Below are 97,329 nucleotides of genomic sequence, written 5' to 3' on the forward strand. Positions count from 1 at the left end.
GAACCCAGCTCGCAATGCAGTAACAATCGCTGTCCAACATTTCTGGGTCACTTCAGAAGGCGGGGGCCCATACTGACTATGGGTTCCCGCCTGGGCGGGAACGACGGCAACTGCAGGCGTACGCTTGAACCGCCAGGACCATCCTTTCGCCAGGCGCGTAGAATCGTCCGGCGACTCCTCGGATTTGCCATGCTCAAGCGACCTGCCTCCGGACCGTTCAGTCTGTCTGAGGTCGCCGGCACCGTTCCTGTCCCGGCGACGGCTCCTTTCTGGAAGAAAGTGATCGGCTACGCCGGGCCCGGCCTTCTGATATCCGTGGGGTACATGGATCCCGGCAACTGGGCGACGGCGATCCAGGGCGGCTCGCAGTTCGGCTACCGCTTACTCTTCGTGGTCGTGCTGTCGAGCCTGGCGGCGATCGTGCTGCAATGCTTGAGTATGCGGCTGGGCATCGTCACCGGTAAGAATCTTGCGGAACATTGCCGCGACCAGTATTCGGCGCGCACGAGCAAAGCCCTGTGGCTTGGTGCGGAATTGTCGATCATCGCCTGCGACCTGGCGGAGGTATTGGGCTGCGCGCTCGCGTTCAAGCTGTTGCTCGGCGTATCGCTGCCGGCCGGCGTGGCGCTCACAGCGCTCGACACGGTCATTGTGCTTGGGTTGAAAGGGAAGGGCTTCCGCCAGTTTGAAGCGATCGTGCTCGCGTTGATCGCCACCATCGGCATCTGCCTGTTCGTGGAATTGATATTCGTTCAGCCGGACTGGGCCGCAGTTGCGGCAGGCATCTTGCCATCCCGCGACGCGCTGTCTACCCGTGAGCCCCTTTACCTTGCCGTCGGCATTCTTGGTGCAACCGTCATGCCGCATAACCTTTATCTGCATTCATGGGTCGTGCAGACGCGGATCACGCGGCAGGAAGATGGCTGCCGCCCGCACGAAGCGATCGCCTTGTCACGTATCGACACCGTCGGCTCGCTGCTGGTGGCCCTGTTCATCAACGCCGCGATCCTGGTCCTCGCGGCGGCAGCTTTCCATAAGCCGGGTGGCGGCAATGTGATGGATATCGACCAGGCCTACTACCTGCTGGCGCCGATCGCCGGAACGACGCTGGCGGCAATCCTGTTCGGGCTGGCGCTGCTGGCGGCCGGGCAAAGCTCGACCTTTACCGGAACCATTGCCGGTCAGGTCATCATGGAAGGCTTCCTCAAACTCAAGATTCCTTGCTGGCAGCGCCGTGCGATCACCCGCGCGCTCGCGCTGGCCCCGGCCATGGCGGGTGTGCTGACACTTGGCGACCACGCGATCGGCACCATGCTGGTGGCAAGCCAGGTGGTACTGAGCTTGCAGCTACCGTTTGCGCTGTATCCCTTGATCAGTTTTACCGATCGGCGCGGCATCATGGGCCATTTTGCCAACCGCTGGTGGACCTCGGTGTCGGCGTGGGGAATGTTCGCGATTATTACAGCTGCGAATGTTTGGCTGGCGGTGCAGGTGATGCTGGGGTAGACCGCGCGACCCGCCCGGCAGGCAGGCCGCGCGAATTGTTCATTCAGGACGCCGCTACTCCTGCTTGCCGCTCGAGCCGCCCGGGCTGCCGCCCTGCGAACCTGCCGGGGAGGCGGCACCTGCGCCGCCCGCTCCCGTTTTGCCCGCCATCGCCGCTTCCGGCGCAGCGGCACCGGCACCAGACGTTGCCTGCCCACTGCCCAGTTCCGCACCGGTCATTGGCTGCGCCTGTGGGTTCGATTCGGTGCGCACTGCCATTTTCCTGAGCACGTCCAGCGCCGCGGTCGGCATCGTCACCGTGGCTTCGCCGCTGCCGCCGTCCACCGCCATTTGCTTGTCGCGGTCGGCCACGTAATTCCATTCCGGCCCCTGGTTCCACGAGCCGCGTACCTCGCCCGGCCCTTGGGACATGTCGAAGTAGATGTTGGTAAAGCGCGGATCGCCTGGCTGCTTGCCCGGGGGGAAGTTCGGTTCGATCGCATACAAGGCTTTTTCGAACGACTTCTGGTGGGCGATCTCGCGCGTCATCAAAAAGCCCAGCGCTTCCTTCAAGCCCGGATCGTCGGTCAGCGCGATCAGGCGCTCGTAGACGATCTTGGCGCGCGCCTCGGCGGCGATGTTCGAGCGCAGGTCGGCGGTCGGCTCGCCGATCGTGTCGACATAGGCTGCGGTCCACGGCACGCCGGCCGAGTTGGTCAGCGGTGTGCCGCCGCCGTACAGCACTTGGGTCACATGGCTGTCATTGCCGGCGCCGTGAATCTTGCGGTACAGCTCGGCCTCGGACAGCGCGGCTTCCGCCAGCTCGCCCTTGGCGCCCTTGTTAAGCATTGCCACGATGTGGCCGATCACTTCGAGGTGACTCAGCTCCTCGGTCGCAATGTCAAACAGCATGTCCTTGCGGCCCGGATCGTCTTCCGATACCGCCTGGGTGAAATAACGCATGGCGGCGGCCAGCTCGCCCTGCGGGCCGCCGAACTGCTCCAGCATCAGGTTCGCCAGCCCCGGGTTCGGCTCGCTGACCCGGACCGTGTACTGCAATCGCTTATTGTGCGCAAACATGTGGTGCTCCTCATCGGTTGTGCCGCCTGCTTGGGCGACCGAACAACGGCGCCCGGACAACAGGCGCTCATTCGTCGATTGACCGATTGACTGTGCGACCAATGCTTGGTTCATCTCAGCCAAGGGGAGTGCCCGAAAAGCTTGTGCAGCGCGTAGGGTGCACGGGGCCGCCGAGGCCTGTGCGCACGCGGTACGGTTGAATAGAGTTTGCGTTCGCGTGCGTAGCGGTGCAAACGGTGCGTCGTGGTGGCGCAGCCGCGAGCCCGCAAGCGATGACCGCGTGCGCACAGGTGCGCACCCTACGAACGCGCTTTCGGGGCTGCTAAAACAGCACCCCTAGCTCGATCAGGCCGCGCACTTGCGAGCCCTTGTTGCCGTCCGCGCCGAAGGCCGCGCCCGGAGTGGTGTCGCTCGCGCCAACATACGAAAGCTCGCCGCGCACGAAGTAGTTCTGGTACTGGTACGTGGGCGTGACTGTGAGCGACCATGCCGCGCTGCCGGGGCCATACAGCAAATTGGGCGCGCCGCTGGCGATGCTGCCCGTCGAGTTGATGTATTCCAGCCGCCCGGCAAGTTTGAAGCCCGGCGTGCGCACCGCCGCGGGAACGTCCCCGGAACCGAAGTCATAGCTCACCAGCAGCGCCGCCCCGTACGTCGATGCGGAATCCCTGGCGCCGAACTGTTCGAGCCTGGGCACGTGGGTGTATTGCAGGTACGGCTGGAGGACCCACGGCCCCTCGGTGTGCGTGTAGATCAGGTTGTAGATCTGCTGGTTGTTCTGGAACAGCGGTGTCCGGGTTGACGACACGCCGGTGTGGGAGGTGTTGCCGCCGCCCACGAAAGCCAGGGTGTTGGATTTGTCGAACGCATAGCTGGCCGACCCCGTGATCCAGCTGAGATGACCTGAGTAGAAGCCATCGTTCACCGAAAAGGCGAGCGACAGCGGCCCTTGCGCGTAATTCACCTGCACGCCCCGGTTCACCGCGTTCTCCTGGTTCCAGAGCAGGCCGCGCTCGACGTTCATGTTCTGGTATGTGAACGTGGTCTCCGCGCCGATCACGGTTGGCAGTTTGCCGACCATCACCGAAAAATTCTCGTTGGGGGCGATTTTCAGATAGCCCTGGGGGATCGGGGTATAGAACGCCGGCGTGGCATCACCGGCGGGGAGGTAAGGCGTACCGAGCGCCGGGAGCGAATAGTAGCCAAACTGGAGGAAGAACTGGATCAGGCCGTCCGGCTTGTTGAGGAACACCTGGCCATTGTTGATGTCGAAGCGCCACCTGTGGTCAGCCGGCAGGTGGTTGCTTTGCAGCTGCGCGAAGCCGCTCAGCACGCCGGTCGCGTATATGGGGCCGACTTCGCCCACGTTGAAGCGTGCGGGCTTGGGGTTGGGGGTTAGCGTCGCAAGCGGCGGCTGCAGCGCCGGCGGCGGATCCGCGCCGGGAGCCTGGTCCTGGGCCCACGCGGTAACAGGCGTGCTGATCCATGCACTCGCCAATGCAAGCCCGAGGCAGGCGGAGATATTTCTGTAGCGTCCTTTCACGGCGTTCTCCCAGGTTGAGCTGCGACCAAACTGCTGACCGCTCAATTGTGGACGCGATCGGACGAGCACAAAGGCTGCCGCATCAGGACTTTGTGTCGTCGCGTGGCCAAGCCGTGGGCAGATGCCAGCCGTAATGGATCGCCATGAAGCGCAGGGCGAAACAAAGGCCGCCGCCGACAATCGTGGTTGCAATCGGCGAAACGTGCAGCACCCGGCCGACGACGACGACGATGGCGCCGGCAAGCGCCGCCAATGCATACAGGTCGGCGCGCAAGACGATCGGAATCTCGGCGACCAGCACGTCGCGCAGCATGCCGCCGCCGATTCCGGTCAACATGCCAAGCAGCGGCGCCATCACCGGGGTGAGCCCGTGGACCAGCGCTTTTTCGGTACCCGCCACGGCAAAAAACGCCAGGCCGACGGCATCGAACCACAGCACCTCGTTGCTGAACCGATCGGTGACCGGATACCAGAAGAAGGTGATCAGGCCGGCCAGAACGGAGACGGCAATGTATTTCCAATCGGCGATCGCCGCCGGCGGCACCGCGCCGATCAGCACGTCGCGGGTAATGCCGCCCACATTGCCTGCCGCGAAAGACAGCACCAGCACGCCGAAGATATCGAGCCGGTGCTTGACGGCGGTTATCGCGCCGCTGATCGCGAAGACGAACGTGCCTCCAAGGTCAAGGACGGCCAGCAGGATATGCAGCATAAGCCCGCTCTGAAACGAGCTCTTATGCCGACAGCCAGGCCCGCGCGGCAACCACCAGGGTCTCCACGCCAGTCTCCAGGGTGGGATGGATGACAGGCAGGAAACGCGGGTTGTGGTTGGTCGGGATTTCGTTAATCCGGTTCTCCGCCTTCGCCTTGGCGTAGATGCCAGGGTCGGTCCCGCCGACGAACCAGAAGACCGATGGCGCCTGCCATTCTGTCCCGAACGACCCGAAGTCCTCGCTCGCCGATGCCGGTCCGGTTTCCCGGATGCGGTCGGCAGGAAAGTGCCGCCGGAACGCATCGCGTACGCGCGAGGCCGCCGCCGCGTCATTGGTTACCAACGGATAGCGGTCCAGCGGTGTGATCTCCGGTGGCTTTAATGCGCCCGAGGCCGCCGCTTCGGCGTTGGCGATGCGCGTGACCGCATCGAGCACGCGCTTGCGCACGCCCTCATCAAAGGTGCGCACATTGAGCTTGATGACCGCCTCGTCCGGAATCACGTTTTCCTTGGTGCCGGCCTGCAGCGAGCCGACCGTCACCACGGCCGCCTCCGTGGGCCCGACCTCGCGGGAGACGATGGTCTGCAGCCGCAGCACCGTCGCCGCCGCCATCACGACGGGGTCGATGCTGGCCTGCGGCATCGAGCCGTGCGCGCCGCGCCCGAACAGGCGGATCTGCAGGCTGTCGGCTGCGGACGTGATGACCCCGCTGCGGCTGCCGATGGTGCCGGCCGGGCCGACCATCACATGCTGGCCGAGCACCGCGTCCGGCTTGGGAAAGCGCTTGAGCAACCCGTCATCGATCATCGCGCGGGCGCCCTCGGCCGTTTCTTCGCCGGGCTGGAACACCGCCATGAGCGTGCCGTGCCAATCGGCGCGGTTCTGCGCCAGCGCGGTGGCCGCACCGGCCAGCCAGGTCACATGCATGTCGTGGCCACACGCATGCATGACCGGGACGACGTTTCCCTCACGGTCGGTGGCCCTGACGTGGCTCGCGTACGGCACGCCGGTCGCTTCCTCGACCGGCAGTGCATCCATGTCGGCACGCAGCATTACCGTGGGGCCGTCACCATTGCGCAGCAGGCCGACCACACCCGTCTTGCCGACCCCGGTCGTTACCTCGTAGCCGGCCGCGCGCAACCGGTCAGCCGCCAGTCCCGCCGTTCGGGTTTCTTGCATGGACAGTTCCGGGTGGGAGTGTATGTCGGTGTACAGCTTTTCCAGATCTGGCAGCAGGGCGCTGAGATTGCCCGGCAACGAATCGGACGGATTCGCCTGCGTCGTGTTCATGGTCGTTCATCTCCATGTCGCTCTGTTTTTCGAGAGGGAGGCAGGGCGAAAAGTTCAGAGTGAAATGAATTCCGACAATGAAAGGCAGATCAAGAGATTTTTTTTAAAGCCTTGTTTCATATTGGAGCCGCACAGCAAGATGACGGGGATTGTTGAAAAGGCGCGTACTGGCGGTGGTGCCATCGTCATACACCTGGCCGTTGTGCCGGGGCCTGTGCAGCAGGTTTGCAAAGCCAAGGCGCCACTGGCCATCTCCCGCCTGCCAGGCCGCATAGGCTTCCAGTTCGCGCAAGACGCCGCTGGCCTCGGTCAGGGCCTGGGCGGTTCGCGCCCGATAGCCGCCGACCATGTGCAGGTTGGCGCCTGAACTCATGCCGGAGGCCATGCGCATATCGGCGCCCAGGTTGAGAGTAAGCGGGGCCTGCGCGGCCAAGCGGTTGTCCGGGCCAGAAATGCCATCCAGGCGTGACCAATTGCGCCCGAGATTGGCGCGCAGATCAAAGGTCGGCCAGCCGGGGTGTAATGCCGGTATCGGCGCCCTGGCGTCGAGCTCGATTCCTTGTACGCTGGCGCTGCCGCCGTTGGCCGGCATGCTGACCCAGACGCCGTTTTCCTGCCACACCTGTAGCAGCATCACGTCGCGGATCCGGCGCGCATACGCCGACACGCTCAGCATCGCGTCGTGCGCGAAATAGGATTCCAGTGCAGCGTCCAGGCCCCATGCCAGTTCCGGGCGCAGCAGTGGATTGCCTTGGTAGTCGGGGCTGGCCGGGCCGTTGTCATTATTGACTGTGTACCTGCGCGGCACCAGGTCGCGCGGCAGCGGTGCCTTGTAGGTACGCGCCAGTGATACACGCAGCTGATTGCGGCTGCTGTCGGGGAGTTTCCATACCGCCTGGGCCACCGGGCTCCAGACGCGCGACATCGTGGATGCGCCGCTAAAATCGCGCCCATTGGTGCGCGTATCAAGCCCTTCCCAGCGCAATCCGAGGTAGGCTTGCAGGCGTTCGCTCAGGGCCCACTCGTCCTGCGCAAACAGGGCCACCCGCCCGACTGTCGCGCTGTAGTCCTGATCCAGGGTGTGGAAGGGAAGAGCGCCAGATCCGGCCGGACCCGTGTCGCGCTGCAGGCGTGACTCGCTGCGACGCGTGGCCGCCGCATCCCAGCCAACCGCGATGTCGTGCCCATGCGCCAGCGGTGCCACGTACTTGCCGCTCGTGTTAACACGCCGCTCGAAAGCCCCGGATTGCACGGCACGGTTTAGCCACAGTGTTCCGGCCGCATCGATACCATGGAAAAGGTAATCGCCGTCGCGTCCGCTTGCCTCGAACCCGGCCTTGGCCGTCAAGCGGCTGGAATCGACACGATGGGTCCAGGTCAGGTCGGACTTCACGATCCAGGTATCGTACACGGCGCGCCAATCGGAATCAGGCGATGCGGTAGTCCGCCCCTGCAAGGTCGTTTCCTGCTGCGCGCCGCGTGAATCCGTGCGCGACAGGTCGACCAGGCCTTGCCAGGCCAGCGTATCTCCTCCGTCCAGCTTGAGGTCGATGCGCGGCGCAAGGCTCAATTTGCGCATGCGGTTATCGTCCTGTTCGTCGAAGCGGCGGATTGACGTGCCTTCGGCATCACTGAAGCGCTCGTCGATCGTCGGCTGTTCACGCCGCCGGCTTTCGTTGACGGTGGCGGTGAGGGCATAGGCAGCCGCGCCGGTTTGCCGCGTCCACCGCAAGGTGGCGGCCGGACTGAACGCGTCAGACTCCTGCTCGCCAGCCAGCTTGAGCGTCCGGCGCGCCGCACCGGAGGCCTTTCTCATGATGATGTTGATCGAACCAGCCACTGCCTGCGCGCTGGCATCCGCCTGAGCGCTGCGCTGGATTTCGATGCGTTCGATCAGGTCGGGCGAAAGCATGTCGATCGTGAACCCGATCGGCGCCGGTTCTCCGTCGATCAGGATCTGTGTGTATCCATTGCCCAGGCCACGCATGCGGATCTGGTTCCCGGAGATGCTCAGTCCCGGCTGGCGCTTGAGGGCACCGGACAAGGTGGTATCGCCGAATCGCTGCAGTTCCTCGCGTCCAACCACGATGCGCCCAAGCACGTCATCGCGGCGCTGCTGGACCGCCCCCGGCCCCCTGACCTGAACCTGCTGGATATTCCCCGCGCCGCTCTCATCCTGATTGCTTTGCTGTGCTTTGGCTTCGAGGCCGAATATGGAAAAGGGGATGCACAGCGCGAGCAACGAGCGACGATTCATGAAGGCTAGGTTGAAATGGGGTGGAAAAAGACGGTGCAAGGGCCGCTAGCATATCAAGCCAACATATTCGGAAAATGCGCGGATTGTCACTAAACGCAGTATTAACGGATTACGGCATCGTCGATGCACCGCGGGCGCGCGGCAGTGTCCCTGCTCACTTGCCGGGCGTCTCGATCGGCTGTCCGTCCGTGTCGCGCAGCTCGGTTGGACCAAGCTTGAGCGCATCGAGCTGCGGCGCGATCTTTTTGCGCTCGCCCACCGCGACCACGATCATCCGCTCCGGCACCAGGTATTGGCGCGCCACCGCCTGCACCTGCTGCGCGGTGACTTTCGAGAACTGGGCCGGCAAGCGCGCGTAGTAGTCGGGCGGCAGGTCGAACACGTAGAGCTCGGCCAGGCTGGCGCCGATGTCGCTGTTGGTCTCGAAACGGCCGGGCAGCGACAGCACCTGCGAATTGCGGGCGCCGGCCAGCTCATGCGGCGGCAGCGGCTGGTCGCGCATCCGTCGTACCTCTTTGAAAATCTCGGACACCGACGCGCCGGTCACGTCGGTGCGCACGCTGCCCGCGATGACGAACGGACCCGGTGTGCGGTCGTAGCGAAACGCGGAGAACACGCCGTAGCTGTAGCCCTTGTCCTCGCGCAGGTTGTTGTTGATGCGGCTCGAGAACAGCCCGCCGAGCGACGCGTTCATCACTTCCAGCGCCGGGTAGTCGGGCGTATTGCGCTGTGCGCCGACGGCGATCACGCGCAGCGCGGTTTGCGGGGTGTCGGGCTTGTCGACCAGGACCACGCGCGCCTTGGTGGTGTCCGGATCGCCCGGCCTGGCGGGGCCGCCGGCCGCCTGCGGCCAGCCGAGAAAGCGCGCCTCGGCCAGCGTCTTGAGCTCGTCGCGCGATATGTCGCCCGCCACCACCAGCGCCGCGTTCCCCGGCAGGTAATGGCGCTGCCAGAAGTCGTGCAGGTCGTTGCGTGTGGTGTCGCGGATCGCCTTTTCTGTGCCGAGCTGCGCGTAGCCGTACGGATGCGAGGGGCCATACAGCGCAGCCACGGCGGCCACTGCCGCCACCGCTTCGGGCGAGTCGCGCTGGCCGACCAGGTCTCCCAGCCGGCTGGCGCGCTGGCGCTCCACTTCGGCGTTCGGAAACGCCGGATGCTGGACCACGTCGGCCAGCACGTCGAGCGCTTGCGGGAAGTTCGATTTGAGCGACAGCACCGAGGCGATCGAGGCGTTCGGCGTGCTGGTGGTGTCGAGAAAGGCGCCAAGCTGCGCGATATCGTCGGCGATCTGCGGTGCGCTGCGCGTGACTGTCCCTTCCTGCAGCATCTGCGCGGTAAAGCCGGCCAGGCCCGGAGTGTCAAGCGGGTTGGCGTCCGAACCGCTGCCCACCACCAGCTGTGCCGACACCAGCGGCAGCGTGCTGTTGTAGTAGTGGATCACGGTCAGCCCGTTCGCCAGCACGAAGCGCTCGCCCTGCGGCAGCGCATACTTGGGCGGCGGACCGGCCTTGGGCGGCTTGCTGCGCCACGGCTCGTTGCGGTTCACGCCCGGCGCCTTGCCCGGCGCGCTCTCGGGCGGCGGCGGTGCGGGCACCTCGGCCACCAGGTTCGGCGTGCCCGGCATGGCGATCACCACCGCGCGCTGCTGCGCCTGCAGCCAGGTGCGCGCGGCGCGCTGCACGTCGGCGGCGGTCACCCGGCGCAGCCGCGCAATGTCCTTCGGCAGGTAGCCCGGGTCGCCGGTGTACTGGTTGTAGCGGTTGATCTGGTTGGCGAGGCCATTGTCGCCCAGCTTTTCGATCGAGGTGAGCATCGCGGTTTCGATGGTGTTCCTGGCGCGTTCCACTTCGCGCTCCGACGGACCGGACTCGCGCAGCGCGGCCAGTTCGGCGTCGACCGCCTCTTCGATCTCCTGCGGCGTGCGTCCGGCACGCGCCGTCACGTCGAGCGTGAAGGTGGAGGCCAGCGCATACGAATTTTGCTCGGCGTTGGCGTCCTGGGCGATCTGGCGTTCGTAGACCAGCGACTTGTACAGCCGGCTCGACTTGCCGCCCGCGAGAATCTGGGCCGTCACCGCCATCTCGGCGTCGCCCGGCTGGAACGCCGGCGGCGTGAGCCAGCCCATGAACACGCGCGGCAGCTCGACGCGATCCGGCACCACCACCCGGCGCTCGCGCGTGATCGGCGGCGTCGCCACGGCCGGCCGCACTACGGGCGGGCCGCGGCGCAGGCTGCCGAAGTATTTTTTGACGAGCGCACGTGTCCTGGCCTTGTCGATGTCGCCCGCGATCACGATGCTGGCGTTGTCCGGGCTGTAGTAGCGGATGAAGAAGTTGCGCACGTCTTCGAGCTTCGCGCCCTGGATGTCCGCGTGCGAGCCGATCACCGCCGCGTGGTATGGGTGGCCCTTCGGGAACAGCGTGTGCGTCAGCGTCTCCTCGGCGATGCCGTAGGGCCGGTTCTCGACGTTCTGGCGGCGTTCGTTGCGCACCACGTCCTGCTGGTTCGACAGCGCGCCCTGGTCCAGCACGTCGAGCAGGTAGCCCATGCGGTCGGCATGCACCCACAGGGCCAGCTCGAGCTGGTTGGATGGCACCGTGTCGTAGTAGTTGGTGCGGTCGAAGTCGGTGCTGCCATTGCTGTCGGTGGCGCCGGCGCCTTCCAGCAGCCGGTCGGCCAGCCCGCGCGGCAGGTGGCGGCTGCCGGCGAACATCATGTGCTCGAACAGGTGGGCAAAGCCGGTCAGCCCGGGCGCCTCGTTGGCCGGTCCCACGTGGTACCAGATGTTCACCGCCACGATCGGCAGCCGGTGGTCCTCGACCAGGATCACTTCCAGCCCGTTGGGAAGCGTGATTTTCTCGTACGCGATGCTGGGCACCGCGGATTGGGCCGCAGGCGGCACGCCGGCCGCGGGGTGATTCGAGACAAAGCCGCACAGCGCGGCGAAGACCAGACAGACGGCAAGCAGGAAACGGTGTTTCATGTCGCTCTCCGGTTCGATGTTCGGATTGTCAGTGGCAGCTGGCCTTGCCGTGGTCGGGCTGTGCCCCGGCCGGGCGCTGGCCGGCCGGCACATACTGCCATTCGTAGCCGTCGTCCAGCAGGGTCAGGCGCAGCACGCCGAAGCCGGTGGCGTCGCGCACCTCGCTGTTGGCGATGGCCCACTTGAAGGGCGTCGGGAAGGCGCCGCCGGTGCCGACCACGAACTGGCGGATTCCCTGCTCTCCGTCGAAGCTGCCCTTGGCGTCCTGCGGGGCGAAGCGTTCGTACACATGGTCGTGCCCGGACAGGACGATCTCGGCGCCAAAGCGGTACAGCAGGTCCCACGCCGCGCGCATCGTGGGAATGCTGCCGTGCCATCCTGAACTGAACAGCGGGTGGTGCCAGTACGCGAGCGTGCAGCGCGCGGGGTGAAGTTCCAGGTCCTCGCGCAGCCAGGCCAGCTGGGCCGCATGTTCAAGCGGGCCCAGGTTGCTGTTCAGTGAGACCACGTGCCAGCTGCCCAGTTCGAAGCTGTAGTAGCCCTTGCCGGCGCGCGCGCCGAAATAGGCGAAGTAGGGCGCGGCCTTGGGCGTGTAGTATTCATGATTGCCGGGCGCGGGCCAGGTGCGCTCCTTGAAGCGGCCCCAGGTCGGCTCGTAGCAGTTGGCAAATTCGCTGGCCGCACCGACCGGATAGGTTGAATCGCCCAGCGTCAGCACCACAGCGCCCGGATCGGCCGCCAGGCCGCCGGCGACGATCGCGGCGGTATCGGAGGCGCCGGCAAAGCGCGCGTCCGGATGCTGGCAGCGGGCGATGTCGCCGGCCGCATAAATAGTAACCGGCGCGGTCACCGGTTCGGCCGCGTGCGCCCACGCGCCGGCGGCGCACAGGGCGGCCGCGAGCGCGCACCGGCAACGGCAAGACATCGGGTTTGGCGTGCTTCGCTTATTCGATAAAGCGCAGCAGGCCCTGCAGTGCGTGCGCGACCGTCTGCTCGCGCACCGCCTTGCGGTCGCCCGCGAACACCAGGCGTTCGGTGTGGGTGGTATCGCCGCGCGCCCAGCCAAAGCAGACCGTGCCGACCGGCTTGCCCGGCACCGCGCCGCTCGGGCCGGCAATGCCGGTGGTCGAGATCGTGACGTCGGCCACGCTGTTGGCCAGCGCCCCTTCGGCCATGGCGGCCGCGACTTCTTCGCTGACCGAGCCGAACTGCGCGATCAACGCCGCCGACACGTCCAGCATCTCGGCTTTGGAAGCATTCGAATAGGTCACGAAGCCGCATTCGAACCAGCCGGTGGAGCCAGCAATTTCCGTGACCGCCTGCGCGACCCCGCCCCCGGTGCATGATTCGGCAGTGGCAAGGACCAGGCCTTTCGCTTCCAGCGCCCGGCCAACTTTGGCGGCAAGATCGAGTATGTCATTCGTCACGTGGGGCTCCTTTCTTGTGCTTCGATTGTGATACGGCCACTACCGGCCAGCGTTTCTACTCTGGCAGCTTATCCATGTTCGTGCAAGTGTTACTTGGCGGCGTGCCCTGCTCTAGCGCAACGTTACTGTGCGGGTCTATCCAAAAGACATGAGAACGAGTACATTGAATTGAGCCAAATCAGTAGTTGTGCGGATTTCCGTGTTCGTTTCGTGCGCCTTCACGGTCGCGCTTGCTGCTATCCTGCTGGCATCTCCAGTTTGCTTTTTTCTTTTCATTAACGAAGGACGACTCATGCCGCTCGATCGTATCCAATGGGACAGCAAGGAGCCGTCGCGGCTGTGATGGTGCCGGGCGTGCGTACGATCTTGCCCCTGCGCGCTCTCGCGCTGTGCCTGTGCCTGGTCGCAAGCGCTGCCGGCGCGCAGCCGGAGGTTGGCGAGCTGCAACTCAAGGCCGCCTACCTGTACCGCTTTGCCAGCTTCGTACAGTGGCCGGAAAGGGCGTTCGCGACCTCTGACAGCCCGTTCCTGATCGGCGTGGCCGGCGACGACGAACTGGCGGACGAGGCCAGGCAGGTGGTTGCCGGGCGCGGCATCGACGGCCATCCGTTCGAGGTGCGCCGGGTGCAGCGCGGCGACTCGCTGGACGATCTGCACATCCTGTTTCTCGGCGCCCTGGACCGGAGCGCGCTGGCCGAGCTGTTAAATAGCGCGCGCAGCCTGGCGTTGCTCACTGTGTCCGACTCGCCCCACGCAGTTGAACTGGGCAGCATGATCCGTTTCGTGGCCGCGCGCGAGCGCTTGCGCTTCGAGGTCGCGCTGGCCCAGGTGGAGCCGGCTGGCCTGCGCATCAGCGCGCGCATGCTGGCCACTGCCGCCAACGTCACGGGGACGCCATGATCCGGCTGCGCTCGATCCGCAAGAAGCTGGTCGCGGTCGTGATGTCGACCACGCTGGCCGCGCTGCTGGTCTCGGTCGGCACCGTGATCATCTACGACCTGCGCAGCTACCGGCACGTGCTGATCAACGATCTGGAGACCCAGGCCGAGCTGCTCGGCCACATGACCTCGGCCGCGTTGACCTTCAACGACGCGAACCTGGCGCGCGAGAACCTGGCGCTGCTCAAGAGCCGCCCCAACGTGCGCGCGGCGGCCATCTACAACGCGAACCGCAAGCTGTTCGCGTCCTACCTGGCGCCGGGCGCGGCTGTCGATTTTCCCGAGATCCCGGTTGAGGGCAAGGCGCGCAAGGAGGACGGCGACCTGATCGTGTTCCACCGCATCGTGGAAAAGGGCGAGGTCCTCGGCTTCGTCTACCTGCGCGCCGAGAATGCGCTGCTGGCGCGCACGTTCGACTATTTCGGCATCGCGGCCGGCGTTACGCTGCTGGCGCTCTTCATCGCCTGGCTGCTGGTGCGGCGGCTGGGCGGCGTGATCACCGTGCCGATCGTCGACATCACGCGCATCGCGCACGAGGTGGTCGCCACGCGCGACTATTCGCGCCGCGCGCATCGCAACAGCAACGACGAGGCGGCCGAACTGGTCGACTCGTTCAACGCAATGCTCACCGAGATCGAGCAGCGCACGCGCGAACTGGAAGACTCGAACCGCGAGATCGCACGCGAGGCCCAGCGCAGGAGCGAGGTCCAGCAGCAGGTGATGCGCATGAACGAGCAGCTCGAGCAGCGTGTCGAGGAGCGCACCCGCCAGCTGGCGCTGGCCAACGCCGAACTGGGCGAGGCGATCGCCGAGGCCAGGAGCGCCAACCAGGCCAAGTCGGCCTTCCTGTCGTCGATGAGCCACGAGCTGCGCACACCGCTCAACGCCATCCTCGGTTTCGCCCAGGTCCTCACTTCCGACTCGCTGCCCACTACCGCCGAGCAGAAGAAGGAGTTCGCCAATCACATCCTCAAGTCCGGCCGCCACCTGCTCACGCTGATCAACGAGATCCTCGACCTGGCCAAGGTTGAATCGGGCGCGGTGTCGCTGTCGATGGAGCCGGTGGCGCTGCACGACATGCTCGCCGAGTGCCGCAGCATGATCGAGCCGCTGGCCTTTGAGCGCGGTATCCGGGTGCTGTTCCCGGACAACGCGAATGCCGTCGTGATGGCCGACCGCACCCGCCTGAAGCAGGTGCTGCTCAACCTGCTGTCCAACGCCATCAAGTACAACCGCGAGAGCGGCGCGGTGGTGCTGGCCTGCAGCTCCGACACGCCCGAACGGTTGCGCCTGTCGGTGCAGGACACCGGCTTCGGCCTGCGGCCGGACCAGGTCAACGCGCTGTTCCAGCCGTTCAACCGGCTCGGGCAGGAGGGCGGCAGCGAGGAAGGCACCGGCATCGGGCTGGTGGTGACCAAGCGCCTGGTCGAGCTGATGGGCGGCACCATCGGCGTCACCAGCAGCCCGGGCGTGGGCAGCGTGTTCTGGATCGAGCTGCAGGCGACCACGCCGCACGCGATGCCGGCCGAGCGCACGGCGCCGGTACTCAGGCTGGCCAGCGGTGCGCCCGGCGGGCAGGCTCCGCGCCTGCTGCTTTACGTGGAGGACAATCCGGCCAACCTGAAGCTGGTCGAAGAGCTCGTGCGCCTGCGTCCCGACCTGCGCCTCTTGTGCGCCCCCGATGGCCCGCGCGGGCTGGCGCTGGCCAGGTCCCATCTGCCCGACATCATCCTGATGGACCTGAATTTGCCGGGGATGAGCGGCACCGAGGTGCTCAAGGAACTGCGGCGCGATCCGCGCACAGCAGACATTCCGGTGCTGGCGCTGACCGCCAACGCCATGCCGCGCGATATCGAGCGTGGCCTTGCGGCCGGCTTTGATCGCTACCTGACCAAGCCGATCGAGATCGACAAGTTCACCGAGGCGATCGACAGCGTGCTGGCGCAGCCGGCCGATCACCATGCAATTGAAAGGTCAGGATCATGATTTCGCCGGCCGATATCCGCCGCGCCCGCATCTTGGTGGTCGACGACCAGCAGGTCAACGTGCAACTGCTCGAATACCTGCTCAAGACCACCGGCTACGAGAACGTCTCCAGCACTACCGATCCGCGCCAGGTGGCGAGCCTGCACGAGCAGCACCGCTTCGACCTGATCATCCTCGACCTGCATATGCCGGGGATGGACGGTTTCCAGGTAATGGAGGCGATCAGGCCGATCGAGAGCGGAGCCTGGATGCCGGTGCTGGTGGTGACCGCGGAACCGGACAAGAAGCTGGCCGCGCTGGAAGCGGGCGCGCGCGACTTCATCAGCAAGCCGTTCGACACGGTCGAGGTACTCACCCGCATCCGCAACCTGCTCGAGGTGCGCCTGCTGCACCGCGAGTCGAACGAATACGGCGCGCGTATGGAACGCAAGGTGCACGAGCGCACCGCGGAGCTGCAGCGTTTTCGCGGCGCGATGGACGCGACCCTGGACGCCATCTTCCTGATCGACACGCGCACGATGACGATAGTCGACGTGAACGACGGCGCCTGCCGCATGCTCGGTTTCTCGCGCGAGGCACTGCTGCGGATCGACCCGGTGGCGCTGGGGCTGGCCACGCGCGAGCAGCTCGAGCGGCACCTGGCCACCGACGCTGCCGCTCACGAGTCGGACATCGCCGAGACCGAGCTGCTGCGCGCCGACGGGCAGGGCTCGGTGCCGGTGGAGATCGGCTGGCAGATGCAGGCGGGAGGCGGCGGGCGCATGCTGATCGCGGTGGCGCGCGACATCAGCGAGCGCCGGCAAGCCGAGATACGCATGAAGCACATGGCCAGCTACGATGCGCTCACTGGCCTGCCGAACCGCACGCTGTTCTTCCAGAACCTGCGCGACGCGATCGAGCTGGCGCGGGACAAGAACTGGGCCATCGCCGTGCTGTTGATTTCGCTCGACCGCTTCAAGATGATCAACGACACGCTGGGAACCACGCTGGGCGACGAGCTGCTGCGCCAGTTCAGCAACCGGCTGGTGCGCTGCGTGCGGCTGCGAGACACCGTTGGACGGCTGGGCGGCGACGAGTTCGCGCTGATCCTGACCATGAGCCGCGACCAGCAGGAAGCGGTGAACGTGGCCAACGAGGTGCGCGAGGCGCTGCGCGTGCCGTTCGACCTGCACGGCAGGAAGGCCGCCCTGACTGCCAGCATCGGCATCTCGATGTATCCCGACGACGCCACCGATCCCGGCACGCTGGTCAAATACGCCGACACCGCCATGGTGCGCGCCAAGGAGGCGGGACGCGACGGCTACCGCTTCTTCACCGCCGGGATGAACGTGCAGGTGCTGGCGCGGCTGGACCTGGAGCTGGCGCTGCGCAGCGCGCTGGAAGGCGGCCAGTTCGAGCTGTACTACCAGCCCAAGCTGGAGCTCAACACTGGCCGCATCAGCGGGGTCGAGGCGCTCCTGCGCTGGCACCGTCCGGGCTTCGGCCTGGTCTACCCCGCCGAATTCGTGCCGGTGATGGAAGAGACCGGACTGGTGGTGCGCGTGGGCGAATGGATCATCGACGAGGCCTGCCGCCAGATCGCGGCCTGGAACGCGGGCGGGGTAAGCGACGTGCGGGTGGCGGTGAACGTATCGAGCCGCCAGTTCGTCGAGGGCGACCTGGAAGGCACGGTCCGGCGTTCGATCGAGCGCCACGGCATCGAACCGGGCCTGTTGGAGCTGGAACTGACCGAAAGCGTGCTGATGTCGAACTTCGAGCACACCAGCGAGGTGCTGGGCAGGCTCAAAGAGCTCGGCATCAAGATCGCGATCGACGATTTCGGCACCGGCTACTCGAGCCTCGCCTACCTCAAGCGCTTCCCGATCGACAAGCTCAAGATCGACGTCGCCTTCGTGCGCGACATCACCACTAACCCGGACGACGCGGCGATCGCGCTGGCGATCATCACGATGGCGCACAGCCTGCACATGCTGGTGATCGCGGAAGGCGTCGAGTCGCGCGCCCAGATGGCCTACCTGCGGCGCCACCGCTGCGACGAAATCCAGGGCTTCCATTTTTCGCGCGCGGTACCGGCGGAAAAAGTGGCCGCGCTGGTGAAGGACAACCGCGCGCGGCCGGACAAACCCGCGATCGACGACCGCAACGTGCAGACACTGCTGGTGGTGGATGACGACGTCAACGTGCTGGCCGCGCTGCACCGCCTGTTCAGGCGCGACAACTACCGGGTGCTGACGGCGGCCACGCCGGCCGAAGGCTTCGAGCTCTTGGCGCTGCACAACGTGCAGGTGATCCTGTGCGACCAGCGCATGCCGGCCATGAGCGGCACCGAATTCCTCAGCAAGATCAAGGAGATGTACCCGGATACGATTCGTATCATCCTGTCTGGTTACACTGGCGTGGACTCGGTGCTGGAGTCAATCAATCGTGGGGCGATCTACCGCTTTTACACCAAACCATGGGATGACAACGAATTGCGCGAGAATATTCGCAACGCGTTCCGCCACTACTGGCTGCAGCACGGGCCGTACGATGACCGCAAGGTGCCGCGTGAAGGGGATGTGCTGGCGTAGATCGAACTCTGACTACGCGCGCCTAAATTTCGTTACGTGAATACCAGCGTACGAACGATAGCCTTCGTAGGGTGCGCACCTGTGCGCACGCGGTCACGGCCAACTGACTTGCGGCTGCCGCTCCACTACGCTGCTTTTGCGAACCGCGTGCGCAGCAAAGCTGCACACCCTACGCCTCCATTTATGCGTACGGGTTCTCAGCCGGAGACGAAGTGATCCCACCCGTGCAGGCCCAGATCGAGCGGCTCACCGTGCCCATCGACCATGCGCAGCCCCGGCTGCTCATCGATCCTGCCCACCCGCGTTACCGCCGTCCCGCTTTGCGCACCCGCCGCCACGATCGCCTCGCGATTGGCGCGCGGCGCCGTGAAGCACAGCTCGTAATCGTCGCCGCCAGCGACAGTAAAGCGCCGCCGCAGCTCCTTCGGCTGGCGCGCCAGCACCGGTCCCGCCGGCAGCGCATCCACGTCCAGCGTCGCGCCGACTTTCGAGGCGGTCAGGATATGCCCCAGATCGCCCACCAGTCCATCTGAAATATCCAGCGCCGCATGCGCCAGAGCGTCCTGCGCGAGCGCGCGCCCGAGCGCCACCCTCGGCGTGGGCGCGTGCATGCGCATGGCCGCCTGCCCGAGGCTTGCCGCCTCCAGATCGAGCTCGTCGCGGTAGGCTGCCAGCGCCAGTCGCGCGTCGCCCAGCGTGCCGGAAATCCAGATGTCGTCACCGGCCCGCGCCGCGTCGCGCCGCAGCGCGCGGCCCGGCTCGATCTCGCCGAAAATCGTGATGCAGATGTTGAGCGGCCCCTTGGTCGTGTCGCCGCCGACCAGTTCGCAGCCGTGCGCGTCGGCCAGCGCGAACAGGCCGGATGAAAAGCCGGCCAGCCAATCGCGGTCGGCCGCGGGCAACGCCAGCGACAGCGTGAACGCGGTCGGCGCCGCGCCCATCGCAGCCAGGTCCGACAGGTTCACGGCCAGGCTCTTGTGGCCGAGCAGGCGCGCGTCGGCGCCAGGGAAGAAGTGGCGGCCCTCGACCAGCATGTCCGTTGAAACGGCCAGCTGCATGCCGGGCGTGGGGGCGAGCAGGGCGCAGTCGTCACCGACGCCCAGCACCGCGCGCACCGGGCGCGAGCGCGTGAAGTATTGTTTGATGAGATCGAATTCGGAGAGCATCCCGCGATTCTACCGCCAGCCTAGGCCGTAACGGTGATCATCCCATCCATTTGTTCGTGGCCGCTGCCGCAGAAGTTGTCGCACAAAAATGGGAATTGGCCAGCCTTGTCGGGCGTCAGTGCTACCTGGACGGCCTTCCCCGGAACCAGGTCTGTGCGCATGTTCATGTCCGGAATATTAAAGCCGTGCGCGAAATCCAACGCGGTAATTGCCAACACCACCGGTTCGCCCCGCTTGAGCGTAATGCGGTTCGGCGTGAACGAAAATCGCTTGGCGATGATGGGGATGACGCGTGCCTGTTTGGTGCAGCCTTGCACCGCCAGCGCCGCGACGCAGGCGAGCGGAATCCGCAGGCAGAAGTCTCGTCTCGATAGTTTCATGATTCAGCTCCTCGCAAGTGGAAATTCAGTGATCGGATACTCGGCCTGGTTCGGCTTGGACTCGACTTCGCGCACCCCCAGCCCCTTGTATGGCATGGCCGGATCCCACGGCACCGGAGTGCGCTTTTCCTGGGAGCCGGGCGCGGGAAACGGAAAGATCAGCGATTTGGCAGAGTGATGGGCGATGTGGCCGGTCATGTGGTGGTTTTCCTGGTGGATGTGGCCGTAAAAGACCGTCACGTTCCGATAGGGCATCAGTAGCGCAATCGCCTTGTCCCCGTCACGCGTGGTCCAGTCCCATTTGGGCACGAGGGGAAACAGTGGGCGGTGCGCGAAGACGACAATGCGCGCATTCCGATCTTGCGCCGCCAGGTCCTGCTTCAGCCAGGCGAGCTGGGCCTCCCCAATGCTGCCGTGGGGATCGGAGACATTGTCCAGGGCGATGAAATGCACGCCCTTGTGGTCGAACGTATAGTTGCTGGGGCCGAACATCTCCTTGAAGGCGGCGCCGTTGTCGAGCGATGCGTCATGCTCGCCCGGTATGAAGTGCCGGTCCTTGACTTTCAGCTCGGATACGATCTGCTTGAATTCCGTCAGGCGTTTGCGGCGCTCCGCCGGGTCGTCCGTGGTGTGCGACAGGTCTCCGGTGAAAACGATGAAGTCAGGCCGCACCTTCAGCGAGTTGACGAGCACGACCGCCTTTTGCAAGGTGTGCTGCGCGTCGGGATTGGCGGGGCCCTGGTAGCCCCAATGCGCGTCGGACATTTGGACGAAGTAAAAATCGCGCACTGTCGCCGCGCCCGCTGTCCGGGCCAGGCCCGACAAGAACACCGCGCCGGCGCCCACCGCACCCAGTCTCAGAAAATCCCTGCGATCGATCATGATTGCCCCCACATTTCTCCTGGTTTCGAAACAGAACCGCGCATCCGCGACAGCAGCGATGCGTGCAGACTGCGAGACGCGCCGACGGTCCAACTTATTCCCGGGACGGGGGATTTTTCAGGGAATAAAACCGGATCGAACCGAGTCTTTCAGGGCGAGGCCAAGCACGATGGGAGCGTATTCGGAAGATGACAAGGCTGCGCGCTTCGCGGCGCTGGCGCTGCCGCATCTGGATGCCGCCTACAACCTCGCGCGCTGGCTCACCCGTAGCGATGTTGATGCCGAGGACCTGGTGCAGAGCGCCTTCCTGCGCGCATTCAAGGCCAGCGACGGCTACCGTGGCGGCGACGCGCGCGCGTGGTTGTTGACGATCGTGCGTCATACGTTCTACACCGATCTGCGCGATCGGCGCCGGGAGCGCGGCGACGTCGGCTTTGACGAGGAATTGCATGGCATCGATACCGACGATGTCCCAGACTCGTCCTACGCGGTGGGCAGCGACCCGGCGCGGCTGGCGGCGATCCGCGATGCGGGCGACACCGTGAACCGGGCGCTGGCCAGGATGCCGGCGGCATTCAGGGAAGTGCTGGTACTGAAGGAAATGGACGACTTGTCGTACAAACAGATTGCCCAGGTTGTCGGAGTGCCGATCGGCACTGTCATGTCGCGGCTCGCGCGGGCACGCAAGCAGTTGCTGGCCTTGCTGGCCGAGGAACGGACCGGGAAAGGGGATTAGCGTGGAGTGCGAGCAGGCCCTGGCCCTGATGCAGGCCTACGTGGACGATGAGCTCGATGCGGCGCAAGCGGCCACGATGTCGGATCATTTGCGCCGTTGCGCCAGCTGCGGCGCGGCTTTCGCCGAACTGCAGGCCTTGCGCGCGGCGATCGAATGGCACGGTACGCGCTACCGCGCGCCAGAGCGCCTGCGGGAGCGGATCCGGGCATCACTTCAGGATGAACAACCAAAGCGGCGCGTCCTGTCGTCAATGCCATGGGCATGGATCAACCTGGGGCTTGCCTCGGTCGCGAGCGCCGGGTTTGCCGTGGTCCTGGCCTTGTATCTTGCCGGACCGACGAGCGCCGACCGGCTGAACGAAGAGATCGTCTCCAGCCACTACCGCTCGCTCATGTCGGGCCACCTGGCTGACGTTGGTTCTTCCGATCAGCACACGGTAAAACCCTGGTTCGGCGGCAAGCTCGATTTTTCACCGCCGGTGTACGACCTGGCCCAAGCGGGCTTTGTGTTAGTAGGTGGGCGCGTCGATTACGTCGCGGGCCGGCCGGTCGCCGCGCTGGTCTACCGGCACCGCAAGCATGTGCTGAGCCTGTACGTATGGCCGGCTCCCGGTGTTGCCGATTCGGACCAGCACGCCACATCGCTGCAAGGTTTTCAGCTGCTCAGCTGGACGCAGCGCCAGATGCACTTCGTCGCCATTTCTGACATGAGCGCGCAGGATATTTCCAACTTTTCCGAGACGCTGCGGGCACGTTTCAAGCAGCAGTGAGCACGGCAACCCGGCCGCGCTTGCTTACCCAAACGTCCTCTGTAACCATGAGCTCATCATGGAACGGATCACTACCCTTGGCAGGTGGTTGGCGTTTGCATTGGCGGTGCTGGCCGCGCTGATCCTGGCGGTATGGGGCTGGCTGGCATGGCGTGCGGGCGGCGCCAAGCCGCCGAACGAGGGGCCGGTCCTGGTCCGGGAGGGCGCGCGCCTGATCGTGCCCGAAAATTCGCCGCTGCGCCGCACCCTGGCGGTGGAAGTGGCGGCCGAGGAAACGGTGGCAGTACCGTTTACCCTGCCGGCTGTGGTGGAAGCCAATCCGGCCAGGCTGGTCAAGGTGCTCACGCCACTGGTCGGCCGCATCGTGTGCCTGAACAAGGTGCTGGGCGATGACGTGCGCCCTGGCGACGTGCTGTTCACGGTCGATTCCAGCGACCTGGCCCAGGCGCGCAGCGATGCCGCCAAGGCGCAGGCCGCACTGACGCTGGCCCGGGAAAATCTGGAGCGCCAGCAAGCACTGGACCGGTCGCACATCGCCGCGCGGCACGACCTGGAACAGGCGCAAAGCGATTACGAAGAGGCGGCGAGCGAGGCGGCCCGTGCCCAGGCCAGGTTGGCCCAGCTCGGCGCGCACCTCGTGCCCGGTGTTATCAAAGGCCTGCTGGCGGTGCGCGCGCCGATCGCCGGCCGCGTGATCGACCTGGCCGCTGCCGCCGGGGGCTACTGGAACGATGCCAGCGCGCCGCTGATGACGGTGGCGGACCTGTCGCGCGTGTTCGTGACGGCCAGCGTCCAGGAAAAGGACCTGCCGCGGGTGCACGCCGGCCAGATGGCATCGGTCAGGCTGGACGCCTATCCGGACCTGCTGCGCGCCAGCGTGGACTTTGTCGGCTCCGTGCTCGAGCCGGACACCCGCACGGCCAAGGTGAGGATGGTGGTCGAGAACCGCGACTGGCGCCTTAAGCCCGGCATGTTCGCCGAGGCGACCCTGTTCGCGCCGCCGCGCCGGGCGCTCATGCTGCCGCTGACGGCGGTGGTGCTGACCGGCTTTTCCGAGCGCGCATTCGTCGAGGTCGCGCCGTGGCAGTTCGAGCCGCGCACGCTGCGCCTGGGCGCCCAGCTCGGCGAGCGGGTCGAGGTGCTCGCGGGCCTGCGGCCGGGCGAACGGGTGGTGGTCAGGGACGGGGTGGTGCTCAATGGTTGACGCCCTCGTCACCGCCTGCTTCAACCGGCGCGGCATCATGGCGCTGGTGTTCCTGATGGTTGCAGTGTACGGCGCCTATTGCTGGACACAGCTGCCGCTGGAAGCCTATCCGGACATTGCCGATGTCACCTCGCAGGTGATCACCCAGGTGAACGGCCTGGCGGCCGAGGAGGTCGAGCAGCAGATCACGATCCCGCTCGAGCGCGAGCTGATGGGCACGCCCGGCATGCACGTGATGCGCTCGCAAAGCACCTTCGGGCTGTCGCTGATCACGATCGTGTTCCAGGACGGGGTCGAGGATTACTGGTCGCGCCAGCGGCTGCATGAGCGCATCGACGAGGTCACGCTGCCGTACAACGCGAAGCCGGGATTGGATCCCCTGACCTCGCCAATCGGCGAAATCTACCGCTACACCCTGGCCTCGCCCACGCGCGACTTGCGGGACCTGTCCGAGCTGCAGTTCTGGAAGGTGATCCCGCGCCTCAAGCAGGTCCCGGGCGTGGTCGATGTGGACAATTTCGGCGGGCTGACCACCCAGTTCCAGCTCGAGCTCGACCCTGCCGACTTGATCAAGTACGACACCGCGCTGGACAAGGTCACCGGGGCGATCGCCGCCAACAATGCCAATGCCGGCGGCAGCGTGGTCGATCGCGGCGAGCAGGGACTGGTGCTGCGCGGCGTTGGCCTGATCCGCAATCTGCGCGACCTGGGCCAGGTGGTGGTGGCCGCGAAGGACGGGGTGCCGGTGCTGGTCAGGGACCTGGGGCTGGTCACGCTGGGCCACCGGGAGCGGCACGGCGTGCTGGGCCTGGACCACAACCCGGACACCATCGAAGGCATCACCCTGCTGCTCAAGAACGAGAACCCGTCGCGCACGCTGGCCGGGGTGCACGAGGCGGTGCGCGAGCTGAACGAGCAGATCCTGCCCAAGGACGTGTCGATCGTGCCGTTCATCGACCGCACCGACCTGATAGAGGCCACCGTGCACACGGTCAGCCACACCCTCTTGGCCGGCATGGTGCTGGTGTCGCTGGTGCTGCTGCTGTTTCTGGGCAGTCCGCGCGCAGCGGCGATCGTGGCGCTGACGATTCCGTTGTCGCTGCTGACGGCATTTATCCTGATGCACCACCTGCACATTCCGGCCAACCTGCTGTCGCTGGGCGCGATCGACTTCGGTATCATCGTCGACGGCTCGATCGTGGTGATGGAGAACATCCTGCGCCGGCGCGAGGCGGCGCCCGAGCACGAACTGCTGGAACCCGAAGTGCTGGGCGCTGCACGCCAGGTGGCGCGACCAATCTTCTTTGGCATGCTGGTCATCATCACCGCCTACCTGCCGCTGTTCGCGTTCCAGCGCATCGAGTACAAGCTGTTCTCGCCGATGGCGTTCGCGGTCGGCTTTGCCCTGATTGGCGCCCTGCTGGCGGCGCTGCTGCTGGTGCCGGGTCTCGCTTACTGGGCCTACCGCCGCCCGACGCGGGTGCACCACAACCGGGTGCTGGCCTGGCTGGTGCTGCGCTACGAACGCCTGCTGCGCCGGGTGGTCGGGCGTTCGCGCACCATGCTGGCGATCGCCGGCGCGATATTCGCCGCAGTGCTGGTGCTTGGCTCTACCATCGGACGCGACTTTTTGCCCTACCTGGACGAGGGGTCGATCTGGCTGCAGGTCAAGCTGCCGCCCGGCCTGTCGCTGAACAAGGCGAGCGAGATGGCGGGCCGTTTGCGCTCCGCGACGCTGGAATTCCCCGAGGTCGCGCACGTGCTGACCCAGGTCGGGCGCAACGACGAGGGCACCGACCCATGGACGCCGTCGCACATCGAGGCGGCGATCACGCTCCATCCCTACCATACGTGGAAATCCGGCTGGAACAAGCAGCAGCTGATCGACCACATGGCGGCGCGCTACCGCCGGCTGCCGGGCATCGACGTGGGCTTCACCCAGCCGATCATCGACGGCGTGCTCGACAAGCTGGCCGGCGCCCACAGCGACCTCGTGGTCAAGGTGTTCGGCAACGATTTCCGCGTCACGCGCGAGCTTGCCACCGACGTCGTGCGGGTGCTGCGCACGGTGCCGGGCGCGCAGGACGTGGTCATCGACCAGGAGCCGCCGCTGCCGCAACTGCGCATCGACGTCGATCGCGAGCGCGCCGCGCGCCTTGGCGTGAACGTGGCCGACGTGATGGACCTGATCCAGACCGGCCTCGGCGGCGCCCCGGTGGCCCAGGTGTACATCGAGGAGCGCAGCTACAACGTGGCGGTGCTGTTTGCCGCGCCCGCGCGCGCCAGTCCGCAGGCGATCGGCAACCTGTCCGTGACCACGCCCGATGGTGCGCACGTGGCGCTGGCCCAGCTGGCCACGATCCGGTTCGCGCAGGGCGAGACCACGGTCACGCGCGAAATGGGCCGGCGCCAGCTGACCGTGCGCCTGAACCTGCGCGGGCGCGACCTGGCTTCGTTCCTGGAGGACGCCAGGGGCCGCATCGCGCGCGAGGTCCAGTACGACCACACGCACTACCAGCTCGTCTGGGGCGGCCAGTTCGAGAACCAGCAGCGCGCCCAGGCGCGGCTGGCCCTGATCATGCCGATGACGCTGGCGCTGATGTTCGTGCTGCTGTTCGCCGAATTCAAGAACCTGCGCCAGCCGGCGCTGATCCTGCTGGCGGTGCCGCTGGCGACGCTGGGCGGCCTGCTGGCGCTGCACTTGCGCGGCATGACGCTGAACGTGTCGTCGTCGGTCGGCTTCATCGCCCTGTTCGGGGTCGCGGTCCTGAACGGCATCATCATGGTCTCGAACCTGAACCGCTGGCGGCACGAGCCGGGCATCACCCTGACGGAGGCGGTGGTGAATGGCGCGCGCGAACGTTTTCGCCCAGTGTTGATGACGGCCACGGTGGCCACGCTCGGCCTGCTGCCTGCCGCCCTGGCGCGCGGGCTGGGCAGCGACGTGCAGCGGCCGCTGGCCACGGTGGTGGTCGGCGGCCTGGTCACGGCCACCGCCCTGACCCTGGTGCTGCTGCCGGCGCTGTATTACCTGCTCGAAGAGCGCATCGCGCGCCGGCAAGGAGGCGCGCGATGAAAGCGCTGGCGGCGACGCTGGGTTCGATGGTCCTCGCGGCGATTGCCGGCTGCGCCGCCGGTCCCGATTACCAGAGACCGGCGGCCCCCAGGGGCGCGCGCTACACGGCCGAGCCCTTGGCCGCGCCGCCCGGTCAGCGCTTTGCCCCTGGCCAGGACCTGCCTGCGCGCTGGTGGACGCTGTTCGGCTCCAACGCGCTGAACCAGCTGGTCGAGGCTGCGCTGCACGCCAATCCCGACCTGCAGGCGGCAGAGGCGGCCCTGCGCGCGGCGCGCGAAACCGCGGCGGCGCAGCGCGGGGCGTATTTTCCGAGCGCGACCCTGCATCCGTCGAGCGTGCGCCAGAACGTCGCCTCCGAGCTGGCCAGCCCGCTCGCTTCCGGCTCCGACCTGTTCACCTTGCACACCGTTCAGCTGGACATTGCGTACGTGGTGGACGTGTTCGGCGGCATCCGGCGCCAGGTCGAGGCCAGCGCCGCGCAGGCGGAGGTGGCGCGGTTCCAGCGCCATGCTGCGTGGCAGACCCTGACGGCCAACGTGGTCGCGGCGGCGGTGCAGGAAGCGGCGCTGCGCGACCAGTTGCAGGTCAGCCGCGAGCTGGTCGGGCTGGCCCGGGAACTGCTGGCGGTGGTGAACACGGAGCGCCGGGTGGGGCAAGTGGGGGCGGCCGAGGTGGCAGCGCAGGAGGCAGTGTTGGCGCAGGCGCTGGCGGGCGTGCCGCCACTGGAAAAGCAGCTGGCCCAGCAGCGTTCGCTGATCACGGTGCTGGCCGGACGCCTGCCCAGCGAAGAGGTGGGGCAGCACTTCGCGCTTTCTGCGCTCAGGCTGCCGCAGGAGTTGCCGCTCAGCGTGCCGGCGCGGCTGGTCGAGCAGCGCCCGGACGTGCGCGCCGCCGAGGCGCAGCTGCATGCCGCCAGCGCCCAGGTCGGCATCGCGGCGGCGGCGCGCCTGCCAGAGATTTCGCTGACCGCCTCGCTGGGCAGCGCGGCGCTCACCGGATCGAGCCTGTTCCAGTCCGGCAGCGGATTCTGGAGCATCGGCGCCGACCTGGTGCAGCCGCTGCTGCGCGGTGGGGCGCTGCGCCATCAGCAGCGCGCTGCCGAGGCGGCGTACGAGCAGGCGGCGGCCCAGTATCGGTCCACGGTCCTGCATGCGTTCCAGGACGTGGCCGACACCTTGCACGCGATCGAGGCGGACGGCACGGCCTGGAGCGCCGCCGTGGCTGCCGAACAGGCCGCGCGCACCAGCCTGGCCATCGCGCTGCGCCAGCGCGAGGTGGGGCTGGTCGGCTATCTGGCTGTGCTGCAGGCGCAACAGGCGCTGCGCCAGGCGCTGCTGGCGCGGGTGCAGGCGCAGGCCAGCCGCCTGGCCGACTGCGTGGCGCTGTTCCAGGCCCTGGGCGGCGGCTGGTGGCGGCAGGACCAGGCGAGCGGCGTGCTGCATTAGTGTCCTGAATTGCTAGTTCGTTGAGCAAATATGGCGAGAATCAATCTGATACTGCGTCACAAATGCGCGCAAGGCCTCGGCCTTGCTGTGCTTTGTTCCTTGTCTCAGCTTGATTTCGCCATATTTACTATTCAACGAACTAGCAATTCAGGACACTCGCCCGGCCACGGTGATACAGTAAGAGGTTGGCCGTTTCGCCAACCCGGCGTGGGATGGATTGTCCGTTCACTAACAGCATGCATTTCGCGATGCCGCGCCGAGCGAAACAGCCGCTTTCACGTAAAAATACTTAGTTGGTCAAAAGTGGCCGTCTGATAAAATCAATGGTCCCCCGTCTGTGTCTGTCAAAGGAAGGCTGCGTAGCATGGAATCGTCTCTGGAAAAAAAAGAAGAATTACGTCAACAACTTCGTGCTGCAGCACTTGAATATCACCAGATTCCCCGGCCGGGCAAGATCAGTGTCACGCCGACCAAGCAGCTGCTGAACCAGCGCGACCTGGCGCTGGCCTATTCGCCGGGGGTGGCGGCGCCGTGTGAGGAAATCGTCAAGGATCCGGCGGCGTCGTACAAGTACACCGCGCGCGGCAACCTGGTGGCAGTGATCAGTAACGGCACCGCCGTGCTTGGCCTGGGCAACATCGGTCCGCTGGCATCCAAGCCTGTCATGGAAGGCAAGGGCGTGCTGTTCAAGAAGTTCGCCGCGATCGACGTCTTCGACATCGAAATCAACGAGACCGATCCGGACAAGCTGGTCGACATCATCGCTTCGCTTGAGCCGACCTTCGGCGGGGTGAACCTGGAGGACATCAAGGCGCCCGAATGCTTCTACATCGAGCGCAAGCTGCGCGAGCGGATGAAGATTCCGGTCTTCCACGACGACCAGCACGGTACCGCGATCATCGTCGGCGCCGCGATCCTGAACGGCCTGAAGGTGGTCGGCAAGGACCTCAAGCAATGCAAGCTGGTCGTGTCCGGCGCCGGCGCGGCGGCACTGGCGTGCCTGGACCTGCTGGTCGACCTGGGCTTCCCGATCGAGAACATCTGGGTCACCGACCTGGCCGGCGTGGTCTACCGCGGCCGCACCGAGCTGATGGACCCGGACAAGGAGCGCTTCGCGCAGGCGACGTCGCTGCGCACGCTGTCCGAGGTGATTCCTGGCGCCGACATCTTCCTCGGCCTGTCCGCCGGCGGCGTGCTCAAGCCCGAGATGGTGGCGAAGATGGCGGCCAACCCGCTGATCCTGGCGCTGGCCAACCCGACTCCGGAAATCCTGCCGGAAGACGCCAAGGCCGTGCGCAGCGACGCGGTGATCGCCACCGGCCGTTCGGACTACCCGAACCAGGTCAACAACGTGCTGTGCTTCCCGTACATGTTCCGCGGCGCGCTCGACTGCGGCGCGACCACCATCACCCGCGCAATGGAAATCGCGGTGGTGCATGCGATCGCCGACCTGGCGCACGCCGAGCAGAGCGACATCGTGGCCACCGCCTACGGCATTTCGAACCTGTCGTTCGGCCCGGAATACCTGATTCCGATGCCGTTCGATCCGCGCCTGCTGACCCACATCGCGCCGGCCGTGGCCAAGGCCGCGATGGAGTGCGGCGTGGCGAGCCGCCCGATCGAGGATTTGCAGGCCTATGCCCAGAGCCTGCAGCAGTTCGTGTACCGCAGCGGCAGCTTCATGAAGCCGCTGTTCGCCACCGCCAAGGCGGCGCCGGGCGAACTGAAACGCATCGCCTTTGCGGAGGGCGAGGACGAGCGCGTGCTGCGCGCGGTGCAGGTGGTGGTGGACGAGAATCTGGCGCGCCCGATCCTGGTCGGCCGTCCGGCCGTGCTCGAACAGCGCATCCAGAAGTTCGGCCTGCGCCTCAAGCAGGGCGTGCACTTCGAGGTCATCAACCCCGAATACGATGAGCGCTACCGCGATTACTGGCAGACCTATTACCAGATGACTTCGCGCAAGGGCGTGACCCAGGAGTGGGCCAAGCTCGAGATGCGCCGCCGCCACACCCTGATCGGCGCCATGATGGTGCACAAGGGCGACGCCGACGGCCTGATCTGCGGTGCGATCGGCGACACCCATCTGCACCTGAACTTCATCGACCAGATCCTGGGCAAGCGTCCCGGCGCCGACGTCTATGGGGCGATGAACTTCGTCATCACGCCGGAGCGCCAGCTGGCGCTGGTCGACACCCACGTCAACGAGAATCCATCGGCCTGCGAACTGGCCGAGATCACGGTGATGGCGGCCGAGGAGCTGGAGCGTTTCGGCATCAAGCCGCGCGTGGCGCTGCTGTCGAGCTCGAACTTCGGTTCGTCCAACAGCGAGTCGGCCCGCAAGATGCGCGCCACGCTGGCTCTGGTGCAGCAGAAGGCGCCCTCGCTCGAAATCGATGGCGAAATGCATGGCGACGCCGCGCTCGACTCCAAATTGCGCGCCAAGATCATGCCGCAGTCCACGCTCAAGGGCGACGCCAACCTGCTGGTGCTGCCGAACATCGATGCCGCCAACATCGCCTACAACCTGCTCAAATCCGCGGCCGGCAACGGCATCGCGGTGGGGCCGGTGCTGCTGGGCTGCGCGCGTCCGGTGCACATCGTGACCCCGTCATCCACCGTACGCCGGATCGTCAACATGACGGCATTGTGCGTGGTCGATGCGGTCTCGGAGCGGTGATTTAACAATCCCGGCTGGGCTGTTTTTTTAGTTCAGTCGAATGAAACAATGGTTGAGCGGTCGCAGAAGACCTTGCGCACGACTGCCCGTCGGTCCGATTACACGTAACAATCCGTAAGCCTGCGCCGCCGAACTCCCTTTTCGGGGCATAATATTTGGAAATTGTTGCAAAGATTGCACGATTTCATGCTGTAAAAAAGGGTGGAAATGCTTGCTCTGTTACAATGTCGGGTTGCCGGAAACTTATCAGGTCCGGCGACCCAGGTCGCGAAAGCGCCACCCGGACTAACTGGAACACCACGAACATGCAAACAACAAAAAGAGCCCTGATCACCGGTATCACCGGTCAGGACGGCGCCTACCTGGCGCAGCTGCTTCTGGAAAAAGGCTATCACGTCACCGGCACCTATCGCCGCTCGAGTTCGGTGAACTTTTGGCGTATCGATGAACTGGGAATCGCCTCCCACCCGAACCTGTCGCTGGTCGAGTACGACCTGACCGACTTGTCCTCGAGCGTGCGCCTGATCCAGACGGCCGAGCCGGACGAGGTCTACAACCTGGCGGCGCAAAGCTTTGTCGGCGTCTCGTTCGAGCAGCCGGTCGCGACCGCCTCGATCACGGGCCTGGGCGCCGTTAACCTGCTCGAAGCGATCCGCATCATCAATCCCCGGATCCGTTTCTACCAGGCTTCCACCTCCGAAATGTTCGGCAAGGTGCAGGCCATCCCGCAGGTCGAGGAAACGCCGTTCTATCCGCGCAGCCCGTATGGTGTGGCCAAGCTGTACGCGCACTGGATGACGGTCAACTACCGTGAGTCGTATGGCATCTTCGGCTCGTCGGGCATCCTGTTCAACCACGAATCGCCGCTGCGCGGGCGCGAGTTCGTCACGCGCAAGATCACCGATGGCGTGGCCAAGATCGTGCTGAACAAGCTGGACGTGCTGGAGCTGGGCAACCTGGACGCCAAGCGCGACTGGGGCTATGCGCGCGAATACGTCGAAGGCATGTGGCGCATCCTGCAGGCCGACAACCCGGACACCTTCGTCCTCGCGACCAACCGTACCGAAACGGTGCGCGACTTCGTGACCATGGCGTTCAAGGGCGCGGGCATCGCGATCGAATGGACCGGCAGCGGCGAGAACGAATCCGGCCATTGCAGCCGCAGCGGCAAGCAGCTGGTGCGGGTGTCGCCCAAGTATTACCGCCCGGCCGAGGTCGACCTCTTGATCGGCGACCCGTCCAAGGCCAGGCGCGAGCTCGGCTGGGAGCCGCGGACCACGCTCGAGCAGCTATGCCAGATGATGGTCGACGCTGACCTGCGGCGCAACGAACTGGGACAGTCGTTTTGAGATGATCAGGATCGCCACGCACGAGCCGCAGCCCGCCGTCACCCGGCGCGAAGGGGAGGGCAAGCGCGCCCTGATCACCGGGCTGCGCGGCTTTACCGGCTACTACCTGGAGCGCGAGCTGGCCGCCGCCGGCTACCGCGTGTTCGGCACGGCAATGCCGGGCGAGGCGACCGGGCCGGACGTGTTCCCGGTCGACCTGTGCAACCGTGATGCGCTGGCCGCGGTGGTCGAGCAGGTACAGCCGGACGTGGTGGCGCACCTGGCCGGCATCGCGTTCGTCCCGCACGTGAATGCCGAGCAGATCTACCGGGTCAACGTGGCCGGCACCCGCAACCTGCTCGAGGCCCTGGCCGGTGTGGCGCACCCGGCCAGCGCAGTGCTGCTGGCATCCTCGGCCAACATCTACGGCAACGCCAGCGTGCCCGTCATCGACGAGCGCGTGGCGCCGGCCCCGGCCAACGACTACGCTGTCAGCAAGCTGGCGATGGAGTACATGGCGCGCCTGTGGATGGACAAGCTGCCGATCGTGATCGCCCGTCCCTTCAACTACACCGGCGTCGGCCAGGGCGAAAACTTCCTGTTGCCCAAGATCGTCGCCCACTTCAAGCGGCGCGCGCCGCGCATCGAGCTGGGCAACCTGGCGATCGCGCGCGACTTTTCCGACGTGCGCATGGTGGCCGCCAGCTACCGGCGCCTGCTGGCGACCGCGCCCGCGGGCGAAGCCTTCAACGTCTGCTCCGGCCACTCGCATTCGCTGGCCAACCTGATCGACATGATGTCCGACATTGCCGGCTACCGCATCCAGGTCTGCGTCAATCCGGCTTTCGTGCGGTCCAACGAGGTGCAGTCGCTGGTGGGCAGCAACGCCAAGCTGCGCGCGCTGATCGGCGCGCCCGAGCAGCCGCCGCTGGTCGAAACGCTGCGCTGGATGTACGAGGCGTGACGCTCCTTTCCGTCGGCCTGGGGACGAATATGATCGAGCCAGGGCTGACTGCCGGCAGGTTTGACGGCATCGGTGTCTACACCCAGGCGCTGCTGCGGTTCCTGCCGGAGGCCGGCTGCAGCGTACAGCCTTACTCATGGCCGCGTCCGGGCGCCAAGCTTGACGCGATCACGGTCGGTCGGCCGTTGCCGCAGTCGTTCGAGGTGGCCTCCCTGGTCGACCTGGTCACGCCTGGCGCGCACCGCGTCCACATGCCGGTCGACATCTTCCACGTCACCGACTACCGGGTAGTGCGCATGGATTGCCCGGTGGTGGCCACGCTGCATGACGCGCTGCCGATCAAGTACCCCCAGTGGTGCAGCCCGCGCCTGCGCCGGGTGAAAAACTGGCTGCAGCGCAAGGCCGTGTGCAAGGCCGACCACGTGATCGCGCCGTCGCACTTTGCGATCGACGAGCTGGTCGAATGCTTCGGCATCGATCCCCAGCGGGTGTCGGTGGTGCCCATGGGGGTGGACGACGCCTGGCTGGAGAGCGCGCCGGGCGAGCAGGTGGCCGCCACCCTGGCCGCCCACGGATTGCGTGCCGGCTATTTCCTGTTTGTGGGCACACTGCAGCCGCGCAAGAACGTCGAGCGCCTGCTGGAGGCCTACCTGGCATTGCCCGGCCCGGTGCGCGCCGAGCGCCAGCTGGTCATTGTCGGCGGCGCCGGATGGCGCTGCGAGGAACTGCTGCGCCGCATCGACGCCGCGCGCGCCGATGGCGCGCAAGTCGTGTGGCTGAACCAGCTGACCGACGGCCAGGCGCTGCGCCACATCTACGCCGGTGCCGGCGTGTTTGCCTTTCCGTCCCTGTACGAAGGGTTCGGCATCCCGGTGCTCGAGGCGTTTGCCTCACGGGTGCCGGTGGTGGCCTCGAATGCCAGTTCGCTGCCGGAAGTATGCGCCGGCGCAGCACTGGAGGTCGATCCGCGCGATACGCGCGAGCTCAGCAATGCTATGCTTGCGCTGGTTCGCGAACCTGCACTGCGCGAAAGATGCATCGCTGCAGGCAGAGCCCGCGCCGAACAATTGACCTGGCACGTCACCGCGCGCGCGACCGCCGCCGTGTACCGGGCCGTACTTTCCTGACACCATGCGCGTCCTTCACTTCTACAAGACTTACTACCCGGACTCGGTCGGCGGCATCGAACAAGTCATCCGCCAACTGTGTGTCGGAACCGGGCGCATGGGCGTGGTCAACCAGGTGCTGTCGCTGTCGCGCCAGCAGGATCTGCGTCCGTTCCAGTTCGAAGGGCACACCGTGCACCGGGTGCCGCTCAATCTCGAGATCGCCTCGAACGCCTGTTCGCTGCCCGCGATCGGCGCGCTGGCGCGGCTGGCCGCGGAATCGGACGTGGTGCACTACCATTTCCCGTGGCCGTTCATGGACCTGACGCACTTCATTGCCCGCATCAGGAAGCCGACCGTGGTGACCTACCATTCGGACATCGTGCGCCAGAAGCACCTGCTGCGCCTGTACCAGCCGCTCAAGCACCGCTTCCTGCAAAGTGTCGACACCATCATCGCCACCTCGCCCAACTACATGGCCTCGTCGGCAGTGCTGGACCGCTACCGCGACAAGACGCGGGTGATCACCTACGGCCTGGACCAGAGCACCTATCCGCGGCCGGAGCCTGAGCGCCTGGCGCACTGGCGCGCCAAGGTCGGCCCCAAGTTCTTCCTGTTCGTCGGCGTGCTGCGCTACTACAAGGGCCTGCACATCCTGCTCGACGCGGTGGCGGGCACCGACTATCCGGTGGTGATCGTCGGCGCCGGGCCGATCGAGCAGGAACTCAAGGCGCATGCGGCGCGCCTGGGCCTGACCAACGTGCTGTTCGTCGGCGCGCTGGACGACCTGGACAAGGTGGCGCTGCTGGAGCTGTGTTATGCGGTGGCGTTCCCGTCGCACCTGCGCTCGGAGGCATTCGGCATCTCGCTGCTGGAAGGGGCGATGTTCGGCAAGCCGATGATCTCGAGCGAGATCGGCACCGGCACCACCTACATCAACGTCGACGGGGAAACGGGGCTGGTGGTGCCGCCGTCGGATCCGGACGCATTCCGCGCCGCGATGCGCACGCTGTGGGACAACCCTGGGCTGGCGCATGCGATGGGCGCGCGCGCCGCGGCGCGTTACCACGAGCTGTTCACATCGGAGCAGATGGCCGCCAATTACACCGGCCTGTACCATGAGCTGGTGGCGCGCCGTGCGCAGGTGGCGCTGGCGGCCGCCAAGGCGTAAACTCGCTCGCACAGGTGCACCCCCTGAGCGGGAGCGCACAGGTGACAGAAAGCGGCGTTATGTAATTCCCTTGGTGTAGCTGGCCGGGCCTCCGTTGAAGTGCGCGGTCAGTACCTCGAATCGAGGGGCGCCGCCAGACAGGCCGATGTGCACCCAGGTGCCCTCGTAGATGAGCTGGTCGAACTTGATGCCGCTGTCGCGAATCAGGCACGCCAATTCCTTCGGCCCGATGCCGCTGCAGTTGATGTCGGCCGCCAGACCGAGCGTATGGGCGCTACCGTCAGCGCCGCCAATCGCCTTGTTGAGTTCCACGCTGCGGTAGCCGCTCGAGATAATGATTGGCTGGCCGACCAACGTGCGCACCTGCTCGAGCGTCTCCGCCAGCAGGGTAAGGTTGTCTATGATCTCGGACGACGGATAGTTGTTGATGCCTCGACGCGTCGCGGTTTGCGAGGCGATCAGCTCCTCGAGTGTGAAGTGCTTGGTCAGACTCCTCATTTGCGGCCTCCTTGGCGTTTCAAGAATTCCTTGCGCAACGGCACCACGATCTGCAGAAGGTATAGGCAATGGTGACGGCGGTCAACCACTTTTTGATGGGCTGCCATCCCAGAGCAGGCGCAAGACGGGAAGGAGACGCCGATACAAGGTCGATATGCCCTTGCCGCCTACCATGGAGCTGGAAGAAAGCGATAATGCCGCACGTTACAAGTTAAACCTACTTTGGGACCTGGTCCTTTTTCGGAACAATCTTCGTCCCGGTAGAATCGGTGAACACAAGTTTTCCGTCGCTCCCACGGTGGACCCGAGTTATTTCAGGAGTCGCGCCGGCAATGAAATCAACCACGACCCGGAAACCGCCTGTTGGCGTCTTTTCCAGAACAACGTACCGGTTTCGATCCTTCATCGGTATTTCAACATATGCTAGCTCAAGCATAGTGTCGATGTGGGCACCCAATTGGTTCGCATAGAACATGCCATAGCCAGGAAACTGTAGCTCCGCTAGGGCGTTATCTAGCGCCTGTGCGTTCGCGAACGATGGTCCAAATCGGGTCTTCTGCATGAGCGCTTCTACTTGACCTGCCTGCTTGACGCTAAGGTTCTTGACATCGTTCTTGTATTCATCGAAATCAGCGTATGCCCGACTGAGTTGAATGCGCTGCCCTTGGTATTCGACATAGGATAGCGTAGCGGATTGGGCAAACGTCACGCAGGGCCACAATGCCCCAAGAAGCAGCACTAGAAGGGGAATTCTGGACTGACGGGATAACTGGGCTATCTTCATTTTCTTGTCGAGTGGAGTATTAGTGGCTCAGGTATTTGTCAGTGCGCCGAATTCAATTCAGTCCGCAGGTCTGCGTGCTCGCGATAGCTACTTCTCCCGCTGCCCGCACCAGCTTGTATGTTCCATTGTGTTCCCAAGGTACATGCCCTTTGGGGACGCTGGAGGAACCCTCATATCGTGGCATTTTGAGGTCAATTATTACCGAGTCGGTCGTCAGGATGACTGAGCCCTGCATATCCTTTTGCCACCAGACGGAACTACTACACCCGCGCCAATGGGTGAAAATGATTCTATCCGCTGGGATGACACCGCGTTCTGTGTCGATGTAGATGTAGTCCGCTATTTTCTCGACATGCGATGGAGCGAACGGATTGGACGGCCCATGCATGTTGCCCGAAATTTCAACAGTCTTTCTTACCTCAAGTTCGAATTCGCGAACCAATGCGTCATGAAGGACTATGGTCGGCTCCGCCGTTTCCTTGTAGTGAAAATTGAATATCGACGCGCAGCCGGCGACTACCAGGAATGGTACGGCGACAAGCAGCCAATAGCGCTTGAAGAAGCCCATAGCCTTAGCGTTCATGACGTTCTGCCTTAATGTTGCCAATTGGGCGGCGCATAACTTTGAGGCACCAGCACCGACGAACACGACGAGCTCGACGTGTTTCGCTGCGTCTTGATTATTTGGTCCGGTCTGTAGTCGCTAGTTTCGGTCATGGCTCATTTCATGTGATTGATGCCACCTCCGGCAATGCATTAAATCAAGAAGTTGCAGTTTAATCAATCCCAATAGGTGCTGTAGTCTGTTCCGCCGAGGTTGTGTGACAGACAGGTTGTACCTGGAGTTTATCCTCCAATCAGGAAACCTTGAGGGAGGGCTGATGGGTACGAACCCACGACAACAGGAATCACAATCCTAAACTCATTTAAAGAACGATTGCGATTTAGCCTGTGGCCAACACTTGGCGGGCCGATAATGAACAGAGGTTCGGCGGAACTGGCGGCCTCAGCGCTAACGCCGCTCCAACTGCACCACCCTGCAGGCTGGTGCTTGACATGCTCCGCACCTCCGGTTGATGTCCGCCAAGTTGTCGTAAACCCAACTCAGCCATGATTGCCTCACACAACGGAGGCAATATGCACCACAAGCCAACCCACCATGAAACGACCAGCAAGAAGCAAATAAGGGTCAACTTAACCCAGCAGGTAGTCGAGACATACGACGGCAGCGAGCGAGTCCATCGTTTCGAATGCATCAGCGGCGACACGGACCACCGGACCGATAAGGGCCTGTTCAAGATATGGGACAAGCGTCACCCCTACACCAGCCATGCCTACCATGTGCCGATGAATTACGCGCTGTTTTTCACGCAAGACGGTAAAGCGCTCCACCAATATCACGGGCCTGCCTTTAACGCCGTGCGGATGTTCAAAAAGTCCATCAGCGATTGGTTTGGCTCGCATGGCTGCGTGCGGCTAAAGGAAGAGGACGCGAAAACGCTTTTCGGGTGGGCGCAGAAAGGGACCACCGTTTATGTCTTCTAGCGCACGCATTCGCATCGGACTAATTGCGGCCGCATGCGCAGTTGCCGGCGCAGCCGTGATTGCCTACACCTCTGGATCACGGCGCGCCACGATCGAGCCAGGCACCACGGTTTTTGCAGCGGAAGATGACGGCATTCGCGGGCTGACATACCGGGCCGGTACGATGACGCTGATCGTCAAGCGCGATGGCCAGGGCGGGCGGTTCGACGTCGAAGTCCGGTATGGTGATGGCAGGCCGGGGCAGCACTGCGACGCGCCCCCGGACCTGTCCGGCATGCTGCCCCGGCTGACGGAGATCACGGCCAAGCGGGAGCTCACGCTCGAGCAGGCTGCGGCGCAGTTCCCGGTACAGGCCGGCATCCTCCAGCTGGAGGACCAGGTCACCGCGGAGCCGATCCCGCCATTTGCGGTGCGTGCGACGGCGGACCGATCGGCAATCGCTCTGGTGTACGGCGATACCGCGATCGAGGCGGCGATCGATCCCAAGACGTTCGCGAGATTGGAAGAGGGGTGCGCGGCTTTAGGAGGGAAGTAACGGCGTCGCGCCGTAATGCGAGCCGCCGAACAGGCTGACTCCGAGCCACATCTGTCCTGTCCGCCACGCGGCCACGCCGCACGCGCCCGAGGCTTCTGTGAACACATCGTCAGCCAGCTCGCGCGCCCGCATAAATATATTGTGCCGGGAGCCGGAATCGAACCGGCACGCCTTGCGGCGCGGGATTTTTGAGTTCGATGGCAATTCTACAAGGTAGCAGGCATGAACGAATTTGTTCAAACCAACGGGGGCGCGCTGCATTGCGTGCCTTTCTGCACCTTCTTGAGCCGCACGCCTGGCAAGGTACCCGCATAGCGACCATTTTCGATCACCGGCACGCCGTTGACCAGCAGGGTTTGCACGCCACCCGACAGGGCGGTGGGATTGACGTAGTTGGCCACCGCCTTGAAGCGCTCGGGGTTGAAGATCACGATATCGGCAGCATAGCCGGCACGCAGAAAGCCGCGGCCTTCGAGGCCGATCACGCGCGCGGTATCACCCGTGCTACGGGCAATAAAGCGGCCTATGCTCATCGTTCCCTCGCGCACCAGATCGCTCCACGCCTTGGGGAATGAGGCGTACATGCGTGGATGGCCGGTGCTGCCGTCGGACCCAGTGACCACCCAGTCCTTGTAGGCAAAGGCCTTGATGTTCTCGGCGCTCATGTTGAACGAGGCCAAGTTGGCATCGCCTTTGCGCAGTGCCTCGATGGCCACCTTGGCCGGCGTCGTTCCCGACTCGCTCGCCAGCTGGGCCAAGGTCTTGCCAGCCGTGACGCCCGCATTGCCGACCACCCCGGTTACCAGCAGACGATCCGGGCCACCGCGGCCGGTAATATTCTCTTCAATGGCGCGTTCGATGTCTGCCGCTTGGGCCGGGTCGGCCAGGCGGCGGCGCAAGGCCTCCATGCCGCCATCGACTGCACTGCGCGGCAAGAGCGCGCTCGAAATCCGCGTGCCTGAGGCATCCCACGGGTACTGGTCTGCCGTGACCTGGCGCCCACGTGCACGCGCCTTTTCAATCCTGTCGATCATGGCCTCGGCCTTGCCCCACGCGGCAGGACCGAGCGCCTTGATGTGCGACACGTGCAACGGCATGCCCGCCTTCTCGGTGATCTCGAGGGCTTCGTCCAGGGCGCCGACCACACCGATGCCGCTATTGCCTTCCACGCGCAGGTGGGTGTCGTAATAGCCGCCCATCTTGGCGGCGACGCTGGCCAGGGCGATGACTTCGTCCGTCGCGGCAAAGCTTTGCGGGGCGTAATACAAGCCGGTCGAAAAGCCAAAGGCACCGTCACACATATCGCGTGCCACAGCCTGCTGCATTTGCGTGAGCTCTGCGCTAGTTGCCGCACGGTCCACATCCCCAATCACGGCGCGCCGGATGCGGCCAAAGCCGCTCAGCACCGCATAGTTGGTGCCGGCGGCCGCGCCGGGGCGCTTGGCCTCGCTCAGGCCGTCACCATCATTACCGACGACAACAGTGGAGACACCCTGGAAGGCCCAGGCCAAATTGGCGCGCTTGTCCGCGTCCGGGGAGGTGAGCGCGGCGTTGGCATGCGTGTGCGGGTCGATAAAACCCGGCGCCACAATCATCCCGCGAGCGTCGATGGTGCGGCGCGCGCTTGCCCTTTGGGCCAGCCACGGCTCCACGGCGACGATGCGGTCGCCCTGAATGGCGATGGCCACGCCGTCCAGCGTGCGGCCATCACCGTCGACCACCTGGCCATTGACGATCAGCAGGTCGTAAAGCGGCGGTGAGGCCGCCGGGGCAACATTGGCAACGAGCGCCAGGGCGCTCAACAGGCTGGCTTTAATCAGCATCGCCCAAGAGGGTGCTCATCATCGCTTCAGCCGCGGCGCGGGCATCGCGCCGGATCACCTCGACATTGGTCTCGTCACCAATTTCGTAAGTGGCGGTCGGCACTTTGTAGTACTCGTAGACCCAGGACTTGGCGGTCGGCAGGCCAGGGTTATGGCCCGGCTCGATACGCAGTTTCTTGTCGGGCACCAGGGCCTGATAGGCCGTCAACCACTTGCGGGTGAAGCCCGCCGGGCTGGTCACCGCATCGTCGGTCAGGGTGTAGACCGTGTCGTAATGGGTCGAGTGGAAATCGAGGAATAAACGCAGGCGCTGCTCCGGCGCCTTGTTCAGGGTTTCCAGCAGGCCGCGCATCAATTGTGTTTCGGGCTGGGCAAAGGGACCCCAGTCGCGATTGAGGTCGGTCTGGCCCAGATTGTGGCGCCAATGGCCACGCGCCACGCCGTCGGGATTGAGCAGGGGAATGGCCTCGGTCGTGTAGCGCGAGCGGTAGCTACGTGCCAAGGTGTCGTTTTCCAGCAGACGATCCACAAAGGCCTGCATGGCGATCGCGCCCGTGGTCTCGGGCGGATGCTGGCGACCAGTCAACACCACATTGCGCGAAGTGGTCGCGCCCGGTTCACGGATGGTGATCTTCTCGATCGGCCGCCCTTCGCGCGATTTGCCGAGCAGGCCACGATTGACCGTTGGCAATTGGGCGACGCGATCCAGCCACGCCGTGTAATCTTTGGATACCAGCAAGGGCTGGGCCGCAATCTGCGTTTTGCCAGCAGGGATGGTTAGCTGGATTGTCGCGCTCGGGATCGGCTTCCCGTTCCCGGACGTTTTCCCCTTCGCGTTATTGACGCTAACATCCGCGAGCGGAATGGCTTGCCAATCCGATCCTTCTGCGCGGAATTTCGGACGATAGCGGTGGCCACAAATGCTGTAGTCCAATTCGATCGTCACCTGCTGGCTTTGACTGCTGCTGAGCTGAAAAGCGTACCAGGGGCTGCAGTTTGTGACCTGGGCGTCTTCCGGCGTGATCGTCAGCTTGAAGTGGCCGCGCTTGACCACTTCGCAACGGGCAAATGCGCCACCTTCAAAGTCGCCCGAAATGGTCGTCGCTTCGTCACTGCAGGTGCTACTGGTTCCCTGGGACGGCGCGGCGGCGGCGGGCAGCGCCGTGAGCACGCTGCCCGCCAATGCCCCAATCACGTACACGTACTTATGGTTCTCAAAAAGCATGTCTGGTTCGCTCCTCTAGCTGGCGTGCACGATTACAGCGTGCGCGCGATCTCGATGTACACGTAACGGCCAACGGCATCGTGCAAGGCGCCGTTAAAGCCGAAGTTCGACGAGGTGATCGGCGGGGCCTTATCGAACAGATTACGCGCGCCGAGGCGCAATTCGGCACCGCTCAGCAAGCCACCGTCCTTGGCCATCCGCAGCTGGGTGTAGGCAGCCGCCGTGGTGAAGCTCGGCACTTTGTAGTACGAGCCATTCACCAGGGCCGTGCCGGTGTCGTAGTAAGAACCAACGCTGGTGACATTCAGGCCGACCGTGACCGGGCCTTTGTTCCAAGTGAAATTGCTGCCCCAACGCCAGCGCGGGTTCGCACCTTGGCCGATCAGGTCGCCGGCTCGGGTGATGGTGATCCCGGTGCCGAGTTTGCCCGCATCGTTCGCGTCCATCAGCATTTGCTGGATCTCCGACGGCGCCTGGTAGAACGTGACCAGCTTGGCGACGCTGGCTGCCATGCGGAAGCGGCCATTCTTGGTAGTGCCGCTATCGAGGTTGACGGCGAAGTCCCAGCCCTTCATCGTGCGCGGGCCCAGGTTGAAGTAGTTGTCGTTGATGTAGTCCACCGTGCCGATCACCTGCGTACCCACCGGTGCGAGGCGTACCACGTTCGGGTTCGAGCTGCCGTTCTGGCGCAGGTAGTAGTCATAAAGGAGCTGGTTCTGGCCACCCAGAATCCCGATCACACCGGTCGACTTGAGTTGCCAGAAGTCGAAGGTGGTGCCCAGCCATTTGAACGGTTGCAGCGCCAGGCCGGCCGAAGACGTTTCCGAATTTTCGGGCTTGAGTTGGTTGTTACCGGCACGCACTTCGAGCGACGAGGCGCCCCCACAGGTCCCGCCATTCAGGCGGCAAGCGGCCCAGTCCGTCCGCGTATTCGACACCGAGCTGCCTTCGCTATAGAACTGCGGCAGATTCGGCGCACGGAAGCTCTTCGACCACGAGCCACGCAAACGGACTCCAGGCATGACTTCCAACAGGGCCGCAACTTTCGGCTTGGCCACATTGCCAAAGTCCGAGTAGCGTTCGGCACGGCCGGCAATTTGCAGGTCGAGCGAGCGGATGGCCGGGATGCCCATCTCGGGGTTGACTACCGGCACAGCCAGTTCGGCGTAGGCGCCGATCACATTGCGGCTAGCCTTCACGTCCGGCGAGGCGCTGGCGCCCATGATGTCGGTGTCATACGCGCGGCCGGTGACGGAGTCGGTGTACTTGATGGTGCCGTCCAGACGTGCATCGCGGTCGTCGCTGTAGGTTTCACGACGCCATTCCGCACCCGTGGCCAGGCCCACATCGCCGCTCTTCAGGCTGAACAACTTGGGCGTGGTAAAGCGCGCATCCCAGGTGGTCAGCGAGGTCGTGCTGATGCGGTGCACTTCGACCAGGAAGGGGTCGATCGAGGAACGTGGGTTGGACGTGCCGTCACCGAGCGAGTACGTACCCTGGGTACCGCCATTGAAGGGGTTGTAGGCCTCGGCCGTTTTCAGGCCCAACTGCTTTTGGAACAGCGTGTTGCTGATCGCATTGTGGGTGTTGTCGTCGGTGCGGGCACGCGCATAGGAGAAGGCGCTCTCCCACTTGAACTCACCAAGGTCGCCACGCAGTCCGAGCAGGCCGCGGCCCATATCGTCCGAAACCGTATAGGTGCGCGGGCCGGTATCGACCGGGCGGTAGTTGGTAATGCGGATCGGCAGGCCCTCGGCCGGCACGCCCGTCAGGTTGGGCAGGCGGTTCGGGCTGCTGCTCGGGCCGAACGGGTTCCAATAGTTCGATGCCGGGATGGTGATCACGGCGCTCGAGATCGGCGCCGACTGTTCGCGCATCCCTCTGAGTTTGGCCTGATAGTAATTGGCTTCACCAAACAGCTCGTTCTCCCCCAGGGGCTGGCGGAAGCTGCTAAAGGCATTAAAGCGGTCGAGCCCACCGCGGATCGAACGATCCGGGTTCTCGTCGTAGCGCAGGGGACGGTCGGCGGCGCCGGTGATGCCGCCACTCTTCAGGCACAGGTTGCTGTTGTAGACGGTGCTCGAGCAGCCAGCGTCCGTGTTGCTGGTCGGCTCCACGTGGAAGACGCCGCTCGACGTCAGGGTGGCCGTGCCCTGCTTCACGGTGGCCGTCGCACCCGTGGCCGTGACGGCCGTGAACGAGCCCCACGGCGAACTGGTGGTGCGGTTGTCGAAACCGGTGTCGGCCGACCAATCCGTACCGGCCATGTCCGGCAGATGGTTTTCACTGGCCGAGAACGAACGCTCACTGGCCATCAGCGGCGTACGCTTGGTGTAACTGGCGAACATTTGGACATTGCCGCCGCCAGTCGTATCCATCCCGGCCTTGATGGCGCCGCTCGTTTCGTCCATGCCCTTGGCCGAGCCATAGCGGCCTTGCAGGCGCACGCCCTTGAATTTTTGGTCAGTGAGGACGTTGACCACGCCGGCCACGGCATCCGAGCCGTAGAGGGCAGCGGCCCCGTCGCGCAGCACCTCGATCCGGCTGACGGCACCGACGGGCAGGGAATTGGTATTGGCGGTTTGGACCGGAACAAAGTTCTCGGTCTGGGTGCCCGGGGTCAGGATCAGGCGCCGGTCGTTCACCAGCACCAGGGTGTTGCCCGTGCCAACGCCGCGCAGATTGATCGAGGCATTGTCGCCACGGGCATCGTTCAGGTTACCGGTGGTGCGCGCCTCCTGGAAGTTCACATCGCCCGCCTGCGGCAGCGAGCGGAACAGATCATCGCCCGAGACACTGCCGACGGCGTCGATCTGGGCGGCATCGATGATGGAGACGGGAAGTGCTTCTTGCGTTCGTGTGTTGGCAATCCGCGAGCCGGTGATGGTCACACTTTGGACTGGCGCCGCAGCCTCGCCGCTGGGCGGCGGGGCAGTCTGAGCCTGTGCTGGGCTGTCGACCGCAGCCAGTACAGTTGATGCAAGGATGGTGAATGTCGCAGAACGTATCTTCTTCATGGCAGCCCCTGAGTTATCGAACTAGCCATTTTGCGGCAGCAGCCAACATTCAGTCAAGCAACATTCAGTCAAGCCAAGCAACATTCAGTCAAGCAACATTCAGTCAATATTTATCAGGTCATAGGAGAGCAGTCTCTTCAGACTCGGTTACTGACGTGCGAGAATTTCAACATCGCGCGTGCGCTTGCCATTGCGCAAAATCCAGATATGGTGGTGGCGATCCGCGAGTTCCAATTCCGAGACTTACGCGCTAAGGCGGGTACCGACAAGGAAGAACAGCAGGGGATGCACGCAGCCAAAGATCAGCTCGGTCATGCCTCAGAGACAATGACACGGCGCTACATACGCTATCGGAAGGGAAACTATGTTGAAGCCGGCCAGGTAGATTTTGCGGGAAAGAGGCCGTTTTTTGCGGAAAAGCCTTCAAAGTAGCCTCATCCGCTGGAACCCGCATGGATACTAATGGTGCCGGGAGCCGGAATCGAACCGGCACGCCTTGCGGCGCGGGATTTTGAGTCCCGTGCGTCTACCTATTCCGCCATCCCGGCGACGCCCCCGCATTATCCTCGATTTGGATTGCTCGGGCAACAGTTTCCCGGCAGAGGGAACACGGCAGTGTCCGCCAGCCGCGTTAAAGCGTATCATCCCGGATTCCCCAGAAACAGAGCCGTCCCCGGACGGCGGACACAATGAAGAACAAGAAGATTCGCGAACTAATCCTCGGCAAGGCGCTCGACCCCCTGAAAAGCGAGACCCGCCACTCGATGGCGCTGGTGGCCTTTTTGGCCTGGGTCGGTCTGGGAGCCGACGGCCTGTCGTCGTCGTCCTATGGCCCCGAAGAGACCTTCCGCGCCCTCGGCACCCACACCCACCTTGGCCTGTACATGGCGATCGCCACCGCCCTCACGGTGTTTGTCATCGCGCTTGCATACAACCAGGTGATCGAGCTGTTCCCCACCGGCGGTGGCGGCTACCGCGTCGCGACCAAGCTGGTCGGACCTTACCTGGGCCTGATTTCCGGCTGCGCCCTGATCCTCGACTATGTGCTGACGATCGCGATCTCGATTGCGTCCGGGGTCGACGCGCTCGCATCCTTCCTGCCGCTCGGGTTCCAGCCATACAAGCTATGGGCCGAGGCCTTCTTCATCGCCACGCTGATCGTGATGAACCTGCGCGGGCTGAAGGAGGCGATCCAGATCCTGCTGCCGATCTTCGCCGGGTTCGTGGCCACCCACCTGGTGCTGATCGTGTACGGCATCGTCTCCCATGCCTCCCACCTGCCGCAGCTCGTGCCCAGCACAATCGCCGAAACGCGCGAGCTGGCCGGCAGCATCGGCTGGGCCGGCGTGGCCGGGATGCTGATGCTGGCCTATTCGCAGGGCGGCGGTACCTACACCGGACTGGAGGCGGTATCGAACAACGTCAACCTGCTGGCCGAGCCGCGCGTGCGCACCGGGAAGATGACCATGCTGTACATGGCGCTGTCGCTGGCCATCACCGCCGGCGGCATCATCCTGCTGTATTTGCTGTGGGATGCGCGCGCGGTGCCGGGGGAGACGCTTAACGCCTCGACCTTCAAGGCGATCATCGCGAGCATGGGCTTCGGCAGTCCCGTGCTCGACCAGGCGCTGCTGGTCGTGGTGCTCGCGTTCGAGGCGGGCCTGTTGTTTGTGGCCGCCAACACCGGCTTTCTCGGCGGTCCGGCGGTGCTGGCGAACATGGCTGGCGACTCCTGGATGCCGCACCAGTTCCGCTACCTGTCCTCGCGCCTGGTGACCCAAAACGGCATCGTCGTGATGGGCATCGCCGCGCTGTCGATCCTGTTCTGGACCGGCGGCCAGGTCACGCTGCTGGTGGTGCTGTATTCGATCTCGGTGTTCCTGACCTTCGCAATCTCGCTGTTCGGCCTGTGCCTGTACTGGTGGCAGAACCGCAAGCGCCAGGACAACCTGCCCTGGGTGCGTCGTTTCCTGCTGTCGCTGCTGGGCTTTTTGATCTGCGCCAGCATCCTGCTGGTGCTGCTGGTGGAGCGTTTTGCGCAGGGTGGCTGGGCCACCGCCGTGATCATCGCCGCGATTGCGGGCCTGTGCATCCTGGTGCGTAACCACTATCGCAAGACCAAGCGTGCGATCCGCTCGGTGGACCGGGTGTTCGCCAACCAGCCGTTCGGCCCTTTGGCCGGCACGGTCGAACCCGATCCTCAGGCGCAGACCGCGGTGTTCATCGTCGGCACTTCACGCGGCGGCGGTCTGCACGCGCTGCTGTGGGTGCTGCGCATGTTCCCGGACCATTTCAAGAATTTCGTGTTCGTCAATGCCCGCACCGTCGACGCCCATGTCTATGGCGGTGATGGGGCGGTGGAAAAGATGCGCGAGGACGCCGCCAAAACGCTCGAGTATTTTGTCGATTTCTGCCACAGCCACGGGATGGCGTCGTCCTCGTACATCGGTTTTGGCACAGATGCGGTGGACGAGGTGACCCGGATGTGCGAGCAGATCAGCCAGGAATTCCCGAATGCGATCTTCTTCACCAGCAAGCTGATCTTCGCGAAGGACAATTGGCTGATCCGGCTGCTGCACAACCAGGCGGCACTGGCGGTGCAGCGGCGGCTGCACCTGGAAGGCCTGCAGATGGTGATCCTGCCGATGAAGGTTTAAGAGTGTTCTAGCACGCGATGTGCTTTTGCAGCGCGACCAGCGTGGTGAACGGGCCGACGATTTCCAGGCTGTTGTCGCGCACCGTCACCGCGATTTCCTCGCGGCTGCCGGCGCGGTAGCGCACCGCGCCCGGGCCGCCGCCGGCTTGCGCATAGCCCAGCGCGCCGAGCGTCTGGTCCAGGGTGCCGACCATGTGGCGCGCGTCAAAGCGGGTGTTCACCACGAGCCGCCCGGGCGCGCCCACCAGAACCGGCAACAGGCCGCCGGCCAGCACCGGGACGACGATGTAGACCAGCGGGGCGGCCGGATCGAGCAGGTGGAACGCGACGATGATCGCTGGCAGGCCCAGCGCCAGGGTCAGGCCGAACAGCACCACCCGGCGCACGGCCGCCGCCGAATACAGAAGACGTGAAGCATCGCGCGCCACTGCGGAAATGGTAACGTTCTTCATCGTGGCTCTCCTTGTCGCTGGACGAACCGGTCCGGTCCTTTATCATTCTGTACGCTGAGGCCGGCGATGGTTTGATATTTCTCAAATGCCATGCTTTTTCGAAATGCACAGAATGTAACGGATGACACCTCCGGGGGGGCGCTCGGCGGCCTGCAGAAAGCAAAAGAGCCGCGCCAGTTGCCTGGCGCGGCTCGTCAAGCCGGAGCGTGTGCCGCTCAGCGGGTGCGCTGATACAGGCGGTAGCGCTCGACGCGATCGGACGGACGCCGTCCTTCCCACAGCAGGGTCCAGCCCTGCATGCGGTGGGCGGCCACGCCGTGGTCGCCCCCCTTCGATTTGACGCTGTCCTGTAGCAGCAGGTAGTCGCACTGGCCGCCGGTCACCCCGGCAAACGGCAGGTGCCCGAAATAGGCGAACGAGGCGCGTTGCGCCGGGCCGACGTCGGTGTCGATGCAGTTGGCGTCCGGTGGCAGCTTGGCCGCGATCTGCTGGGCCACGCTGGCGTAGCTCTTGCTGTAGTTCAGGTCGGGCAGGAACAGCGTCATCAGGAGCACCCACAGCAGGATCAGCCCGCTTGAGGACAGCACCACCGCGCGCCACAGCACCGACGGCTGGCGCGACAGGCGCCAGTGCACCAGCACGATCCAGCCGATGCTGGTTGCCGCCGCAACCACGAACGCCACCGGCCCGAATTCAGGCGTAAAGCCCGGCACCAATTTGAGTGCGTTGTGCGCCAATTGCGCCGGCCAGCCGGTCAGCTTGGCGATCCAGAACAGCCACACCAGGGCGCCCAGGGTGGTCAGCACCATCACCGAGAACCAGTCGATGGCGTTGATCGCGCCGCGCTTCATCGTCGGCAGGCCGAACGCGGCCATCAGCGCGAGCGGCGGCAGCAGCTTGAGCAGGTCGCCGTTTTCCGGTTGCGGGCCGGACACGATCAGCAGCGTGAGCGCGGCCACGAACGAGAGCGGCAGCACGATGTGCAGCAACTTCTGCTGGCGCCGCCAGGCCCAGATCGCCCAGCCGGCGAACGGCCAGGCCGGCCAGAAGAACCAGGTGCCGACGCGCAAGAAGCCGGTGATCGAGTGCCAGCTCGGCAGCCCGAGCTGGGTGGCGTTGTAGGCCAGCCAGGCGCGCACCGGCGACTGGCCGTACGGATGCAGCAGCATTGCCGGTACGATCCACAGCAGCGCGATCGCGAACCCGATACCGGACGCCAACGCCAGGTGGCGCGCGGTCGGCCCGGCGGGAATGTTCAGGAAACGGGTGCACAGGAACAGCGCCAGCACCAGCACGATCGGGGTCAGCGGACTGCGGGTGAGCACCAGCGCGCCCAGCGACAGCCCGACCAGCACCGCGTTGCGCATGCTTTGGGTTTCGACGTAGCGCACCGCGCGGTACAGGAAATAGGCCAGCAGGCTGCCCTGCAGCGTGACGGCCAGCGTCTCGTGGCTGTGCAGCAGCAGGCCGAGGCAGCCGAGGTAGATCAGGACCGCGGTGTCGGCCAGGGTGCGGCCGTAATCGTCCGGCTCAGGCTGCCCGCCGAACGCCAGCCGCAGCGGCTGGGCATCGGGGCGCCGCCCGAGGTGGAACGCGGTGTACCACAGCGACAGCGTGCCGACGACAAAGATGCCGATGGTCGACACGCGCGCGGCCAGCACGTCGCCCAGCAGCCAGCCGAACAGCTTGATGCACAGCGCCCCCAGCCAGAACGCGAGCGGCCCCTCGTTGACCGCTGGCAGGCCGGCGATGTTCGGCAGCAGCCAGTCGTGCAGGTTTCCATGCGCCATCGTCCACATGATGCCGAAGCTGCCGGCGTCGGTGTCGTCCTTCCACGGGTCGCGCCCGATCAGGCCTGGCAGGATGTACAGCAGGCCAAGTGCGAACAGCGCCCAGCGAGGCAGCGCGAGGGTGGCGGCGGCAGGGAGGCGGACTGGTTTCATCTAATAGGCGCAAGCAAGAAATGGTGGGGCGTAGTATAGCTGCGGAAAAAAAGAAAGGAAGCCAGCGGCCTCCTTTTCGGAGCTCGGTGGCTTCCTTGCAGGGAAAGCCGCGGGGGCTTTCCAGGCGATTTCGGCAGGAATTAGCCGTTGGCGACGGTGGTCTTGGAACCGACTTTGCCGAATTTCTGGCGGAATTTCTCGACGCGGCCAGCGGTGTCGACGATCTTGTGCTTGCCGGTGTAGAACGGGTGCGACTCAGCCGACACCTCGATCTTGACCAGCGGGTATTGCTTGCCTTCGAATTCGGTGGTTTCGCGGGTGGCGATGGTCGAACGGGTGATGAATTTGAAGTCGCACGACAGGTCGTGGAACACAACTTCACGGTAATCTGGATGGATATCGGTCTTCATGGTTTTGCCTTCGGTTGAGTTGGTAGCCAAACAGCACTTCGTCGGTCGCCTTGCTTCTTGACCCGATTGCCGATCACTTGCCAGGGGTTAGATACTGAACCGGCGATTATACAGCCGGAACTGGGGGCGAGGCAACCAAGACAGGGTCAGCGTGGCAACAGCGTCAACAGGGTGACGAACATGCCGCCGAAACCGAGCACCATGGTAATGGCCATGGTGGCCATCCAGCGCGACAGACGCGCGCTTTCGGCACGGATCTCTGCCTTGAGTTCGGCCTTGGTTTCCGCAAGTTTGGTCATGAACTCGCCCCTGAGTTCCGCCAGGTCGGTCTTGGTGGCCAGCAGGGGCAGGATGGTGTCGAAGCGGGTTTCGAGGATTGTGACCCGGCGATCGAGCATGCGCTCATCCTCGCTGCGCAGGGGGCCAGGGGCCGCGGTTTGGGGTTCGCTAGGCATGATCACAAAGGCGCCAGCTTAAGCAGCGCAGCCAATATGCCGCCGAAACCGAGCGCCATGGTAATGACCATCGTTGCCATCCAGCGCGACTGACGTGCGCTTTCGGCGCGAATCTGTTCCTTGAGTTCAGCTTTAATCTGCGCGAGTTTGGCCTCGAGTTCGGCGAACCTGGCCCTGAATTCGCCCCTCAGTTCCGCCAGGTCGGCTTTCGTGGCGAGCATGGGCAGGATGGTGTCGAAGCGGGTTTCGAGGATCGTGACACGGCGATCGAGCATGCGCTCGTCCTCGCTGCGCGGAGGGCCGGGGGCCGCGGTTTCGCGTTCGGTAGTCATGATCAGAAAGGCGCCACTTTAAGCAGCGCAGCGATCATTCCGGCGAAGCCAATTACCATCGTGATGAACATGGTCGCCACCCAGCGCGATAGACCGTTAATTTCCGATTTAAACTCGGCTTTCAGTTCCGCCCTCAGCTCTGCCAGATCGGCCTTGGTGGCCAAGGTCGGCAGGATCGTGTCGAAGCGCGTCTCCAGGATCGTCAGCCGGCGATCCAGTTGGTACGGATCGGGTTCATGTGCGGCGTAACGCTCGTTTGTGGCCATGTCGTCCCCATGCGAAAGCGCTCATTGTTTCAAAGCGAGGGCCGGGCGCATGGATGCACATGGTAGCGAACAAAAGAAAAGGGCGGCACACGCCGCCCTTGTTGCCGATGCTGCCGGTCGGCGTTAGCCGCCGCGGCGCATCAGGTCGAAGAACTCGGTATTGTTCTTCGTCGCACGCATCTTGTCGAGGATGAACTCCATCGCCTCGATCTCGTCCATCGAGTACAGCAGCTTGCGCAGAATCCAGATCTTCTGCAGCTGGTCCGGCTTGATCAGGAGTTCCTCGCGGCGGGTGCCAGACTTGTTCAGGTTGATCGCCGGGTACACGCGCTTCTCGGCCAGACGGCGCTCCAGGTGCACTTCCATGTTGCCGGTGCCCTTGAATTCCTCGTAGATCACGTCGTCCATGCGCGAACCGGTTTCGATCAGCGCGGTGGCGACGATGGTCAGCGAGCCGCCTTCCTCGACGTTACGTGCCGCGCCGAAGAAGCGCTTCGGACGCTGCAGCGCGTTGGCGTCGACACCGCCGGTGAGCACCTTGCCCGAAGCCGGAATCACCGTGTTGTAGGCGCGCGCCAGACGGGTGATCGAGTCCAGCAGGATCACCACGTCCTTCTTCATCTCGACCAGGCGCTTGGCTTTTTCCAGCACCATCTCGGCGACCTGCACGTGGCGCGTGGCCGGTTCGTCGAAGGTCGAGGCGACCACTTCGCCGCGCACCGAACGCTGCATCTCGGTCACTTCCTCGGGACGCTCGTCGATCAGCAGCACGATCAGGGTCACGTCCGGGTGGTTGGCGGTGATCGCGTGCGCGATGTGCTGCAGCATCACCGATTTGCCCGACTTGGGCGAGGCGACCAGCAGGCCGCGCTGGCCCTTGCCGATCGGCGAGATCAGGTCGACGATACGGCCGGTGATGTTCTCGGCGCCGTTCATGTCGCGCTCCAGGCGCAGCGGCTCCTGCGGGTGCAGCGGGGTCAGGTTTTCGAACAGGATGCGGTGCTTGGACGCTTCCGGCGATTCCCCGTTGACCTTGTCCACCTTGACCAGCGCGAAATAGCGTTCGCCATCCTTCGGGGTACGCACTTCACCCTCGATCGAGTCGCCGGTATGCAGGTTGAAGCGGCGAATCTGAGACGGCGAGATGTAGATGTCGTCGGTCGAGGCCATGTAGCTCGCATCGGGCGAACGCAGGAAGCCAAAACCGTCCGGCAGCACTTCCAGCGCGCCGTCGCCGAAAATCTGTTCGCCCTGTTTCGCGCGTTTCTTCAGGATGGCGAACATCAGTTCTTGTTTGCGCAGGCGAGCTGCGTTGTCGATATCGAGGCCGATCGCCATCTCCAGCAGCGCGGAGACGTGCATTGCCTTCAGTTCAGAGAGGTGCATGTGTTGGGTCCCGTGACGGGAAAATAAGGTAGGGGAGGGAGCTGCGTGGGTTAATCAAACTGGGAAGGCACCAGGGTTGGCGTCCTCCCCGTCCGGATATGGCGGCAGTGCCTTGCGCGCTGCCGCCGCTATGGTATCAGATATTGCTGTCGATGAAGGAGGTCAACTGGCCCTTTGCCATCGCGCCCACCTTCTGCGCCGCCGCGACACCGTTCTTGAACAGGATCAGGGTCGGGATGCCGCGGATGCCGAACTTGGCCGGCACCGCCTGGTTGGCGTCGACGTCCATCTTGGCGATGGTGATCTTGCCGTCGTATTCCTTGGCCACTTCCTCGAGGATCGGGGCGATCATTTTGCAGGGACCGCACCACTCGGCCCAGAAATCGACCAGAACCGGGCGCTCGGACTTGAGCACGTCGGCTTCGAAAGATGCATCGCTGATGTGTTTGATGTTTTCGCTCATGTTTTCCTCAATGAGAGGTAAGGATCAAATAACGCCTGCAGCGCCGTGAACTGGGGCGCTCGGCCGTGCTTCCGCTAACTATAGACCGGATGCAACACAATGGTGGAGGCAAAGTGTGCAACAACAAAGTTGGAAGGGCGGCAAGAGGACGACAGGCGGGGAATTAGCGGGAATAATAACCTATTTTGCTGAAAAGTGTTCGGCCGTTTGTACAAAATCTTAACACATCACGATTGCGCGCAACTGCTCGATGTCGATCGGCTTGCGGAACACGCCCGTCACGCGCAGGCCGAACACCCGCGCCAGCTCGTGTGCCGCCTCGCGCACGCCCGCCTCCATGCCCGACAGCAGCACCACGCGCCCGGAAAAGCCCTGGCTTGCCGCCGCCTGCAGGAACTCGATGCCATCCATCTCGGGGATGGCCAGGTCGCAGATCAAGAGGTCCGGCGCGCGGGACGCCAGCGCCGCCAGCGCGGACCTGGCCTCGGTTTCGGCGATCACCTCGAACGGGCCCAGCGCAGCGAGCATGTCGGCCAGCAGTGCAAGCACGAAAGGATCGTCATCGAGCAGCAGCACGCGCGGGGCGCGCCCGGCCGGTTCGGCGGATGTTGTCATACGAATGGTATCGCTGGGATAGGGACCAGCTGGTCATTATCGCGGAGTTTCCCGGCGTAGGATAGTGTCCGCGCCAACTTTATTGATGAGAATGTCAGACGCTGCCGGTGAACTGGCACAACTGCCCCGGATGCCACATCGTGACCACCGACGCCACCCGGCCGGCCGAGGTGGTCTTGCGCTTGAGGACCAGGCAGCAGGCGTGCGGCTCGATCGCCAGCATTTCGGCGATTTCGCGCGGCGCCGGCAGCGCCTCGATGCTGTAGGTCGCCCCCTGCAGCGGCGCGGCCGCCATCAGGTGCTCGTTGGGCGTGACGACCGAGAAATCCTGTTCCAGGTAGGCCGGCGCGCAGTCCGGGTTGACCCAGCGGTCCTCGACCTGGATCGGCACATCGTTCTCGAAATGGATGATCACCGAATGGAACAGGCGTGCGTCCGCGGTCAGCCAGAACTGGCTTGCCAGCGCCTCGCCGGCGTTTGCCGCTTCCAGGAGCCGCAGGCGGCTGCGGTGGGCTCGTCCGCGGGCGCGGATCTCGTCGGCGATGTTGCGGATCTCGACCAGCGTCGTCTGGTACTTGCGCGCCGCGACAAAAGTGCCCGAACCCTGGCGCCGCACCAGCACCTGTTCGGCGGTGAGCTCGCGCACCGCGCGGTTGACTGTCATGCGCGAGACGCCGAACTGGCGCACCAGCGCCTGCTCGGAAGGCACCAGGTCGCCCTCCTTCCAGCGTCCGGAAGCGATTTCGCCTACCAGGTAATCCTTGATGCGCCGGAAAATGGGAGCGCTGTCTTGCGCAATCTGATCGTCCAAACTACTCTCCGAGTGCAGGCCGGGTAAGCGCGGCCGAAGACCGGATTCTAGCACTGCCGATTCGAAAGCAAGACCCGGGGTGCCGGATCGGCGCGCCGCCGCTAGGATCAGGTCATTGCAAACGAAAGAGGAAGTGCCATGCAACCAGCAACCTCCACAGGCTTTGCCAGCGACGACGAGCGCTGGGCGGCCGTGTGCCGCCGCGACGCTCAAGCGGACGGCGTTTTTTATTATTCTGTGCGCAGCACCGGCGTGTACTGCCGTCCGTCGTGCCCGTCGCGGCCGGCGCGGCGCGAGAACGTCGCCTTTCACGCCAGCGCTGCGCTGGCCGAGGCGGCCGGCTTTCGACCCTGCCTGCGCTGCCGCCCGACGCTGCCGCCGCTTAAGCAGCGCCAGGCCGAGGCGGTGGCGCGCGCCTGCCGCCTGATCGACGAAGCCGAGGACGAACTGGATCTGGCGGCCCTGGCACAAGCCTGCGGGATCAGCCGTTTCCACCTGCACCGGCTGTTCAAGGCGCACACGGGAATCACGCCCAAGGCCTATGCGGCGGCGCGCCGCGCCGAGCGCGTGCGCCAGCAGCTGGCGCAAGGGGCGAGCGTGACCGAAGCCGTGTACGAGGCGGGATTTAATTCGAGCGGACGCTTTTATGCGGAGGCGAACGGCATGCTGGGCATGACGCCGACGCGCTTTCGGGCCGGCGGGCAGGGCGAGGCGATCCGCTTCGCGGTGGCTGGCTGCTCACTGGGCGCGATTTTGGTCGCCGCCACCGGCAAGGGAATCTGCGCGATCCTGATCGGCGACGAGCCGGAGCCACTGGTGCGCGACTTGCAGGACCGCTTTCCGAACGCCGAACTGCGCGGCGCCGAAAGCGACTTCGAGCGCACGGTGGCGCAGGTGGTCGGTTTCGTCGAGGCGCCCGGAATTGGCCTGTCCCTGCCGCTGGACGTACGCGGCACCGCGTTCCAGCAGCGCGTGTGGCAGGCGCTGCGCGAGATCCCGGCCGGGCAGACGGTCAGCTACGCCGAACTGGCACAGCGTGTCGGCCTGCCATCGGGCGCGCGAGCGGTGGCCGGCGCCTGCGCCGCCAACCCGGTCGCGGTGGCGATTCCCTGCCACCGGGTGGTGCGCAACGACGGCTCGATCTCCGGCTACCGCTGGGGCGTCGAGCGCAAAAAGGTGCTGCTCGAGCGGGAGCGGGCCAAGTGAGCGCGATCGACTGGGAGCGCGTCGGCGCCGAGCTGGACGACTTCGGCTGCGCCGTCATCCCCGGGCTGCTGACGCCCGGCGAGTGCGCGGCCTACCTGGCGAGCTATGCGAACGCCAGCCTGTTCCGCAGCCGGATCGTCATGGAACGCCATGGCTTCGGGCGCGGCGAGTACCAGTACTTTGCCTACCCGTTGCCCGCGCCACTGGCACGGCTGCGCACCGCGCTCTACCCGCCGCTGGCGCAGATCGGCAACCGCTGGCAGCGCGCGTTGGGGCAGGACGAGCGCTTTCCCGCGACTCATGCCGACTACCTCGCGCGCTGCCACGCCGCCGGGCAGCTGCGGCCCACGCCGCTGCTGCTCAAGTACGGGGCGCTCGACTACAACTGCCTGCACCAGGACCTGTACGGCGAGCTGGTGTTCCCGCTGCAGGTCGCGGTCCTGCTGTCGCGGCCCGGCGCCGACTTCACCGGCGGTGAGTTCGTGCTGACCGAGCAGCGCCCGCGCATGCAATCGCGCGCCGAGGTGGTTCCGCTGGAGCAGGGCGACGCGGTGGTCTTCCCCGTGCACCACCGCCCCGTGAACGGCACGCGCGGCGTCTACCGGGTCAACATGCGCCACGGAGTGAGCAGGATCAGGAGCGGCAACCGGTACACCCTGGGCGTGATCTTCCACGACGCGGCGTAGACCGGTAAGTGTGGGTTTCGTAGGGTGCGCACCTGTGCGCACGCGGAGCAAACTCTGCGCAACCGTACAGCGTGCGCTACAGCACACCCTACGAACTTCCCCCGGCTTTCAGCCGAGCCGATGCGCGGCGAGTTGACCATTGCGCAAACTTCTATACACTCTGCTCTTTGTTTGTGCGTCCCCGACCAAGGGCCCGCCACCTCACGAGTACGGAGAAGAATAGAGAATGCGCCTGCGTCAGATCCCCCTGCAATGTTCCATGTTCCTGGCCGCCTTCGGGGCCGCCGCGGCAGCCTGCGCGACCACGGTCATCGATAACGCCAACGGCTATACCCTCAACAATAAAGGCGACCTGGTGCAGTTCGCGTCGTTCGCGTTCGACGACAATGGGCGCCTCATCGCGGTGGGGAGCGGCGCCGAGGTCGCCGCCAAGGCGCCGGGCGCGCGCCACGTCGACATGAAAGGACGCACCGTGCTGCCGGGCCTGATCGACGCGCACGGCCACGTGTTCGGCCTGGGCGGCGTGCTGACCCAGCTCGATTTGTCCGCTACCACCTCGCTTGCCAAAGCGCTCAAGGCCATCGGCGACTACGCGCGCGCCAACCCGAAGCACGCCTGGCTGCTCGGACGCGGCTGGAACCAGGAAAACTGGAAGCTGGGCCGCTTTCCCACTGCCGCTGAGCTGGATGGCGTGGTAGGCGAGCGCCCGGTATGGCTGCAGCGCGTTGACGGTCATGCCGGCTGGGCCAACAGCCGCGCGCTGGCGGCGGCGGGCATCACCAGGGACACGCTAGACCCGGTCGGCGGCAAGATCATGCGCGATGCGAACGGCAACCCGACCGGAGTGCTGGTCGACGCCGCCAAGGAACTGGTCAACAAGGTGGTGCCGCAGCAGACCGAGGCCGAGGCGCGCAATGTCCTCGACCAGGCGCTGGCGCAGCTTGCGCGCGTGGGCCTGACCAGCGTGCACGACGCCGGCATTGGCGTGGCCGAGGACAAGCTGTACCGCGACTACGCCGACCACGGCAAGCTGACCGTGCGCGTCTACGGCATGATCGGCGGCACCGGCGCCGACTTCGACCAGTTGTCGAAGGACGGCCCGCTCAAGAGCTACGCGAACGACATCTACGCGCTGCGCGCGGTCAAGCTGTATTCCGACGGCGCGCTCGGCAGCCGCGGCGCAGCCCTGATCGCGCCCTACAGCGACGAGCCGTCCTCGCACGGCCTGCTGTTCCAGAGCGACGCCCAGATCGACGCCATGATGACCAAGGCGATGAAGAAGGGCTACCAGGTCAACGTGCATGCGATCGGCGATGCCGGCAACCGCCAGGTCCTGAACGTCTATCAGAAGGAGCTCGGCCCGACCGGAAGCAGCGCCCAGCGCCACCGCATCGAGCACGCCCAGGTGGTGGCCCTGGAGGACATCCCGCGCTTCAAATCACTCGGCATCATCCCCTCGATGCAGCCGACCCATGCGACGTCGGACAAGAACATGGCCGAGCAGCGCGTCGGCTCCGAGCGCATCAAGGGCGCCTATGCCTGGCGCACCTTCCTGCACCAGGGCTCGCGCATCGCCTGCGGTTCCGATTTCCCGGTCGAGTCGCCCAACCCGTTCTTTGGCATCCACGCCGCGGTCACCCGCCAGGACGCGCATGGGCAGCCGATCGCTGGCTGGTATCCCGAGCAGGAGATGTCGCTCAAGGAGGCGCTGCGCTGCTTTACCCTTGACGCAGCTTACGCCGGCCACCAGGAAAACGCATTAGGCTCGCTGGAGCCGGGCAAGTGGGCCGATTTCATCGTGATCGATCGCGACCTGTTCAAGATGCCGGCCTACGACATCCACCAGACCGGCGTGCTCGAAACCTGGGTTGCCGGCCGGCAGGTGTACAAGAAGAAATGAGCCCGGGGGCGTAAAATGAGTTGACGCGGTTGTATAGACAACCTAGACTCGGCATTCACGATCATGCGAGAGGCCTCGCATGCCCACCTGTTATTCGTAAGGAGCCGTGATGACCCAGGATTCGCCCCGACTTGATACCGACCCGCGCTTCGACCCGACGCGCGTGATCAAGGCCCCGCGCGGCAGCGCGCTGTCTTGCAAGAGCTGGCTGACCGAAGCCGCCTACCGCATGTTGCAAAACAACCTGGACGCGGAGGTGGCGGAGGATCCCCAGCGGCTGGTCGTCTACGGCGGCATCGGCCGCGCGGCGCGCGACTGGGCCTGCTTCGACCAGATCCTGGCCTCGCTGCGCGAGCTTGAGGATGACCAGACCCTGCTCATCCAGTCCGGCAAGCCGGTCGGCGTGTTCCGTACCCACCCGGACGCGCCGCGCGTGCTGCTCGCCAATTCCAACCTGGTGCCGAAGTGGGCCAACTGGGAGCATTTCAACGAGCTCGATCGCAAGGGCCTGTTCATGTACGGCCAGATGACGGCCGGCAGCTGGATCTACATCGGCACCCAGGGCATCGTGCAGGGCACCTACGAAACCTTTGCCGAGGCCGGGCGCCAGCACTTCGGCGGCGACATGGCCGGGCGCTGGATCCTCACCGCGGGCCTGGGCGGCATGGGCGGCGCGCAGCCGTTAGCAAGCACCTTTGCCGGTGCGGTGTCGCTGGTGGTCGAGTGCGACCAGACCCGCATCGACTTCCGCCTGCGTACCCGTTACATTGACAAGCAAGCCAGGGACATTGACGAGGCGCTGGCGCTGGTCGCGCAGCACAAGGCGCGGCGCGAGGCCGTGTCGATCGGCCTGCTCGGCAACGCGGCCGAGGTGCTGCCGGAACTGGTGCGGCGCGCGCGCGAGGGCGGCATGGTGCCCGATCTGGTCACCGACCAGACCTCGGCGCACGACCTGGTCCACGGCTACCTGCCCAGTGGCTGGAGCATCGAAGAATGGAAGGCGGCGCAGCAGGACCCGGCGCAGCATGCGCGCCTGAAGGCGGCCGCCGCGGCCTCCTGCGCGCAGCACGTGCGCGCGATCCTCGATTTCAAGGCGATGGGCGCGCAGGCCGTCGACTACGGCAACAACATCCGCCAGGTCGCGCTCGACGAGGGCGTGCAGGACGCTTTCGATTTCCCCGGCTTCGTGCCGGCCTACATCCGTCCCCAGTTCTGCGAGGGGCGCGGGCCGTTCCGCTGGGTGGCGCTGTCGGGCGACCCGGAGGACATCTACAAGACCGACGCCAAGATCAAGGAGCTGTTCCCGCAGCATACGCAGGTGCACCGCTGGCTCGACATGGCGCGCGAGCGCATCGCCTTCCAGGGCCTGCCGGCGCGCATCTGCTGGCTCGGGCTGGGCGAGCGCCACCTGGCAGGACTGGCATTTAACGAGATGGTGCGAACGGGCGAGCTGAAGGCGCCGATCGTGATCGGGCGCGACCACCTCGACACCGGCTCGGTCGCGAGCCCGAACCGCGAAACCGAAGCGATGCGCGACGGGACCGACGCGGTGTCGGACTGGCCGCTGCTCAACGCCCTGCTCAACACCGCCGGCGGCGCGACCTGGGTCTCGCTGCACCACGGCGGCGGCGTCGGCATGGGCTACTCCCAGCATTCCGGCGTGGTGATCGTGGCCGACGGCAGCGAGGCGGCGGCACAACGCCTGTCGCGCGTGCTGGTCAACGACAGCGCCTCCGGCGTGATGCGCCATGCCGACGCCGGCTACGAGTCGGCCATCGCGTGCGCCAAGCGCAATGGCCTGAATCTCCCGATGATCAAGTAAGGAAGTTATGAAGAGCACTATCGATACCAGTCTGACCCTGCGGCCGGGCGAACTTTCGCTTTCCGACCTGCGCGCGGTGTGGGCCACGCGCACGCCCCTGACCCTCGCGCAGCAAGCCTGGCGCAACATCGAAGCATCTGCCGCAGCGGTCGAGGCGATCGTCGAGCGCGGCGATCCGGCCTACGGCATCAACACCGGTTTCGGCATCCTCGCCAAGCGCCACATTCCGTTTGATCAGCTCGCGCAGTTGCAGCGCAACCTGATCCTGTCGCACGCGGTGGGCACCGGCGATCTGCTGCCGGACCCGATCGTGCGCCTGATCGTGTTGACCAAGATCGGCAGCCTGGCGCGCGGCTTTTCCGGCGTGCGTCCGCTGATCGTCGAGACCCTCCTCAAGCTGTACAACGCCGGGATTATGCCCGCCATTCCGTCACAGGGCTCGGTGGGCGCCTCGGGCGACCTGGCGCCGCTGGCGCACATGACGCTGGCCATGCTTGGGGTTGGCCAGGTGCGGGTCGACGGCCGGCTGCTTGATGCGACCGAGGCGCTGGCCGCGGCCGGCATCGAGCCGGTCACGCTGGCCGCCAAGGAAGGGCTGGCGCTGATCAACGGCACCCAGGTCTCGACCGCGCTGGCGCTGCACGGCCTGTTCATGGCCGAGCGCCTGCTGGAAGCGGGGATGGTCACCGGCGCGCTGTCGGTCGACGCCGCGCGCGGCAGCGACGCGCCGTTCGATCCGCGTGTGCACGCGGTGCGCGGCCAGCCCGGCCAGATCGCGGCAGCCGGCATTTACCGAGAACTGATGGCCGGCAGCGCCATTCGCGCTTCGCACTTGGTGGGGGACGAGCGCGTGCAGGACCCGTACAGCCTGCGCTGCCAGCCGCAGGTGATGGGCGCGGTGATGGATTTGATCGCCAACGCCTCGCGCACCTTGCTCATCGAGGCCAACGCGGTCACCGACAACCCGCTGGTGTTCGCCGATTCGCACGAAGTGGTCTCGGGCGGGAACTTCCACGCCGAGCCGGTCGCGTTCGCGGCCGACACGCTGGCGCTGGCGATCGCCGAGATCGGCGCGCTGGCCGAGCGCCGCATCGCGCTGCTGATCGACGCCAACCTGTCGGGCCTGCCGGCGTTCCTGGTGCGCGAGCCCGGGGTCAACTCCGGCTTCATGATCGCGCACGTCACCGCGGCCGCGCTGGCGTCGGAAAACAAGTCGCTGGCCCATCCGGCCAGCGTCGACAGCCTGCCGACGTCGGCCAACCAGGAAGATCACGTCAGCATGGCTACGTTCGCTGCGCGCCGCCTGGACCAAATGGCGCACAATACGGCTGTTATCGTCGGCATCGAGCTGCTGGCGGCGGCCCAGGGCATCGAATTCCACCGCCCGCTGGCCAGTTCCGCGCATCTGGAACACGTTCACGCGCTGCTGCGCGAGCGGGTGCCGGCGTTCGACGAGGACCGCTTCTTCGCGCCCGACATCGAACAGGCGCGCCGGATGGTGGCGGACGGCGAGTTGTCCGCCGCATGCAAGGAGCTGTTCGCGGCGCTTCACCAGTAACACCAACAGAGGAGTCGACATGGAGTTCAGGTTCAAGGCGGGCAAGGCCCCGATCCTGGTATCGATGCCGCACGTGGGCACCGACATCCCCGACGACATCGCCGCGCGCCTGGCGCCGTGCGCGCTGGCCAGGAGCGACACCGACTGGCACCTGGCCGAGCTGTACGGCTTCCTCGACGAGCTGGGAGCGTCGACCATCAGCGCGCGCTGGTCGCGCTACGTGATCGACCTGAACCGCCCGCCGGAAGACACGAACCTGTATCCGGGCCTGGACACGACTGGGCTGTGCCCGGTCGACACCTTCGGCCGCGACGCGCTCTACCAGCCGGGCATGGCGCCGGACCAGGACGAGGTGCGCCGGCGGTTGGAGCGCTACTGGCAGCCTTACCACGGCCAACTGCGCGCGGAGCTCGAACGCCTGCTGGCACTGCACGGCCGGGTGGTGCTGTGGGACGCGCATTCGATCGCGTCCAAGGTGCCGCGCTTTTTTGAAGGACGGCTGCCGGACCTGAACTTCGGCACCGCGGACGGCAAGTCGTGCGCGCCGGCGATGCAGGCGGCGGTGGTGGAGGTCGCGCGCGCGCAGGAGCGGTATTCGATCGCCGTCAACGGCCGCTTCAAGGGCGGCTACATCACCCGCCATTACGGGCGGCCCCAGGACAATGTGCACGCGCTGCAGCTGGAGATGTGCCAGTGCCTGTACATGAACGAGGCGCCGCCGTTCGACTACCGGCCTGACACCGCGTGCCAGGTGCAGCCGCTGCTGCGCCGGATGATCGAGGCGGCTGTCGACTGGGTGGGCGCATGAACGCGCTGTTCGCCCGGCATGCGCTGCTGCCCGATGGCTGGCGCCGCGACGTGCTGCTCGAGTGGGACGGCAAGGGCGACCTGATCCTGGTCGCCGAGCGTTCCGCGCCGCCGATCGGGGTGGCGCGCGCCGAGTACGTGGTGCCGGGCATGGTCAACCTGCATTCGCACTCGTTCCAGCGCGCGCTGGCGGGCCTGGCCGAGAAGGCCGGCCCCGGCCCGGACAGTTTCTGGACCTGGCGCGAACTGATGTACGGCATGGCCAACCGGATCACGCCCGAGCAGATCCAGGCGATCGCCGCGCAGCTGTATGCCGAATGCCTGCGCCACGGCTACACCTCGGTATGCGAATTCCATTACCTGCAGCGCGACCAGCACGGCGCCATGTACGCGCGGCCGGCGCAGACCGCCGAGTCGGTGGCGGCTGCGGCCCAGGAAAGCGGCATGGGCCTGACCATGCTGCCGGTCCTGTACAGCTACGCCGGATTCGGCGAGCAGCCGCTGCGGCCCGAACAAAAGCGTTTTCGCACCGACTGCGGCCAGGTCCTGCACATCGCCGAGGCGCTCGAACCGCTGCGCAGCGGCCAGTTCGAGGTGGGCGCGGCCGCGCATTCGCTGCGCGCAGCATCAAGCGGGCAGGTGCGCGAACTGGCCGCCGGGCTCGGGCAGGACAGGCCGCTGCACATTCATATCGCCGAGCAGCAGCTGGAGGTCGAGCAGTGCCTCGCGTACAGCGGCCTGCGTCCGGTGGCGTACCTGATGGAGCAGGTGCCGGTCGATGCGCGCTGGTGCCTGGTGCACGCCACCCACCTGGATGAAACCGAGCTGCAGGCGCTGGCCAGGAGCGGCGCGGTGGCCGGCCTGTGCCCGACTACCGAGGCCAATTTGGGCGACGGCCTGTTTCCGCTGGCGCCGTTCATCGCCGCGGGCGGGCGCATTGGTGTGGGCAGCGACAGCCATGTCTCGCAAAGCCCGATCGAGGAGCTGCGCTGGCTCGAATACGGCCAGCGGCTCGCGCACCAGCGCCGCAACATCGCCACCATTGGTCCGCAGCGCGACGTCGGCGCCTTCCTGTGGCAGGCGGCGCTGCAGGGCGGGGCGCAGGCCGCCGGGCGCCGCGTCGGGCGGCTCGAAGCCGGGTGCCGTGCCGACCTCTTGGTGCTCGATTGCGCTTCACCGAACCTCGAAGGCGTCGATGCCGCAGACGTCCTCGGTCGACTGGTTTTCTGCGGCAACGACAACCTGGTGCGCGACGTGCTGGCCGGCGGGCGCTGGGTGGTGCAGGGCGGACGCCACATGGCGCAGGACGCGATCGCGCAGCGCTACCGGCAGACCGTCCAGCAACTGCGGGAGGGGAACTGATGACCGTACTGATTCCGTTTGCAGGACTTTGTGCCGTACCGTGGAAGAACGGCGGCGGCAGCACGACCCAGATCGCGATCGGGCCGCCCGACGCCGGTTTCGACAATTTCGACTGGCGCGTCAGCCTGGCGACGATTGCCGAGGACGGGCCATTTTCGCTGTTCCCCGGCGTGGACCGCACCCTGGCGCTGGTCGAGGGGCACGGCCTTTCGCTGACGATCGACGGCAACGAGCGCGTCCTGCAATGCGACGACGAGCCGGTGGTCGATTTTGCGGGCGAGTCGCGCGTCTACGCCAAGCTCAATCGCGGCCCGTCACTGGATTTCAACGTGATGACCCGGCGCGAGCACTGCCGCCACAAGTTCGGGTGCCGGCGCCTGACCGGCAGTTCCGAGTTTGTCCCCGGCGGCGACATCACGGTGCTGTTCCTGGCCGACGGCGACAGCCTGGCCGTGAGCAGCGATTCTGAGCGCATCGGCATGGTGCGCTTTGACGCGATCGCGTTCGACAGCGTCACCGCCTGGACCCTGGAAGCGGCGCAGGCCACCTTGTTCATTGTCGACATCTTCTATGATTGATGCCCTGTTCACGAACCTGCGGCTGGCCACGATGGTGGACGGCTACGGCGAGCTGGTTGATGCCGCGATCGCGGTGGCCGATGGGCGCATCGCCTGGCTCGGCGCACGCGCCGACGCACCAACTGGCGCGCGCACAGTGCACGACTGCGGCGGCGCCTGGCTCACGCCCGGACTGATCGACTGCCACACCCACATCGTCCACGCCGGCAACCGCAGCGACGAATTCGAGGCGCGCCTGCAGGGCACCACCTACGAGGACATCGCGCGGCGCGGCGGCGGCATCATGTCGACCGTGCGCGCCACCCGCGCCGCCAGCGAAGGCGAACTGCTGCGCCAAAGCCTGCCGCGCGTGCGCCGCCTGCTGGCGGAGGGGGTGACCACGCTCGAGATCAAGTCCGGCTACGGGCTTGAAGCCGCGACCGAAGCCAAGATGCTGCGCGTGGCACGCCGCATCGGCGAAGAACTGCCGGTGCGGGTGAAGACCACCTTCCTGGGCGCGCATGCGCTGCCGCCGGAGTTCGCCGGCCGCGCCGACGACTACATCGACGAGATTTGCGAGCGAATGCTGCCCCAGCTGGCGCGCGAAGGGCTGGCCGACGCGGTCGACGCGTTCTGCGAGCGGATCGGCTTTACCAATGCCCAGACCGAGCGCGTGTTCGCCGCCGCACGCAGCCTGGGCCTGCCGGTCAAGCTGCACGCCGAGCAGCTGTCGGACCAGGGCGGCGCCGAGCTGGTCGCGCGGTTTGGCGGCCTGTCCGCCGACCACCTGGAGCATGTCACGCCGCAAGGCATCGCCGCGATGGCGGCCAGCGGCACGGCCGCCGTGCTGCTGCCCGGCGCTTACTACTTCCTGCGCGAATCCGTGGCGCCGCCGGTCGCCGCCTTGCGCGAGGCCGGCGTGCCGATGGCGCTGGCCACCGACTGCAACCCCGGCACCTCGCCGCTGACTTCGATCCTGATGACGATGAACATGGCTTGCACGCTGTGGCGCATGACGCCGCAGGAGGCGCTGGCCGGCTGCACCGTCAACGCCGCACGGGCGCTCGGCCTGCAGGCGGAGCTCGGCACGCTCGAGGTGGGCAAGCGCGCCGACTTTGCGCTGTGGGACATCGAGCGCCCGGCCGACCTGGCCTACGCGATCGGGTTCAATCCCTGCCGCGCGGTGGTCAACGCCGGCATCCTGCGCGCTCCCGCAGCACTATCCTGAGATGGCGCGCACGGTGCTGCGCAGGCTGTGGATCATCGCGCTGCTGGCGATAACCGTGGCCAGCGCCGCAGAGGCCGACACCCTGCGCGTCGGCTCCAAGCGCTTTACCGAATCCTATATCCTGGGCGAGATCGTCACCCAGACCGCCGCGCCGTACGCAAAAACCGAGCACCGCCAGGGCCTGGGCAACACCGCGATCGTGCTCGCCGCGCTGCGCTCGGGCGAGATCGACATCTACCCCGAATACCTGGGCACGATCGACCTCGAAATCCTGAAGAACCACCAGCCGTCCACGCTGGCGCAGATCCGTGACGCGCTCGCGCCGCTCGGCCTGGGAGTCGGCGTGCCGCTCGGCTTTAACAACTCCTACGCGCTGGCGATGCGCTCCGATGCGCGGTTGTCAAAAGTCTCGCAACTTGCGCATCATCCCGAGCTGCGCCTGGGCCTGTCGCACGAATTCCTGGGCCGAGCCGACGGCTGGCCGGGCCTGGCGCGCCGCTACGCCCTGCCGCAGCGCCCGCGCGGCCTGGACCACGGCATCGCCTACGAAGCCTTGAACCAGCACCAGGTCGACGTCATCGACGTCTATTCGACCGACGCCAGGATCGGCCAGTATGACTTGCGCGTGCTGGACGACGACCTTCACTACTTTCCGCGTTATGACGCGGTGCTGCTGTACCGGCTCGATTTGCCGCGCCGCTTCCCCGCTGCGTGGGCCGCGATTTCCAGGCTGGAGGGAACCATTTCGGCCAGCGATATGATCGCGATGAACGCGGCGGTGGAGATCGAGGGCAGGGGATTTGCGCGCGTTGCGCATGATTGGCTGGCGCGGCACGGACAGGCCCAGGCGGTCGTGCGCGACGGCCTGCTGGATAAGCTGTTCGGCCCCGACCTGTGGCGGCTGACGCGCCAGCACGTGGAATTGGTGCTGCTGTCGGTGGCATTGGCCTGCCTATTCGGGATTCCGCTCGGGGTGCTGGCGGCGTTCGCGCCGCGCCTGCGCGAGCCGGTGCTGGCGCTGGCCGGCATGCTGCAGACGGTGCCGTCGCTGGCGCTGCTGGCGATCCTGATCCCGCTGGTCGGCCGCATCGGCGCGGTGCCGGCGATGGTGGCGCTGTTCGTGTACGCCCTGCTGCCCATCGTGCGCAACACCTGCACCGGCATTCTGCAGGTTCCGGCGGGCCTGCGCACCGCGGCGCTTGCGCTCGGGCTGCGCGCGCGCCAGCGGCTGCTGTACGTCGACTTGCCGCTCGCGCGACCGGTCATCCTGGCGGGCGTGAAGACCGCCGCGGTCGCCAGCGTCGGCACGGCCACGATCGCGGCCTTCATCGGCGCCGGCGGCTATGGCGAGCGGATCACGATCGGCCTGGCGTTGAACGACAACGACATGTTGCTCGCCGGCGCCATTCCCGCAGCGCTGCTGGCGCTGCTGGTGCAGGGAGTGTTCGAGGTGGCGGAATGGGCGCTGGCCCGTGGCCGGCATTCATAGCGATTGCAGCTTGGCCCGGGTGGTCGAGACTGCCCGGTGCAACATGCGTTCTGCATGGAAGTCGTTTTCGCGCTGGGCCGCGATGACCTGGAGGTGGCGCTGGTAGCTGTCCAGACGCACCCGCAGCCACGCCTTGTACAGCCTGGAGGTGATCGGTTTGAAGCTCAGTTTCATGATGCTGGTCCCTGTTTCAAAAGTGACCATTGTCTTTCACGCGACACTCTTGTGCTTGTGATAACTCAATTGCGCCACATGGTGAGCGCGCTCTTGAGCAACCTCAAACCAAGTTTTTCCAATTAGGTAATTATTACCGTACGGTGTGTTGAAACAGGTGACCAATTCAGGAGAGCCGGTTTTCATCTCACCGCAGTAGTGCGGACTGTTGACTCCAGTCTCCCCTCCCCATTTACATAAATGGGTTCGCCCACGGCACTTCCGAGCACCGTGGGCTTTTCTTTTGTGAGAGCCTGTTTACGACCATTTTCGCGACCCCGAAAATGGTCGTAAACAGGCTCTTAGCAGTATCAGCGCTCGGCCAGGGCGATCAGCGCCTCGCCGGTCACGCGGCAGACGCGCCAGTCGGGCAGGATGGCTGCGCCCATCGCTTGATAGAACTTGATCGCCGGCTCGTTCCAGTCCAGCACCGACCATTCGAAGCGGCCGCAGTTGCGCTCGACGGCGATCTGCGCCAGCCGTTTCAGCATCCGGCTGCCGTAGCCTTTCCCGCGGTGCGCCTGGCGCACGTACAGGTCTTCCAGGTACAGGCCCTTCTTGGTCAGGAAGGTCGAGAAGTTATGGAAGAACAGGGCGAACGAGACCACCTCGCCGTTCACTTCGCCGATGATGGCCTCGCACGCCGGCTTGCTGCCGAACAGGCCCTCGTGCAGCATGGCTTCGGTCGCCACCACCATGTGATCGAGCTTTTCGAACACGGCGAGCTCGACGATCATGGCGTGGATGTGGGCGACGTCCGACCCTTGGGCCGGGCGGATGGAAAGCTTGTTGTCAAAAGTCATGGAGTTTCCAGTGCTTCGTTCAAGTTTGCGGAAGGAGCCGGTTTGGCCGAGGGCGTGCGCAGCGCCCAGGCCACGCTGGCAAGGCACACGATCATGCCCAGCCATTCGGCGGGGCCGGGACGGTAGTGTTCGAGGCGGATCGACAGCAGCACCGAGAGGGCGGGCGTGATCACGCTGATGTAGACCGCCTTTTGCGAGCCGATCCGGGCAATCAAGGTGAAATAGCAGATGAACGCGATCACCGAGCCGAAGATCGCCAGGTACAACAGGCCCATCCAGTAGCTTGGCCGCGTCGGCAGCGCGAAGTGCTGGCCGGTCAGCAACGCCCAGGCCGCGACCAGCAGCGTGCCCCACAGCATCGACCAGCCGGTCGTCAGCATCAGGTTCGACGACTGCGCGCGCACCTTGCCGACTACCACTGCTCCGGCCGAGCTGGAGATGGACGCGGCCACCGCCAGCAGCACGCCCAGCAGGAACGTTCCGCTGCCGCCGCTTTTCAAGTCATGGATGGCCGCGCCGATCGAGTGATAGAACAGCAGGATCACCCCGATGATCCCGCCCACGCCGGCGCCCAGAGTGCGCAGGGCAACCGGCGTGCCGAAGGCCAGACGCGCGCACAGCGGCGTCCAGAACACCATCAGTGCAAACAGCACCGCGACCAGCGCCGACACCAGGTATTGCTCGGCGTTGTAGGTGCAGACATAGGAAACGCCAAAGGTGAGAAAGCCCTGCAATATCAGCCAGCGCTGGGTGCGCCATGGCAGCAGCAGGCGGTCGCCACGCACCAGGCACCACAGGAACAGGGTCGCCGCGGCCAGGCCGAAGCGGTAGACCACCGAGACCGCGGGCGCAATGTCGCCCAGTTGCAGCGTAATGGCGAAGAAAGTGGAGCCCCAGATCAGGGAGGCGATAGTAAAAAGGACGGAAGATGGCATCGTGAAAGTATACGTGCTTTCACGATTTCTTGTTGGCCATGTCCATTAACACATGGCCATTGCGCAAAGCCCCGCAGGGCGCGCTCAGTGCGTCACGCGCGTGACGTAACCATTGCTGACCAGGCGCACGCGGTCACCCGGCCGAAACATCTCATCGGCCGCCTGGGTGACGGCGCGCAGCTCGCCGCTATCGAGCCTGACCGTGATTTCAAGCCCCGGCCTGTTGTTGACCCCCGATTCGATGTGCTGGCCGAGCAGGCCGCCGGCGAGCAAGCCGGCGATAATCGCCGCCGTCTGGCCGGAGCCGCCCCCGATGGCCGAGCCGGCCGCGCCGCCCAGCGCCGCGCCGCCCACCGCGCCGACGCCAGTTGGGGGAGTTTCGATGGTAACGTTGCGCACCGATTCGACAGTGCCCGTGCGGATCGATTGTTCGTTAAGTGTTTGGTAGTAGGGGTAGACGCTGGCCGACTGCTGCGGAAGTGCGCAGCCGGCCAGGAGGCCCGCGAGGACGAAGCTGGCAACGGCTTTCATGGCATGCTCCATTGGCAAAGTGCTGTGCGCGTGGCGCACGCCAATAAGCTTACGCCCAAGCCGCGGGGGCGATATCGAACAAGGTAAGCGTCTGTTACCCCGTCAGTAGGCCAGGCGCAGGCGCCGGTACAGGAAGCCCAGCACGAACAGTGGACCGATCAGCAGGAAGCGCAGGTCTTCCATGAACGACGGCTTTTTGCCTTCGATCTGGTGGCCGATGAACTGGCCGATCCAGGCCACGACGAAGATCGCCAGCGACACCGGCAGCACGGTCAAAGGCGGCATCAGCGCGAGCAGGGCCAGCATCACGGCGCTCATCGCCAGCATGCCGAACGCGAACGGGCGCGACAGCCTCCAGTAGTAGGCCAGGGCGAGCCCGCTTGCGGCCAGCGCCGCCAGCGGGTGGAGCGACCACAAAATGCCGAGCAGGGTGAACACGATGACCGGCACGCACACGATGTGAATCCATTCATTGGTTGGATGGCGGTGGCTCTCGGCGTACCTGGTCAGCAGTACGTGGATGCTGCGCGGTTCGGAATTGGGTGCCATGGCATCTCTCGCGTCGATGATGGGAAGCGCGACGATTCTACACCGACGGATCAAACTGCCAACGCCAGGCGGGACCTTGGTCCAATTGACCTGGCCCGGTAGCGTCTCGAAGATGGCTTGTCATTCTTCGTGGGAGGCATCATGAAACTCGACGGGAAGAGCGCAATCGTCACCGGTGCCGCCAGCGGCATCGGACGCGAAATCGCGCTGACGTTCGGACGCAAAGGAGCGAAAGTGGCGATCGCCGACCTGAACCTCGCGGCGGCCGAAGAAGCGGCGGCGGCGATCAGCGCCCTGGGCACCGACGCCATGGGCGTGGCGATGGACGTCGCCAATGAAGAACAGGTGAACGCGGGCGTGGACGCGGTGGCGGCCAAGTGGGGCGGAGTCGACATCCTGGTCAGCAATGCCGGCATCCAGATCGTGAACCCGATCGTGGACTATACGCTGGCCGACTGGAAGAAGATGCTGGCGATCCACCTGGACGGCGCTTTCCTGACTACGCGTGCCTGCATGCGCCACATGTACAGCAGCGGACGCGGCGGCACGATCATCTACATCGGCTCGGTCCACTCGAAGGAAGCCTCGGCGCTCAAGTGCGCCTATGTCACCGCCAAGCACGGGCTGGAGGGACTGGCCAAGGTCGTCGCCAAGGAGGGCGCGAAGCACAACGTGCGCTCCAACCTGATCGCGCCTGGCTACGTGCGCACGCCGCTGGTGGACAAGCAGATTCCTGAGCAGGCGCGCGAACTGGGCATCAGCGAAGAGGACGTGATCAAAAACGTTATGCTCAAGGACACTGTCGACGGCCAGTTCACCACAGTGGAGGACGTGGCGCAGGCGGTGCTGTTCTGTGCCACGTTCCCGTCCAATGCGCTGACCGGGCAGTCGCTGGTCGTGTCGCACGGCTGGTTCATGCAATAGCGGGGCGCGATGATGCCCTGGAACCGGCGCTACAGCCTGGCCAGCTACCTGCGCTCGGCGCTGTGGGTCGCCCCGGTGCTCGCGGTGGTGGTGTCGATGGCGGTCAAGCGGCTGTCGGAAGTGCTGGCCGCGTGGCTGGTGGCGGGCGGGGTGTATGACCGGCGCACCGGCTTCTGGGGGATCGACGAGACCGAGGCGCATTCGCTGCTCGAGCGGATTTTTACGCTGAACCTGTCGTGCCTGGTGTTCGCGTTCGGCTCGATGCTGGTGGCGATCCAGGTCGCCAGCGGCCAGTACACGCCGCGCGTCATCGCCACCACGCTGCTGCGCGACCGGGTGATCCGGCTGATCGTTGGGCTGTTCGCGTTCGGCATGTTGTGGGCCAACCGGACGCTCATCGAACTGGGCCAGATGCGCGAGGTGCCACAGTTACAGGTCTTCCTCGCCTCGATCTTTGGGCTGGCGTCGCTGGTTGCTTTCATCGTGCTGATCGACTATGGCGCGCGTTCATTGCGCCCGGTGAGCCTGGTGCAGCGCGTCGGGCAGCAGGGCATGGCAGTGATCAAACAGGTTTATCCGGCGCTGCTTGGCCAGGCGCGCACGCACAGGCCGCAACCGACCGCCGACGCCGATGGATTGCCGGATGTGCCAACGCGCGTCATCTACCACAAGGGCAAGTCGGCGATCGTGCTGGCGCTGCATCTGGACGGACTGGCAGGCGCAGCGCAACGGGCCGGCTGCGTGTTCGAGTTCGCGCCCCAGGTCGGCGATTTCGTCGGCATGGACGAGCCCTTGTTCTACGTGTACGGGAACGCCGGCGCCATCATTGATGACCGCGTGCGCGGCATGGTGGCGTTCGGCGCCGAGCGCACGATGGAGCAGGACCCGATGTTCGCGTTCCGGATCGAGGTCGACATTGCGCTCAAGGCGCTGTCGGCGGCGATCAATGACCCGACTACCGCGGTGCTGGTGATCGACCAGCTGCAGCGCATGCTGGGCATGGTCGGCAAGCGGGCGCTGCACGATAACAAGATCCGGGACGGCAGCGGCCAGCCGCGCCTCATCCTGCGTACCCCGAACTGGGAAGACTACGTCCACATGTGTTTTCGCGAGATCCGTCAATGCGGCGCCGGCAGCCTGCAGATCGAGCGGCGCTTGCGGGCGATGGTTCAGCAGCTGCTCGCCACGCTGCCGGCGCAGCGCCATCCCGCGTTGCATGTCGAGCGCGAACTGCTGGACCTGGAGGTACAGCGAGAGCACATGTTCAAGCAGGACAGCGCGCTGGCGCGGATTCCCGATTCGCAGGGGCTGGGCGGCGCGGCGGGCGCGCCCGGGATGCGCGGCCATGCGCCGGCTGCCCAGACGCGGCACTAGCGGTTGCAGGTAGAATCCGATGCATGACCAGACTCGTCGAAGACCAACACATACGAAAGCGATGCTTCGCTCCTGTTGTCGATGACCGGACCCGCCTCCTCGTGCTCGGAAGCCTGCCGGGCGACCGTTCGCTCGCGCGGCAGGAATACTACGGCAACGCACAAAATTGCTTCTGGAAGTTGATATTCGATGTAATCGGCCTGGATCAGGTGCCGATCGACTACGCATCACGCTTGCAAGCGCTGCTGGCAACAGGTGTCGGCCTGTGGGATGTAGTGGCGGAGGCTGACCGCGAAGGCAGTCTTGATCATCGAATCCGCCGTCAAGCGGGGAATGATTTGATCGGGCTGATCGGTCGCTTGCCTTGCTTAGCAGCCATTGCTTTCAATGGTGGGATAGCTGCGCGGCTGGGTTTGAGGGCCCTGGGTGAGCATGCCGCGCGATATCAAATCGTCAGGCTTCCATCCAGCAGTCCGGCTTACACACTTGCCTATGCTGAAAAATTGACCGCATGGCGGACCTTGCGCGAATATTTGCTGTGATAAGGAAGCAGTAGCATGCCTTGGACGAACGAACCTACACTGATGGACAACAGAACGACGTTACTGGACTTGATCTCCCCCACGGCCTTGCGCGCTTTAGCCGGCACCAAATCGTTTCAACTTGGCAAAGAATATTTTAACGAGGGTGCAGTCAGCAACCTCACAGTATCGGCCGGCGCCGTTCGCGCGCAGGTGGCAGGGACGGAGTCATATCGCGTTGTATTGCGAATAGACACAGGAGAGCTGTCTCACCACTGCAGTTGTCCACACGCTGGCGCCGGTTATTTTTGCAAACACTGTGTGGCGGTCGGCTTCGCTTGGGTCGCGAGCATGGAAGAATTGCCAGCGCAGGCCGAGTCACGCGCGAAGAAAAAACGGCGCGACCCCTGGTGCGAGATTCAAAGCTACTTGTGCAGGCAAGAGGCCGAGGTGTTGATTGCCCTTGTACTCAATGCAGCGCGGCGCGACGACAGCCTCTACCGATCTCTTCTGCTGAAGGCGGAGCGCGACATGGGCGGCGCCGACCTTTCCAAGATTTATCACAAGGCGATCGATGACGCCACCCGCACTGGTGGTCTTGTTGCATGGAATGAAGTTGGACCGCTGCTGACAACGTTGGACGACGTCGTCGATTCCCTGGCAGAACTGTTGCAGCCGGCAACAAGCGGCATGCTAGTTGAGTTGCTGGAATATGCGATCGAGCGCATAGAGACGATGCTGGCAGAAGTCGATGATTCTGGTGGCGGTTTTGGGGAAATCGTCACTCGCCTGGGCGAGCTGCATCTGGAGGCTTGCCGCGTGTCGATGCCTGACCCTGAGGTGCTGGCCGGGCGCCTGTTGCGTCTGGAGATGACGTTGCCATTCGGGATATGGAACTTCGATCCGTTCGACTATCAGGAGATTCTCGGTGAGAAAGGATTGCAGCGCTATCGCGAGCTGGCGTTGGCCAAATGGCGCACAATCGAACCGCGTACAGGGCGTGGAGACTACGACGCCGCTCGCACAGCGATTACCCGCATCATGGAACGCTTGGCGGAAGAAAGCGGCGACGTCCATCAACTGGTCGAAATTAAATCACGTGATCTGTCGTCCGCTTTTCATTATCTCGAAATAGCCGAACTTTTGGGCACAGCCGGGGAGGTAAAGCAAGCGCTGGAATGGGCCGAGCGTGGCCTGGCGGCGTTTCCGGAGCGCACCGACAACCGCTTGCGCGATTTCCTCGTCTCGATTTATTTGCAATGCGGTCGGGAGGATGAGGCATTGCAGCTGACCTGGATACAATTTGAAGAGCACCAATCACTGGAAAACTACAAGAAACTCTCCCGGGCGGCCAAGGAGACCGAGCGGTGGCATGCGCAGCGTGAGCGGGCCTTGTCCGTGGTCGATGCCGCCATCGCAGCAAGAGCTGCCGAAGGTTACTGGGGACGCCGGCCGGCGGCGCCGGATTTCTCCTTGCGGGTGGCAATCGCGTTATGGGAAAGCGATCTCGATGCGGCCTGGAGGTACGCGAACCTTGGCGTTTGCGACCGGGGGCTGCTGGTCGCACTGGCCGGCAAGCTTGAAATGAAACGACTTGACGATGCCATTGAACTGTATCGCAGGATCGTACCTGTTTTGCTTGAGCAGACTAACAATGCGGCTTATGAGGAAGTGATCGGGCTGGTGAAGAAAATGGCTGGAGCCCTAAGCACTCATCAGCGTGGCGACGAGCTGGCTCCTTATTTGGAGTATTTGCGCGTGGAGTTTAAGCGCAAACGCAATTTCATCAAGTTGCTCGATCGACTCGCTGGCGCTTGAGCAGGCCCATGTTATGGTCCGGACCAAGGCAACCCGACTGGCCATGCTCATGTCGACAGCATTTAATATGCCATTGGCTGTGTCAGTAGTTGGGCACGGATGCCAAATTCCTTTCCGGCCGCCGCCATGCCGCCATCAAAAGTATATACAGTCGCATCATGAGCGGCAGCGATAGCAAGGTGCAACGCGTCGGCAGCGCGCAAAGCAGTGGCCCAGCCGTCCAGCAATAGTGCGGCTTGGCTATGGTTGACGTCCTCGATAGCGATGCGGCGCAGGTGCGGGGCGACCAACCGGCTGTAGGTGTCGAATACCTCGTGTGCCATTGCGAGTTCAATCTGTTTCGTTCGTATCTTTAGCCCTATTGCCGATAGCAGTTCAACCTCTGTCCAACCGCTAATTGCCAACGGAGAACCTGCGCTGCGCATAAACGCATCGGCTGCTTCGCTTCCGGCCTCTGGCGTCAAGTAGGCCACCAACACGCTGGTGTCGACATAACGCATCAGCTACGATTACTTTCACGCAAGCTACGGATAAACGCGCCTGCATCGCCAGGTTGCCGCGGCATTTTCGCACGCAGTTCGGCCAAACTAGGAAGTTGTTGCTGCGGCGGCTGCGTTGCAATGAGCCGCACAACCGGCTTCCCGCGTTTGGTGATGGTGACTTCCTCACCCGCCTCGACCAGCTCGATTAATTGACTAAGATGCGCCTTGGCGTCAGCTAAATTGACGGTTCGCATAGAACACTCATGACTATCTAATTGGTCATCTCAATGTACCATAAACGCATCTTCCTGCAACGACGCATATCGGCGCGGGTACTCAGCGCGCCTCAACTCTCTCTCTCTCAGAGGGTGTCAAATTGACCAGAAAATTAACAAATTCTGGAAGGGGCTGGATGTCGCAATCAGTAACGCAACGCACAACCGCTTGATCGAAGTGATCGAAACGCTGCCTCGTTTGCGTGCGATTGCCTTGGACGGCGCGACCGCCGCCCGCATTGCCCCCATCTGAAGGCACGCATTGCTTTCCTGGTAAAATTATCAATATAGAAATCCAACGCGACAGAAGGATGGCACGGTCAATGTTCTCGACACTTTGTGCAGGCTTGAAGGCCACGTTCTGTGGGGCAGGTTGGAGGTCAGCGCCACGTGCGCCGGTCGTGTCGGAAAGCCTCATGCGGCCGGAAGGTGAGCGCCATTATTTGTTGGCATTGCCCAGCAAGACCGCGACCGGCAAGCGACCGTTGGTGGTTGCAATGCATGGTGCCGGGGCCTCGGCCAAACAGCTCTTCGGGATGGCGTTCCCGCCATCGCCGCTGTCGATGTGGCTGGAAATCGCCGAGCGTGAGCAGGTTGTGGTCGCCGCTGCCGATGCCGGAAAAGGCGGCTGGAATGATTGCTTCGCGGGCGCAGAGCGGGTCGCCAAAAAGGACGATGTCGCTTTCATCGGCGCGATCATCGATCGCGCAATTGCCGAACATGAAGTCGATTCCGAACGTGTTTATGTGATCGGGGTGTCCCGTGGCGGACTGCTGGCCTACCGGGTCGCTACCGAAATCCCGCACAAACTGGCCGCGTTCTCGGCCGTTCTGGCCTGTATGCCGCCGCCGGATCGGGCCCGGATGCCCGAGGCGGCATTGCCGGCGCTGATTTTCGGGTGCACCTGCGATCCCTTTTTTCCCTACCAGGGGGGTAAGTATTTCTATACCCTTGGCTTCTTGGATTCAGTAGCCAGTATCGAGGAAAGTGCGAAGATCTGGCGTGAGCTGGCCGGATTGCCCGATGCGCCCGTGGTGTCCAACATCGCGCATCGCAATTCGTGGGACAAAACGCGCACGACGTACTATCTCTGGGGGGAGGGATCCGACCAGATGCAGATCGGGCTGTACAAGATCGAACGCGGTGGGCATGCCGAGCCGAGCTGCGTCCAACGTTATCCCTACTTCATCAACAAGCTGGTCGGCCCGCAAAACGCCGATTTTGAGGTGGCCGAGGCTGCGTGGGACTTCTTCAAACACAAGCGTTCCCGCCGCACTGAAACCGCCAGCTTGAAGGAGACAGTGGAGATCGTCGAACAATGAAGATCGGCATGCTCACATGGGGCAGTCACGGTGATATCCGCCCATTTCTCGCCCTGGCTGACGGCCTGCAGGCGGCGGGGCACGATGTCCACCTGGTCATCACTTGCATCGAGGCCGATGCCTACATCAATGTCGGGTCAAGGCAGGGCGTGAAAATCACGGTTTTGAGGCCCCTGAACTTCAGTCCCGAACAGGCGGAACTCGTCGGCCAGACCGCCTACAGCATCCGCAATCCGATGACGCAGATGGCAACGCTGCTGCGCATGGCGTTTGCGCCAGCCGAGGATGCCATGTTCGAAGCAGCCCAGCGCTTGTGCGCCGAATCGGAGCTGTTGATCGGCCACTATTTCATGTATCCGCTGCAGATTGCGGCGGAACACGCGGGGCTGCCCTACGTCAGCGTGCTGTTGACGCACGCGGCCATCCCGAGCGCCTACCATCACCCGCTCAGTGTGCCCATGCTTGGAAAGCCCGGAAATCGCCTGCTTTGGTGGCTATCCCGGGTGCTGCTCAATCGGACCATCAAACAATATCCGGACCGGCTCCGCCGCCAGCTTGGCATGCGGCCCATGCGCGATATTGTCTCGGAGGTCTGGCTCTCGCGCCATCTCACCCTGGTGGCGGTCAGTCCCCAGATTTGCGAGCGGCAGGCGGACTGGCCCGCATCGATCCAGGTCTGCGGTTTCCTGGATCGCCCAAACTGCGAACTGGAAGGCGCCATTCCGGAATCGCTGTCTGCCTTCCTTGCGGCTGGCGAGGCGCCAATCTACATGACCTTTGGCAGTTGGATGCCCAAGGACGTGCAAGGCCAGACGGTGGCACTGCGGCTACTGACCGAGGCCGCAAACCGCGCAAACTGCCGCGCGATCATTCAATGCCATGCGTGGGAAGCCTGCGGCTTTACTTCAAGCGACCGGATCCTGTACATCGCCGCCGCGCCACATCAACAGATTTTCCCGCATTGCTTCGCGGTCTTGCACCACGGCGGGGCCGGGACGACGCAGTCGGCAACGCTGGCGGGGAAGCCGTCGATTGTCGTGGCCAATATCAGCGAGCAGGAGCACTGGGGCCGCGAACTGTTCCGTATAGGCACTGCCGGCAAGCCCACCAAGCGGCGCAATGTCACAGCAAGTGCCCTTGCCAGGCAAATCCGGCATGTGCGTGATACGCCTCGGATGACGGACCAGGCGCGAAAGATCGCGGACGCCATGCGGAAGGAGAATGGGGTGGCAGAGGCGGTGCGATGGATCGGCGGTGGTGATGCCTGCGGCATTTAAGGCGCTTGCCCAAGAAATCCGGCTTCGCGTTGGTGTCGTATGGCGAGTATTAATACGGCGTCATAATTTGCTTCATAGCTGTAGAGAGCGACATATCCAGTTCTGCCCTGTGAGATGACAAGTTCTCGAAGTCCAGACTCCACCTGCCGACCAATTAGAGGATGGCGAGCGAGGATACTCACGGCCTCATCGATCAGGTCGAGCGCTTCCAGCTGAATGCTGACACCTTGCCCAGATAGAAAATCGCTGATGCGTTCAAGGTCGGACAGGGCTTGGCTGGAATAGCTTATTTTCGCCATGCCTTGGCGTCTGGCCTGGGTGCCTGATTGTCGGCGATTCGTTTGCGCAGATAGGTACGCACTTCATCAGCATCATGTCCAAGCCCGCTTTGGCGCATCTCTTCGCGTGCCGCGAGCGCCTGTCCCACAAATTGTGAACGTTGTTCTACGGCGTCGGCGGCTTGCCGGATAGCGTCTACCATGAACGCATGGGGGCTGATGCCCAATTCCTGGGCTGCCTTAGCTGCCCGTTGTTTGAGTTCTTCGGAAAGTTTGAGTGAGGTTGTCGACATGGTGAGCGAATGTGTGGGCCGGTGTTACTAGGGTAGCACCTTCGCCACGCAACCTTCAAGTGGCGCGTTTGGAAGATGCCAAATTCCCCAAAATAGCAACCGGTACTGATGTCGGAAGCGACTCGCGGTACGATCATCTTCTTGGTAAGAGGGAGCCGATCATGCACACGCAATTTGAACGATTGGCAATGGAGGTATTGCAGCTCACGCCAGACGAGCGTGAAGCCTTTGTTCAGCTGCTTGTCGCCAGTCTGGAAGAGGACGTTACAAGCGATGACGCGCTCGCGGCGGAGGTTGAGCGCCGCAACGCGGATGTTGAGTGCGCAGTGACTCAAGTCATTCCGATGCATGAGGCATTGGCTTCGGTGCGCGCCGGCTTGAAGTGAAGCTGGCAATCGTTCCGGCCGCCTGCCAGCCCCATCAATGAAACGCCGTTTGCCCGTTTCCGTACTGGCTGTGCAAGCTACGCAGGTACGCCAGCTTGGCCGAATATACTTCCTTGTTGTCACGCCGCGTACTGGTGTCGTACGCCAGCGCGAGCTGTTCGCGTGCCTGCTTGGCGTCGCCCAGGCGCAGGCAAGCGACCGCCAGCCAGAAGTGGAATTCGTCGTTGTAGGGTGCGCGCTTGACCTCGCGTGTGAACAGCGCCTTGGCCGCCGCGAACTCGCCGTGCTCGAGTGCCAACATCCCCTCATTAAAGAACTTGAATGGCGGGTTGGGTTCGATTTGCGCTATGCGCGCAGTCATCGCGGCCGCTTCTTGCTGCTTGCCCAGGCGGTTCAGCACCGGCACCAGGTTTTGCATCACAACCACGTTCTCCGGCTCGCGCGCGAGCACGGCAAGGAAGACCCGTTCGGCCTGAACCAGCTCGCCTTTGCGCTGGTAAATTACGCCCAGGGTGTTGTATGCCTGCCCCAGTGCCGGCTGCTGGGTGAGCGCCGCGCGCGCCCACCAGTAGGCGTCGTCAACGCGGTTTTGCACCAGCGCCTCGGCGGCGCGGTTATTCATGTACATGGCGATGATGTCCGTTTCTTCCAGTTCCCGGCTGTGGAACTTGCTGGCTTCGTCCGGCGGCAAGAAGTCGATGGTCAGCGTGCGCGTCAGGTTCGAGCCGCGTAGCAAATCGTCGGAGCGCTGGCCCAGGCTCAGGTTGACGTGCGAGCTGACCAGGTAAAGCGCGCCATTGCGGGTCCAGTTCTCTTCCACGAAGACGTGGTTGTAGCGCACCTTCATGCCCAGTTCCTTGGCAAAGGCGGCAGTCATGATCACCAGTGACAGGCAATTGCCCGAACGCGCCGCATAGGTCTGGGCGGCGGTGCGGGTTATGGAGGATTCATATTCGAGCATCAGGTCGCCCTTCGAGTACAGGGCGTCCACCAGCCCGTTCTCCGAACCTTTTTTACGCAGGTGAGTGGCAAAGGCCGCGCTGCGCAGGTAGGCCTGCATCTCGGGACTGAGGGTGAACAGGTCGCCGGCGCCCACCGGTTCGGACGGGGCGGCGAAGGCGGTGTCCTGGAACAGGCCCTCGATGCGTGGCGCTTCGTACCGGACGCTGGCGCATCCGGTCAACAGGAACAGCAGCAGACAAGTCCAGGTTTTCATCCTTCCCTCCGGTAAAGACGCTTTGGAGAAAGTATCTGACCGTAAAGGGAGGATGTCAAAGACTATCGGTCGTCGTGGAAGGCCTCGTGCATATCGTCCAGCAGTTCCACCGTTTCGTCCTCCGACAGGCCAAGCCACGCGCAGGCACGGGCGCCGCCCTTGTTCCACTCGAGCGATTCGGCATGGGCCAGGTATTTGCTGATCGCACGCTCGGCCAGCAGCGACAGCGCGACCAGCGCGCCCAGGCCCTTTTCGGTGGCGGGATCGTCGAGCACCGTATAGTCGTGGTGGTGCAGGATCGCCCACGCAATATCGCCCGACAGGCCCCAGGTGCGCGCCAGCAGGCAGCCGACCGCGGCGTGGCTGGTGTTGTGGCGCGCCTCTTCCAGCGCGGTGAACGGCAGCTCGCGCTCGGCGGTGGCGGCGGCGAAGGTGGCGCCGTAGTCGGGAAAGCGCTCCATCAGGAGCGGCACGCCGGTGTCGCAGAACAGGCCGAAGGTGTGGGCGACGTCGGGCGCGCCCACGCGCAGGCGGCGCGACAGGAACGCCATCGCCTGCGCGCGCCGGGTCGAGAGATCCCAGAAGTTGGCCAGGGCGGCGCCGGCGGCCGGTATCGCGTGGCGCGCCAGCAGTCCGGTCATCAGCGACGCGACCTGGTTAATGCCAAGGAACAGGATCGCCTGCTCGATCGATTGGGCGCGGCGGCCCCCGTAAAACGGCGAGTTGGCCAGCTTGAGCAGCGCGCCGGACATGCCGACATCGCTCGCCACGATGCGCGCGATCGCTTCCGGCGACGGGCTGCTTGCCGCCAGTTCACGCTGCAGGTCGGCCAACAGGCTGGGGCGGGGAGGGATGCGGATCGACTTGATCAGGGCGTCGACCTGGTCGGCTGGCTTGGCCGCGGCGGCTGCTGTGTTCATTGGGAGCGGAAAAAAGGTCGTGCTGCTGGGAAACTCATTAAGCTCGTCACTATAAACCAGACAACATGGGGTTGCACCCGATATGGTCAATTTGTTGCTAAATCGTACGAACATCGCGTGCGAACGGTGTTGCTGCGCAGCCGTTATAGAATCTGGGCATGAGCAATTCCATCCTTGCCGGCATCGATTTCGCCGCGCCCTCGGAGCTGGTGGCACGCCAGCTGATCGGCGTCACCCTGCTGGTCGACGGCGTCGGCGGGCGCATCGTCGAGACCGAGGCCTATGACCGCGAAGACCCCGCCTCGCACGCGCACGTCGGGCCCACCGAACGCAACGAAGCCATGTTCGGCCCGCCCGCGCACGCCTACGTCTACCGCTCGTACGGGATCCACTGGTGCCTGAACTTCGTGTGCCGCGAAGTGGGCCACGGCGCCGGGGTGCTGATCCGCGCCCTCGAGCCGGTCGCCGGCATCCGGGTGATGCGCGCGCGCCGTCATACCGACCAGGACCGGCTGCTGTGCTCCGGGCCGGGCAAGCTGTGCCAGGCGCTCGGGGTCACGCGCGCACATAACGGAATGTCGCTGGCGGCGCCCCCATTCGAGCTGTGGCCGGCGCCGGAGGGGATGGAAGTGGTGGCAGGGCCGCGCATCGGGATTTCGAAGGCGGTCGAGGTGCCGTGGCGCTTCGGGCTGGCCGGCTCGCGTTACGTGAGCCGGCCGTTTCGGCGACACTAACCGGCCGTTTCGGCGGCTAGCCGACCGCGCCCCGTCCGCGCGCCGCCGTGCCTGCCGGGGTGGGCAGCGCACGCCGCGCGCCGCGCATCGGGCTGTCGGGCGCGCGCCGCTCGACCGGCGCCACGAATTCCTCGTCCTCCAGCTCATCTTCCGCATCCGGCGCGCTGCTGGCCTCGGGCGCCGCGTCTTCGATCTGGAACACCGATACCGCCTGGGCCAGGTTCACCGTCTGCTCGTGCAGGCTCTCGGCCGCGGCCGCGGCCTGTTCGACCAGCGCCGCGTTCTGCTGGGTCATGTCGTCCATCTGCCCGACCGCGCGGTTCACTTCCGCGATGCCGTCCGCCTGCTCGGTGCTGGCCACGCTGATGCGCTCGATGATGTCGTTGACCTGGCGGACCGAGGCCACGATGCTGCCCATGCTGGCGCCGGCTTCGTTGACCGAGGCGGCGCCGCCGTCGATGATCTTGACCGAGTCGGCGATCAGGGCCTTGATTTCCTTGGCCGCCGCGGCCGAGCGCTGGGCCAGGGTGCGCACCTCGGCGGCTACCACCGCAAAGCCGCGGCCCTGTTCGCCGGCGCGCGCCGCTTCCACCGCCGCGTTCAGGGCCAGGATATTGGTCTGGAACGAGATGCCGTCGATTACACCGATGATCTCGACGATCTTGCGCGAGCTGGCCTTGATCGATTCCATCGTGGTCACCGCGCGCTCCACCGCGACCCCGCCGCCGGCCGCCAGCCGCGCCGCATCGGCCGCCAGCTCGGTGGCCAGGCGCGCGTTGTTGGCGTTGTCCTTGACCGCCACCGTCAGGGTCTCCATCGCGCTCGCGGTCTGCTCGAGCGAGCCGGCCTGCAGCTCGGTCCGGGTCGACAGGTCGAGGTTGCCGGTGGCGATCTCCTTGGAGGCGGTATCGATCGAGCGCACCGCATCGAGGATGCTGCGCAGCGTCGTGTTCAGGGTGCCGATCGTGTGGTCGAGCGCGCGCGAGGTCTCCGCGATCTCGTCGCGGCCGTCGCTGGCGGCCACTTTGGTCAGGCGCCCTTCGGCCAGGTCGCCGACCGCCTGCGATATAACGTGGATATCGCGCAGCATCGCGCGCCGCACCAGCATCGTGACCACCAGCGACAGCCCGATCGACAGCAGCACCAGCGCGGCCATCGTGGCGCCGAGCATGCGGAACTCGTCCTTGGCGGCCGTGTACGCGCGCTCGGACAGCGTCTTCTCCAACGCCTGCAGCTGCGCCAGCTGGGCGCCCAGCGTGACGAATTCCTTCTCCGCCTTCTGCATCGAGTTGGTGGCGATCGACTGGTCGACCTGGGCCAAATCGATGGTCTCGGTGACGCCCTTGCGGTAGGCGGCCAGCGCCGCGATCGAGGCGTCGACCAGTTTGCGCTCGGCCGGATCGGATACCTTGCCCAGCTCGGCCAGCTGCTTGCCGATCGAGGCGTGCTTGCGGCCGATGTCGGCGATCAGGGCATCGAGCCGGGCCTTGGCGAAGCTGCCGTTGATCCAGGCCAGCAGCTGGTAGATGTTCGCGTGCGCGAACTTGGCGTCGCCGGCCACGTCGGCGGCCGCCTTCAGGCGCGCGGCGCGCACCTGCACCATGTTCTCGAGCGAGGCGTTCTGGCGCACCATCCCGTAATACGACGCGCCAGAGATTAGCGTCAGCAGAACCAGCACTAGCCCCGGCGCCAACAGCAGCTTCGGGCCAATCCGCAGTTTTCTCAACATCCTGGACTCCCGTCAGACGAAAACCAAAGCGGCCCGCACTTGGGCCGCGTCTTCAGGCTCACTTCTTGTAGATGCCCGCTTCCAGCACCACGTCGTCGACCCGCAGGATGTAGGTCGTCTTCGGTTCGATCTTGCCCGACTTCGGATTCTTGTACTGGTAGTCGACCCAGCCTTTGCCCTTGGCCGCGGCCAGCTCGATGATCTCGCGCCGGTATTTCTTGCCGTTGGCGTCGGGCACGTCGGTCAGGTCCTTGCCGATGATCGAGGCGTTGTACGGATGGGCCAGCACGATCCCGGTCTTGATGTCGCGCATGTCCACGTACAGTTCGCCCTGGCAAAAGTCGGGGTCCTTGGCGTTGATTTTCTTCATCATTTCGTCCTTGCCTTTGGACTTGATGAAGGCGGCGCCGCGTTCGGTCATCGCAATCGCGTCCTCTTTGGTCGGGTTGTCGTTGGCCAGTGCGGTCGTGCAGGCGAGCCCCAGGCACAGGGCGGTGGCGGTGGCGAGCAGCTTCATGTGGTCTTTCCTTTCAGAGTCCCGTTGGCAAAAGTTGCTTAAGTGCATTGCGTACTGTACGCCGCACTGCCGATCGGCAATTTGCGATCGCGCAAACTGCATGGCGGAAATCCACTTGATGTATTTACTCAAATCTTTTTTGTTCCTTGGAGAAATCTTCCGTTGATTTCGGGCAATTCGTCCCGGATGGCAGGCTTCTATCATGAAATTCCTGCCGGCAATTCTTCGTTCAAGAATGCATGACGGCCCATCTTTCCCTCTTCCCGGAGAATGACGTGACCACCGAAGCAACCGCCCCCAAGTTCAAGCCCTTCACCCGTCAGACGATCACCCAGGCGCGCCAGTGGCAATGGCTGGCGCCCGAACTGCAGGAAGCAGTCCAGGTCATCTCGCACGTGTTGCCGTTTCGCACCAACCAGTACGTCCTCGACCAGTTGATCGACTGGAGCAACGTGCCGGACGACCCGATCTACCGCCTGGTCTTCCCGCACCGCGACATGCTGCCCGCCAGGGAATACGAACAGCTGCGCGACCTGGTACTGCACAAAAAGGACGAGGCCGCAATCGCCAAACTGGTGCACGAGATCCGGATGCGCATGAACCCGCACCCGGCCGGCCAGATGACCCACAACGTGCCGCGCGTGAACGACGCCCCGCTCAAGGGCCTGCAGCACAAGTACAAGGAGACCGTGCTGTTCTTCCCGAGCTCGGGCCAGACCTGCCACGCCTACTGCACCTTCTGCTTCCGCTGGCCGCAGTTCGTCGGCATGGACGAACTCAAGTTCGACGCGCGCGAAACCACCGAGCTCGTGTCCTACCTCGAGACCCATCCCGACGTGACCGACGTCTTGATCACCGGCGGCGACCCGATGATCATGAACACCCGCTCGCTGGCCGAGTTCATCGAGCCGCTGCTGGGCCCGAAGCTTGCGCACATCCAGAACATCCGCATCGGCACCAAGTCGGTCGCCTACTGGCCGCAGCGCTACGTGTCGGACAAGGACAGCGACGACCTGATGCGCCTGTTCGAGAAGGTGGTCAGGGCCGGCAAGAACCTGGCCGTGATGGGCCACTACAACCACGCGGTCGAACTGCGCAGCGCGGTCGCGCAGCAGGCGGTCAAGCGCATCGTCGGCACCGGCGCCACGCTGCGCATGCAGGGGCCCCTGATCCGCCACATCAACGAAGACCCGAAGAGCTGGGCCGAGCTGTGGACCACCGGCGTGCGCCTGGGCGCGATTCCGTACTATATGTTCGTCGAGCGCGACACCGGCCCGCGCGAGTATTTCGCGCTGCCGCTGGCGCGCGCGCACGAGATCTTCCAGGCCGCCTATTCGATGGTCTCCGGCCTGTCGCGCACCGTGCGCGGGCCGTCGATGAGCGCGTTCCCGGGCAAGGTCGTGATCGACGGCGTGGTCACGATCAATGGCGAAAAGCTGTTCGCGCTGCAGTTCCTCCAGGCCCGCAACCCGGAGTGGGTCAGGAAGCCCTTCTTCGCCAGGTACGACCCCGACGCCACCTGGCTCGACCACCTCAAGCCGGCCTTCGGCAGGCAGAAGTTCTTCTTCGAAGCCGAAGAAGGCGAAGCGAGCTTGCACGGCCCGGCGGGGCGCGTGATCCCGATCGCCCAGGCGCCGCGCCAGAACGACCGGCGTGCCAGCGACACCCAGCCGGATGCCGCCTGAGTTCTGACGGACCCGCACCATGACCCCGGAGACGAATGAACCGCCGCGCCTTTCCGGCCTGGCGGTTTTTTTCTACGTGTTCCTGCCGTTCGCGCTCGGGCACTTCCTGTCCTCGATGCTGCGCAACGTGAACGCGGTGCTGGCGCCCAGCCTGGTGCATTCGCTCGCGCTCACCCCCGGCGAACTTGGCCTGTTGACCAGCGCGTTCTTCTTCTCGTTCGCGCTGGTCCAGCTGCCGGTCGGGATCGCGCTCGATCGCTTTGGCCCACGCATCGTGCAGCTGGTGCTGATGCTGCTCGGCTCGGTCGGGGTGCTGATGTTCGCCCGTGGCCAGACCTTCACCCATCTGTTGATCGCACGCGCCGTGATGGGCTTTGGTCTGGGCGGATGCTTCATGTCCGCGGTCAAGGCCATTTCGACCTGGATCGCGCCCAAGCGCCTGCCATCGGTGCACGGCTACCTGATCGCGATCGGCGGGCTGGGCGCGGCCACCGCCACCATGCCGGTGCGCCTGGTGCTGCAGTACACCGACTGGCGCGGCCTGTTTGCCGTGCTGGGCGGACTGACCGCCTGCTGCGGCCTGCTGATCGTGCTGCTTGTGCCGCTTTGCAAAGGCAACGCCAATGCCAAGGCGCCGACCCTGCAGTCGATCGTCGACGTCTACCGCCACCCGGCGTTTCGCACCACCGTTTCACTGGTACTGGTGCCGCACACGGTCTTTTTCGGCATCCAGGGGCTGTGGATCGGGCGCTGGCTGGCGGACGTGGCGCGCTTTCCCGATTCGGCCGTGGCCTACCTGCTGTATCTGAGCATGGCGGCGGTGATCTTCGGCGCAATCGCGGTGGGCATGATCACCGAATGGGCCGGCCGGCGCGGCTTGCTGCCGCTCGACGTGGCCGGGATCGGAGTGGCGCTGTTCGTACTGGTCCAGGTGGCGCTGGTGGTGAGCTACACGCCCAGCCTGCAGCTGCTGTCGGTGCTGTTCACGCTGGTGGGCACGATCACCGGCATCGAGTACGCGATCGTGGCGCAGACCATGCCCAAGGAGCTGACCGGGCGCGCGGCCACCTGCCTGAACCTGCTCATCTTCATCGGCGCATTCGTGGTGCAGGCGGGTTTCGGCCAACTGGTCGGGCTCTGGCACCCGGACCGCTTCGGCCACTACCCGGTGCTGGCGTACCGCGTCGCGTTCGCGGCGCTCGTGCTGCTGCAACTGCCCGGCCTGGTGCGCCACTTCCTTCGCAGGCGTCCGGTACAATGCCAGATCGCTTTGCTCGCAAATAAGGAAGATTATGAGATTGGTTCGCTACGGTCGTCCCGGTAAGGAAAAACCGGGACTGGTGGACGAGGAAGGGCGGCTGCGTGACCTGTCGGGCGTCATCCCCGACATCGACGCATCCGTCCTTTCCGACCGTGTCCTGCGCAAGATCGCCAGGATCGACTACAAGACCCTGCCGCTGGTGCGCAGCACGCCGCGCTTCGGCGTGCCGGTCAAGGGTATCGGCAAATTCATCGGCATCGGCATGAACTACTCGGACCACGCGGCCGAAATCAACGCCCCGATCCCGAAAGAGCCGATCATGTTCATGAAGGCCATCAGCTGCCTGTCCGGCCCCGACGACCCGATCCAGCTGCCCAAAGGCTCGAAGAAGACCGACTGGGAAGTGGAGCTCGGTGTGGTGATCGGCACCCGCGCGCAGCACGTGAGCGAGGAGGACGCGCTCAAGCACGTCGCCGGCTATTGCGTGGTCAACGACGTGTCCGAGCGCGCCTTCCAGTTCGAGATGGGCTCGCAGTGGGACAAGGGCAAGGGCTGCGACACCTTCGGTCCGGTCGGCCCGTGGCTGGTCACCCGCGACGAAGTCTACGACGTGCAGGACCTGAACATGTACCTGGAGCTGAACGGCAAGCGCATGCAGACCGGGAACACCTCCAGCATGATCTTCAGCGTGGCGCAGATCGTCAGCTACGTCTCGCGCTTCATGACGCTGGAACCGGGCGACATCATCTGCACCGGCACCCCTCCGGGCGTGGGCCACGGCCGCGCGCCGCAGCGCTACCTCAAGAAAGGCGATACGCTGCGCCTCGGGATTGAGGGGCTGGGCGAGCAGCAGCAGGAAGTGCTGGCGTTCCCGAAGGCTTGAACGTAGGGTGGGCGGCTATGCGCCCACGCGTTCAAACAGAGCGTGAATTACCGAACGCACTGAACTTGGCTGCGGCACTGCTGGCTGGACGCGTGGGCGGGAGACCCGCCCACCCTACGGCGCTCGCATCCCGCCGGCGCTGCCGTCCGCCAGCACACATGACATAACGTAGGGTGCGCACCTGTGCGCACGCGGTCATCGCATCCTGACTTGCGGCTCCTGCTTCACTACGCGACCTTCGCGAACCGCGTGCGCACAGGTGCGCACCCTACGACGTGCATGCCTGACCTACTGCTTCAATGCCGCCTCGATCGCATCCGACAACCGCGACACGATCTCGCCCAGGTCCGACGCGCTGGCGATGAACGGCGGCGCCAACAGCACATGGTCGCCATGCTGGCCATCGATCGTGCCGCCCATCGGATAGACCATCAGCCCGCGCTTCATCGCCTGCTCCTTGATCGCCGCGTGCAGCTTGCGCTGCGGCGCGAACGGCGCCTTGGTCGCGCGGTCCTGCACCATCTCCAGCGCCATGAACAACCCGCGGCCTCGGACGTCGCCCACGTGCGGATGGTTGTCGAACGCGTTGTACAGCATGCGCGAAAGCGCCGCGCCCTGCTTTTGCACCTGCTCCAGCAGGGCGTCGCGCTCGATCACCTGCTGCACTGCCAGCGCCGCGGCCGCCGCCACCGGATGGCCGATGTAGGTGTGCCCGTGCAGGAAGTTGCCGCTGCCGCGCCGGATCCGCTCCACGATCTCGCCGGTCGCCAGCACCGCGCCGATCGGCTGGTAACCGGCGCCCAGGCCCTTGGCCACGGTGATGATGTCCGGCGCCACACCTTCCTGCTCGATCGCATACATCGTCCCGGTGCGGCCCATGCCGCACATGACTTCGTCCGCGATGAACAGGATGCCGTGCCGGTCGCAGATTTCGCGCACCCCTTTGAAGTAGCCCGGCGTGGGAGGAATCGCGCCGCCGGTTGCCCCCACCACCGGCTCGGCCACGAACGCGATCACGTTCTGCGGCCCGGCCCGAACGATCGCGCTCTCCAGTTCATCGAGCAGCGCCGCCGTGTACTGTTCGACGCTCTGATGCTCGCCGCGTCCGCGGTACTCGTAGCAAGCCGATACCCGCGGCACGTCCATCAACAGCGGCGCGAACGGCTTGCGCCGCCACTCATTACCGCCCACCGCCAGCGCGCCCAGCGTGTTGCCGTGGTAGCTCTGGCGGCGCGCGATGAACACCGCGCGCTGCGGCTCGCCGCGCTCGACGAAATACTGGCGCGCCAGCTTGAGTGCGGTCTCGATCGCTTCCGAGCCGCCCGACACCAGGTACACCGCGCCGATCCCGTCCGGCGCGCCGTCCACCAGCTTTGCGGCCAGCTGCTCCGCCACCTCGGTCGTAAAAAACGCCGTGTGGGCATACGCGCAGCGGTCGATCTGGCGGTGCATCGCCTCGATGACGTCCGGATGCCCGTGGCCCAGCGACGACACGGCGGCGCCTCCACTCGCGTCGATGTAGGTATTGCCCTGGCTGTCGCGCACCAGGATGCCATGCGCCGACACGGCGACCGGGGGCGTCTGGCGCAGGCTGCGATGGATGATGTAACTCATTGCGGCTCCCTTGGTTCACAGGTTGACAATTGACGATACGCTCGAAGCCGTCCGATTCTTTTGATTTTTCCCGGAAGCTATGCGAATATTTTTCCATCCAGATACTTCCGCCACGCGCCCCGACCATGAGCGACCGCCTCGGCCCGATTCCCCCTGAGAGCATGACCGAAGCCCAACGCGTGGCCGCGCAGGCGATCATTGATGGGCCGCGTGGAGCATTGTACGGCCCGTTCGTGCCGCTGCTGCGCAGTCCTGAACTGCTGGACAATGCGCAGCGCATGGGCGAGTACCTGCGCTACCGCAGCGCGATCGGCGTGCGCCTGTCGGAACTGGCGATCCTGGTGACGGCGCGCGAGTGGAACCAGAAGGTCGAGTGGGCGATCCACGCGCCGATCGCGGCGCAGGTCGGTATTCCGCCGGCGGTGATGGGAGCCATCGCGCGCGGCGAGCGGCCGGAGGCGATGTTGGTGGACGAATCGGTGGTGTACGACTTCTGCATCGAACTGCACCGTGAAAAGCGGGTGTCCGACCGCGTCTACAACGACGCGCTGGCCCTGTTCGGCGAACACGGCGTGGTCGACCTGATGGGGATTAACGGCTACTACACCTTCCTGGCGATGGTGATGAACACCGCGCAGACCGCGGTGCCGCCGTCGACGGCCGCGCCGCTGCCGGATTAGCAGGGACGAAAGCGGCGATGAGGCGTAGGGTGCGCACCTGTGCGCACGCGGTCATCGCATGCTGACTTGCGGCTACCGCTCCACTACACGACGTTCGCGAACCGCGTGCGCACAGGTGCGCACCCTACGCCTCATATCAGGCCAGCACTTTGCGCAGCCAGGTCGAGATGGCCTGCACCTCTTCCAAACAAAGCGTGTGCTGCATGTTGTACTCGTGCCATTCGACCTGGTAACCCATCGCCACCAGCATTTCGCGCGACTGCTGCGCGCGCATGAACGGCACCACCGGGTCCTGGCGGCCGTGCGCCATGAAGATCGGCGTGGCCAAGCTCTCTTCGGTGCGCTCGTGCGCCACCTTGTCAGCCAGCGGCAGGTAGCCCGACAGGCCCAGCATGCCGGCCAGCCGCTCGGGATGGCGCAGCCCGGTCTGCAGCGTCATCGCGCAGCCCTGCGAAAAACCAGCCAGCACGATGCGCGAAGCCGCAATGCCGCGCGACTTTTCGCGCGCGATCAGCTCCTCTACGTCTCGCTGCGAGTCGCGCAGGCCGGTTTCATCCTCGCGCCGCGTCAGCTCCGCACCGGTGATGTCGTACCAGGCGCGCATGACGTAGCCGCCATTGATCGTGACCGGCATCGTCTTCGCATGCGGGAACACGAAGCGGATCGCGGGCAGGCCGGACAAATCCAGTTCGCGCACCAGCGGCACGAAGTCGTTGCCGTCCGCGCCCAGGCCGTGCAGCCAGATGATCGACGCCTGCGGATTGGGGCCGGTCTCGATCTCGATGTTTTCCAACAGTTCGCGCATGCGCTTGTCCTTTTCTAAGATGCCCTCAAGGAGGTTGTTTTAAGCCGGGCGCTATGCGTTTTTCGGACGCCACGCCTTCGACACCGCCGGATTGGTTTCCATGTACGGCCCACCGATCAGGTCGATGCAGTAGGGGACCGCCGCGAAGATGCCGCCGACGACCACGTTGCCGTCCGCATCCTTCAGCCCCTCCAGCGTCTCCTTGATCGACTTCGGCTGACCTGGCAGATTCATGATCAGCGCCGCATGGTCCGGCGTCTCGCGGATCACCGCGGTCTGGCGCGACAGTATCGCGGTCGGCACGAAGCGCAGGCTGATCTGGCGCATCTGCTCCCCGAAGCCGGGCATTTCCTTGGTCCCGACGGCGAGCGTCGCCTCGGGCGTCACATCGCGCCGTGCCGGGCCGGTGCCGCCGGTGGTCAGCACCAGGTGGCAGCGCGCCTGGTCGACCAGCTCGACCAGCGTCCTTTCGATCTGCTCTCGCTCGTCGGCGATCAGGCGTGTCTCGATCCGGTACGGCGTGGTGACGGCAGCGGCCAGCCAGTCCGACAGGGCAGGGATGCCCTTGTCCTCGTACGCGCCGACGCTGGCGCGGTCGGAGATCGACACCAGGCCGATCACCATCTCGTCATTCGTCTGCGCTCTCATCCTCGACGTCCTCGTGGTCCTGTTCGGCGACGTTCGCCTGCTTGCCGAGTTCCTTGAGAATCTGGAAGATCTCGCGGAAGGCCTTGGGCGGCTTGTTCTCGGCCTGTTCCTTGCGCGCGTTGCGGATCAGGGTGCGCAGCTGCTGGCCGTCCAGTTCCGGGTGCTCCGACAGCAGGCGCGTGAGCTCCTTGTCGTCGGCCAGCAGCTTTTCGCGCTTGCGCTCGAGCGCGTGCAGCGCGGCCGCCTCGGCCTTGGAGGTGCCTTTCCAGCTGTCGATCGTGCGCTGGATGACGGCCACTTCTTCCTCGTCCAGCGAGCGCATCATCTTGCCCACGTACTGCAGCTGGCGGCGCCGGCCTTCGTGGTTGGTGATGGTCTGGCACATCAGGATGGCGTCGCGCACTTCGTCCGGCATCGGCACGCGCTTGACGCGGTCGCGCGGCTCGGCAACGAGTTGTTCTCCGAGTTTCTGCAACTCGTTCATCTGGCGCTTGAGTTCAGACTTGGATGGGCGTTCGTATTCTTGCTCGAACTCGTTGGACTGGAAGCCCACCGAGCCGCGGTTTGCATTTGGCATGGCGATTGATTCGATTGGCACGGGGCCGATCAGTAAAAACAGTAAACGGCTGCTATGATAACTGTTTTAGGGCTCGCTACGAAAAACACCACATGAACGACTCCCTCTTTCCGCACACGCAGGACCAGCTGAAACAGATCGCGCAAGACGTGCTTGCGATCGCACGCGAACAGGGTGCAACCGATGCCTCGGTCGAGATCAGCGAGGGGAGCGGCCTGTCGGTCACGGTCCGCAAGGGCAAGACCGAGACGATCGAGCAGAACAAGGACAAGGGCATGGGCGTGACCGTCTACTGCGGCCAGCGCCGCGGCAATGCCACCACCTCCGACTTCTCTCCAAGCTCGCTGCGCTCGACCGTCGAAGCTGCCTGGAACATCGCGCGCTTCACCGCCGAGGACGATGCAGCCGGCCTGCCTGACGCCGACCTGCTTGAGACAGACCCGCGCGACCTGCGCCTGATCTATCCCTGGCCCTTGAGCGCCGAGGAGGCTTTGGCACTGGCCCAGCGCTGCGAAGCCGCCGCGTTCGCGGTCGATCCGCGTGTGACCAACAGCGAAGGGGCGAGCGTCTACATCCAGCATTCGCACTTCGTCGGCGCCAACACGCGCGGCTTTTGCGCCGGCTACCCGTTTTCACGCCACACGCTGTCGGTCGCGCCGATCGCCGGCAAGGGCAACCACATGCAGCGCGATTACTGGTACACGTCGGACCGCGATCCGCGCAAGCTGGCCGATGCCGAAAAGGTCGGCCGCTACGCCGCCGAGCGCGCGCTGGCGCGGCTGCACGCGCGCAAGCTCGATACCCGCACCTGCCCGGTGCTGTTCGAGGCGCCGCTGGCCGCCGGCCTGCTCGGCTCGTTCGTGCAAGCCACCTCCGGCGGCGCGCTGTACCGCAAATCGAGCTTCCTGCTCGATTCGCTCGGCAAATCGATCTTCCCGGAGCACATCCAGATCATTGAGGACCCGCACGTGCCCGGCGCGGTCGGCTCGGCCCCGTTCGACGAGGAAGGCGTGCGCACGGTGCGCCGTAAGGTAGTCGACAATGGCGTTGTGCAGGGCTACTTCCTGTCCTCGTACTCGGCGCGCAAGCTGGGCATGAAGACCACCGGTAACGCTGGCGGCTCGCACAACCTTGACATGATCTCGACCGGAACCAGGCCGGAAGATACCTTCGAAGGCATGCTGCGCAAGATGGGCACCGGCCTGCTGGTCACCGAGCTGATGGGGCAGGGAACCAACTACGTGACCGGCGACTATTCGCGCGGCGCGTCCGGCTACTGGGTCGAAAATGGCGAGATCCAGTACCCGGTCGAGGAGATCACGATTGCCGGCAACATGAAGGACATGTTCCAGCAGATCGTCGCGATCGGTAACGACGTGCTCACCCGCGGCAACAAGTCGACCGGCTCGATCCTGATCGAGAAGATGGTGGTGGCGGGGAGCTGATTTTCCCTTGCCGTTCACCCGCATGCAAAACGCCCTGACCGGGCGTTTTGTGTTGGGGCGCACGGATCACATACCGATGGTGGACCAAAAATGATGAATCAAATGCAGAATTGGTTGGCAAAAGCTGCAGTAGAGCTTGGCCTTCGAATCGTAATTGGATATGTGTTGAAGCTACCTGACGGGCGGGAGATCCCCGCACAGGCATTGCTTCCCGATTTGGGGGGCAATTTAGGAACGCTGGTGTTTGATTCCGCAGGCGGACTGGATGCGGGAACTCGAAGGGCGTTGGCGTCGCAGGGTTTTTCTATATCCGCATTTTCGGAGCCACTGCCGAATGAAGAGTTTAATGTTGAAAACTATGCCGAGATGTTTGCGGAATGGGGTTGGGCAAGTAATGACATTACGAAGCCGATCTGGATGAATGAGAAATGACGGGTAAAGGTTTTAGATCTGATCTAACGGTGCGAGGTTTGATCCCGGTTTTGTCAGATCAAATTCGGTAAACAATGGATACGCTGGTGCGAATGCCTTGCGGATAACTTCACTCCTTGGTCGTTATATACTTGAGTAATTTAGCGCTTGCCGGTTGGGACGCCGGCCAACCATGGGGATGTTGATGAAACAAGTTCTCAGCCTGTTCGCCGCCATGGCATGTGCCGCGGCCGCCCACGCGGGGGAGGTCCAGGTCGCGGTGGCCGCGAACTTTACCGCGCCCATGCAAAAGATCGCCACCGAATTCGAAAAGGATACCGGCAACAAGGCGGTGCTGGCGTTCGGCGCTACCGGCAAGTTTTATGCGCAGATCAGCAATGGCGCCCCATTCGAGGTTTTCCTTTCCGCCGATGATGAAACACCGTTCAGGCTGGAGAAGGGACATCTGGCCGTGCCCGGGACGCGCTTCACCTATGCGATCGGCAAGCTAGTTTTGTGGTCCGCAAAAGATGGCTATGTCGACGGCAACGGCAACGTTTTGAAGACGGGCGATTTCCAGCACATCGCCACTTCCAATCCCAAGACCGCCCCCTATGGCGCCGCTGCTGTCGCTGTGCTCGAAAGACTCGGCCTGTCCAATGCGCTGAAGGCGAAGCTGGTTCAGGGCGAGAATATCTCCCAGACCTACCAGTTTGTCGCCACCGGCAATGCGCAACTCGGTTTCGTAGCGCTCTCGCAGGTGTACAAGAATGGAAAGATCGGTTCGGGCTCCGGCTGGATCGTCCCGGCCGGGCTGTATGAGCCCATTCGCCAGGACGCGGTTGTGCTCGTAAAAGGCCAAACTAATCCCGTGGCCAAGGAATTGACCGACTATCTGAAGTCGGATAAGGCCAAAAGCATCATCAAATCATTTGGCTACGAAGTGTAATCCGGCATGATAGGCGACATCGATTTCGGTGCCGTCTGGCTCACGCTCAAACTCGCGAGCGTCGTAACGGCGTTGCTGCTGGTCGTCGGCACTCCCATCGCCTGGTGGCTGGCGCGCACCCGCTCACGCATGAAAAAAGTCGTCGGCGCGCTCGTCGCCCTGCCGCTGGTGCTGCCGCCCACGGTACTCGGTTTCTACCTGCTGGTTGCCATGGGGCCAAACGGTCCGGTCGGACGCTTGACCGAAACCCTCGGCCTGGGCGTGTTGCCATTCACGTTTGCCGGGCTGGTGATCGGGTCGGTCTTTTATTCGTTGCCGTTCGTGGTCCAGCCTCTGCACAACGCGTTCGAAGCCATCGGCGAACGGCCGCTGGAGGTCGCGGCCACTTTGCGCGCAAGCCCTTGGGATACCTTCTGGTCGGTGGCCGTTCCTCTGGCCCGTCCGGGTTTTCTGACCGGAGCCATTCTCGGTTTCGCCCACACCATCGGCGAGTTCGGCGTGGTCTTGATGATTGGCGGGAACATCCCGGACAAGACGCGCGTGATCTCGGTCCAGATTTACGACCATGTCGAGGCGATGGAATATGCGCAAGCGCACTGGCTCGCGGCCGGCATGCTCGTTTTCAGCTTCCTGGTGCTGCTGGCACTTTACGCGTTTAGTCCCCAGCCCGCAAAAGGCGGCAGGCAATGAGCGACATACGCGCGCGTTTTCGCATCGACCACGGCGGTTTTTCGCTGGACGTCGCGCTGGAATTACCGGGGCGCGGCGTCAGCGCGCTGTTCGGCCATTCGGGAGCGGGCAAGACCACCTGCCTGCGCGCGATAGCGGGGCTGGAGCGCGCTCCCGATGGCTATGTGGCGCTCGGTGACGAGGTATGGCAGGACGAAGCACGCGGCGTGTTCGTGCCCACCCACAAGCGCTCGCTGGGCTACGTCTTCCAGGAAGCGAGTCTGTTTTCGCACCTGTCGGTGCGCGGCAATCTTGAATTCGGCCTCAAACGCGTCGCTCACGCCAACCGCAGATTCGAATTGGCTCCGGTGGCGGAGCTGCTCGGCATCGGCGGGCTGCTCGAACGCAGGCCCACAAGCCTTTCCGGCGGCGAGCGACAGCGCGTGGCGATTGCGCGGGCGTTGCTGGCGTCGCCGCGCCTGTTGCTCATGGATGAACCGTTGGCCGCGCTGGACCTGCAACGCAAGCGCGAAATCCTGCCCTATCTCGAACGCATGCACGACGAGCTATCGATCCCGATCATCTACGTCAGTCATTCGACCGACGAAGTGGCGCGCCTGGCCGATCATCTGGTGCTGCTGGAAGCGGGAAGGGTGGTGGCCAGCGGCACGCTGACCGAAACGCTGGCGCGCACTGACCTGCCATCGGCCTTTCTGGAGGACGCGGGCGTGGTGCTGGAAACGGTACTGGCCGCGCATGAAGCCGACCATCTTTCGCGGCTGGATTTCGAGGGAGGGAATCTGCATGTCGGCCAGCGCAGCGAGTCCTTGGGCAGCCGCCTGCGCTGCCGTATCCATGCGCGCGATGTGAGCCTGGCGCTGGATCGCCCGCGCGCCACCAGCATCGTCAACGTTCTGCCTGCCGTGGTGACGGCGACCGCCGCGACCGATACCCCCGGTCACGTGCTGGTGCAGATGCGAATCGGCGCGGTGCCGCTGCTGGCCCGGATTACCGAACGCTCGCGCCGCGAGCTTGCGATCGTTCCGGGCCTTCAGGTGTGGGCGCAGGTGAAGGGCGTTGCCTTGCTCGGTTAGGGCAGGAAAACTGCCGAGCCGGGTGCTGTAGGGTGGGCGGGGTAAAGTTGGCCAGTGGCCAACTTTACGAACGCCCACGCGTCCAACCAGCGGGAGAACAGCCGCAGGCACCTGGCTGCCAGCCACCCGAGCATCCTACGGCCCTTCTTATGGCTGCTGCGGCCTGTACACCACAACCCGGTCTACCGCGTACAGCCGGCAGTGGGTCTGGTAGCGCTTCTCGCAGCCTGGAATCACCCTGATCCACGGTTCGGGCGAGTCGGCCGGGTCGTGCGGCTTGCGGGTCCAGGCCTCCCAGATCTGGCCGCTGTCGCTGATCGCAATCGCACGCGGCAGCGGGAGCGTCAGGAATTTCTCGTACTTGGCACGTGCCTTCGGGCCGAACTGGTCCAGCTTCGCAACGTCATTGATGTCGGCATAGCCCGACGCCGACGGCGGCTTTGGCTCGCGCGGTGCGGCGGGGTGCGGGGCGCTCGGTGCCGGTGGCTGTGCGGCGGTGCGCCT

Annotated in this window: 90 protein-coding genes, 1 tRNA gene and 1 pseudogene; 45 read left to right on the forward strand and 47 right to left on the reverse strand. The window is 64.7% G+C overall.

Annotation, left to right across the window (positions count from 1 at the left end):
• Positions 1 to 189 precede the first annotated feature (189 nt).
• Positions 190 to 1,506, forward strand: coding sequence for an Nramp family divalent metal transporter (locus E4O92_RS00955; protein WP_135187874.1), 1,317 nt, complete (start codon positions 190 to 192; stop codon positions 1,504 to 1,506).
• A 54-nt stretch (positions 1,507 to 1,560) separates the two neighbouring features.
• On the opposite strand, the gene E4O92_RS00960 is transcribed toward E4O92_RS00955, so the two are convergent.
• The 8 genes from E4O92_RS00960 to E4O92_RS00995 all read right to left on the reverse strand — a co-directional run bounded on the left by E4O92_RS00960 (position 1,561) and on the right by E4O92_RS00995 (position 12,778).
• Positions 1,561 to 2,565: a manganese catalase family protein gene (locus E4O92_RS00960; RefSeq protein WP_135187875.1), complete on the reverse strand. Its 1,005-nt coding sequence runs from the start codon at positions 2,563 to 2,565 to the stop codon at positions 1,561 to 1,563.
• 322 nt (positions 2,566 to 2,887) lie between these two features.
• A complete protein-coding gene (locus E4O92_RS00965) occupies positions 2,888 to 4,108 on the reverse strand; it encodes an outer membrane beta-barrel protein (RefSeq protein ID WP_229482874.1) in 1,221 nt (406 codons plus the stop codon).
• An 82-nt stretch (positions 4,109 to 4,190) separates the two neighbouring features.
• Positions 4,191 to 4,820, reverse strand: coding sequence for a trimeric intracellular cation channel family protein (locus tag E4O92_RS00970; protein ID WP_135187876.1), 630 nt, complete (start codon positions 4,818 to 4,820; stop codon positions 4,191 to 4,193).
• A gap of 22 nt (positions 4,821 to 4,842) precedes the next feature.
• Positions 4,843 to 6,111 (reverse strand): M20 family metallopeptidase, encoded by a 1,269-nt coding sequence (locus E4O92_RS00975; protein ID WP_135187877.1) that lies wholly within the window; start codon positions 6,109 to 6,111, stop codon positions 4,843 to 4,845.
• A 103-nt stretch (positions 6,112 to 6,214) separates the two neighbouring features.
• On the reverse strand, positions 6,215 to 8,368 hold the full coding sequence (locus E4O92_RS00980; protein ID WP_229482876.1) for a TonB-dependent receptor plug domain-containing protein: 2,154 nt from the start codon (positions 8,366 to 8,368) through the stop codon (positions 6,215 to 6,217).
• Between the two features lie 154 nt (positions 8,369 to 8,522).
• On the reverse strand, positions 8,523 to 11,351 hold the full coding sequence (locus tag E4O92_RS00985) for a M16 family metallopeptidase (protein ID WP_135187878.1): 2,829 nt from the start codon (positions 11,349 to 11,351) through the stop codon (positions 8,523 to 8,525).
• A 28-nt stretch (positions 11,352 to 11,379) separates the two neighbouring features.
• The gene (locus E4O92_RS00990; RefSeq protein ID WP_135187879.1) at positions 11,380 to 12,276 is read right to left on the reverse strand and encodes a metallophosphoesterase family protein; all 897 of its coding nucleotides are present in this window, start codon (positions 12,274 to 12,276) and stop codon (positions 11,380 to 11,382) included.
• A 19-nt stretch (positions 12,277 to 12,295) separates the two neighbouring features.
• Entirely contained in the window at positions 12,296 to 12,778 is a 483-nt protein-coding gene (locus E4O92_RS00995; RefSeq protein ID WP_135187880.1) for a CinA family protein, read from the reverse strand.
• A gap of 312 nt (positions 12,779 to 13,090) precedes the next feature.
• Between E4O92_RS00995 and E4O92_RS01000 the strand changes: the two genes are divergently transcribed.
• Genes E4O92_RS01000 through E4O92_RS01010 form a run of 3 tightly spaced genes read left to right on the forward strand, consistent with a single transcriptional unit; the run spans position 13,091 to position 18,272 of the window.
• Positions 13,091 to 13,678: a TOL_0243 family YfiR-like periplasmic protein gene (locus E4O92_RS01000; RefSeq protein WP_135187881.1), complete on the forward strand. Its 588-nt coding sequence runs from the start codon at positions 13,091 to 13,093 to the stop codon at positions 13,676 to 13,678.
• A complete protein-coding gene (locus E4O92_RS01005; RefSeq protein WP_135187882.1) occupies positions 13,675 to 15,702 on the forward strand; it encodes a sensor histidine kinase, YfiR-like protein-associated in 2,028 nt (675 codons plus the stop codon). The genes E4O92_RS01000 and E4O92_RS01005 overlap by 4 nt, the downstream gene beginning before the upstream one ends.
• A complete protein-coding gene (locus E4O92_RS01010) occupies positions 15,699 to 18,272 on the forward strand; it encodes an EAL domain-containing protein (RefSeq protein WP_135187883.1) in 2,574 nt (857 codons plus the stop codon). The genes E4O92_RS01005 and E4O92_RS01010 overlap by 4 nt, the downstream gene beginning before the upstream one ends.
• A 197-nt stretch (positions 18,273 to 18,469) precedes the next feature.
• Here the strand turns inward: E4O92_RS01010 and thiL are convergent, their stop codons facing one another.
• From thiL to E4O92_RS01025, 3 genes are read right to left on the reverse strand one after another with little or no spacing between them, the layout of a single operon-like run.
• A complete protein-coding gene (thiL, locus tag E4O92_RS01015) occupies positions 18,470 to 19,438 on the reverse strand; it encodes a thiamine-phosphate kinase (protein WP_135187884.1) in 969 nt (322 codons plus the stop codon).
• A gap of 20 nt (positions 19,439 to 19,458) precedes the next feature.
• Positions 19,459 to 19,818: a cupredoxin domain-containing protein gene (locus E4O92_RS01020; protein ID WP_135187885.1), complete on the reverse strand. Its 360-nt coding sequence runs from the start codon at positions 19,816 to 19,818 to the stop codon at positions 19,459 to 19,461.
• Positions 19,819 to 19,821: 3 nt separating this feature from the next.
• Positions 19,822 to 20,700 (reverse strand): metallophosphoesterase, encoded by an 879-nt coding sequence (locus E4O92_RS01025; protein WP_135187956.1) that lies wholly within the window; start codon positions 20,698 to 20,700, stop codon positions 19,822 to 19,824.
• Between the two features lie 169 nt (positions 20,701 to 20,869).
• Between E4O92_RS01025 and E4O92_RS01030 the strand changes: the two genes are divergently transcribed.
• The 10 genes from E4O92_RS01030 (at position 20,870) to E4O92_RS01075 (ending at position 35,176) form a co-directional block, all read left to right on the forward strand.
• Entirely contained in the window at positions 20,870 to 21,436 is a 567-nt protein-coding gene (locus E4O92_RS01030) for a sigma-70 family RNA polymerase sigma factor (RefSeq protein ID WP_135187886.1), read from the forward strand.
• Between the two features lies 1 nt (position 21,437).
• Complete coding sequence (locus E4O92_RS01035; RefSeq protein WP_135187887.1) at positions 21,438 to 22,205, forward strand: anti-sigma factor family protein; 768 nt, start codon at positions 21,438 to 21,440, stop codon at positions 22,203 to 22,205.
• A gap of 58 nt (positions 22,206 to 22,263) precedes the next feature.
• A complete protein-coding gene (locus tag E4O92_RS01040; RefSeq protein WP_135187888.1) occupies positions 22,264 to 23,409 on the forward strand; it encodes an efflux RND transporter periplasmic adaptor subunit in 1,146 nt (381 codons plus the stop codon).
• Positions 23,402 to 26,485, forward strand: a complete 3,084-nt coding sequence (locus tag E4O92_RS01045) for an efflux RND transporter permease subunit (RefSeq protein WP_135187889.1) — start codon at positions 23,402 to 23,404, stop codon at positions 26,483 to 26,485. Before E4O92_RS01040 ends, E4O92_RS01045 begins: the two co-directional genes overlap by 8 nt.
• Positions 26,482 to 27,930, forward strand: coding sequence for an efflux transporter outer membrane subunit (locus E4O92_RS01050; protein WP_135187890.1), 1,449 nt, complete (start codon positions 26,482 to 26,484; stop codon positions 27,928 to 27,930). Before E4O92_RS01045 ends, E4O92_RS01050 begins: the two co-directional genes overlap by 4 nt.
• Before the next feature lie 364 nt (positions 27,931 to 28,294).
• The gene (locus E4O92_RS01055) at positions 28,295 to 30,607 is read left to right on the forward strand and encodes an NADP-dependent malic enzyme (protein ID WP_135187891.1); all 2,313 of its coding nucleotides are present in this window, start codon (positions 28,295 to 28,297) and stop codon (positions 30,605 to 30,607) included.
• A 305-nt stretch (positions 30,608 to 30,912) separates the two neighbouring features.
• Positions 30,913 to 31,956 (forward strand): GDP-mannose 4,6-dehydratase, encoded by a 1,044-nt coding sequence (gene gmd, locus E4O92_RS01060; protein ID WP_135187892.1) that lies wholly within the window; start codon positions 30,913 to 30,915, stop codon positions 31,954 to 31,956.
• Between the two features lies 1 nt (position 31,957).
• A complete protein-coding gene (locus E4O92_RS01065; protein ID WP_135187893.1) occupies positions 31,958 to 32,899 on the forward strand; it encodes a GDP-mannose 4,6-dehydratase in 942 nt (313 codons plus the stop codon).
• Positions 32,896 to 34,026 (forward strand): glycosyltransferase family 4 protein, encoded by a 1,131-nt coding sequence (locus E4O92_RS01070; protein WP_307721732.1) that lies wholly within the window; start codon positions 32,896 to 32,898, stop codon positions 34,024 to 34,026. The genes E4O92_RS01065 and E4O92_RS01070 overlap by 4 nt, the downstream gene beginning before the upstream one ends.
• Positions 34,027 to 34,030: 4 nt before the next feature.
• Positions 34,031 to 35,176, forward strand: a complete 1,146-nt coding sequence (locus tag E4O92_RS01075; RefSeq protein WP_135187894.1) for a glycosyltransferase family 4 protein — start codon at positions 34,031 to 34,033, stop codon at positions 35,174 to 35,176.
• A 57-nt stretch (positions 35,177 to 35,233) separates the two neighbouring features.
• Here the strand turns inward: E4O92_RS01075 and E4O92_RS01080 are convergent, their stop codons facing one another.
• The 3 genes from E4O92_RS01080 to E4O92_RS01090 form a co-directional block, all read right to left on the reverse strand.
• Positions 35,234 to 35,674, reverse strand: coding sequence for a D-Ala-D-Ala carboxypeptidase family metallohydrolase (locus E4O92_RS01080; RefSeq protein WP_135187895.1), 441 nt, complete (start codon positions 35,672 to 35,674; stop codon positions 35,234 to 35,236).
• A 217-nt stretch (positions 35,675 to 35,891) separates the two neighbouring features.
• Positions 35,892 to 36,458, reverse strand: a complete 567-nt coding sequence (locus E4O92_RS01085) for a hypothetical protein (RefSeq protein WP_135088815.1) — start codon at positions 36,456 to 36,458, stop codon at positions 35,892 to 35,894.
• Between the two features lie 52 nt (positions 36,459 to 36,510).
• A complete protein-coding gene (locus E4O92_RS01090; protein WP_135187896.1) occupies positions 36,511 to 37,041 on the reverse strand; it encodes a hypothetical protein in 531 nt (176 codons plus the stop codon).
• Positions 37,042 to 37,595: 554 nt separating this feature from the next.
• Here E4O92_RS01090 and E4O92_RS01095 point away from each other — a divergent pair.
• Complete coding sequence (locus E4O92_RS01095; RefSeq protein ID WP_135187897.1) at positions 37,596 to 38,003, forward strand: L,D-transpeptidase; 408 nt, start codon at positions 37,596 to 37,598, stop codon at positions 38,001 to 38,003.
• A 55-nt stretch (positions 38,004 to 38,058) separates the two neighbouring features.
• Entirely contained in the window at positions 38,059 to 38,538 is a 480-nt protein-coding gene (locus tag E4O92_RS01100) for a hypothetical protein (RefSeq protein ID WP_135187898.1), read from the forward strand.
• On the opposite strand, the gene E4O92_RS01105 is transcribed toward E4O92_RS01100, so the two are convergent.
• Genes E4O92_RS01105 through E4O92_RS01120 form a run of 4 tightly spaced genes read right to left on the reverse strand, consistent with a single transcriptional unit; the run spans position 38,524 to position 44,603 of the window.
• Positions 38,524 to 38,799, reverse strand: coding sequence for a hypothetical protein (locus tag E4O92_RS01105; RefSeq protein ID WP_135187899.1), 276 nt, complete (start codon positions 38,797 to 38,799; stop codon positions 38,524 to 38,526). The genes E4O92_RS01100 and E4O92_RS01105 overlap by 15 nt on opposite strands.
• Positions 38,775 to 40,361, reverse strand: coding sequence for an N-acyl-D-amino-acid deacylase family protein (locus E4O92_RS01110; RefSeq protein ID WP_135187900.1), 1,587 nt, complete (start codon positions 40,359 to 40,361; stop codon positions 38,775 to 38,777). Before E4O92_RS01110 ends, E4O92_RS01105 begins: the two co-directional genes overlap by 25 nt.
• On the reverse strand, positions 40,351 to 41,586 hold the full coding sequence (locus E4O92_RS01115) for a M14 family metallopeptidase (RefSeq protein WP_135090181.1): 1,236 nt from the start codon (positions 41,584 to 41,586) through the stop codon (positions 40,351 to 40,353). Before E4O92_RS01115 ends, E4O92_RS01110 begins: the two co-directional genes overlap by 11 nt.
• Before the next feature lie 32 nt (positions 41,587 to 41,618).
• Positions 41,619 to 44,603, reverse strand: coding sequence for a TonB-dependent receptor domain-containing protein (locus E4O92_RS01120; protein WP_135187901.1), 2,985 nt, complete (start codon positions 44,601 to 44,603; stop codon positions 41,619 to 41,621).
• Positions 44,604 to 44,633: 30 nt separating this feature from the next.
• On the opposite strand from E4O92_RS01120, the gene E4O92_RS01125 reads away from it, so the two are divergent.
• Positions 44,634 to 45,035: a site-specific integrase gene (locus tag E4O92_RS01125; RefSeq protein WP_229482878.1), complete on the forward strand. Its 402-nt coding sequence runs from the start codon at positions 44,634 to 44,636 to the stop codon at positions 45,033 to 45,035.
• Between the two features lie 31 nt (positions 45,036 to 45,066).
• Here the strand turns inward: E4O92_RS01125 and E4O92_RS01130 are convergent.
• A tRNA-Leu gene (locus E4O92_RS01130) sits at positions 45,067 to 45,151 on the reverse strand.
• Positions 45,152 to 45,292: 141 nt separating this feature from the next.
• On the opposite strand from E4O92_RS01130, the gene E4O92_RS01135 reads away from it, so the two are divergent.
• Complete coding sequence (locus E4O92_RS01135) at positions 45,293 to 47,260, forward strand: APC family permease (protein WP_135187902.1); 1,968 nt, start codon at positions 45,293 to 45,295, stop codon at positions 47,258 to 47,260.
• Positions 47,261 to 47,267: 7 nt separating this feature from the next.
• Here the strand turns inward: E4O92_RS01135 and E4O92_RS01140 are convergent, their stop codons facing one another.
• The 10 genes from E4O92_RS01140 to hutC form a co-directional block, all read right to left on the reverse strand.
• Positions 47,268 to 47,711, reverse strand: a complete 444-nt coding sequence (locus tag E4O92_RS01140) for a hypothetical protein (protein WP_135187903.1) — start codon at positions 47,709 to 47,711, stop codon at positions 47,268 to 47,270.
• Between the two features lie 215 nt (positions 47,712 to 47,926).
• Positions 47,927 to 49,654, reverse strand: a complete 1,728-nt coding sequence (locus E4O92_RS01145) for an ArnT family glycosyltransferase (protein WP_135187904.1) — start codon at positions 49,652 to 49,654, stop codon at positions 47,927 to 47,929.
• A 140-nt stretch (positions 49,655 to 49,794) separates the two neighbouring features.
• A complete protein-coding gene (locus E4O92_RS01150) occupies positions 49,795 to 50,064 on the reverse strand; it encodes a type B 50S ribosomal protein L31 (RefSeq protein WP_135187905.1) in 270 nt (89 codons plus the stop codon).
• Between the two features lie 146 nt (positions 50,065 to 50,210).
• Complete coding sequence (locus E4O92_RS01155; protein WP_135187906.1) at positions 50,211 to 50,519, reverse strand: hypothetical protein; 309 nt, start codon at positions 50,517 to 50,519, stop codon at positions 50,211 to 50,213.
• A 2-nt stretch (positions 50,520 to 50,521) separates the two neighbouring features.
• Positions 50,522 to 50,851, reverse strand: a complete 330-nt coding sequence (locus tag E4O92_RS01160) for a hypothetical protein (RefSeq protein ID WP_135187907.1) — start codon at positions 50,849 to 50,851, stop codon at positions 50,522 to 50,524.
• Positions 50,852 to 50,853: 2 nt separating this feature from the next.
• On the reverse strand, positions 50,854 to 51,117 hold the full coding sequence (locus E4O92_RS01165) for a hypothetical protein (RefSeq protein WP_135187908.1): 264 nt from the start codon (positions 51,115 to 51,117) through the stop codon (positions 50,854 to 50,856).
• A 123-nt stretch (positions 51,118 to 51,240) separates the two neighbouring features.
• Entirely contained in the window at positions 51,241 to 52,503 is a 1,263-nt protein-coding gene (gene rho / locus E4O92_RS01170) for a transcription termination factor Rho (protein ID WP_135187909.1), read from the reverse strand.
• 136 nt (positions 52,504 to 52,639) lie between these two features.
• Complete coding sequence (gene trxA, locus E4O92_RS01175; protein WP_135187910.1) at positions 52,640 to 52,966, reverse strand: thioredoxin TrxA; 327 nt, start codon at positions 52,964 to 52,966, stop codon at positions 52,640 to 52,642.
• 219 nt (positions 52,967 to 53,185) lie between these two features.
• Positions 53,186 to 53,581 carry a response regulator gene (locus E4O92_RS01180; protein WP_135187911.1) on the reverse strand — a complete coding sequence of 132 codons (396 nt, stop codon included), beginning with the start codon at positions 53,579 to 53,581 and terminating at the stop codon, positions 53,186 to 53,188.
• 94 nt (positions 53,582 to 53,675) lie between these two features.
• On the reverse strand, positions 53,676 to 54,392 hold the full coding sequence (gene hutC / locus E4O92_RS01185; RefSeq protein WP_135187912.1) for a histidine utilization transcriptional repressor HutC: 717 nt from the start codon (positions 54,390 to 54,392) through the stop codon (positions 53,676 to 53,678).
• Positions 54,393 to 54,530: 138 nt separating this feature from the next.
• Here hutC and ada point away from each other — a divergent pair, with 138 nt between their 5' ends.
• From ada to E4O92_RS01235, 10 genes are all read left to right on the forward strand, one after another.
• Positions 54,531 to 55,598 carry a bifunctional DNA-binding transcriptional regulator/O6-methylguanine-DNA methyltransferase Ada gene (gene ada / locus E4O92_RS01190; protein WP_135187913.1) on the forward strand — a complete coding sequence of 356 codons (1,068 nt, stop codon included), beginning with the start codon at positions 54,531 to 54,533 and terminating at the stop codon, positions 55,596 to 55,598.
• Positions 55,547 to 56,284: a 2OG-Fe(II) oxygenase gene (locus E4O92_RS01195; RefSeq protein ID WP_229482886.1), complete on the forward strand. Its 738-nt coding sequence runs from the start codon at positions 55,547 to 55,549 to the stop codon at positions 56,282 to 56,284. The genes ada and E4O92_RS01195 overlap by 52 nt, the downstream gene beginning before the upstream one ends.
• Positions 56,285 to 56,510: 226 nt before the next feature.
• Positions 56,511 to 58,184, forward strand: a complete 1,674-nt coding sequence (locus E4O92_RS01200; protein ID WP_135187915.1) for an amidohydrolase — start codon at positions 56,511 to 56,513, stop codon at positions 58,182 to 58,184.
• Positions 58,185 to 58,293: 109 nt separating this feature from the next.
• Positions 58,294 to 60,006: a urocanate hydratase gene (hutU, locus tag E4O92_RS01205; protein WP_135187916.1), complete on the forward strand. Its 1,713-nt coding sequence runs from the start codon at positions 58,294 to 58,296 to the stop codon at positions 60,004 to 60,006.
• Positions 60,007 to 60,013: 7 nt separating this feature from the next.
• Positions 60,014 to 61,564 carry a histidine ammonia-lyase gene (hutH, locus tag E4O92_RS01210; RefSeq protein WP_135187917.1) on the forward strand — a complete coding sequence of 517 codons (1,551 nt, stop codon included), beginning with the start codon at positions 60,014 to 60,016 and terminating at the stop codon, positions 61,562 to 61,564.
• 19 nt (positions 61,565 to 61,583) lie between these two features.
• Positions 61,584 to 62,372: an N-formylglutamate deformylase gene (gene hutG / locus E4O92_RS01215; RefSeq protein ID WP_135187918.1), complete on the forward strand. Its 789-nt coding sequence runs from the start codon at positions 61,584 to 61,586 to the stop codon at positions 62,370 to 62,372.
• Positions 62,369 to 63,733 carry a formimidoylglutamate deiminase gene (locus E4O92_RS01220; RefSeq protein WP_135187919.1) on the forward strand — a complete coding sequence of 455 codons (1,365 nt, stop codon included), beginning with the start codon at positions 62,369 to 62,371 and terminating at the stop codon, positions 63,731 to 63,733. The genes hutG and E4O92_RS01220 overlap by 4 nt, the downstream gene beginning before the upstream one ends.
• On the forward strand, positions 63,733 to 64,311 hold the full coding sequence (locus E4O92_RS01225; protein WP_135187920.1) for a HutD/Ves family protein: 579 nt from the start codon (positions 63,733 to 63,735) through the stop codon (positions 64,309 to 64,311). Before E4O92_RS01220 ends, E4O92_RS01225 begins: the two co-directional genes overlap by 1 nt.
• Entirely contained in the window at positions 64,304 to 65,518 is a 1,215-nt protein-coding gene (hutI, locus tag E4O92_RS01230; RefSeq protein ID WP_135187921.1) for an imidazolonepropionase, read from the forward strand. The genes E4O92_RS01225 and hutI overlap by 8 nt, the downstream gene beginning before the upstream one ends.
• 1 nt (position 65,519) lies before the next feature.
• Complete coding sequence (locus tag E4O92_RS01235; protein ID WP_135187922.1) at positions 65,520 to 67,007, forward strand: ABC transporter permease/substrate-binding protein; 1,488 nt, start codon at positions 65,520 to 65,522, stop codon at positions 67,005 to 67,007.
• Here the strand turns inward: E4O92_RS01235 and E4O92_RS01240 are convergent.
• The 5 genes from E4O92_RS01240 to E4O92_RS01260 all read right to left on the reverse strand — a co-directional run bounded on the left by E4O92_RS01240 (position 67,002) and on the right by E4O92_RS01260 (position 70,038).
• Positions 67,002 to 67,181: a hypothetical protein gene (locus E4O92_RS01240; protein WP_135187923.1), complete on the reverse strand. Its 180-nt coding sequence runs from the start codon at positions 67,179 to 67,181 to the stop codon at positions 67,002 to 67,004. The two genes, E4O92_RS01235 and E4O92_RS01240, sit on opposite strands and share 6 nt — an antisense overlap.
• A gap of 350 nt (positions 67,182 to 67,531) precedes the next feature.
• A complete protein-coding gene (locus tag E4O92_RS01245; protein ID WP_135187924.1) occupies positions 67,532 to 68,023 on the reverse strand; it encodes a GNAT family N-acetyltransferase in 492 nt (163 codons plus the stop codon).
• The gene (locus tag E4O92_RS01250; protein WP_135187925.1) at positions 68,020 to 68,958 is read right to left on the reverse strand and encodes a DMT family transporter; all 939 of its coding nucleotides are present in this window, start codon (positions 68,956 to 68,958) and stop codon (positions 68,020 to 68,022) included. Before E4O92_RS01250 ends, E4O92_RS01245 begins: the two co-directional genes overlap by 4 nt.
• 84 nt (positions 68,959 to 69,042) lie before the next feature.
• Positions 69,043 to 69,489 (reverse strand): outer membrane lipoprotein, encoded by a 447-nt coding sequence (locus E4O92_RS01255; RefSeq protein ID WP_135187926.1) that lies wholly within the window; start codon positions 69,487 to 69,489, stop codon positions 69,043 to 69,045.
• Positions 69,490 to 69,591: 102 nt separating this feature from the next.
• Positions 69,592 to 70,038 (reverse strand): Mpo1 family 2-hydroxy fatty acid dioxygenase, encoded by a 447-nt coding sequence (locus E4O92_RS01260; protein WP_135187927.1) that lies wholly within the window; start codon positions 70,036 to 70,038, stop codon positions 69,592 to 69,594.
• Positions 70,039 to 70,176: 138 nt separating this feature from the next.
• On the opposite strand from E4O92_RS01260, the gene E4O92_RS01265 reads away from it, so the two are divergent.
• Genes E4O92_RS01265 through E4O92_RS01280 form a run of 4 tightly spaced genes read left to right on the forward strand, consistent with a single transcriptional unit; the run spans position 70,177 to position 74,675 of the window.
• Complete coding sequence (locus tag E4O92_RS01265; protein ID WP_206076792.1) at positions 70,177 to 70,962, forward strand: 3-hydroxybutyrate dehydrogenase; 786 nt, start codon at positions 70,177 to 70,179, stop codon at positions 70,960 to 70,962.
• 9 nt (positions 70,963 to 70,971) lie between these two features.
• Positions 70,972 to 72,336, forward strand: coding sequence for a DUF2254 domain-containing protein (locus E4O92_RS01270; RefSeq protein WP_229482880.1), 1,365 nt, complete (start codon positions 70,972 to 70,974; stop codon positions 72,334 to 72,336).
• Between the two features lie 23 nt (positions 72,337 to 72,359).
• Positions 72,360 to 72,878 carry a DNA-deoxyinosine glycosylase gene (locus E4O92_RS01275; RefSeq protein ID WP_135187929.1) on the forward strand — a complete coding sequence of 173 codons (519 nt, stop codon included), beginning with the start codon at positions 72,360 to 72,362 and terminating at the stop codon, positions 72,876 to 72,878.
• 15 nt (positions 72,879 to 72,893) lie between these two features.
• Positions 72,894 to 74,675, forward strand: coding sequence for an SWIM zinc finger family protein (locus E4O92_RS01280; protein WP_206076790.1), 1,782 nt, complete (start codon positions 72,894 to 72,896; stop codon positions 74,673 to 74,675).
• 62 nt (positions 74,676 to 74,737) lie between these two features.
• On the opposite strand, the gene E4O92_RS01285 is transcribed toward E4O92_RS01280, so the two are convergent.
• Both E4O92_RS01285 and E4O92_RS01290 read right to left on the reverse strand, forming a co-directional pair.
• Positions 74,738 to 75,175, reverse strand: a complete 438-nt coding sequence (locus E4O92_RS01285) for a type II toxin-antitoxin system VapC family toxin (RefSeq protein ID WP_135187930.1) — start codon at positions 75,173 to 75,175, stop codon at positions 74,738 to 74,740.
• Positions 75,175 to 75,411, reverse strand: a complete 237-nt coding sequence (locus E4O92_RS01290) for a type II toxin-antitoxin system Phd/YefM family antitoxin (RefSeq protein WP_135187931.1) — start codon at positions 75,409 to 75,411, stop codon at positions 75,175 to 75,177. The genes E4O92_RS01285 and E4O92_RS01290 overlap by 1 nt, the downstream gene beginning before the upstream one ends.
• A gap of 437 nt (positions 75,412 to 75,848) precedes the next feature.
• Here E4O92_RS01290 and E4O92_RS01295 point away from each other — a divergent pair, with 437 nt between their 5' ends.
• Positions 75,849 to 76,754 (forward strand): CE1 family esterase, encoded by a 906-nt coding sequence (locus tag E4O92_RS01295; protein ID WP_167759661.1) that lies wholly within the window; start codon positions 75,849 to 75,851, stop codon positions 76,752 to 76,754.
• A complete protein-coding gene (locus E4O92_RS01300) occupies positions 76,751 to 78,031 on the forward strand; it encodes a glycosyltransferase (RefSeq protein WP_135187933.1) in 1,281 nt (426 codons plus the stop codon). Before E4O92_RS01295 ends, E4O92_RS01300 begins: the two co-directional genes overlap by 4 nt.
• Here the strand turns inward: E4O92_RS01300 and E4O92_RS01305 are convergent.
• Positions 78,028 to 78,330 (reverse strand): type II toxin-antitoxin system RelE/ParE family toxin, encoded by a 303-nt coding sequence (locus E4O92_RS01305; protein WP_135187934.1) that lies wholly within the window; start codon positions 78,328 to 78,330, stop codon positions 78,028 to 78,030. The two genes, E4O92_RS01300 and E4O92_RS01305, sit on opposite strands and share 4 nt — an antisense overlap.
• Positions 78,318 to 78,602: a CopG family ribbon-helix-helix protein gene (locus E4O92_RS01310; RefSeq protein ID WP_135187935.1), complete on the reverse strand. Its 285-nt coding sequence runs from the start codon at positions 78,600 to 78,602 to the stop codon at positions 78,318 to 78,320. The genes E4O92_RS01305 and E4O92_RS01310 overlap by 13 nt, the downstream gene beginning before the upstream one ends.
• 161 nt (positions 78,603 to 78,763) lie before the next feature.
• Here E4O92_RS01310 and E4O92_RS01315 point away from each other — a divergent pair, with 161 nt between their 5' ends.
• Positions 78,764 to 78,988 carry an addiction module protein gene (locus E4O92_RS01315; protein WP_135187936.1) on the forward strand — a complete coding sequence of 75 codons (225 nt, stop codon included), beginning with the start codon at positions 78,764 to 78,766 and terminating at the stop codon, positions 78,986 to 78,988.
• A 34-nt stretch (positions 78,989 to 79,022) separates the two neighbouring features.
• Here E4O92_RS01315 and E4O92_RS01320 read toward each other — a convergent pair whose 3' ends face one another.
• Both E4O92_RS01320 and E4O92_RS01325 read right to left on the reverse strand, forming a co-directional pair.
• Positions 79,023 to 80,204, reverse strand: coding sequence for a tetratricopeptide repeat protein (locus E4O92_RS01320; protein ID WP_135187937.1), 1,182 nt, complete (start codon positions 80,202 to 80,204; stop codon positions 79,023 to 79,025).
• A gap of 62 nt (positions 80,205 to 80,266) precedes the next feature.
• The gene (locus E4O92_RS01325) at positions 80,267 to 81,124 is read right to left on the reverse strand and encodes an HDOD domain-containing protein (protein WP_135187938.1); all 858 of its coding nucleotides are present in this window, start codon (positions 81,122 to 81,124) and stop codon (positions 80,267 to 80,269) included.
• A gap of 158 nt (positions 81,125 to 81,282) precedes the next feature.
• Here E4O92_RS01325 and E4O92_RS01330 point away from each other — a divergent pair, with 158 nt between their 5' ends.
• Positions 81,283 to 81,858, forward strand: coding sequence for a DNA-3-methyladenine glycosylase (locus E4O92_RS01330; RefSeq protein WP_135187939.1), 576 nt, complete (start codon positions 81,283 to 81,285; stop codon positions 81,856 to 81,858).
• A 16-nt stretch (positions 81,859 to 81,874) separates the two neighbouring features.
• On the opposite strand, the gene E4O92_RS01335 is transcribed toward E4O92_RS01330, so the two are convergent.
• Positions 81,875 to 83,587, reverse strand: a complete 1,713-nt coding sequence (locus tag E4O92_RS01335; RefSeq protein ID WP_135187940.1) for a methyl-accepting chemotaxis protein — start codon at positions 83,585 to 83,587, stop codon at positions 81,875 to 81,877.
• A gap of 58 nt (positions 83,588 to 83,645) precedes the next feature.
• Positions 83,646 to 84,104, reverse strand: a complete 459-nt coding sequence (locus E4O92_RS01340) for a cache domain-containing protein (protein ID WP_135187941.1) — start codon at positions 84,102 to 84,104, stop codon at positions 83,646 to 83,648.
• Positions 84,105 to 84,379: 275 nt separating this feature from the next.
• On the opposite strand from E4O92_RS01340, the gene E4O92_RS01345 reads away from it, so the two are divergent.
• Genes E4O92_RS01345 through E4O92_RS01355 form a run of 3 tightly spaced genes read left to right on the forward strand, consistent with a single transcriptional unit; the run spans position 84,380 to position 87,933 of the window.
• On the forward strand, positions 84,380 to 85,789 hold the full coding sequence (locus E4O92_RS01345) for a KamA family radical SAM protein (protein ID WP_229482882.1): 1,410 nt from the start codon (positions 84,380 to 84,382) through the stop codon (positions 85,787 to 85,789).
• 19 nt (positions 85,790 to 85,808) lie between these two features.
• Positions 85,809 to 87,113, forward strand: a complete 1,305-nt coding sequence (locus tag E4O92_RS01350) for an MFS transporter (RefSeq protein ID WP_135187943.1) — start codon at positions 85,809 to 85,811, stop codon at positions 87,111 to 87,113.
• Positions 87,082 to 87,933, forward strand: a complete 852-nt coding sequence (locus tag E4O92_RS01355; protein WP_135187944.1) for a fumarylacetoacetate hydrolase family protein — start codon at positions 87,082 to 87,084, stop codon at positions 87,931 to 87,933. Before E4O92_RS01350 ends, E4O92_RS01355 begins: the two co-directional genes overlap by 32 nt.
• A 288-nt stretch (positions 87,934 to 88,221) precedes the next feature.
• Here E4O92_RS01355 and E4O92_RS01360 read toward each other — a convergent pair whose 3' ends face one another.
• Positions 88,222 to 89,547, reverse strand: coding sequence for an aspartate aminotransferase family protein (locus E4O92_RS01360; protein ID WP_135187945.1), 1,326 nt, complete (start codon positions 89,545 to 89,547; stop codon positions 88,222 to 88,224).
• Between the two features lie 125 nt (positions 89,548 to 89,672).
• Here E4O92_RS01360 and E4O92_RS01365 point away from each other — a divergent pair, with 125 nt between their 5' ends.
• Positions 89,673 to 90,227, forward strand: coding sequence for a carboxymuconolactone decarboxylase family protein (locus E4O92_RS01365; RefSeq protein ID WP_135187946.1), 555 nt, complete (start codon positions 89,673 to 89,675; stop codon positions 90,225 to 90,227).
• 136 nt (positions 90,228 to 90,363) lie between these two features.
• Here E4O92_RS01365 and E4O92_RS01370 read toward each other — a convergent pair whose 3' ends face one another.
• The 3 genes from E4O92_RS01370 to yjgA are packed head-to-tail and all read right to left on the reverse strand — an operon-like array spanning position 90,364 to position 92,257.
• Positions 90,364 to 91,032: an alpha/beta hydrolase gene (locus tag E4O92_RS01370; RefSeq protein ID WP_135187947.1), complete on the reverse strand. Its 669-nt coding sequence runs from the start codon at positions 91,030 to 91,032 to the stop codon at positions 90,364 to 90,366.
• 51 nt (positions 91,033 to 91,083) lie between these two features.
• Complete coding sequence (mog, locus tag E4O92_RS01375) at positions 91,084 to 91,680, reverse strand: molybdopterin adenylyltransferase (protein WP_229482884.1); 597 nt, start codon at positions 91,678 to 91,680, stop codon at positions 91,084 to 91,086.
• The gene (yjgA, locus tag E4O92_RS01380; protein WP_135187948.1) at positions 91,661 to 92,257 is read right to left on the reverse strand and encodes a ribosome biogenesis factor YjgA; all 597 of its coding nucleotides are present in this window, start codon (positions 92,255 to 92,257) and stop codon (positions 91,661 to 91,663) included. Before yjgA ends, mog begins: the two co-directional genes overlap by 20 nt.
• A 92-nt stretch (positions 92,258 to 92,349) precedes the next feature.
• Between yjgA and pmbA the strand changes: the two genes are divergently transcribed.
• The 5 genes from pmbA (at position 92,350) to modC (ending at position 96,825) form a co-directional block, all read left to right on the forward strand.
• On the forward strand, positions 92,350 to 93,702 hold the full coding sequence (gene pmbA / locus E4O92_RS01385; protein ID WP_135187949.1) for a metalloprotease PmbA: 1,353 nt from the start codon (positions 92,350 to 92,352) through the stop codon (positions 93,700 to 93,702).
• A gap of 90 nt (positions 93,703 to 93,792) precedes the next feature.
• On the forward strand, positions 93,793 to 94,134 hold the full coding sequence (locus E4O92_RS01390; RefSeq protein WP_135187950.1) for a hypothetical protein: 342 nt from the start codon (positions 93,793 to 93,795) through the stop codon (positions 94,132 to 94,134).
• Positions 94,135 to 94,312: 178 nt separating this feature from the next.
• Complete coding sequence (gene modA / locus E4O92_RS01395) at positions 94,313 to 95,062, forward strand: molybdate ABC transporter substrate-binding protein (RefSeq protein WP_206076791.1); 750 nt, start codon at positions 94,313 to 94,315, stop codon at positions 95,060 to 95,062.
• 6 nt (positions 95,063 to 95,068) lie between these two features.
• Positions 95,069 to 95,752, forward strand: coding sequence for a molybdate ABC transporter permease subunit (gene modB, locus E4O92_RS01400; RefSeq protein WP_135187952.1), 684 nt, complete (start codon positions 95,069 to 95,071; stop codon positions 95,750 to 95,752).
• Positions 95,749 to 96,825, forward strand: coding sequence for a molybdenum ABC transporter ATP-binding protein (modC, locus tag E4O92_RS01405; RefSeq protein ID WP_135187953.1), 1,077 nt, complete (start codon positions 95,749 to 95,751; stop codon positions 96,823 to 96,825). The genes modB and modC overlap by 4 nt, the downstream gene beginning before the upstream one ends.
• Before the next feature lie 147 nt (positions 96,826 to 96,972).
• Here the strand turns inward: modC and E4O92_RS24665 are convergent.
• Positions 96,973 to 97,329, reverse strand: a pseudogene (locus E4O92_RS24665) (hypothetical protein); the annotation flags it as partial.

Origin of the sequence: Massilia horti, assembly GCF_004614195.1 — a bacterium.
Taxonomy (GTDB): Bacteria; Pseudomonadota; Gammaproteobacteria; order Burkholderiales; family Burkholderiaceae_D; genus Telluria; species Telluria horti.

Excerpts from the sequence above, each read along its gene's own strand:
- E4O92_RS01140 (WP_135187903.1), bottom strand. The coding sequence starts at position 47,711 with ATGAAGAACGTTACCATTTCCGCAGTGGCGCGCGATGCTTCACGTCTT.
- hutH (WP_135187917.1), top strand. The coding sequence starts at position 60,014 with ATGAAGAGCACTATCGATACCAGTCTGACCCTGCGGCCGGGCGAACTT.
- modA (WP_206076791.1), top strand. The coding sequence starts at position 94,313 with ATGTTGATGAAACAAGTTCTCAGCCTGTTCGCCGCCATGGCATGTGCC.
- E4O92_RS00955 (WP_135187874.1), top strand. The coding sequence starts at position 190 with ATGCTCAAGCGACCTGCCTCCGGACCGTTCAGTCTGTCTGAGGTCGCC.
- E4O92_RS00975 (WP_135187877.1), bottom strand. The coding sequence starts at position 6,111 with ATGAACACGACGCAGGCGAATCCGTCCGATTCGTTGCCGGGCAATCTC.
- E4O92_RS01135 (WP_135187902.1), top strand. The coding sequence starts at position 45,293 with ATGAAGAACAAGAAGATTCGCGAACTAATCCTCGGCAAGGCGCTCGAC.
- modC (WP_135187953.1), top strand. The coding sequence starts at position 95,749 with ATGAGCGACATACGCGCGCGTTTTCGCATCGACCACGGCGGTTTTTCG.
- E4O92_RS01020 (WP_135187885.1), bottom strand. The coding sequence starts at position 19,818 with ATGAAACTATCGAGACGAGACTTCTGCCTGCGGATTCCGCTCGCCTGC.
- E4O92_RS01110 (WP_135187900.1), bottom strand. The coding sequence starts at position 40,361 with ATGCTGATTAAAGCCAGCCTGTTGAGCGCCCTGGCGCTCGTTGCCAAT.
- E4O92_RS01245 (WP_135187924.1), bottom strand. The coding sequence starts at position 68,023 with ATGACTTTTGACAACAAGCTTTCCATCCGCCCGGCCCAAGGGTCGGAC.
- E4O92_RS01065 (WP_135187893.1), top strand. The coding sequence starts at position 31,958 with ATGATCAGGATCGCCACGCACGAGCCGCAGCCCGCCGTCACCCGGCGC.
- E4O92_RS01050 (WP_135187890.1), top strand. The coding sequence starts at position 26,482 with ATGAAAGCGCTGGCGGCGACGCTGGGTTCGATGGTCCTCGCGGCGATT.
- E4O92_RS01295 (WP_167759661.1), top strand. The coding sequence starts at position 75,849 with ATGCGGCCGGAAGGTGAGCGCCATTATTTGTTGGCATTGCCCAGCAAG.
- rho (WP_135187909.1), bottom strand. The coding sequence starts at position 52,503 with ATGCACCTCTCTGAACTGAAGGCAATGCACGTCTCCGCGCTGCTGGAG.
- E4O92_RS01045 (WP_135187889.1), top strand. The coding sequence starts at position 23,402 with ATGGTTGACGCCCTCGTCACCGCCTGCTTCAACCGGCGCGGCATCATG.
- E4O92_RS01085 (WP_135088815.1), bottom strand. The coding sequence starts at position 36,458 with ATGAAGATAGCCCAGTTATCCCGTCAGTCCAGAATTCCCCTTCTAGTG.
- E4O92_RS01115 (WP_135090181.1), bottom strand. The coding sequence starts at position 41,586 with ATGCTTTTTGAGAACCATAAGTACGTGTACGTGATTGGGGCATTGGCG.
- E4O92_RS01225 (WP_135187920.1), top strand. The coding sequence starts at position 63,733 with ATGACCGTACTGATTCCGTTTGCAGGACTTTGTGCCGTACCGTGGAAG.
- hutG (WP_135187918.1), top strand. The coding sequence starts at position 61,584 with ATGGAGTTCAGGTTCAAGGCGGGCAAGGCCCCGATCCTGGTATCGATG.
- pmbA (WP_135187949.1), top strand. The coding sequence starts at position 92,350 with ATGAACGACTCCCTCTTTCCGCACACGCAGGACCAGCTGAAACAGATC.
- ada (WP_135187913.1), top strand. The coding sequence starts at position 54,531 with ATGCAACCAGCAACCTCCACAGGCTTTGCCAGCGACGACGAGCGCTGG.
- E4O92_RS01285 (WP_135187930.1), bottom strand. The coding sequence starts at position 75,175 with ATGCGTTATGTCGACACCAGCGTGTTGGTGGCCTACTTGACGCCAGAG.
- E4O92_RS01090 (WP_135187896.1), bottom strand. The coding sequence starts at position 37,041 with ATGAACGCTAAGGCTATGGGCTTCTTCAAGCGCTATTGGCTGCTTGTC.
- E4O92_RS01370 (WP_135187947.1), bottom strand. The coding sequence starts at position 91,032 with ATGCGCGAACTGTTGGAAAACATCGAGATCGAGACCGGCCCCAATCCG.
- trxA (WP_135187910.1), bottom strand. The coding sequence starts at position 52,966 with ATGAGCGAAAACATCAAACACATCAGCGATGCATCTTTCGAAGCCGAC.
- E4O92_RS01335 (WP_135187940.1), bottom strand. The coding sequence starts at position 83,587 with ATGTTGAGAAAACTGCGGATTGGCCCGAAGCTGCTGTTGGCGCCGGGG.
- E4O92_RS01300 (WP_135187933.1), top strand. The coding sequence starts at position 76,751 with ATGAAGATCGGCATGCTCACATGGGGCAGTCACGGTGATATCCGCCCA.
- E4O92_RS01255 (WP_135187926.1), bottom strand. The coding sequence starts at position 69,489 with ATGAAAGCCGTTGCCAGCTTCGTCCTCGCGGGCCTCCTGGCCGGCTGC.
- E4O92_RS00970 (WP_135187876.1), bottom strand. The coding sequence starts at position 4,820 with ATGCTGCATATCCTGCTGGCCGTCCTTGACCTTGGAGGCACGTTCGTC.
- E4O92_RS01235 (WP_135187922.1), top strand. The coding sequence starts at position 65,520 with ATGGCGCGCACGGTGCTGCGCAGGCTGTGGATCATCGCGCTGCTGGCG.
- E4O92_RS01220 (WP_135187919.1), top strand. The coding sequence starts at position 62,369 with ATGAACGCGCTGTTCGCCCGGCATGCGCTGCTGCCCGATGGCTGGCGC.
- E4O92_RS01270 (WP_229482880.1), top strand. The coding sequence starts at position 70,972 with ATGATGCCCTGGAACCGGCGCTACAGCCTGGCCAGCTACCTGCGCTCG.
- E4O92_RS01320 (WP_135187937.1), bottom strand. The coding sequence starts at position 80,204 with ATGAAAACCTGGACTTGTCTGCTGCTGTTCCTGTTGACCGGATGCGCC.
- E4O92_RS01080 (WP_135187895.1), bottom strand. The coding sequence starts at position 35,674 with ATGAGGAGTCTGACCAAGCACTTCACACTCGAGGAGCTGATCGCCTCG.
- E4O92_RS01350 (WP_135187943.1), top strand. The coding sequence starts at position 85,809 with ATGACCCCGGAGACGAATGAACCGCCGCGCCTTTCCGGCCTGGCGGTT.
- E4O92_RS01030 (WP_135187886.1), top strand. The coding sequence starts at position 20,870 with ATGGGAGCGTATTCGGAAGATGACAAGGCTGCGCGCTTCGCGGCGCTG.
- E4O92_RS01260 (WP_135187927.1), bottom strand. The coding sequence starts at position 70,038 with ATGGCACCCAATTCCGAACCGCGCAGCATCCACGTACTGCTGACCAGG.
- E4O92_RS01150 (WP_135187905.1), bottom strand. The coding sequence starts at position 50,064 with ATGAAGACCGATATCCATCCAGATTACCGTGAAGTTGTGTTCCACGAC.
- yjgA (WP_135187948.1), bottom strand. The coding sequence starts at position 92,257 with ATGCCAAATGCAAACCGCGGCTCGGTGGGCTTCCAGTCCAACGAGTTC.
- E4O92_RS01010 (WP_135187883.1), top strand. The coding sequence starts at position 15,699 with ATGATTTCGCCGGCCGATATCCGCCGCGCCCGCATCTTGGTGGTCGAC.
- E4O92_RS01145 (WP_135187904.1), bottom strand. The coding sequence starts at position 49,654 with ATGAAACCAGTCCGCCTCCCTGCCGCCGCCACCCTCGCGCTGCCTCGC.
- E4O92_RS00980 (WP_229482876.1), bottom strand. The coding sequence starts at position 8,368 with ATGAATCGTCGCTCGTTGCTCGCGCTGTGCATCCCCTTTTCCATATTC.
- E4O92_RS01095 (WP_135187897.1), top strand. The coding sequence starts at position 37,596 with ATGCACCACAAGCCAACCCACCATGAAACGACCAGCAAGAAGCAAATA.
- E4O92_RS00985 (WP_135187878.1), bottom strand. The coding sequence starts at position 11,351 with ATGAAACACCGTTTCCTGCTTGCCGTCTGTCTGGTCTTCGCCGCGCTG.
- E4O92_RS00990 (WP_135187879.1), bottom strand. The coding sequence starts at position 12,276 with ATGTCTTGCCGTTGCCGGTGCGCGCTCGCGGCCGCCCTGTGCGCCGCC.
- E4O92_RS01365 (WP_135187946.1), top strand. The coding sequence starts at position 89,673 with ATGAGCGACCGCCTCGGCCCGATTCCCCCTGAGAGCATGACCGAAGCC.
- E4O92_RS01250 (WP_135187925.1), bottom strand. The coding sequence starts at position 68,958 with ATGCCATCTTCCGTCCTTTTTACTATCGCCTCCCTGATCTGGGGCTCC.
- E4O92_RS01105 (WP_135187899.1), bottom strand. The coding sequence starts at position 38,799 with ATGCAGCGCGCCCCCGTTGGTTTGAACAAATTCGTTCATGCCTGCTAC.
- E4O92_RS01120 (WP_135187901.1), bottom strand. The coding sequence starts at position 44,603 with ATGAAGAAGATACGTTCTGCGACATTCACCATCCTTGCATCAACTGTA.
- E4O92_RS01360 (WP_135187945.1), bottom strand. The coding sequence starts at position 89,547 with ATGAGTTACATCATCCATCGCAGCCTGCGCCAGACGCCCCCGGTCGCC.
- E4O92_RS01275 (WP_135187929.1), top strand. The coding sequence starts at position 72,360 with ATGACCAGACTCGTCGAAGACCAACACATACGAAAGCGATGCTTCGCT.
- E4O92_RS01280 (WP_206076790.1), top strand. The coding sequence starts at position 72,894 with ATGCCTTGGACGAACGAACCTACACTGATGGACAACAGAACGACGTTA.
- hutI (WP_135187921.1), top strand. The coding sequence starts at position 64,304 with ATGATTGATGCCCTGTTCACGAACCTGCGGCTGGCCACGATGGTGGAC.
- E4O92_RS01310 (WP_135187935.1), bottom strand. The coding sequence starts at position 78,602 with ATGTCGACAACCTCACTCAAACTTTCCGAAGAACTCAAACAACGGGCA.
- hutU (WP_135187916.1), top strand. The coding sequence starts at position 58,294 with ATGACCCAGGATTCGCCCCGACTTGATACCGACCCGCGCTTCGACCCG.
- E4O92_RS01025 (WP_135187956.1), bottom strand. The coding sequence starts at position 20,700 with ATGATCGATCGCAGGGATTTTCTGAGACTGGGTGCGGTGGGCGCCGGC.
- E4O92_RS01165 (WP_135187908.1), bottom strand. The coding sequence starts at position 51,117 with ATGGCCACAAACGAGCGTTACGCCGCACATGAACCCGATCCGTACCAA.
- E4O92_RS01055 (WP_135187891.1), top strand. The coding sequence starts at position 28,295 with ATGGAATCGTCTCTGGAAAAAAAAGAAGAATTACGTCAACAACTTCGT.
- E4O92_RS01005 (WP_135187882.1), top strand. The coding sequence starts at position 13,675 with ATGATCCGGCTGCGCTCGATCCGCAAGAAGCTGGTCGCGGTCGTGATG.
- E4O92_RS01160 (WP_135187907.1), bottom strand. The coding sequence starts at position 50,851 with ATGACTACCGAACGCGAAACCGCGGCCCCCGGCCCTCCGCGCAGCGAG.
- E4O92_RS00960 (WP_135187875.1), bottom strand. The coding sequence starts at position 2,565 with ATGTTTGCGCACAATAAGCGATTGCAGTACACGGTCCGGGTCAGCGAG.
- E4O92_RS01180 (WP_135187911.1), bottom strand. The coding sequence starts at position 53,581 with ATGACAACATCCGCCGAACCGGCCGGGCGCGCCCCGCGCGTGCTGCTG.
- E4O92_RS01390 (WP_135187950.1), top strand. The coding sequence starts at position 93,793 with ATGATGAATCAAATGCAGAATTGGTTGGCAAAAGCTGCAGTAGAGCTT.
- E4O92_RS01240 (WP_135187923.1), bottom strand. The coding sequence starts at position 67,181 with ATGAAACTGAGCTTCAAACCGATCACCTCCAGGCTGTACAAGGCGTGG.
- E4O92_RS01355 (WP_135187944.1), top strand. The coding sequence starts at position 87,082 with ATGAGATTGGTTCGCTACGGTCGTCCCGGTAAGGAAAAACCGGGACTG.
- mog (WP_229482884.1), bottom strand. The coding sequence starts at position 91,680 with ATGAGAGCGCAGACGAATGACGAGATGGTGATCGGCCTGGTGTCGATC.
- E4O92_RS01340 (WP_135187941.1), bottom strand. The coding sequence starts at position 84,104 with ATGAAGCTGCTCGCCACCGCCACCGCCCTGTGCCTGGGGCTCGCCTGC.
- E4O92_RS01325 (WP_135187938.1), bottom strand. The coding sequence starts at position 81,124 with ATGAACACAGCAGCCGCCGCGGCCAAGCCAGCCGACCAGGTCGACGCC.
- thiL (WP_135187884.1), bottom strand. The coding sequence starts at position 19,438 with ATGCTCTCCGAATTCGATCTCATCAAACAATACTTCACGCGCTCGCGC.
- E4O92_RS01155 (WP_135187906.1), bottom strand. The coding sequence starts at position 50,519 with ATGCCTAGCGAACCCCAAACCGCGGCCCCTGGCCCCCTGCGCAGCGAG.
- E4O92_RS01075 (WP_135187894.1), top strand. The coding sequence starts at position 34,031 with ATGCGCGTCCTTCACTTCTACAAGACTTACTACCCGGACTCGGTCGGC.
- E4O92_RS01330 (WP_135187939.1), top strand. The coding sequence starts at position 81,283 with ATGAGCAATTCCATCCTTGCCGGCATCGATTTCGCCGCGCCCTCGGAG.
- E4O92_RS01200 (WP_135187915.1), top strand. The coding sequence starts at position 56,511 with ATGCGCCTGCGTCAGATCCCCCTGCAATGTTCCATGTTCCTGGCCGCC.
- E4O92_RS01305 (WP_135187934.1), bottom strand. The coding sequence starts at position 78,330 with ATGGCGAAAATAAGCTATTCCAGCCAAGCCCTGTCCGACCTTGAACGC.
- gmd (WP_135187892.1), top strand. The coding sequence starts at position 30,913 with ATGCAAACAACAAAAAGAGCCCTGATCACCGGTATCACCGGTCAGGAC.
- E4O92_RS01040 (WP_135187888.1), top strand. The coding sequence starts at position 22,264 with ATGGAACGGATCACTACCCTTGGCAGGTGGTTGGCGTTTGCATTGGCG.
- E4O92_RS01290 (WP_135187931.1), bottom strand. The coding sequence starts at position 75,411 with ATGCGAACCGTCAATTTAGCTGACGCCAAGGCGCATCTTAGTCAATTA.
- E4O92_RS01000 (WP_135187881.1), top strand. The coding sequence starts at position 13,091 with ATGGGACAGCAAGGAGCCGTCGCGGCTGTGATGGTGCCGGGCGTGCGT.
- modB (WP_135187952.1), top strand. The coding sequence starts at position 95,069 with ATGATAGGCGACATCGATTTCGGTGCCGTCTGGCTCACGCTCAAACTC.
- E4O92_RS01315 (WP_135187936.1), top strand. The coding sequence starts at position 78,764 with ATGCACACGCAATTTGAACGATTGGCAATGGAGGTATTGCAGCTCACG.